This window comes from Rhodococcus sp. SBT000017 (assembly GCF_003688915.1).
Classification (GTDB): domain Bacteria; phylum Actinomycetota; class Actinomycetes; order Mycobacteriales; family Mycobacteriaceae; genus Rhodococcoides.
Map to the genome: position 1 here is coordinate 1 of NZ_REFU01000005.1, position 83282 is coordinate 83282.

General features: G+C 63.5%; 85 protein-coding genes. 38 read left to right on the forward strand and 47 right to left on the reverse strand.

Annotation, left to right across the window (positions count from 1 at the left end):
* Positions 1 to 49 precede the first annotated feature (49 nt).
* Positions 50 to 2830 carry an NACHT domain-containing NTPase gene (locus AYK61_RS26575; protein WP_121873838.1) on the forward strand — a complete coding sequence of 927 codons (2781 nt, stop codon included), beginning with the start codon at positions 50 to 52 and terminating at the stop codon, positions 2828 to 2830.
* Positions 2831 to 3136: 306 nt separating this feature from the next.
* Here AYK61_RS26575 and AYK61_RS26580 read toward each other — a convergent pair whose 3' ends face one another.
* The 7 genes from AYK61_RS26580 to AYK61_RS26610 form a co-directional block, all read right to left on the reverse strand.
* Positions 3137 to 3700, reverse strand: coding sequence for a hypothetical protein (locus AYK61_RS26580; protein WP_121873839.1), 564 nt, complete (start codon positions 3698 to 3700; stop codon positions 3137 to 3139).
* Positions 3697 to 4035: a PadR family transcriptional regulator gene (locus AYK61_RS26585; RefSeq protein ID WP_121873840.1), complete on the reverse strand. Its 339-nt coding sequence runs from the start codon at positions 4033 to 4035 to the stop codon at positions 3697 to 3699. Before AYK61_RS26585 ends, AYK61_RS26580 begins: the two co-directional genes overlap by 4 nt.
* 65 nt (positions 4036 to 4100) lie before the next feature.
* Complete coding sequence (locus tag AYK61_RS26590; protein ID WP_147458427.1) at positions 4101 to 4799, reverse strand: hypothetical protein; 699 nt, start codon at positions 4797 to 4799, stop codon at positions 4101 to 4103.
* A 287-nt stretch (positions 4800 to 5086) separates the two neighbouring features.
* Entirely contained in the window at positions 5087 to 5704 is a 618-nt protein-coding gene (locus tag AYK61_RS26595) for a hypothetical protein (RefSeq protein WP_121873842.1), read from the reverse strand.
* A 296-nt stretch (positions 5705 to 6000) separates the two neighbouring features.
* Positions 6001 to 7395 carry an IS1380 family transposase gene (locus AYK61_RS26600; protein ID WP_121869780.1) on the reverse strand — a complete coding sequence of 465 codons (1395 nt, stop codon included), beginning with the start codon at positions 7393 to 7395 and terminating at the stop codon, positions 6001 to 6003.
* 50 nt (positions 7396 to 7445) lie between these two features.
* Entirely contained in the window at positions 7446 to 8441 is a 996-nt protein-coding gene (locus AYK61_RS26605) for a hypothetical protein (RefSeq protein ID WP_183130576.1), read from the reverse strand.
* Between the two features lie 124 nt (positions 8442 to 8565).
* Positions 8566 to 9375, reverse strand: coding sequence for a TIGR02391 family protein (locus AYK61_RS26610; RefSeq protein ID WP_121873843.1), 810 nt, complete (start codon positions 9373 to 9375; stop codon positions 8566 to 8568).
* A 283-nt stretch (positions 9376 to 9658) separates the two neighbouring features.
* Here AYK61_RS26610 and AYK61_RS26615 point away from each other — a divergent pair, with 283 nt between their 5' ends.
* On the forward strand, positions 9659 to 10030 hold the full coding sequence (locus AYK61_RS26615; protein ID WP_121873844.1) for an Lsr2 family protein: 372 nt from the start codon (positions 9659 to 9661) through the stop codon (positions 10028 to 10030).
* A gap of 146 nt (positions 10031 to 10176) precedes the next feature.
* Here AYK61_RS26615 and AYK61_RS26620 read toward each other — a convergent pair whose 3' ends face one another.
* The 5 genes from AYK61_RS26620 to AYK61_RS26640 all read right to left on the reverse strand — a co-directional run bounded on the left by AYK61_RS26620 (position 10177) and on the right by AYK61_RS26640 (position 13025).
* Positions 10177 to 10365, reverse strand: coding sequence for a hypothetical protein (locus AYK61_RS26620; protein ID WP_121873845.1), 189 nt, complete (start codon positions 10363 to 10365; stop codon positions 10177 to 10179).
* Positions 10366 to 10447: 82 nt separating this feature from the next.
* Entirely contained in the window at positions 10448 to 10726 is a 279-nt protein-coding gene (locus AYK61_RS26625) for a hypothetical protein (protein WP_121873846.1), read from the reverse strand.
* 48 nt (positions 10727 to 10774) lie between these two features.
* Complete coding sequence (locus AYK61_RS26630; RefSeq protein WP_121873847.1) at positions 10775 to 11779, reverse strand: DUF3560 domain-containing protein; 1005 nt, start codon at positions 11777 to 11779, stop codon at positions 10775 to 10777.
* An 89-nt stretch (positions 11780 to 11868) separates the two neighbouring features.
* Positions 11869 to 12249: a hypothetical protein gene (locus AYK61_RS26635; RefSeq protein WP_121873848.1), complete on the reverse strand. Its 381-nt coding sequence runs from the start codon at positions 12247 to 12249 to the stop codon at positions 11869 to 11871.
* A 149-nt stretch (positions 12250 to 12398) separates the two neighbouring features.
* Positions 12399 to 13025 (reverse strand): hypothetical protein, encoded by a 627-nt coding sequence (locus AYK61_RS26640; protein ID WP_147458428.1) that lies wholly within the window; start codon positions 13023 to 13025, stop codon positions 12399 to 12401.
* A gap of 135 nt (positions 13026 to 13160) precedes the next feature.
* On the opposite strand from AYK61_RS26640, the gene AYK61_RS26645 reads away from it, so the two are divergent.
* A complete protein-coding gene (locus AYK61_RS26645) occupies positions 13161 to 14336 on the forward strand; it encodes a hypothetical protein (protein WP_121873850.1) in 1176 nt (391 codons plus the stop codon).
* A gap of 42 nt (positions 14337 to 14378) precedes the next feature.
* Here the strand turns inward: AYK61_RS26645 and AYK61_RS26650 are convergent, their stop codons facing one another.
* The 14 genes from AYK61_RS26650 to AYK61_RS26715 all read right to left on the reverse strand — a co-directional run bounded on the left by AYK61_RS26650 (position 14379) and on the right by AYK61_RS26715 (position 29910).
* Positions 14379 to 15620, reverse strand: coding sequence for a hypothetical protein (locus AYK61_RS26650; protein ID WP_147458429.1), 1242 nt, complete (start codon positions 15618 to 15620; stop codon positions 14379 to 14381).
* A gap of 105 nt (positions 15621 to 15725) precedes the next feature.
* Positions 15726 to 16817 carry an ADP-ribosylglycohydrolase family protein gene (locus AYK61_RS26655; protein WP_121873851.1) on the reverse strand — a complete coding sequence of 364 codons (1092 nt, stop codon included), beginning with the start codon at positions 16815 to 16817 and terminating at the stop codon, positions 15726 to 15728.
* 64 nt (positions 16818 to 16881) lie between these two features.
* Entirely contained in the window at positions 16882 to 17076 is a 195-nt protein-coding gene (locus AYK61_RS26660) for a hypothetical protein (protein ID WP_032367220.1), read from the reverse strand.
* A gap of 48 nt (positions 17077 to 17124) precedes the next feature.
* The gene (locus tag AYK61_RS26665) at positions 17125 to 19263 is read right to left on the reverse strand and encodes an ADP-ribosyltransferase (protein WP_121873852.1); all 2139 of its coding nucleotides are present in this window, start codon (positions 19261 to 19263) and stop codon (positions 17125 to 17127) included.
* A 143-nt stretch (positions 19264 to 19406) separates the two neighbouring features.
* Entirely contained in the window at positions 19407 to 20129 is a 723-nt protein-coding gene (locus AYK61_RS26670) for a hypothetical protein (protein ID WP_147458430.1), read from the reverse strand.
* 311 nt (positions 20130 to 20440) lie between these two features.
* Positions 20441 to 21652 carry a bifunctional glutamate N-acetyltransferase/amino-acid acetyltransferase ArgJ gene (gene argJ, locus AYK61_RS26675; protein WP_310886847.1) on the reverse strand — a complete coding sequence of 404 codons (1212 nt, stop codon included), beginning with the start codon at positions 21650 to 21652 and terminating at the stop codon, positions 20441 to 20443.
* Positions 21634 to 23100 (reverse strand): class I adenylate-forming enzyme family protein, encoded by a 1467-nt coding sequence (locus AYK61_RS26680; protein WP_121873855.1) that lies wholly within the window; start codon positions 23098 to 23100, stop codon positions 21634 to 21636. Before AYK61_RS26680 ends, argJ begins: the two co-directional genes overlap by 19 nt.
* Positions 23093 to 23836 carry a TauD/TfdA family dioxygenase gene (locus tag AYK61_RS26685; RefSeq protein WP_121873856.1) on the reverse strand — a complete coding sequence of 248 codons (744 nt, stop codon included), beginning with the start codon at positions 23834 to 23836 and terminating at the stop codon, positions 23093 to 23095. Before AYK61_RS26685 ends, AYK61_RS26680 begins: the two co-directional genes overlap by 8 nt.
* On the reverse strand, positions 23833 to 24888 hold the full coding sequence (locus tag AYK61_RS26690; RefSeq protein ID WP_183130577.1) for an asparagine synthase C-terminal domain-containing protein: 1056 nt from the start codon (positions 24886 to 24888) through the stop codon (positions 23833 to 23835). The genes AYK61_RS26685 and AYK61_RS26690 overlap by 4 nt, the downstream gene beginning before the upstream one ends.
* A gap of 101 nt (positions 24889 to 24989) precedes the next feature.
* Complete coding sequence (locus AYK61_RS26695) at positions 24990 to 25814, reverse strand: enoyl-CoA hydratase/isomerase family protein (protein WP_183130578.1); 825 nt, start codon at positions 25812 to 25814, stop codon at positions 24990 to 24992.
* Positions 25811 to 26389 (reverse strand): formyltransferase family protein, encoded by a 579-nt coding sequence (locus tag AYK61_RS26700; protein ID WP_121873859.1) that lies wholly within the window; start codon positions 26387 to 26389, stop codon positions 25811 to 25813. The genes AYK61_RS26695 and AYK61_RS26700 overlap by 4 nt, the downstream gene beginning before the upstream one ends.
* On the reverse strand, positions 26386 to 27573 hold the full coding sequence (locus AYK61_RS26705) for an argininosuccinate synthase (RefSeq protein WP_121873860.1): 1188 nt from the start codon (positions 27571 to 27573) through the stop codon (positions 26386 to 26388). The genes AYK61_RS26700 and AYK61_RS26705 overlap by 4 nt, the downstream gene beginning before the upstream one ends.
* The gene (gene argH / locus AYK61_RS26710; RefSeq protein WP_121873861.1) at positions 27570 to 29087 is read right to left on the reverse strand and encodes an argininosuccinate lyase; all 1518 of its coding nucleotides are present in this window, start codon (positions 29085 to 29087) and stop codon (positions 27570 to 27572) included. Before argH ends, AYK61_RS26705 begins: the two co-directional genes overlap by 4 nt.
* Positions 29088 to 29286: 199 nt before the next feature.
* Positions 29287 to 29910 (reverse strand): LysE family translocator, encoded by a 624-nt coding sequence (locus AYK61_RS26715; protein WP_037152750.1) that lies wholly within the window; start codon positions 29908 to 29910, stop codon positions 29287 to 29289.
* A 75-nt stretch (positions 29911 to 29985) separates the two neighbouring features.
* Here AYK61_RS26715 and AYK61_RS26720 point away from each other — a divergent pair, with 75 nt between their 5' ends.
* On the forward strand, positions 29986 to 30918 hold the full coding sequence (locus tag AYK61_RS26720) for a LysR family transcriptional regulator ArgP (protein WP_121873862.1): 933 nt from the start codon (positions 29986 to 29988) through the stop codon (positions 30916 to 30918).
* Positions 30919 to 30945: 27 nt separating this feature from the next.
* Here AYK61_RS26720 and AYK61_RS26725 read toward each other — a convergent pair whose 3' ends face one another.
* Positions 30946 to 31569, reverse strand: coding sequence for an RES family NAD+ phosphorylase (locus AYK61_RS26725; protein ID WP_121873863.1), 624 nt, complete (start codon positions 31567 to 31569; stop codon positions 30946 to 30948).
* Positions 31566 to 32096: a hypothetical protein gene (locus tag AYK61_RS26730; RefSeq protein ID WP_121873864.1), complete on the reverse strand. Its 531-nt coding sequence runs from the start codon at positions 32094 to 32096 to the stop codon at positions 31566 to 31568. Before AYK61_RS26730 ends, AYK61_RS26725 begins: the two co-directional genes overlap by 4 nt.
* A gap of 165 nt (positions 32097 to 32261) precedes the next feature.
* Here AYK61_RS26730 and AYK61_RS26735 point away from each other — a divergent pair, with 165 nt between their 5' ends.
* Together AYK61_RS26735 and AYK61_RS26740 are read left to right on the forward strand one after the other, a co-directional pair.
* Complete coding sequence (locus AYK61_RS26735; RefSeq protein WP_121873865.1) at positions 32262 to 32465, forward strand: hypothetical protein; 204 nt, start codon at positions 32262 to 32264, stop codon at positions 32463 to 32465.
* A complete protein-coding gene (locus tag AYK61_RS26740) occupies positions 32447 to 33004 on the forward strand; it encodes a helix-turn-helix domain-containing protein (RefSeq protein WP_242640405.1) in 558 nt (185 codons plus the stop codon). Before AYK61_RS26735 ends, AYK61_RS26740 begins: the two co-directional genes overlap by 19 nt.
* A 47-nt stretch (positions 33005 to 33051) precedes the next feature.
* On the opposite strand, the gene AYK61_RS26745 is transcribed toward AYK61_RS26740, so the two are convergent.
* From AYK61_RS26745 to AYK61_RS26785, 9 genes are all read right to left on the reverse strand, one after another.
* Positions 33052 to 33978 (reverse strand): hypothetical protein, encoded by a 927-nt coding sequence (locus AYK61_RS26745; RefSeq protein ID WP_121873866.1) that lies wholly within the window; start codon positions 33976 to 33978, stop codon positions 33052 to 33054.
* Positions 33979 to 34014: 36 nt separating this feature from the next.
* Positions 34015 to 34401, reverse strand: a complete 387-nt coding sequence (locus AYK61_RS26750; RefSeq protein ID WP_037149787.1) for a hypothetical protein — start codon at positions 34399 to 34401, stop codon at positions 34015 to 34017.
* Between the two features lie 81 nt (positions 34402 to 34482).
* Positions 34483 to 34743: an AlpA family transcriptional regulator gene (locus AYK61_RS26755; protein ID WP_037149785.1), complete on the reverse strand. Its 261-nt coding sequence runs from the start codon at positions 34741 to 34743 to the stop codon at positions 34483 to 34485.
* A gap of 144 nt (positions 34744 to 34887) precedes the next feature.
* Complete coding sequence (locus tag AYK61_RS26760) at positions 34888 to 35439, reverse strand: 3'-5' exonuclease (protein WP_242640406.1); 552 nt, start codon at positions 35437 to 35439, stop codon at positions 34888 to 34890.
* A gap of 216 nt (positions 35440 to 35655) precedes the next feature.
* On the reverse strand, positions 35656 to 35925 hold the full coding sequence (locus tag AYK61_RS26765; protein ID WP_037149782.1) for a hypothetical protein: 270 nt from the start codon (positions 35923 to 35925) through the stop codon (positions 35656 to 35658).
* Positions 35922 to 36161, reverse strand: a complete 240-nt coding sequence (locus AYK61_RS26770; protein ID WP_121873867.1) for a hypothetical protein — start codon at positions 36159 to 36161, stop codon at positions 35922 to 35924. Before AYK61_RS26770 ends, AYK61_RS26765 begins: the two co-directional genes overlap by 4 nt.
* 335 nt (positions 36162 to 36496) lie before the next feature.
* Entirely contained in the window at positions 36497 to 37054 is a 558-nt protein-coding gene (locus tag AYK61_RS26775; protein ID WP_037149777.1) for a hypothetical protein, read from the reverse strand.
* Between the two features lie 170 nt (positions 37055 to 37224).
* Positions 37225 to 37881, reverse strand: coding sequence for a hypothetical protein (locus AYK61_RS26780; protein ID WP_121873868.1), 657 nt, complete (start codon positions 37879 to 37881; stop codon positions 37225 to 37227).
* 180 nt (positions 37882 to 38061) lie between these two features.
* On the reverse strand, positions 38062 to 39309 hold the full coding sequence (locus AYK61_RS26785) for a hypothetical protein (protein ID WP_147458431.1): 1248 nt from the start codon (positions 39307 to 39309) through the stop codon (positions 38062 to 38064).
* A 212-nt stretch (positions 39310 to 39521) separates the two neighbouring features.
* On the opposite strand from AYK61_RS26785, the gene AYK61_RS27570 reads away from it, so the two are divergent.
* The gene (locus AYK61_RS27570; RefSeq protein ID WP_121873870.1) at positions 39522 to 39752 is read left to right on the forward strand and encodes a hypothetical protein; all 231 of its coding nucleotides are present in this window, start codon (positions 39522 to 39524) and stop codon (positions 39750 to 39752) included.
* A gap of 20 nt (positions 39753 to 39772) precedes the next feature.
* Here AYK61_RS27570 and AYK61_RS26795 read toward each other — a convergent pair whose 3' ends face one another.
* The 3 genes from AYK61_RS26795 to AYK61_RS26805 all read right to left on the reverse strand — a co-directional run bounded on the left by AYK61_RS26795 (position 39773) and on the right by AYK61_RS26805 (position 44067).
* Complete coding sequence (locus tag AYK61_RS26795) at positions 39773 to 41206, reverse strand: ParA family protein (protein WP_052058321.1); 1434 nt, start codon at positions 41204 to 41206, stop codon at positions 39773 to 39775.
* Positions 41206 to 41562, reverse strand: coding sequence for a hypothetical protein (locus tag AYK61_RS26800; protein WP_037149768.1), 357 nt, complete (start codon positions 41560 to 41562; stop codon positions 41206 to 41208). Before AYK61_RS26800 ends, AYK61_RS26795 begins: the two co-directional genes overlap by 1 nt.
* Before the next feature lie 69 nt (positions 41563 to 41631).
* Positions 41632 to 44067: an FtsK/SpoIIIE domain-containing protein gene (locus tag AYK61_RS26805; RefSeq protein WP_183130579.1), complete on the reverse strand. Its 2436-nt coding sequence runs from the start codon at positions 44065 to 44067 to the stop codon at positions 41632 to 41634.
* Positions 44068 to 45188: 1121 nt separating this feature from the next.
* Between AYK61_RS26805 and AYK61_RS26810 the strand changes: the two genes are divergently transcribed.
* The 9 genes from AYK61_RS26810 to AYK61_RS26850 all read left to right on the forward strand — a co-directional run bounded on the left by AYK61_RS26810 (position 45189) and on the right by AYK61_RS26850 (position 56180).
* Complete coding sequence (locus tag AYK61_RS26810; protein WP_121873872.1) at positions 45189 to 45533, forward strand: hypothetical protein; 345 nt, start codon at positions 45189 to 45191, stop codon at positions 45531 to 45533.
* Between the two features lie 203 nt (positions 45534 to 45736).
* The gene (locus tag AYK61_RS26815) at positions 45737 to 46150 is read left to right on the forward strand and encodes a hypothetical protein (RefSeq protein ID WP_121873873.1); all 414 of its coding nucleotides are present in this window, start codon (positions 45737 to 45739) and stop codon (positions 46148 to 46150) included.
* The gene (locus AYK61_RS26820; protein ID WP_121873874.1) at positions 46147 to 49290 is read left to right on the forward strand and encodes an ATP-binding protein; all 3144 of its coding nucleotides are present in this window, start codon (positions 46147 to 46149) and stop codon (positions 49288 to 49290) included. The genes AYK61_RS26815 and AYK61_RS26820 overlap by 4 nt, the downstream gene beginning before the upstream one ends.
* A gap of 57 nt (positions 49291 to 49347) precedes the next feature.
* Positions 49348 to 51570: a hypothetical protein gene (locus AYK61_RS26825; protein ID WP_121873875.1), complete on the forward strand. Its 2223-nt coding sequence runs from the start codon at positions 49348 to 49350 to the stop codon at positions 51568 to 51570.
* Positions 51571 to 51577: 7 nt separating this feature from the next.
* Positions 51578 to 52387: a hypothetical protein gene (locus AYK61_RS26830; protein ID WP_147458433.1), complete on the forward strand. Its 810-nt coding sequence runs from the start codon at positions 51578 to 51580 to the stop codon at positions 52385 to 52387.
* Positions 52384 to 54045 carry a peptidoglycan DD-metalloendopeptidase family protein gene (locus tag AYK61_RS26835; RefSeq protein ID WP_121873877.1) on the forward strand — a complete coding sequence of 554 codons (1662 nt, stop codon included), beginning with the start codon at positions 52384 to 52386 and terminating at the stop codon, positions 54043 to 54045. Before AYK61_RS26830 ends, AYK61_RS26835 begins: the two co-directional genes overlap by 4 nt.
* On the forward strand, positions 54042 to 54620 hold the full coding sequence (locus AYK61_RS26840) for a hypothetical protein (protein WP_121873878.1): 579 nt from the start codon (positions 54042 to 54044) through the stop codon (positions 54618 to 54620). The genes AYK61_RS26835 and AYK61_RS26840 overlap by 4 nt, the downstream gene beginning before the upstream one ends.
* Positions 54621 to 54650: 30 nt before the next feature.
* Entirely contained in the window at positions 54651 to 55298 is a 648-nt protein-coding gene (locus AYK61_RS26845; RefSeq protein ID WP_121873879.1) for a hypothetical protein, read from the forward strand.
* Positions 55299 to 55370: 72 nt separating this feature from the next.
* On the forward strand, positions 55371 to 56180 hold the full coding sequence (locus tag AYK61_RS26850) for an alpha/beta fold hydrolase (RefSeq protein WP_121873880.1): 810 nt from the start codon (positions 55371 to 55373) through the stop codon (positions 56178 to 56180).
* Here AYK61_RS26850 and AYK61_RS26855 read toward each other — a convergent pair.
* Entirely contained in the window at positions 56155 to 56976 is an 822-nt protein-coding gene (locus AYK61_RS26855) for a helix-turn-helix domain-containing protein (RefSeq protein WP_121873881.1), read from the reverse strand. The genes AYK61_RS26850 and AYK61_RS26855 overlap by 26 nt on opposite strands.
* A 255-nt stretch (positions 56977 to 57231) precedes the next feature.
* Here AYK61_RS26855 and AYK61_RS26860 point away from each other — a divergent pair, with 255 nt between their 5' ends.
* Complete coding sequence (locus tag AYK61_RS26860) at positions 57232 to 58341, forward strand: GAF domain-containing protein (protein WP_147458434.1); 1110 nt, start codon at positions 57232 to 57234, stop codon at positions 58339 to 58341.
* 35 nt (positions 58342 to 58376) lie between these two features.
* Here the strand turns inward: AYK61_RS26860 and AYK61_RS26865 are convergent, their stop codons facing one another.
* The gene (locus tag AYK61_RS26865; protein WP_259468314.1) at positions 58377 to 58868 is read right to left on the reverse strand and encodes a helix-turn-helix transcriptional regulator; all 492 of its coding nucleotides are present in this window, start codon (positions 58866 to 58868) and stop codon (positions 58377 to 58379) included.
* 374 nt (positions 58869 to 59242) lie between these two features.
* On the opposite strand from AYK61_RS26865, the gene AYK61_RS27145 reads away from it, so the two are divergent.
* The 13 genes from AYK61_RS27145 (at position 59243) to AYK61_RS26925 (ending at position 72232) form a co-directional block, all read left to right on the forward strand.
* Positions 59243 to 59434, forward strand: a complete 192-nt coding sequence (locus tag AYK61_RS27145) for a hypothetical protein (protein WP_147458435.1) — start codon at positions 59243 to 59245, stop codon at positions 59432 to 59434.
* On the forward strand, positions 59431 to 59616 hold the full coding sequence (locus tag AYK61_RS26870; RefSeq protein WP_094742481.1) for a hypothetical protein: 186 nt from the start codon (positions 59431 to 59433) through the stop codon (positions 59614 to 59616). Before AYK61_RS27145 ends, AYK61_RS26870 begins: the two co-directional genes overlap by 4 nt.
* A complete protein-coding gene (locus AYK61_RS26875) occupies positions 59613 to 60374 on the forward strand; it encodes a hypothetical protein (RefSeq protein WP_121873884.1) in 762 nt (253 codons plus the stop codon). Before AYK61_RS26870 ends, AYK61_RS26875 begins: the two co-directional genes overlap by 4 nt.
* 62 nt (positions 60375 to 60436) lie before the next feature.
* On the forward strand, positions 60437 to 62434 hold the full coding sequence (locus AYK61_RS26880; protein ID WP_397485861.1) for a cutinase family protein: 1998 nt from the start codon (positions 60437 to 60439) through the stop codon (positions 62432 to 62434).
* Positions 62431 to 62760 carry a hypothetical protein gene (locus AYK61_RS26885; RefSeq protein WP_183130580.1) on the forward strand — a complete coding sequence of 110 codons (330 nt, stop codon included), beginning with the start codon at positions 62431 to 62433 and terminating at the stop codon, positions 62758 to 62760. Before AYK61_RS26880 ends, AYK61_RS26885 begins: the two co-directional genes overlap by 4 nt.
* Positions 62757 to 63749, forward strand: a complete 993-nt coding sequence (locus AYK61_RS26890) for a hypothetical protein (protein WP_121873885.1) — start codon at positions 62757 to 62759, stop codon at positions 63747 to 63749. Before AYK61_RS26885 ends, AYK61_RS26890 begins: the two co-directional genes overlap by 4 nt.
* Complete coding sequence (locus AYK61_RS26895) at positions 63746 to 64594, forward strand: HNH endonuclease family protein (RefSeq protein WP_121873886.1); 849 nt, start codon at positions 63746 to 63748, stop codon at positions 64592 to 64594. Before AYK61_RS26890 ends, AYK61_RS26895 begins: the two co-directional genes overlap by 4 nt.
* Positions 64595 to 65095: 501 nt before the next feature.
* Positions 65096 to 66616, forward strand: coding sequence for a hypothetical protein (locus tag AYK61_RS26900; protein WP_121873887.1), 1521 nt, complete (start codon positions 65096 to 65098; stop codon positions 66614 to 66616).
* A gap of 494 nt (positions 66617 to 67110) precedes the next feature.
* Positions 67111 to 67902, forward strand: coding sequence for a ParA family protein (locus AYK61_RS26905; protein WP_037149721.1), 792 nt, complete (start codon positions 67111 to 67113; stop codon positions 67900 to 67902).
* A complete protein-coding gene (locus AYK61_RS28145; protein WP_259468315.1) occupies positions 67895 to 68341 on the forward strand; it encodes a hypothetical protein in 447 nt (148 codons plus the stop codon). The genes AYK61_RS26905 and AYK61_RS28145 overlap by 8 nt, the downstream gene beginning before the upstream one ends.
* A gap of 100 nt (positions 68342 to 68441) precedes the next feature.
* The gene (locus tag AYK61_RS26915; protein ID WP_259468316.1) at positions 68442 to 69533 is read left to right on the forward strand and encodes a DUF2637 domain-containing protein; all 1092 of its coding nucleotides are present in this window, start codon (positions 68442 to 68444) and stop codon (positions 69531 to 69533) included.
* Complete coding sequence (locus tag AYK61_RS26920) at positions 69530 to 71434, forward strand: hypothetical protein (protein WP_397485865.1); 1905 nt, start codon at positions 69530 to 69532, stop codon at positions 71432 to 71434. Before AYK61_RS26915 ends, AYK61_RS26920 begins: the two co-directional genes overlap by 4 nt.
* Positions 71435 to 72232 carry a hypothetical protein gene (locus AYK61_RS26925; protein ID WP_037149718.1) on the forward strand — a complete coding sequence of 266 codons (798 nt, stop codon included), beginning with the start codon at positions 71435 to 71437 and terminating at the stop codon, positions 72230 to 72232. It begins immediately after the preceding gene.
* 89 nt (positions 72233 to 72321) lie between these two features.
* On the opposite strand, the gene AYK61_RS26930 is transcribed toward AYK61_RS26925, so the two are convergent.
* Complete coding sequence (locus tag AYK61_RS26930; RefSeq protein ID WP_147458436.1) at positions 72322 to 72621, reverse strand: hypothetical protein; 300 nt, start codon at positions 72619 to 72621, stop codon at positions 72322 to 72324.
* A 109-nt stretch (positions 72622 to 72730) separates the two neighbouring features.
* Between AYK61_RS26930 and AYK61_RS26935 the strand changes: the two genes are divergently transcribed.
* Positions 72731 to 73057: a hypothetical protein gene (locus AYK61_RS26935; RefSeq protein ID WP_147458437.1), complete on the forward strand. Its 327-nt coding sequence runs from the start codon at positions 72731 to 72733 to the stop codon at positions 73055 to 73057.
* A 271-nt stretch (positions 73058 to 73328) separates the two neighbouring features.
* Positions 73329 to 74165 carry a hypothetical protein gene (locus tag AYK61_RS26940; protein WP_121873892.1) on the forward strand — a complete coding sequence of 279 codons (837 nt, stop codon included), beginning with the start codon at positions 73329 to 73331 and terminating at the stop codon, positions 74163 to 74165.
* A gap of 725 nt (positions 74166 to 74890) precedes the next feature.
* Here the strand turns inward: AYK61_RS26940 and AYK61_RS26950 are convergent.
* Positions 74891 to 76285 carry an IS1380 family transposase gene (locus AYK61_RS26950; protein ID WP_121869780.1) on the reverse strand — a complete coding sequence of 465 codons (1395 nt, stop codon included), beginning with the start codon at positions 76283 to 76285 and terminating at the stop codon, positions 74891 to 74893.
* A gap of 274 nt (positions 76286 to 76559) precedes the next feature.
* Here AYK61_RS26950 and AYK61_RS26955 point away from each other — a divergent pair, with 274 nt between their 5' ends.
* The 5 genes from AYK61_RS26955 (at position 76560) to AYK61_RS26975 (ending at position 79462) form a co-directional block, all read left to right on the forward strand.
* Positions 76560 to 77051 carry a hypothetical protein gene (locus tag AYK61_RS26955; protein ID WP_121873894.1) on the forward strand — a complete coding sequence of 164 codons (492 nt, stop codon included), beginning with the start codon at positions 76560 to 76562 and terminating at the stop codon, positions 77049 to 77051.
* A gap of 59 nt (positions 77052 to 77110) precedes the next feature.
* Complete coding sequence (locus tag AYK61_RS26960) at positions 77111 to 77833, forward strand: hypothetical protein (RefSeq protein WP_121873895.1); 723 nt, start codon at positions 77111 to 77113, stop codon at positions 77831 to 77833.
* Positions 77830 to 78195: a hypothetical protein gene (locus AYK61_RS26965; protein WP_121873896.1), complete on the forward strand. Its 366-nt coding sequence runs from the start codon at positions 77830 to 77832 to the stop codon at positions 78193 to 78195. The genes AYK61_RS26960 and AYK61_RS26965 overlap by 4 nt, the downstream gene beginning before the upstream one ends.
* Positions 78196 to 78361: 166 nt before the next feature.
* Complete coding sequence (locus AYK61_RS26970; protein ID WP_147458438.1) at positions 78362 to 78961, forward strand: hypothetical protein; 600 nt, start codon at positions 78362 to 78364, stop codon at positions 78959 to 78961.
* 261 nt (positions 78962 to 79222) lie between these two features.
* Positions 79223 to 79462 carry a hypothetical protein gene (locus AYK61_RS26975; RefSeq protein WP_147458439.1) on the forward strand — a complete coding sequence of 80 codons (240 nt, stop codon included), beginning with the start codon at positions 79223 to 79225 and terminating at the stop codon, positions 79460 to 79462.
* Positions 79463 to 79467: 5 nt separating this feature from the next.
* Here the strand turns inward: AYK61_RS26975 and AYK61_RS27575 are convergent, their stop codons facing one another.
* Positions 79468 to 79626: a hypothetical protein gene (locus AYK61_RS27575; RefSeq protein ID WP_183130582.1), complete on the reverse strand. Its 159-nt coding sequence runs from the start codon at positions 79624 to 79626 to the stop codon at positions 79468 to 79470.
* A gap of 198 nt (positions 79627 to 79824) precedes the next feature.
* A complete protein-coding gene (locus AYK61_RS26980) occupies positions 79825 to 81219 on the reverse strand; it encodes an IS1380 family transposase (protein ID WP_121869780.1) in 1395 nt (464 codons plus the stop codon).
* 297 nt (positions 81220 to 81516) lie between these two features.
* Between AYK61_RS26980 and AYK61_RS26985 the strand changes: the two genes are divergently transcribed.
* Positions 81517 to 81813, forward strand: coding sequence for a hypothetical protein (locus AYK61_RS26985; RefSeq protein ID WP_147458440.1), 297 nt, complete (start codon positions 81517 to 81519; stop codon positions 81811 to 81813).
* A 695-nt stretch (positions 81814 to 82508) separates the two neighbouring features.
* Here the strand turns inward: AYK61_RS26985 and AYK61_RS26995 are convergent.
* On the reverse strand, positions 82509 to 83087 hold the full coding sequence (locus AYK61_RS26995) for a hypothetical protein (RefSeq protein WP_121873901.1): 579 nt from the start codon (positions 83085 to 83087) through the stop codon (positions 82509 to 82511).
* Positions 83088 to 83282 lie beyond the last annotated feature (195 nt).

The following is an 83282-nucleotide window of genomic DNA, read 5'->3' on the forward strand; positions in this document are numbered from 1 at the left end:
GCGGCGCGGAGGCCTCTTAGAGCACGGCTCGGCGTCTAATCTTCGAGGCGTGACATACGACCTCACCAGACTCGGCAACGCCCGCTTCGAGCACCTCGTCCAGGCCTTGGCCCTGCGGCACCTCGGCACGGGTGTCGAGATCTTCGGGGACGGTCCGGACGGTGGGCGTGAAGCTACTTTCCGTGGCTCGATCGATATGGCCGGCAAGGGAGAGTGGGACGGGTACGGGGTCATTCAAGCGAAGTACAAATCGCAGCTGAACGGCTCCCCGGCGGATCAAAAATGGTTTTTTGAACAGGTCACCGCCGAACTCGATCTGTGGGTAGACCGCAGCAAAAAACGCTACAAGAACCAACCCGAGTATTTCATCATCGCCACCAATGTCTCGGTGTCCTCTGTCGAGGAAAATGGCGGGCAGGACCGGCTGAGGCGATTGTTCGCCGACTACCGAGATCGGGTCGACCCGCGCACCAACAAGAAGATCGGGATGCCCAAGTTCAAGGACTACGACCTGTGGCATGCCGACAAGCTGGACCGGCTACTGGAAGACAATCAGGAAATCTCTCGTCGCTACGCCGATCTAATACTGCCGGGCGACGTCTTGTCGCGGCTGTTCGACCATGTCAGCCAGACCGACCGGAAGGTTGCTTCAGCGTGGATCAGCCACATCGCGAGAGCACTCTCCTCCGACACCAAGGTAGAGCTCGGCGAATCGGGTGACCTCACCAACACCCACCTCGACCTGGCCCACGTAGCCGTCGACTTGCCATCGACCTTCTTCGACTCAGCCACAGAACAGATACACAGACGTCATGACGTGCGAATCGGACGGGCGTCGAGCACGGACACGGCCCTTCGCTCCCTCGTCACACGGGCAGACCAAGTTCTCTCCCCCGTGCTCGATCCCGCGGCCCGAGATCGAGTAGTGATACTCGGCGGACCGGGTTCGGGAAAGTCCACACTGTCACGTCTGCTATGCCAGATCTATCGCGTCGCACTAGTAAAGGACGCTGCATCAGCCCGCGTAACGCGCGCCGTCGCCGACAAGGCGAGCCGGATCTCGGCCGCATTCGCGGACGCCGGCCTCCCCACTCCGTCGCTGCACCGGCTACCGGTAAGGGTGGTACTGAGTGAATTCGCGGACCAGGTAAGCAAGCCGGTCAAACCCACTCTTCTGCAACACATCGTCGAAACGATCAACGACCGAGCGTCGGACCCCATCACCGTTCCCGACGCCCTGCGACTGCTCGAAACGTGGCCGCTGCTTCTCATGCTCGACGGAATGGACGAAGTCGCTTCTGCCACCAACCGCGACGAGGTTACGCAACGAATTTCGGACTTTCTGGACGAAATGGCAGCCCACCAGGCGGATGTCCTGACCGTGTGTACCTCTCGCCCCATCGGCTTCGATAACGACGAGCGCATCAACTATCAAGAGCTCCGGCTCACCCCCCTGACCACGCAGCAAGCCCTCGGCTACGCCTCCCGCCTCCTACAAACACGATTCGCTGAGAACCCCGATCGCCGCGACGAAGTACTGGTACGCCTGAGCAAGGCGTCACGTAGTCCCGACACCGCACGCCTGATGACCTCCCCGCTGCAGGTGACAATCCTGAGTCTGCTGCTCGAACAAGCGACCGAAATACCCGACAGCAGATATGCGCTCTTCAAAAACTACTACGCCGTCATCCATGCGCGGGAGAGCACCAAACCACCCGGAATCGGTGACGTCATTCGCCGCTACCGAACTCAACTGGACCAGCTCCACCAACAATGCGGACTCGCCATCCACGCTCGTGCAGAATACGCCGGGGATTCTGACTCCATCTTGCCAATATCCGACCTCGAGAGCATCGCCCGCCGCATCCTCGAGGCCGAGGAACAACCCAACCCCGAACAACTGATAGAGCAGATCGTCAAACTCACCCGGCAGCGCCTGGTCCTCCTCGTCCCTCGCGGAGACGGGGTGGCATTCGAGGTACGGAGTCTCGCTGAATTCTTCGCCGCCACGGCCCTTATGGTCCGCGGGGACGACCTCGATACTCTCGCCCGACTCATCCCCTCGGCACACTGGCGACACACCTGGCTCCTCGCAGCCGGCTACGTCTTCTCCGACCTCACCGGCAAACGCGATTCTCTTCTTCAACTGCTCACCGACGCGAACCACCACAACAAGGTCAATCGTTTCGTGATGCCGGGGTCTACCCTGGCCGTCGACGCACTCAAGGATGGGTTCGCCGCGAACACTCCGAAGTACCAGAAGCGGTTGGTGCACATAGCACTTGAGTTGATCAGGGGCCCGCGGGGCAGCCACATCACAGGCCTCGCCGAAACCCTGGCTCCGCTCATGGAGCAATCCGAAGCAATCAGAAAGACGGTTTGGCAAGAAGTCGACGCGTCCATTGCCGACAACAGCCCCGGGGCGGTCCGCACCTTCCTCAACGGCCTCGTCGAGGCCGACTCCGGGACTGTGGGAGCGACCGCAAGCAACAAGCTCGACGCCTACATGAGCCGGCCGAACACTGAACCCTCCGGCGAATCCGGCTCGGACTCAACGCCCGACTCAACGCTTCGATCAGCCATCGACCGCATCATCCAGTTCACCCTCCCGGATAACTCCGACGCAAACGTGATCGATTTTGCAGCTCGGCTCAGGCTCGGCGACAACGACGCCGATAACGCTGCTGTCCAGCAGGTTCGAGAGATCATTGTCGACAACTGTGGCGAAAATCAGCGTCGACGGGCAACGCTCCGCCAGACACTCGCCGTCGCATTGGAACACGACATGGTCGACCAAAACCCCGACATCCACGACCCAACCCACATCTAGGAACCAAACGTCGAAAGAACACAGCCGACAGGGCCCTCGGCCCGAGGACCCAGACACCGGCACCCCACCTCAACCGAGCATGCCGGCGGACCCACCACCAGAGCACACAAAGACAGGGGATGTGCCATATCCCCAGCTCAATGCACCCACAGCCACATCACGCACACCCCGATACCGACGACCGGGACATGCCATACCCCAGCCCAAGCACGGCGCGACAACAAGAAACCCCACCGAACCCAAGGATCGGCGGGGTCATCGAGGGGGCGACTTAGGAGAGAAGAAGCCAACCCAGACTGAAGAACATCAAGAATCGGTAGCCCGATCCGTCGTCACCTCCGCCGTGAATCGAACTGGATGAAGTCTCTGCCGCAGTCTCTGCCGCACCGCTCTCAGGCCCGTTTCGCTCGTGACGAACACAAACACCGCTCTATTACCTCTTACGTGCAAAAAGCCGTCAGGTGGTTCTGCCTTGAACCTGTAGGAGAGCCGCTGCCGTTTATTGAAATAGAATTCGTCTGTCAATACGTCCGATGACAGGCCGACCCCTACATCCTCGTGGACGTAAGAGTCGATCGAGACGGAGTAGGAACCCCGCAGTCTCCTGCGAGAGCTTGCCCACCGCAAGGGAACTCCCTCTACGACAGCCAAACCAAACATCTCTCCCAGCCATCGCCACTGCTCCCCGATATGACGCAACCCCTTGTTCACATGGGCCGACTCAGCGATCAACTCGGGTCGACGCGGATGATTCTTCGGGTAGATCGCCCCGATAAGCCGAACCGCGAACACCGGCGCGGCACCGAGCACGAACGCCACCAGCAGCGCAACCAGGATCGTTCCCCACCCGAACAGCTCCCCGATACTCATGGCGTCACCGCCCGCAGCACGCCAGCCACACGGGTGGCGGCCTTCGTGCTGCGCTTCACGGGCGCGTTCGCGCCGCCGACGAAGTCCAACAGATATCGAATCCCGTCGTCCGTGAGCCGGTAGTACCGGCGCGGAGGCCGATCGACACACTCCGCCGGATCCTCCCAACCGTCCGTCAGGTAGCCCGACTCGGACAACTCCCCCAGAAACGGATACATGCTGCCCGCACCCACACCGGCCTTACGCGACAACTCGTACCCCCAATGCACACCACGCCGATCACGCAGTAACTCCACCGCGATATCGACACGAGCCCTGGTCCGACGCTTTCCCATGACCACAGCTTAACCGATATAGGTCTTATCCGATATAGGTCACTTAGTCGGATCAACTGCAGGGTCTACTGACCCGTGCGTCCTCTCACACGCGGACGCACTTTGTTCGCGTGCGAGAGGCTCGGCTCACGTCGTGATGTAAAGACGTAGGGCACCACCGCCTGCTCCGCTGCCTGGACAACCTCCGTCAATACGCTGGTCGACTGCTTTACGTAGTCGAGGTCCAGGTCCACGATGAGTCCGTCGCGCGTATGGAACTGCTTTCGATCGTCTTCTGTTCTCAGCGCTCCACGTCGATGCACCAAAGTGTGACGCAGGTCGCGAACCCGTCGCACCTCTTCGGTATCGACGTCGACGCCGAGGCGGGTATAGAACGACTTGAGGTCACCCCAATTCACCGATCTGTCAGCGCGAACGGCCCACTCGAGGTCGTGTTGGTGTAGCACTTCCGCTGCCGCCGATTCGAGATACACCTCGAACGCCGTCACCGAGTCCTTCACGGTCGCCGACCGCAGCATCCAGTCGTAGTCGTGCGGCATCACGTTGTGCAGTTGGCTGAAAAGAATATCAATCGGATCGGGCTCGTCTCCGGTGCCGGGACTCTGGTTGATCGCAGCCAACATCTTGTCGATAGCCTTCGTCGACCACCGCGCTGTCAAGTGATGGAACGCAGCGATATCGGATCGCGCCAAACACCACTCGTCGAACGCCGCAGTCTCCTGCGCATCGCTCCATCCACGCCAAGCCGGATCTAATTCCTCCACCTGCGAATGGTAGGTGCTGTCTACTCGGCGAGAGCTGGTTCAGGACAATCACGGATAGACGTGGAACCGTCCCGCGTGCCCTACCGCGAGCAGGCAAGTGGATCGACCCCGCCAACGTAGCCGCTTCACTTCCGGTCACGGCCGACACCAGCCACGGGCACGCTACTTTCGGATCAGACAGTCCAGACGCCACCATTGACCCGACTCGTCAGAAACGCACACAGCGCGATAGGGGACCCCTCTCCAAGAACGAGGGCAGCTCTTTCAATCCGGATCAGTGAGCGTGGTCATCGTCGTAGTTCTCCGACGTGGCCCGCGATTGCCCGCAGCGCATGGTCAATATCCGCGAGTTCACTGTTGCTCCCCAATACGCGTGGTCCCGTGGTCGGAACTGGGCTTACCGACGTCATGTCCTCGATCCCCAGCTCGTTCGTTTCCGAGTACTCGGTGCCGTTGTCGTCGGTGTAGGTGATACGCGCCGGGACGGTGTCGGACACGCCGGAGGCAGCTCGTCCGGTCTCAGGGTTGCCGACGTCGTGCCACATCACCCTGTGTCGGGCACCGGGAACCAATGTTCGTGGGTTCCTGAGGTAGCGCCTCAAGGGGTCGCTGATGTGGTCTGTGTCGTTGCGTTTAGACAACTGCCCGATGTCGACAAGGACCCCACGTGCGGTGGACCGCCCTAGGTTTTGGAGCACCAGATCGGTGCTGCCGGGGCCGTGCAGCCCAGGAACGATGTCAGCCACGACGTACGGTCGCCGTTCCTGCTCGGCTTGCTCGCGCAGCAGCGTCAACTGGTCCTTCGCTCCTCCTAGCGTCTTGTGCGCGACCACCACCAGCCCGATTGTCGCGATGGCGGTGGCTACGGCACCGACCGCGGTAACCCAAAGCAGAATGTTGTCCATCAGTACTCACTCCTGGTTCGCGCGTGTGCCCTCACGATAGGACGCCCCGAGGTGTCCAACTGCAACCAGCCCAGACCGGCGACCGTCGACTCATAGGTATCGAACCAACGCCCTGTCGAGTGCTGCTAACCTCGATCTTGCATGAGGCCGATGTGTCGGCCTGAGCGGTTCGAGATTGCGGTTTTCGAGCTCGATGGTGACTTCGGGCGTGGTGACTCTGCCGATATCGTTCGGCTGGGCGCTCGGTTCCACTGTCCGAGACGGGTCTTTCGGGTCGATCGGTCGGTGGGTTGGGGTCAGGCGGGCGCGGGTAGCGCCGCCAACCGGGTCAGTGCGGTGATGATCAGGTCGGACCAAGTCGCATCTTTGGATAGTCGCAGGTGGGTGCGACGGGCGTGGTTGGCGATGCGGCCGGCGATCGAGAAGATTCGCAGACGTAGCCGTTTCGGTTCCCACCTGCGGGCGTCGTGGTCGGTGAAACCGAGCATCTGAGTCCACGCGGTGAGTTCGAGGGCGAGAGCGACGATGGCAAGCCAGATTCGGTTCTGGTCGAACCCGTGCAGCGGAAGATTGCTCAGCCCAGTATCTTTCGCGATACGGATCCGGTCCTCGCAGCGGGCACGGCGGCGGTGCCGTAGTTCGAGGTCTTGAACTTTGCCTCGTACGGTGTTCGTGGCGAATGCAGTGAGCCGCAGTCCGTCGGTGTCGGTGAAGCGCAGTTGCGCACCGGGGTGCGGGCGTTCCTTCCTGATCACCACACGCATCCCCGGTGGCCAGGTCGACAGGTCGAGGACGCCGGTGGCGTCGATGACCCATGCCCCGTCGCGGACCTGTTCTTCGGCGTCGACTGCGACCGACCAGGCGTCATCGGGGACCTCGCTCAGCGCCGTGACCATGGCGTCGGTGAGTCCGAACCCGATCGAGTAGGAAACCCGTTGCTTGTGCAGCCAGGACAGGTACGCGTGGCTGGCTCCGGCTCCATCGGTGCGGACCAGCACTTTCTTGCCGGGCCGGCTGCCGTTGGTGAACGTTAGTTGCGCGAGCGCGGCGCGGGTGACGTCGATGTGGTCGGCGGCGGTGTTCGAGCCGGCGTTGCCGGCGCGCAGCAGCGCGGCGACGGGCTCGCCGGTGCCGGACTGTCCGTGGTCGACGAAGGCGAGTAGTGGGTGAAAGCCGTACCCTCGCTTGTATGTCGGTGCTGCGAGCTCTTTGTCGGAGTGTGCGGTGACGAGGGTCGCATCGAGGTCGATGACGATCGGATTGTCCGCGGTGATGTCGTGATCGGGTGCATGCTTGCCGGCATGTTTCCATGCCGATGCGCGTGCTGTCGCGCGGGCGGTGTCGATCGCGGTCAGCACTGCGGGTGCATCGGCGGCCAACGTGGCGATCAGTCTGGAGACGGTCGCATCGGACGGCACTTCCCCGAACACGCCGGTGTGCTCGCGCAGGGTCGCGATGTCGGCGAGGCAGTCGCCACCGAGCGCTAACGACACTGCGAGGTCGGTGATGATCTTGCCGGGATCGAACTGCGCCAACGGTTTCCGCCACGGCATCAATGCCGCGGACAGTTCGGAGCTCAGGCCTGTGACCTCAGCTGTTCGGAGCAGTGTCACCGCGCCGGCGTGCGACACGATTCCGGTTCCGGTGGCATCGACGGACAAGGTCGGGTACGACGACGTAGACTTGCTCACCTGAAGGGTGCTCCTCGATCACGTGAATATTCAACCTTAGACAAGTCGAATTATCGCAGGTCGGAGCACCCTTCTTCAGTTTTGACACGGGACGAAGACAGATCACCATGAAAGCGCCAGGCTAAAGCCTGTTCTGGTGCGAGAATGATGTTTATCAGCCCGATTACATATGCCGCCCAGTCTTCAATCGAGCGAGCGTAGAACGCGGTTGCGGCAACAAACTGACGCCCCAGGCTCGTAGGTAGCCGCTCGGCGAGCGGGGCGACCAACTCCCGAGCCTTCTCGTACCGGGGAGACGTCACATCGCGCCTGATCACGCCTGACGTCGGCGGTTCTGCCCCGGCCTCCTTGAGCTCCCGAACGGCAGCCGCGACCCAACCGGAGTCTTCGTCGAGCAGCAACGGTATTTCGATGCGCTGCACCGACAGGATCGCTGTTCGACCGAGAGCGAGAGAGATCCCGCCGGCATCTTCGCGATCGTTGCGGTAGCGGGCAACGTCCACACCTGGCGGACACACCTCGTCCAGCATCACGTCACCCATCCAATTCCCAGGGTCTGGAATCCAACCTGCCCGAACTGCGACCGTGGGAACGAGATGCAACCGGTAGAGATAGAACTGTGTGCCGGGCTCGTCCTGATGGTCGTAGATACGCCGAAGCATGTTCTCTACCGCCGCCTCGTACGTGCCGACATGCAGCGCTTTTGCTCGCTTCACGTCGACCCAGTTATCGAGCAGAGCATCACTTTTCATGTCCGCCCGGCTGTCGTCGTTGAGTGATGCCGCCGGATCGAAGTCAGGCCAATCCGGATGCGTGCTGGTGTGGTACCAAGCGAATTGGGTGATCTCGTCGTCTTGCAGGGCAAAATCGTCCGGATCGACAGTTACTCGGGGCCCAGCTTCAGCCTCACAGGTCACCCCACATCCTGGGCAGCTCTCCTGGCTGTCGCTCCACCGATCGATCCATTCGAGGTCGGCAACCCATCGACGGCCACAGTGCCCGCAAAGCATGTGGCGGTCACGGAAGAAATCGACTGCCCGTTCCACGCCATTCATTCTCTCTTACCTCGCACGCCTGACGCGACGTACTCGGGACGTACTTGACCAAAGGAACGCCCGTCGATCACTCCGTCAGGAGCAATTATCTGATCGTCGCGCCCGCGGATCATTGTCATACTGCGACTGCCGCGGAGTCCAACCGGCGATGTACATACGAAAAAAGTGCGAATGCATCATAGAAATCTGTCTCAGACTCACTTGAGCCAAGTCGCGTGTTGTGCGCGCGGGGATTCCGGTAATGACCATGGATACCGGTCAACAAGTTCTTGAACCCCCGATGCTCGGCCTGCTCAGAGTCGGAACGGTATGCATTGATCAATATCTTTGGCGTGGCATTCTTCGAACCAAACACGGCTGTGAATAGGTCTTCACCGTCTAGGCCCAGACCGGTGTGTCTCCGAAGTCGGTCCGGAATACTCTTCGACGCTTCTCCGATCGCGTGGAACAACGACTTGCGCAGCAACTCCTCCGAGCAATATCTCATCACGGTGGGGTGACACCCCCGGCGACGTAGCTCCACTGCCAGCACACCAGCAAGCTCAGCAGCCTCAGTGAGATTCTTCGCTTTTAGCCTCGCTGTTGCCATCTGGCCGGCGTCGTTGACCCGGAAGCCAGCCAAGACCAAGACAGCATTGAGCTCCGCCTGCAATGCGTAAAAGCGCGCAGGATTATCGGCGTATCGAAGCGGGTCCATTGCCGCATTCAAGTACGCAATGAGTGTGCTGCCACTTTTACGCTCTACTTGCGCGTTGTGGAGAGTCGTGAGAAGTTGTGTGCGTTTGTTCGGGCCAGCGGCTAGATCGTTGAGTTTGGCTGCATGAAGCAGCTCTCGAAGCTCCGAACCACTTAGCCCTGGGTACTCGGTTTGAGCTAACACGTTGCACACCGCGCGGGTGACCTGAAGTGGGAAGACGTCCGCCATTGGTACTCCTGTTATCTCTCTTGCCGCACCTGACATGGAGCACGTTGGTTCACCCCGCCCTAAGGAGCAGGCCTCCGTAACCCTCCCAGAATCTCCCACTGGTAAGCGACCGGGCAGTAGCCTGTCCAGATGAGTGACCTCGTCCCGGCACCGGCAAGGGAAAGGACGAATTTGCGACCACCCCTGGTGCCGGCCGATCCGCTCTCCGCATAGGCAGGAAGAATACGCAACGACGCTTGCACACCCCCGACAAGCTTATTTCTTCAATGAAAGGACCTCCACTGTGGCCAGGCAGGTAACAACTCAATTGGTCGACGATATCGATGGCTCGGTCATCGACGACGAGTCGGGTGAGACGATCGAATTCGCGATCAGCGGTGTCGAGTACGTAATCGATTTAAAGTCTAAGAACGCCAACGAGTTTCACCGCAAGCTCGATTACTACATCGAGCACGCCACCCGTGTAGGTGGCCGCAAACGCAAGCCCTCCCCCACTGTCGCGGCGTCCACTACGCAGAGATCTTTCACCGCCACGAAGCGTGATCCCGCGCAGACGCGTGCGATCCGGCAGTGGGCGGCTGACAACGACTACGAGATCAGCGATCGCGGCCGGATCCCCGAGAGCATCGTCGAGGCCTACGACGCCGCACACTGACCCAGCTCATCCCCAGTATTCGGCACCCTGACGCGTGCCGGAGACAGCCGAAAAGCCCCCGTCCACGTGGATGGGGGCTTTTTCGTTGCGGATCGCACCGCTACAGGTGCGCCTCTATTCGCCGCTCAGACTGCGGCCCGGCGCGTTCACCGGCGGGTTGTGCGGATCGCGTGTACGGCGATGGCCCCGAACACGATGACGTTGGTGACCGCGAGCCACATCGGTACCGCCCCGGCCGCTCCTGCGTATGCCGACATCGCGATCACCAGCACGAGGCAGATCCAGGACAGCATGTTGTATGCCTGGTGTCGTGCGTGCTTCGACGTGGTTTTCATTTCTCGCCCCTCGTGTCGATCCGCAATCGAGGTGTAATGGTGCCGGTCGGGTCCGTCAGGTTCGATCCAGCCGCCGGGTTCGTCACGCGCTGTCGGTGTCCGCTCGCAGGTAGCCCTTGCCGGTTGCGGTGGTGTGCAGGCTGTCGATCTTGATGCTCACCTCGCGGCCGGGTTCGGTGATCTCGCCGGTGTCCTGGTCGTGCGCTGAGATGACGGTGCAGACTGCTGCGGCGTAGGCGGTTCCGACGTTGTCGAAGCGGTCGATGCGCAGTGTGCGTCGGGTGGTCCGCGCCGGATGGTCGCGCCAGTTCTGTCCGATCCTGAGTTCGTCTCCGTGCCGGTTGGCCATGCTGTCGGTCATAGATGCTCCCTTGCGGCCTGTTCGGCTGCCTGTGGGCTTGTGGGGCGGTCAGGCGACGTCGTTGCTCGTCGCGGAAGCGTCGTCGCGCTCGGCTGCGGTGCGGTGGCCGCGGATCTCGGTGTAGACGACGCGGTCGGTGCCGCTTCCGCCGACGATCGAGCCGATGGTGACGGATTTGGTGTTGACGCGGCGGACGGGGTGCCAGTGCCCGGCGTAGCGGATGAGGTCGCCCACGGCGACGGTGTCGCGGCTGTAGGTCTGGACTTTCCCGGACGCGATCTGCTCGGCCCTCACGGCCTGCCAGTAGGTCAGCTCGTCCTCGGTGTGCTCGATCTCGTCGAGCACCCGGTCGCGGTGCGCTCCCTGGGCGGGTGCGTGCTCCTCGAGCATCTTCTGACCGGTCTGGCTGTTAGTGAACAGGGTTCGGGTGTGGCCGTCGAGTGTGCGTTCGAGGCTGCGGAGTTCGGCGGTGAGCTTGTCGATGCGGCGGGCGACGGTCTGCGGCTGGTAGCGCGCTGAGGTGGTGTGGGTGGCGGCGTCGGCTCGGCCGCGTGCGGCGGCGGATTCGCGTTCGGTCATGACGGCTTTTCCGAGGGCGTTCCAGGACTTGTCGAGGGCGCGGCGGTGTCGACTTTCGCTGTGGTGTCCGATCTTGATCGGTTCTCCGCCCGGGGGAAGGGCGGCGTGCGCGGCTTTGTCTGCGGCCCAGGCTGTCTCGGCATCGACTGCTTTGCGGTTGGCTTTCGCGGCGAGTGCGTCGACGCGTGCGGCCTGTCGGTCGATCTTGTCTGCTTCGACCTCGGCTGTGGTGCGGTAGGTGTCGTCGATCGTGATGTCGACGTCGGATCCGTCGGCGCGCAGGGCGGCTGCGGTCCGGTCGATCTGTGCGGTGTCGGCTCTGCGGTCGCGTGAGTGCCGGATGTACCAGGTTCCGAGGGTGCGGGACCAGCGCCAGCCCTGAGCTTTGAGGATCTGTGCGGTGCCGTCGCCGCGGGCGGTGCCGTCGATGAGTGTGCCGTCGGCGTGAGTGTGGGTGATGGTCAGTGCGGACATGGGGGACGTCCTTTCGTGGCGATCTGTCGAGCGGGGGCGGTGGCGGCGAGCGGGGGTGGTGCGATGTGGCACCACCCCCGCTCGGCCTGTCAGGAGATCGGGTGCAGCTCATAGCCGAGTGCGGTCGCGAGCATCACCAGCAGCTCCTCACCGTTCGGCAGGGCTGCTCTACGGCCCATGTGCGAGGCGATCCGCTCGCACTCGTTCGGCCGACCGCACTCGCAGTTGCCGTGTTCCGGGCCGTTGGCGTACGTCGAATCCAGTGCCTCGCCGGAGATGGTCGTGGGGTCGAGCACCCAGCGGTTCGAGCCTGCCGGGTCACGCATGAGATAGACGCCCACCGAGTCTTCGATGTAGTGGGTTCCGTGTGCGCGGGCCAATTCCATGCCGCTGGTCTCGACCCCCTGCCGCGGCGCGGTCACGATCTCGGCTGCGTCGGTGACGGTGATTGCTGTGAATGTGTCGGACATGTTGTCCCCCTTCGTTCGTTGTGCTTTAACCTTACACGCTCACCGTGTATTGTTGCAAGCGCGGAGCCGTCGCACTCGACCACAAACGACGACGGCCCCGGTCGACACGGATGAACGTGTCGGCCGGGGCCGAGGAAGGCCAGAGTGAGCTACGAAATCGACTCCTGCAGTTCGCCTGCGGTGTAGTCGCCGATCGTGAGGCCGTAGCGGCGCAGACCACCGAAGCGCTGACGTACGGCCTGCTCGACCAGGTTCTGATTGAGCAGGGCCTGCGCGTCCTCGCCGTAGCGGGCGACGACCGGGACCGACAGGTCCAGAGTCAGCGTCACCGTCGTCGGTGCGTGATACTCACGGCGGCGAGGAGGCAGTGCGTGCTCGCGCATGAAGCTGTCGAACACCCCGCACAGACTGTTCTCGTCTGCCCAGCGGTGTGCGTCCTCGACGAGCGCGGCGCTTGCGTGATCGGCACGAACGAGCGCCTGCATCAGGTTCGCCACCTGCTCGCACCACCACTCGGGGGCCGTGTCCTGCTCGACCGTAATGGCCTCGCACGCAACGCGTCCGGTCCACAGAGGGCCAGGCTCGAAGGGAGTCAACGCAACCCACACGGTCTCGCTTGCAGCCTCGAGGTCGTCGCGCTCGACGACGATCCAGCCGCGCCGGACGGTGCCACCCTCGGCGATGGCGACCAGGCAGCCGTCCGCGGGGTAGTCGGCAGAAAGATCTGCGGGAGCGGTGTCGGTTGCGGTGGAGCCTGCGGCGTCGAAGTTGTTCATGGGGTTCCCCTCTCGGTTGGTGATGACGCCCACTTTACACGCTCACCTTGTATTGTCAATATCGAGAAGTGCTGTTCCGAAACAACGTTGACGGTTCACGCAAGACGCAACGCCTACCGTCACTAGAATTCGACAATGTCACTTTCCGATCAGAACACCCGATGGACCGAGCGCGCCAACGAAGTCATCGGAATAATGCAACCTCTTCTGGATCTCATTGCGGCAGAAGGCGATCACTTCCCCCCCGACACAACGGTTGCCGCCCTGCAAGGTGCCATAGAAGACGTTGCCGATGCCACCACTACTGACGCACCGACGCCCGGGTCTCCCCTCGACGAGGCACTCTCCCCATTCTTCGAGAAAATCAACTGGTTCTGCGCATTGGACGTAGGGGGCATGGCGCAGTCCGGACTGCTCAGCGCCCTCACTGCGATCACTCGGTCGGCCACCGATGCACGCGCGGAGCTCAGCGACGACAAAGTGCAGATCTGGACAGTCGATGAGGTAATCGCGGACTTCAAACACGAATACCGAATCTCGCTGCTGTCAACGATGACGGCGAACCATGCCCTGGTCAACAGGCTCGCGACTTGGCAGCGGAACAAAGCTGAGGGGAAGAACCCGGGAGACTATTTGGACGTGGCGAAAGTCCAGTTCACATCGGAATCCAGCATCTCGACCGTCAAAATGTCCGTCCTGGAACGCCTGCTCATGGCACCTGCATCGGTGATGACCCCCCTCAATATGTCCGCCAGTATGCACACACTGTTTACCGGTGGCTCCCCACCTGCGCTGTTCAGAATGTCCTACGCCCAGTGGTTCAACAGCGTCTATACCTCTTGGGAAGACGTGTACCGGCCCCGCCTGGCCCGCGCCCACGGCTCGGACCCGACAGGCAAGCCATGGACCAAAGAGGACATCAGTTCGAAGTTCTTCGGAGAACTGCGGTTCACCCGAAACGACTTCGTCCACAAAAAGGGAATCTGCGTGCAGAGCGCGGACAACACGATCATCGACTGGGCCACACGCGGGGAATTGATCTCACCGACCACGGTACAGATGCTCTCGCTTCTGGAGCTGTTTCCCGAAACGGAGTTGCGCGAGCCCCCCACTCGCGCCCCAGCCTCCACCCCGAGCATGGAGAAGCTGCGGTGGGATTTTCCGAGCGCATGGGTGGACCGGGTCGAGCAGCATGTAGTGGGAATCGCACCGGCCAAGAAGCAACGTCGCGCCGTGTTCATGGCCGTGATCGACAAGTGGATGGACGAGACCCCCGATCGATCACCACAGCAGAGCGAGAGGCCAGACTGAGCCAACGACCCGACACCACATGGGAACCCGGCCAGCTCCGGGCTACTCGAGTTCTCCCACGTCACCCCAAACGTGGTCTACCCACATCTTTCGCCAGTCCCGAAACTCCCGCTCCCACATGTCGTTGTGTTCTTCGTGCGCGGTGAGGAGCATCGTCACGTTCGCTCCGCCATATCTCCTGATCGATTCGTGTCCCAGCAACAGCGAAACAGTTTTCGGGTATTCCGGGCCACGTTTGACAAGCGTCTCCGCGACGAAGGCGAACAGTCCATCCGTCGCGGTTCGTGCGCTCTGCACCGCAGCAACGTCCGCGTTGTCGCCAGCGTGAACGATGCGATGACGAGGCTTGGCGACGTCGATCATCCATGCCTTCAGCGGCACGGATCTGTTGAAGTTCCAGTTACCGCCCAATAGAGGAGCGAATCTGGTCTTCGCGCGTGTGGCTGCAGAGTTGTTCCAGTTCGCGGCGGCCTCGGCAGGAGACTGCCCGGATTCCCACAGCAGCGCTGTCAGCAAATTGTCCAACATCACTTCACACGCGGTAGCAAAAGAGACGATCGCTCCTGCATAGTCGCCCAGTTCGGCACGGGCATCGGCTCGACCGATGTGATCACGCACGACAACTGCCGGTCTGGTGATCGCGAATTGATAGAACGCGTGCCGAGTCAGTTCAACGGCCTCCGCTGGGAGTTTCTCTCCCGAAATGAGCGTTTTCGCGTGGTGCTGCAACAGCACTACTGCCGAGTCTCCCCAGGTCGCAGAACCGTCCGGCTTTCGAGCCCCCACGAGAGTGGGTACGATCGGCGAAAGTTCCGTGTATGCCAAGTCCTGCAACGGAATTCCGGTGATCAGTCGCACTGATCTGACGACGTCGAAGACAATGCAGCGGGCGAGGGTCATCACGTCGAGCAACCCATCTTCCTGGTTCCTGGCTGCATCGGGGTCGAGAACGGGAAAGACGCACACAGCGACTGTGGTGACTTGAGGAATTTCAGGACGGCCATCGGCGATCGGTTTGTCTCGGTCGTAGCGAACAAACTTGTCGAGCGCCTCGGAAGCAGCGAAGGCCAGATCGACGGCACGGTGGACAGGACTCTCGGCACGAGCCCAACCAATTTGAACATCGAGCGGCAGCTGCATCCAGCGACCGTCGTACGTATCCGGCCCGAAGCCGTGAGCCATCAGGAACTCCGCGTCGACCCGTAGCCGTGTGACCGTCTCCAGGTAGACGTACTCGGGCAAAGCCAGGGAGAGAGCAAGCTGGTACTCCACTGCGTCAGACACGGTCACATCCTCCCCTCTGGCCGAAGAGCACGAGGTGAAACTACGAGGCGCGCTCTTGCTCGGTCGGGCCGAGAACGAGCATCTGCACATCGCGGCCATCGCCGGTTACACCGGGCCAGCAGCTACCTTCTTCGCTGTCCGCGCCGCTCCGCCTGCCGATACCTGAGATCGCGCAGCGAGCGTGAGAGCTTTGGCGTAGCGGCGCTCGAACTTCAGGTCGAGTCCCGCAGTCGACGTCCAGAAGAAGGGCTCGGAGCTGGCGGCACCGATGAGCGCTCCGGCCATCGAGGCGATCGAGTCGGAGTCGCCGTTGCTCGTTGCTGCCCAGCCGAGGCCGTCGGCCGGGGTGAGGGGTGCGTTCGGGCCGGTCGCCTGGTCTGCGACCAGTAATGCGAGTGCGACTGCGGTGGCCGATTCCCAGCCCTGTCCGATCCCGAAGCACGGATCTCCGTACTCGACGGGGTCGAGGCCGCGGATTTCGCGTTGGGCCGTCAGCGCGGCTGTCAGGGCGTCGGTGACGCGGTCGTCGAGCCCGGCGACGAGGTACCCGGCGACGTCGTCGGTGAGCGGTGCAAGGACTCGGCGCAGGTACGAATCTTCGAGCCAGGCACTGGTGCCGTCGTAGAGGGCCGCGGCTTCGGCCATCGCGAAGATGAGCAGATTTCCCGCCCGGGCGGGGGCGTTGCGGACGGCGTCGGCGAGCAGTAGCGCCGAGGTCACGGCACGGGGGTGATTGTGGGTGATCAGCGCCTGCAGTGCGGTCAGGCCGAGCCAGTGGGCATCGTCGGCGAAGGCGGTGGGGACCAGGCGCATGACCGCGCCGCACCCGGCAGAGGTAATTGCGCCGTCCTTCTCGTACCAGCGAGCACCGGCGGCGAGGTTCGTCAGCGATCCCATGCACGTGCGGCCGGGGGCGCGGTAGTTTTGTGGGCTCGCTTTCCATTCCTGGAATCGAGCCGTGAGCGCTGCGGTGACGGCGTCGATGTCGTCGATATCGTCGACGTCGACGAGTGCGTCGTGCACCGCGAACGTCATCTGCGTGTCGTCGGAGATGCGCCAAAGCTTGGGTGGCGGCGCGACGGGATAGCTGGGCATGTTCGCGTACTGGGTGAACTCGACTTGGTAGCCCCAGGCGTCCCCTGCAGCGACACCGACGAGCGCGTTGGCGTATCGAGTCGCAGTCGTTGCGTCGGTCATGGGTGCCTCCCGTGGGCGGAGCGGATAAGTCGACGCCAACCTTACACGCTCACCTTGTATTGTTCTAGTCGTCGGTGATACTCGAGGTCACCTCTTCGCCCCGCGAGATGGCCAAGGCGGCGTCTCGGACGATGACCTCTTCGTCCGCCTCCAGGTCGGCCACCCGCGCGAAGTAGCCGGCCACGACGTCGGGGCTCTTTCCCGCGGCCAGTTCTTGGCGGATGAGGTCGAGCTGCTCGGTGGTGAGATTGGCTTGCATGGTGGGCCTTTCGTATCGGGATCGGTTCGTACGTGTCGGTGGCGGGATCTAGGCTGCGTTGCCGATGGGTGTCGGTGCGGTCTTGCTTTCGGCGACGAGATCCTCGGCCACGAGATAGACCGTCGGTTTGCCGCCGAGCCCGTTGTGGTCGATCTTCACGCACCGCAGGTCGGTACCCGGCGGGACGACGACCTCGTCCTCACCGGAGAACTGCGAGATCGATTTGACCGGGATTCCGTTGCGGGTGCGAATGACCATCATGTACGGCGGGTGTCCGGCGAACCCGTGCGCGACGGTCTCGCGGGTGCTGCAGCTGGTGACCTTGCCGATCTGCACCTTCGATCCCACACTGAATGCCTGGTCGATGTACTCGCCCGCGGTGCCCTTCCACCCCGACGGCACTTTCGTCCCGCGCATGACGGTCATCGGCTGCTGGTTGGGGTTGTGCTCGTTGAACTTGTCGAATGCCGATTCCAGTTGTGAGACCGTCGATTTGATCGATGGAGGCGGTGTGGCGTCGCGCCCGGTGATGGCGGCGTTGATCTGCCGGTAGCTGCCACCGGTGTACGTGGTGAGCGCGGCGCGCTCTTTGCTGCCGAGGTGCTTCTTGACGAACTCCGAGTTCGATGCGGTCAGCGACTCGATCGAGGACACCTGCAGCGTGCCCGACGAGTTCGTGAACCCCCACTTCTTCAGGTCTCCGGCCCGTTGGGCGATCACCTCGTAGTCGCCCGCGGTCTCGACACCGAACGCTCGGATACCGGACCGTGTCAGCGCCGAATGCTTGTCGGCCCCGAGGCTCTCGGGTGGGATCTTGTGCTCGAAGTGCGGGATGACACCACCGCCGCGGGTGGGCGTGCCGAGAGCGCGCCGATGCGCGGCCGCGTAGGCGGCGTCGGCCTGCTGCGTCGAGCCACCTTCGGCGATGACCTTCTCGTGCGCCGCGCGCCCAGCGGCGACCGCGGCCTTCTCGCGCAAGGCCTTCTTGTGGCACTTGACGCCGTCGTAGATGTCGGCGCGGACAGGGCCCGCTCCCACGGCCTCGACCAGTTTGGTGTGCGCGCCGTCCATGCCTTTGTCGATGATCTGCTGGTGCTGCGCTGTGGTGCTGGCGCTGCCGTCGGCGGCTTTGCGGGCAACCTCGAGCGCGAGATCGCTCTTGACCGCGTGTGCCTGGCGCTGCATGTCGGTCGCGCCGTCGGGCAAGGCCTCGACGGCGGTCATCACCGGGATGCGGTTGGCCTTGGCCAGCGCCTGCTGCTTGCTGCTGGCGGATGCCACCGCGTAGTACGCGTCGCCCTTGCGCTGGACGATGAGAAAGTCCGACGGGCCACGCCTGTAGATTCCGGTACCCCCGTCGAGAAGTCGACCTTCCACCTCGGTGATGCCGTCACCAGTGTCGACGGGAATTTTCGCTGCCGAGTAGACCGAGGTGTCACGATCGCGGCCCACCAGCGACAACGACCCGGTGCCTTGGAGAGCGTCGGTGGCCTCACCCGCGAAACGCCGGTTGTGGGATCGGGCGATGGCTTCGACGTCCGCGTCGGTCAGCTCGGCACACATGCGATCGGAACCAGCCTGGTCCAGGTCCACCCGTGTCCCGAACCGCGCCGCCACAAGATCGTCGGCCGCGTGCTCGCGCTCGACCTTCGCCGCGGCGTGCGCGGTCTTGGCATCTTCGAAAGCTTTCTCGCGCTCGGCGACATCAGCAGCGCTGCCGGTGCCGGCGTCGAGCTCCTTGGCCGCCTTGCGCAGTCGAGCGCGTTCCCGGTTGACCGCTTTGCGTGCGTCGTCCACTGCGAGTTCGGCTGCCGCATCGCGCTTCTGCGCCTCGTCGAGCGCGATCTGAGCGTCCGAGAGTTGTGGGCCGAGCAGTTTCTGCTGTTCCTTCTTAGCCTGAGCGATAAGCAGTTTCGCCGACGGAGGGTTGGCATGCACGCTCGGCATCGGGGTACCGCCGAGCACGCTCTTGTCGATCCCGAGCCCCGCCATCATCTCGGGCAACATGCTCGGTGGTGCCGCCTGAACAGCCGCGGCAGTCTCGACGAGGCCCTGCTCCTTGAGGTGCGCGACGACTTTCTTGCGCGCTTCGCGGCCCAGCCGCCTGTTGGCGTTCGCATTCGCAGCAGCGGAGTAGCTGCCACATTTCGGGCAGCGCCGCCCACCGTTGGATTTTGCCCGGCACATAGGGTCACTGTACTGCAGAAACGACATGTCCCCCCGTGGGGTGGTACCAGCTGGATCCCGGCGGACAGGCCGGTTGCGAGGTTCTGCAGCGGAGGGTTGCTGACTGAGGCGATGGCGTCCGGACAAGGGCGATCGTGGAGTGGTTATCGGCGGCGTCGATCCCAACCGCGCTGAGCAGCGATGATGCAGAAATCGGAGGTGTCGTCGACGACGAAGTCCGTGGTATCGACGAGCGTTCGTTGTGCGTAAGCGAAGACGACGATGTTTTCCGCTTTTCTTGTATGAAACCGCTTCGCGTCGGTGCGGTGTTGCTCGATCCGATCGCGCATCGCCTCCTGTCGCCTTTTCGACCATGCGGACCATTCGATCCGCAATCGGTGCGGTTGCCTCGGCCGGTTTCCGCTCGAATCGATGGGACCGGCGAACAAAGGTAGGGCGATGTACTGGCCAGTGTCCTCTGGTGGCACGCTGAACATCAGGTTGGCGTAGACGATGAGGTTCGGCGCTTCGACGGTGTACCCGCTGGTGCCGAGGCGGGAGAAAGCCCTGTCGTAAGGGCCCTTGTAGGCATGCTCGCCGGCTCCACGTCCAGGCAGTTCGAGACGTCGTCCTGCGAACCCGACCTGCCGGTAGCTGACGAAATGACTGCAGATCGGTAGGAGTGTCGACACTGGGCTCGGCCTCAAACCACTCGTGCGCTCACGCGCAGGGGCGTCGGAACCGCGGGACGACTGGCGCACTTGTTCGGCGGGGGCATCGGGATCGACGACCTCACGCTGCTCGTTCCGGACGAGTTCGGCTGGGAACGACGCCCCTGCTGTCAGTTGCGTTGCTGCAGGATGCACCACGCCATTACGAACCAGCATCTCTTGACCGGATATCTCGCAGCCCGACTGATGCGCAATACGGAAATGCGGTCGAGTGGCGTACTCCCCGCTGGGACTTGCAGGGTTCTCGCCTACTGCGACCATCGTCGCAGTGGCACGGCAGTCGGAACACCGATGCGGTCCGGCGTCGGATTTAGAGAACTTGCCGGCACGGATCGACCGGTCGAGGTCCGATGCCCACTCCTCGTTTCTCGACCTATCGCTATAGGCGTAGTCCATGTTTGAGTCCCTCCCCGGAAGAGACCTTACAAACGTGTCCTCCCAGCCTGTGGCACAACGTAACTGGCAATCTACGTGGTGTAGTCCGCGTTGATTCGAATGTATCCATCGGTGAGGTCGCAGCCGAACACTGTCCAGGCGTCAGTGCCGATTCCGAGGTCGATGTTGATCTCGACGGTGGCCGTTGCCAGGTGTGCACGAACGGCCTCGATGGTGGCCTGCTGGTCGAGCGACGAGTTCGGATAGACATCGATGTCCGCGAAAGCAACTCGGACTTTGCCGGGATCTATGTCCACCTCGCTGCTGCATTTTCCGATGGCCATGAGAACTCGTCCCCAGTTGGGGTCTTCACCGTGGATCATGGTCTTGACCAAGGGAGAGTTGATGATCGACTTTCCGACCGTGCGCGCTTGGCGCTCGCTCGATGCGCCGGAGACTGTGGTGACGATCAGCTTGGTCGCACCTTCGCCGTCGCTGGCGATCATTTTCACTAGTTCCGTGCACACTTCCTCGAGAGCTTGCTCGAACGCGGTATCGGGTACCGGCCCGGCGGCACCGTTGGCGAAGATCGCTGCTGTGTCGCTGGTGGAGGTGTCGGTGTCGATCGAGACCGAGTTGTAGGTGCGGTCGACGACGTCACGGAAGATTCGGTCGAGGGTGTTTTGGGGGACGTCGGCGTCGGTGAAGACGAACGACAGCATGGTCGCCATGTCCGGTTCTATCATCCCGACACCTTTGGCGATTCCGACGATGGTGCTGGTGCCGACGGTTCGTTCGGAGACCTTGGCGCGGGTGTCGGTGGTCATGATTGCTCGGGCCACTGCGTGCGCGTCGAGTGGTGTTCCCTGGCCGAGCCCGTCGAGTCCGGTGCGAATGGTGTCCATCGGATATTGCACTCCGATGACTCCGGTGGAGGCCATGATCAGGGCGTTGGGTTCGATTCCTACGGTTCGTGCGACGGATGCGCGTATCTCGGTGGCGTTGCGGAGCCCTTCCGCGCCGGTCGCGACGTTGGCGTTCTTGGCCAATACGAGGACCCCGCGAGGACTGATCTGCTCGATCGAGGTCTTGCTCAAGGTGACGCAGGGGCCGGCGAACAGTGACTTCGTGAAGACGACCGAGGAGGTGCACGGCCTGTCGGAGATGACCATGGAGAAGTCGTCTCTACCTTCGTCTGCGAGTCCCAAATGGGTTGTCCAGCAGTGAAACCCCCGTGGGGACGCGGCGCTCATGTCTGCCCTTTCCGATCCGTGTGATGTTGAAGTCAGGACGCTCTGGACCATGCCAGCAATGCGCGCCGGTCGGGCTTGCCGACAGACGTTTTCGGCCAGTCGGACATCAGAGTGATCTTTCCGATGAGACCGTAGCTGTTCATCACTTTGGTGACGCGAAGGTGGATTCGTCCGAGGTCTGCCCCGGTGGGTGTCAGGCGGCACAGTACTGTCGTCTGCTTATCTGCTCCTGTGGCCGTTGGGGCGAACACGACGACCTCGTCCACCTCGTCGAGTGCGGTGATCTCGTCGACCAGGACGCCTGCCGAACAGAGTTGACCGTGGTTGTTTGTCCATACGTCATCGATGCGGCCCAGGACGTTGATGGCACCGTTGTCATGGACCATCACCGCGTCCCCGCTTCGGTACCAGCCGTCCGTGAATGCGCTCTGTGTACGGTCCGGGTCTCCCCAGTAGCCTTCTGCTCGGTGCGCTCGGCGGAATTCGGGCTCGCCCACTCGATAGGTATCTGCGTCGATTCCGTGGATGGGGCGCACTCGCATCTCCACCCCGGGTAGGGGTCGCAGTTCGGCCGCGCTCTGCAACTGTGGCCGCAGATCTGCGCACATGATGCCGCACTCGGTGGCCCCGTAGAGCCTGCGTAGGTGGACTCCGCACCGCTGGTGGATCAGCCGTGCAGTGGTCGGCGTCAGGAGAGCCCCGCCCGTCAGTGCGGTGGTCAGGTGTTCACCCATTCGCTCCGATGCCGCCGGTGACGCTGCGATCGCGTCGTAGTGCGAGGGAAGGGCGCTCATATAGGTACCGTTCCAGTCGCAAATCGCTCTCGCGAGGGCAGAGGCCGGGAGACCAGCGTCGAGGTGCACCGTGGGTGCTCCCGAGAGCAAGCCCGCGAGAACGTGAACGTCCATCCCGTGCGCGAAATCGAGGGGGTGGATGTTGATGATCACATCGTCGGCTGTCAGACCGAGCTGCTGGCACCAGTCGGTGCGGTCGGCGAACAGCGATTCCTCGGTCCAGTACACCCATTTCGGCTCACCACTCGATCCGGATGTTTCGAGGATTCTTCCTCGCACGGCGTCGTGCTCGGTCACGTCGTGGTGACGCGTTGGGTTGCAGTATCGGAGCTTTCGGGTTGCTGCATCGAACACGGAGCCCAGTTCAGGCAGGCCGGGGTCGATGTCGTGGTCGGTGATGGCGTGCCAGCGGCGGCCCAGTGCGCTCAGTCGTTCCCATGCTGGATGCCGCGTCCGGCTCGCCAGGTGCACGCCGCCGGCGGCCATCGTTCCCAGTAGTGCTGCAATGAAGTCTGCGGCCCCGGGGTGGTGATCGACGACGACCACGTCGCCTTCGTCGATCACCGGTGCCAGTGCGTCCCGCCATGCCGTCGCTGCGGCCGACAGCTCCCCGAACGTCGTATGGCGTCGTCCCTGGTGGAGTGCGTCCTGGTCCTTTTCGGGCATGCTGTTCAGTGCGGTGAGGAACCCTCGCGCGTCAGACATTGATCTGTCCTCGGAACAAGTGTCTGACGCTGCCCGGTTCGATCGTTGTCCGCCCGTGCAGAACCTGTTCGTTGTCGAGGACGAGAAGATCACCCGGGGCCCAGTCGTGCGAGTAGAAGCTGGCACTGCCCCGCAGGTAGGAATCGAGCCGTGCGAAGACGGCCCGGCTGTCTTCTTCGGTCGAGCCCGCCAGACGGACCGACCATCCTGCGGGGGTGGTCCGTTCCTCGGTGAACGGAAGTGCCACGTTCAACCGCGTTGTCCCCGTAGCTGATCGCACTGCAGGTGGAATCGACAGCCAGCGGTGCGCAACGTCGGGAAAGTGGGATTGGTCGGTGACGTAGTACTCCCAATCGACGTCGGTCACCGTGCTCAGGTCCGGTGGGAGTGTCGCATCGAGTAGCTCCGATTGCAGACAGAGTTCTGTGCGTCCGGATCCTGTGGGCTGATCGACAGCATTGCAATACAGCGCAATGTATTTGGGACAGGTCCCGACAAGTGTGCCGTCGGTGTGCAGAGGCAGGGCGCTGCGCCCGGTGACGACGCGGTCCGGTAGCGGACTTGCGTCGAGATCGAGCAGACCTGCGCTTCCGGTGCCGAACCGATGTGTGGCGAGAGTCCCGAGCCCCTGCACGAAGACCTCGAAGTCGCTTCTGCCGAAGTTGACGTCGCCGACCAGAGCGAATCCATCCCGGGTGGCCACTGCCGCGAGATCTCCGGGATCGATTGCCGTCACCGCTGCTCACCGCCGACCGCAACATCGTGGTCTCCCAGAGGGACCTCATCGAGCGTCTGTGCCCGAATTCGGGCACAGACGGCAGCCAGTTGTTCTCCGAGCGCGCCGTCCAACCCCGCTGACAAACCCGCCCCTTGGTGGATTGCGACTTTTCTCCCGAACGCAGTCTCACCGGGCAGTTGGTAGGCCGCGAGCTCGCGGAGATAGTACTTTTCGATGCCGTCGACTGTCTTCAGCTGAGCGGGGACACTCTGTTGAATGTGCAGTAGAGCAGGACTCCAGTACGGGTGGTACATGCGCGGCCCTGGGGTGAATTGGCCGGTCACCATCATTCCTGATGCGCTGGCGTCGTCGATACGTTCGTTCAGATCGCCGGCGACTGCGCCCATACCGAAATCGCTTCCGGCGTTGAGCAGATCGCTGCCGAGTCCGGTCACGAGGTCGGCACCACATGCTCGCGCCAACTCGAAGGCCACTGTCACCAGCAGATGCACGGTGATGACTTCTGCATCATCGGATTGAGTGTGCTGCATGCACGGGTAGATCGCCGCTGTCGATTCCTGTGCGGTGACGTCGATGACGTCGAGCGGCAGACCGACGTGGCGCGCTGTTCGAGAGGCACCGTCGATTTCGTCACCCCAGGGTGTGCGGAGGGTCAGTGCACGGACGTCGGCACCGGCCCTCCACAAGTAGGAGGCGAGGAGTCCGGAGTCGACACCACCGGAGAGCAGCAAGCGAATAGGACGCCCCGACGATGCAATTTCCGTTGCTGCAGTGCGTAATCCATGGTCGAGCCACCCCATGGCCTGTTCGAGCGAACACCCTGGGACACCGCCCGACGGCGACGATCGGGGGACAGCGCGGTGCACCGACAACTCTCCGTCGGCGGAGCAGACCAGGGTCGTCCCGGGGCGAAGTGCCGTGGTGGTTCCTACACGGTGACCGACACTCGCGGCAGTCGCCGCGAACTGCGATCCCACCGCCCATGTCCGTGCATCATCGGTGCGGGAGAGAAAGACTCGGCATTCGCCGTGCAGCGGCGTTGTGATCATGACTGTTCCGTCGTTGCGGTTCAGCACGGGGCCGGTATGTCCGCCAACACGGCGGATGCAGCCGCTGCGCGAAAAGACGACCCACCCATGATCGGTTGGGGTCATGGGTTGTCTCCGACAATTGTGCGCATCTTCTGTTGGGCCGCATCGCCTGCAGCGAACCCCGCTCGGTGGCCGGCTATTGCTGCAATACGGGCTCGTTCCATGTCGAGCAGCAGATCGTGGTTGACGAACGCCTTGGTGCGGGCAAACGGCACCGATTGGTACTCGGCCAGTGCCTGTGCTCGGGCGCATCCTGCAGCGAGCGGGTCACTGTGGGCTGCAACGAGTTCATCGAGGAGGCCGTCGGAAAGTGCGGTGGCACCGAGCCATCGATCGCACCCGATGATCATTCGATTCGCCACGGCAGGCCCTACTCGGCGTTGCAGGAGCGGAGCTCCGAGTATGCAGGAGATACCCAACTTGAGCTCGGGCATACGGAGGTCCGACGTCGACGTTCCGATGCGCCAGTCGGCGCACAGTGCCAGCTGAAGACCGATGCCGATGCAGTATTTGTCGATGACTGCCACGGTCGGTTTCGAGATCGACAGAACTGCTCGATACATGTCCACGCAGGCGTCGATCCATCGATTGACCTCGGAGCCTCCCGTGAAGTCCTTGACTTCGTTGAAGTCACCGCCGACACCGAAGGATCGACCGTCTCCCCCGTACAGAACCAGCCCTTCGACATCCGGGGTGTCCCCTAGCTGCCAGACCAACTCGGTGATGCCGCGCATCTTGTCTGTGGAGAACGTGTTGTGTCCTTCACCGTCGAATTCGATGATCGCCAGGGGGCCGTTGCGAACTGCAGTACCGCCATGGGCTTCGGGCGACCTCGGCCGATCGTGGGGCTCGTGGGTGGCGGAGGGTGAGTGCAGTGTTCTCACGCTTCGACCAGCTCCCCGCGCTTTCGGCGGTCTGCGTCGAGGGCGCGGCGTGTGTAGAGACGTTGTCCCCATTGTTCGCTGTGATCGGCGGTGATAGTGGTGCCGTTGCATATTGCGGTGACGATTCGATGGAATTGAGCCAGTGCGACGGCGGCGGTGCGTTCGCTCAAGCTCGTCTCGGATTCGCCTGGGACGATGTCGAATCGGTCGACCGCGATGATCGGACCGCCATCTACCTTCGGGGTGATGATGTGGCAGGTGGCCCCGAATTGCGTTTGGTTGTCGTCGATCGCGTAGCGGTATCCGCCGATCCCTCGGTAGTTCGGGGTCGCCGGGTGGAAGTTCACGGCCAGTTCCCGCACTCGATCGAGTGTGGCCTCGGACAGGATGAAGTCCGATTTGAAGGAAAGAAGCAGGTCGCATCCGTGCCACTGATCGAACGATCGAGTCACTGGATCGCCGTAGTCCCAGGCAAACCAGTCGACGTCGGCGAATCTGCGGCGGAGAAAGTCGTGGGCGAGTTCGCCCCACCGTGATCCGTCGGAGATGAGCAGAACAGAACGGGTGTCTTTCATCGAGTGACAACTCCTTCGGTGAGTGGGAGAGCCCAGCAGTACGCGAATCCGGCACCTGCTTCGTGTCGAAAGGTGTCGGCCTCTTCGTAATCGGCGAGTGCCGAGCTGTATCGGCCGTATTTCGGGGACGTCCGGCCGATGCATCGAGCGGAGCCCTTGTACAGCTCGACGGTCACTGTGCCCGTCACGCGGTGAGCCAGACGGGCGCAGTAGGCATCGAGTGCTGCACGTAGATCGGTGAACCAGTAGCCGTAGTAGACCAACTCTGCGTACTGGTCGGCGATAGACCGCTTGTGGTGGAGCGTCTCTCGGTCCAGTACGAGTGCTTCGAGATCGGTTCGTGCAGCGAGAAGAACTGTTGCAGCGGGTGCTTCGTAGATTCCGCGGCTCTTGAAGCCGACGATGCGGCTCTCGAGAATTTCGGTACGCCCGATACCGTTCGCGGCCGCTGTGTCTCCGAGTTCGCTGACCAGGTCGATCAGGTCGAGCTTGCGGCCGTCGAGAGCGACGGGGATGCCTGCTTCGAACTCGATCGTGATCGTTGTTGCACGATCCGGTGCCTGCGCCGGCGCGGTCGTGATTTGCCATGCGTCGGGCGGTGGAGCGTGGTCGATGAGGTCGAGATCCCCGCACTCGATGCTGGTGCCCCAGATATTGGTGTCGATGCTGTACGGCGTCGTCTTGCTGACACCTACATCGATACCGTGGAGATCGGCGTAGGCGATTTCGCTACCGCGCGAGGTCATTTCCCAGTCGATGACAGGTGCGAGGATGTCGAGTTCGGGAGCCAACGCCCGCACGGAAGTGTAGAAGCGGACCTGATCGTTTCCCTTGCCCGTGGCACCGTGAGCGACTGCCGATGCACCGCGTTCGCGAGCGATGCTGACCAGCCGCTCGGCGATCAACGGTCGAGACAACGGTGCTGCCAGAAGATATTTTCCCTCGTATGCAGCGCCGGCGGCGAGAGCCGGGATTGCGTAGTCGTGGAGGAACAGGTCTCGGACGTCTTCGACGATCACTTCCGACGCGCCGGCCGCGGTTGCGCGCTTCGAGACGGCCTCGAGGTCCTCGATTTGGCCGAGGTTCGCGCAGTACGCGATGACCTCGGTCTGATAGCGCTCTTTGAGCCAGTGCACGGCAACGGATGTGTCCAGTCCGCCGGAATATGCCAGGACGATGCTCATACCCCGACCTCCATCGCGGGTTCGGGCACGCTCACGCCGCCGACGACGGATCGCGCTGCTCGTAGGCATTCCGCCTTCGCCTCCCAGAGGCGGGTTCTGGCTTGCCGGATTTCGGAGAGTCTGTCGGTCACGTCGGCCAGGCCCTGCTCCTGCTGTTCGGCGACCCGCGTCGGTCCGGTGGATCCGGCAGAGATGTAGCTGCGCAGTGTGTGGAGGGGATCGCATATCTGCTTCATGTCGACCTCACTGATGTCGATGTCGTGTTCCTCGCGGAGGAAAGTGGTGGTGAACGCGACGTTGCGCAGGGTGTGACCGGCTTCAAGGGCGGCGTTGACGAGGTCACCGGTGATGCGGTGGGCTGTGCGGAAAGGAACGTCGAACCGAGAGACCAAGATGTTGGCGATCTCTGTCGCGGTCGAGAAGTTGTCCCAGCACAGGGCTCTGCCGCGAGCACCGTCGAACGCGGTGTGGAGGTTCTGGCGTCGGCACAGGCGAATGGTGTCGAGGTACGTATCGAGGGCACCCCAGTAAACCGGTTTGTCCTCCTGCAGGTCGCAGCTGTACCCGAGACCGACCGACTTCTCCATCACCAGCAGTTGCACCAGCGCACCCACCGCGCGACCGGACTTCCCTCGCGCCAGTTCTGCAACCACCGGATTCTTCTTCTGCGGCATGATCGAGCTACCGGTCGCGAAAGAATCGTGCACTTCGGCGAGAGCGTATTCGTTCGAGCTCCAGGTGACGATCTCTTCCTGCATGCGAGACAGATTCACAGCACCGCTGGCAGCTGCGCCCGCTACTTCGACTGTCCAGTCCCTCGTCGAGGTCGCATCGAGCGCATTGACCATCGGTGCATCGAACCCGAGAAGCCGGGAGGTGTAATCGCGGTCCAGGGCGAATGTAGTTCCGGCGAGCGCACACGCGCCGAGCGGATTGATGTTGATGCGCTTCCAGGCATCCATCAGGCGGGAGGCATCACGCAGCAAGGCCTGTGCGTGCGCAGCCTTCCAAAATGCTACCGAAATAGGTTGCGCTGCCTGCGAATGCGTGTAGCCGGGTAGAACTGCTTCCCGTTCCGACTCGGGGCACCCGAGCAGATCCTGCGCGAACATGAGCAATTCTTCGCTGGCATCGAGCAGCCACTCGCGGGTGACCATGCGTGCGTCGGTCTGCACCTGATCGTTTCGGGACCGTGCGGTGTGCATGCGGCCGCCGACGGGTCCGATCCGTTCGATGAGCATGAATTCGGTGTTGAGGTGCACATCTTCTTGTCGGACGTCGAGCTGCAATCCACCGTCGGCTCGGCTGCTCTCCATGTCGAGCAGCCCAGCGAGAAGCGCTTTGGTGTCGGGTTCGGTGTTGATTCCCGCGCGACCGAGCATCAGAACATGAGCGATGTTCTGCCACAGGTCGTGTTCGAGCATTCTGCTGTCCACCGATGCTGTCTCCGTGTAGCGAAGTACATCGTCGGTGATATCGGTGGAGAATCTTCCACCCCAGAGCTTTTCGCTCATTGATCGGTACCCCTCTGTGTGCGTGATGGTTCGGTTTCGGTACAGGAAAGTTCGGGTCAGGGCACGGCAAAGCCAAGACCTAGCGGGGATTGGACTGCCCGCGGCGTGAACCCGACCGGGCGTCGTTACGCAGTCAGGTCGAGCTCGGGTCGAGTAGTTGAAAGAGCGAAGGGAGAAGGGCTCGGACGGCCGGGGGTGTCTACTCGAAGGCCAGCCGGACGCCGAAGCCCACCAGAACAACACCCAGTCCACGCTCGAGCCACGCCCCCACGCGGCCCTTCTCCAGGAACCGGCGAGCGGACGAGGCGAGAAGTGCGTACGAGGACAGACATATCAGCGCCACCACGAACTCGATCGACATGAGCAGCATGGACCACACGAAGACGTTCCCGTCGCGCGGAATGAACTGAGGGAGCACCGCCAGGTAGAACGCACCCATTTTCGGGTTCAGCAGGTCTGCGACGAAACCGGTCATGAACGCCCGCGACCACTTCGGCTGGTGCGCACTGTAAGTCGCGGCATCGACGTCGGTGAAGCTGCCCTTCCGCTGCCAGATGCTCTCGATTCCCAGGTACACCAGGTAGGCAGCACCTGCGATACGTACCGCGTCGAATGCCCCGGGGACGCTGGTGAGCAAAGATGCCAGCCCCACGGCCGCAGCGATGCCCCACGCCATCGACCCGGTCGCCGCACCCAACGCGACGGCGACGCCGTGACGCACACCGCCGGTCAGCGAGTGTTTGACCGCCAGCATGACGTCAGGGCCTGGAATTATTCCGAAGACGATAGCGACAGGGAGATAGGCCAGAACGGGGTTGTTCACGGCGAGAACGGTACGACCACCCCGGTTTCGATGCACGTTTCCTAAGTATCGCTGATCTAGGTTTAGTATTTGTGGATGTACAACCACGATCAGCTCGCCACTCTTGCCGCGATCTGCGATTCAGGGTCGTTCGAGGGGGCCGCAACGGCGTTGCACATCTCGTCTTCTGCAGTCAGCCAACGCATCACCGCGCTCGAACGAGCGTCGGGGGCCGCGTTGCTGCAGCGAACCAGGCCGGTACTGCCCACAAGAAACGGGCAAGCTCTGCTCCGACTCGCGCGGCAGATCGAAGTCCTCACTGTCGACGCCGACGCTGAGCTACGCGGCGGCTCCACGACAACGAATACTTGTGCACCACTTCGCTTTTCATTGGCTATCAATGCTGATTCGGTCTCGACGTGGTTCCAACCGGTGATGAAAGCGATCGCCGTCGACCGACGAATACTGCTGGACCTGCACATCGAAGATCAGGACCATACAGACGCTCTACTGCGTCAGGGCGCGGTCATGGCCGCCGTGACGACCTCACGCACCGCAGCACCTGGCTGTACTGTCGAACCGCTCGGAGCCATGGTCTATTGGCCCGCATGCGCACCGTCACTCATTCGCGACGCCGATGTTGACTGTTGCGATCCCAGTCGCCTCCCGATGCTGCGATTCGACAAAAAAGACGACCTGCAACACGCCTATCTGCGCAAGATCAAAGCGCACCGCGAGCCCCCGATCCACTACCTTCCATCGAACCGAGAATTCCTGACTGCAGCTCGACTGGGGCTCGGGTGGGGCGTGCTACCGGAGGGGCAAATAGCGCGCGACCTCGCCGACGGGACACTCGTTCACCTCGACCCCGACCACAACGTCACCATTCCCCTGTATTGGCAACGGTGGCACTTGCCATCCGAGACGCTCGACAGGATCACAAGCTGGGTACGCGATGCAGCCCATCACGCATTGATCGAGACACCCGTACAGCCCACGCCCTCGAGAACTACCCGAGTCGGGGGTTAGCGGCTCCCATGGCGGCAGCACAGAGCACTACAGGGGTGGCACGACGAGGATCGTGACGCCGGTTTCCTTCTGCCATCGCTCCAGCAGGTCGGTTCGGTCGACGAGCGCATCGGTCGAGTTCACGCCGTGAGTGGCCGAATCGGCGCGGGCTCCAGCGGAGTCGAAGATCGCCACGGCGCGGTGGTCGTGCTCGAGTTCGTGTCGAGCCCAGTACCGCACGCCTGCGAAGCCGGCCGCGTGCAGCGATGCCGCCCACCGCTGCGTCAAGGGGTAGTTGGAGGTGTCGAAGATTTCACCGGTGACCCCGTACGCCACTCCCTTATTGCTGGTCAGGTCTGCAACGACGAGATCACCTGCCAACGAGACCGATGAGATGGATACCCCCTCGATCGAGTAGTCCGGCACCGCTTTCATGCCACCGAATTTCTCGAGCAAGGTGATCACTTCGTCTTCGGCGACGTAGCAGGTGCCGTGGGTGCCGGCCAGGTCGAATCGGCCGGCACCGTTGTTCGTGAAATACCACGGACCGCGACCGCTGCTGTGCGAACGGACGAACGCGGTGCCGGCCGGATACGTGTGCGTCGGGAATCCTGCCAGCTGCGCTGGAGGGTTCGGTTCGGACAGGTGGTTCGTGGCGCGTTCGGCGCTCACGCGGCGTACGCGTCGGCGGCTTGCTGAGCAGCTCGCACGACCGAGGGGACGTCGTCGCCGTCGATCAACGCCTGGCGGGGTGTGCGCCCACCGAGTTCGGGCTGAGCTGTGGTCAACCACGAAGCGGTCGCCCAGCCCCGCGGATCGGCACCGGACCAAGCGCGGAGGACATCGGGGATACCGAGAATCGGCTTTGCCGGACGCTGGTCGGTGAATGTGGCAGCGGCGTAGCCATATTCGCCGTTGCTTCCGGTCAGCCGCAATACCCGAGATTCGCCGACAGCCTTGTGCAGCGCCTGACGGGTGGTCCAGCCCGCCAGCTCCCGGGTCTGGGTCGCGGTGAGGATGTCGCCGATGTGTGCTGTCCACGCTCGACGCGCGCGAAGACCGCTGAGCACGTGGACGATTCCGTCCTTGACGTAGTCGACGTCGCCAGCCGACGGGGCGTAGCCCAGTTCGGACACGAACACCCCGGTCACGCGCTCGGCGATTGCTGCGGATTCGGCATCGATACGTGGTGCTGACATACCTTCATCATCCTCGTCGGCGCACCCGGCGTCAACCGCGTCAACGAACAGCCTTGAGCTGCGGACATGCATGCCTATGGAGCGAAACTTGCACCCCTTCCCAGGTTGACGTTTGTCAACCTGGGAAGTAGTATTTGGTTTACAAACAGACGGGGAGGTGAGAAGATGGACAAGGACACACGGAAGGTTCTGCAGGAGCTGGAGCGGCAAGGCTTCGCGGTGCGGATCTCGAAGGGTGGCCACCCGATGGTCTACAAGGACGGCGTGCGAATCACGACGTTCTCCGGATCGGCGAGTGACCGCCGTTCCTTCCGGAACGCGTTGGCTCCGTTGAAGCGAGCAGGCTTCCAATGGCCGCCAACACGGTGACCGGTGGCCGTGTCGGGGATGGACTCAGCATCCCCGACACGGCCACCGCGATCGTCGCACAGCTCGACACCACCCACGAAGAGAAAGGGGCACCAGCGATGACCAGCACGACATACAACGTCGTAGCCGAGCTCGATGTGCCGTACGGAGAAGACGCTGCCGACAGCGCGATCGAGTTGGTGGCCGAATACGCCGGTGCAGTGGCTCGATCGGACTTCGGGTGGACCGAGGTCACCTTCACCATCCCCGCAACCGGCCTCAAGCAGGCGAGCACGACCGCGCTGGCCATCCTCGACACCACCCCGTGGGGGGCGCGCTCGTTGCGGGTACTGACCACCGAGGACTACGACCGCATGGTCGACCGCATGGACGCGCCCATGCTCACCCCGGCTCAGGCAGCCGAGCAGCTCGGGATCTCCCGCCAGGCCGTGCACAAGCTCATCACCACCCAGAACCTGGCGGCACGCCGCGTCGGCGCTCGATGGCTGGTGCCGGCGGACGCTGTGGCCCACCGCCTCGAGACTGTGCAGAGCCGATAGCATCTACCAGCGGAAACGACGCGTCCACGACCGCCTGAGGCGACGAACTACCGAGCCACGCTCGCTCCCACCGTGTCGACGCCGACGCCGGCGACCGTCAGATCGCGGTGAGCGTTGAAATAGACCTCTCGCGCCTCGGTATAGGCGAGGCAGCGCAGCCCAGCCAACGCAGAGACGGACGCAGCAACCGCGGGATGTTCGGATGCACGCCCTGGGACGATGGTCCCGCTCGAATCGACTGTGATGTAGCGGTTTTCGAACAACGCGTCGCACCCGAGGGTGCACGTCAACATCGCCACCGAGGGGAAGTCCAGGCGCTCTGCGTCGGTACACAGGGCGCGCGGCTTGATGTGTCCGGCAACCAGCAACGAGGACGGCAGAGTGCGACCGCAGATCCCGCACTCACCGTCCGTACGTCCCCCGAACAGACTCAGGCGAAGCGCGGTCTGCTCGACCCGCCGCGCAGCCCATCCTGCGACGTCGGTGGCCGCTATGGGCCACTCGGTGCCGACACCGTGATCGTCATCCGCGTCGACGGAGTCGAGCAGGCCCAGTTCACGTAGCAGTGCACTCCCCTGCTCGGTGGTCAGAGCCGACAGGTATTTCTGCTGCGGGACGCCGTTCTTGTTGAGCGGTCCAGGTGGCCCGTGGGGTAGCAGCTCGGCGACTCGGCTGAAATGCAGCTGCAGGTCGGTGACGATCGGTTCGACGTCCACCTGCCAGCCGTCGTCGAGGTTTTCGTGCTCGGTCGGGTAGTCCGGTGGCCGTTGCGCCTCCCTGTACCGCGAGCTCGCGGTACTGACTGCGCGCAGATACTCGCGATAGTGGTGGAAGACGATGTCGCCCGGACGTATCTGCTGGAGCAATGCTCGATCCTGCGGCAGTCGGCCGTTGACGTTGACGCACGTCCACAACGAGCCTTGCGTGATCGCGGCCGGGTAGTTGCTTCCCTGGCTCGCCCACCAGAACGCCATCGGTGATGTCCTTACCTGCTCGATCGAATCACTGCGTCACTGCGCGCGGATGCTCTCGTTGGGTACCGCACCCGCTGGGGCGCATGACCACTTGTCGTTGATGTGACCGTCCTCGAACGGATGGAGGATGTGCGGGTAGGGCAGGCCTGCATGCAGACACCGCGTCATCTCTGGCAGATCCTTCCGCCTCACGATGCCGCGCTGTTCGGCGATGAACTCGTCATCGGCCCACTCGTAGAAGCCGGCGTGAGAGGAACTGCCTGTACGGTCCGCTCGCTCCCACCTGTCAGCACCGGACGCCTCCGGCCCGAGAGCTGCGGACACTGAGGCGCGATCACCGCACACCGTCGGACAGTCCGTGATGGTCGACCAGTCGACGTACAAGTCCTGGTCGGGACTGATCTTCACGATGTAATGCGGCATCTATTGCTCTCCGTTGCTCGTCCGGTCATCTGTGTGCTGCCCTTCACGTTCGCGGCCACTCGTCGCGGATCCGCAGCCTTCCTAGGTGTTGGGGCGCTCGTTTTGTCGTCCGGATCGTGTGCGGGTGAGATCGGTTCTGGTGCCGCGGCCCGGTCGATTCCGCGCCCATTCCTCAATTTCTTTCTTGTCCCACAGCACCGTTCGCCCGACCTTCTCTTTCGGGGCTGGCCCTTGGCCGCGCTTGCTGTAGCTGTAGAAAGTGTCCGGCTTGATCGTTGAGCCCGATACCTCTTCGATCAGGGCCAAAGCCTGGGCGGTCGTCAACAGGTTCTTGCTGACCATGTCAGAGCCGATCGGTAGGGGTTGTCGGATGAGTGTGCATGCCCGAACAATACACGCTCAGTGTGTGTCGTTGCTTCTATCGGAAGCCCGGCTTTCCACAACTCCGAGCGAGCGCGTGATGCGGTGCGGTCCGAACGCGCTGCGCTAGGCGGCTGCGCGGCCCTCTGCGAGCCCGAGCAGGACGCTACGGGTGGCGCGCGCGTCCGAGAGTGCTCGGTGACCGCCTGCGAGCCTGAGGCGCGTTCCTAGTGCCACGGATCGTGCAGCCATCACACACTGCCACCGGCCACGATCGGTCATGTCGCATACGACGTTCGCTCGGTGGCAATCCGCGGTGATGCGGCCATGGTCGAAGTCTGCATTGTAGGCCAGGATCACCCGCCCCGACACTGCCGCACACATCTGCCAGGCAACATCACACCACCGAGGGGCACGAAGAAGGTCGATCGCTGAAATGCCATGCACAGCACCCGCTTCGGGCGCTATTCGGACCGGACCTGGGTCTACAAGGGTGTCGAGCAGGACATCACCGGAGGACGCGTCGATGACAGCGACCTCGATCACGGCCCCGTCGAGATCGGTGGTTTCGACGTCGACGATGACCGCTGCACCCGGAGTAATCATCTCCTGCGCCCATGTGCGCACCTCGTCTACGGACGCACCGCAGGGGATCTCGTCCGAAGTAGCCCTCATCATGCGACTCTCCTCCACACACCCGTTCCTCGCGGACATCTCGATATGAGTCTTCACCACGGCACCGACACGAACGGTTCGTGGCACCCTCCGCTGGGTCCCTGCATCGCCGCGGCTCGCCAGACGGGTTCTCGTGAGTTTCCGGCAACACTGCTACCAGCAATGGGGACGTATCGTTTTTCCTGTTCAGAGCGCATCTTTCCGAACTGCAGGTCGGGATCAGTGACGGCACCAGAACGAGTCGGTCGGGATCTGCGCGCCCGGGATCCCGTTGCACCACAAGCAGGTGGTGTCGTGGTCTATACGGCCGAGAACTCCCTCGGCCTCCTCGATCAGCAGCAGCATCTCGACTACACCTGCAAGCGCCAGCGCTTCGGTGGCCCAACAACGCGCGCGCGGATCGCCGGCGGGAAGGTGTACTGCGTTGCAGATCAACGTGGTGATGATCTGGTGATCGCTCTCGATGTCGGCTGGTAGCGGCCCGATCATCGGTATCCCCAGGTGTCTTCACGCACCGCAGCGCAATCTGGGCAGTAGGCCTCGTCGACGTCGACGCTCCATCCGGTGATGCGGTCCTTCATCGCGACGCCGCAACCGTTGCAGGCCGCGACGTGAGCGATGTCGGCTGTTCGGTGACGTTCCGCGGCATCGATGGCCTTACCAGCGGTGACCGCGACGAACACCGACACCAACGCCCACCCCGCTACCACAGCGGCCCACATCATTGCGCCTCCACTTCGATTGTGGGAGCAGTCATGGTCAGTCTTTTCTGTAGTGACTGAACAGAGTTCGGTGGATACGCTCGGTCGTCGACTGCAGATCACCGGCCTGTTCCGAATAGTCCGAGACCGATCGGCGGTCGAGCGGGGCGCGAGCTGTTCCGTATCGAGCAATCGTGGGCCCAAGGGGTGCGGCCTGTGGTCGATCGACTGTTGTGTCGAAGTGGCGGGGGCGGTACGGGCGGCCTAGATGGCTACGACCGGCATGGGGGCCGAGATTCATTCACGTAATCCTCTCTGTGACAACGGCTGCCGCTGTTCCGTTCAGGTCGTGTTGTAGGTCATGAAGGGCAGGTGATGGTGGCACCGATGTAGATCCGGCCGGGGGTGTTCCAGGCGGCGGGTGTGTCGGCTGCGGCGGTGACGTCTACGCGCCCGTCCGGGTGCCAGGTGACCGCCTGGTCGGCACCTTCGATCGGTGTGGTGTGCAGTTCGGACGCGGGTAGGCCGCGGCGGGTGTTGTCGACGGTGACGGTGTCGGTGCCGATTTCGATGTGCCAGTCGTCGATATCGAGGTGTGCGGCCGAGGCATCGGTGCAGCTCGCGTGCACTCGGTCGGCGGCGATTGCGGGTGTGATCACGCTCAGACCGCTGCGGTCGGTGCCGCCGGGGTCGGTGGTGCCGGCGACGATCGCGGCGAGGTCGAGGGCGTTGCCGGTCACCGAGACTCCCGTCCAGGGTTGGGTGACGATCGCGGGCTGGTCATCGCTCGTCGAGCTGCAGCCTGCTGTTGCTGCGATCGCGAGTGCTGCCACCACCGGCACTGCTCTGGTGAAGCAGTGCCGGTGGGCACGATGACCGGTGCCGATGTGCACGAGTTCCGTATTGGAGTCGGTCATCGTGTGTCCTTTCGGGGTTGTGGTGGGGTCGTACTCGGTGTGTGCCGTGCTCAGCGGGCTATTGGAACCAGCTCAGCAGCAAGCTCGGAAGCCACCAGATCTGTTGGTAGATCCACATGTCTTTTTCTCTCGCCTCCTTTCGCTGTCGTCGTTGTCGGTTGGCTAGGTGGTCATTGTTGGAATGTGGCGACGAACCATGTGCCGTCGAGGTTTTCGGTGGTGATGGTCTGGGTGAACGAGTTCGGGGGTTGGCCGGGCTGCAGGACTGTCATGCGGGCGAGGTGGATCGTGGCGTCGACGTCGGTGATCGCCAGGCAGTAGGTGGCCCCGGCGGGGACGGCGTCGATGTTCTGTTGAAGGCCTGCGGCATCGAGAACCGACGATGTTGGTGTCGCCAGTGCTCGTGCGGCGGCTCCGTCGCGGCGGATGTAGTAGGCGTACTGGAACGCGCGGATCACTCCGGCACCGCTCTTCTGGTCGCCTCGTTCGGCTGCGCAGTCGCCGCCGAGGCTGGCTTGGGCGGTCGGCGTCGCCGTCGTGCTGGTAGCGGTGGTGGGTTCAGCGGAGGGCAGGTTCAGTACCGGGAGACCCGAATTCTGTTCTGGTATAGCGCTATTGACAGTGGTGGACTCGGGTGTTGCCGTGTCGTCGGTCAGTGCAGATACACCGATTCCGGTGCCCACCGCCATCGCCACCACGACTCCTGCCACGAGTACCGGCGTACGGCGCAGTCGCCTGCGGCCGGGCTGCTTGGGCGACGTCGACGACGTAGGGGCGGCGTCGTGAAGAAGGTCGGTTACTGCGGGGTGGCGGGTGGTGTGGCGCATCGGGATCGGTCACCTCGTCGTCGAGAAGAAGAATGGAACTTGGGTGGGGCGCTGGACCGGACCGGCCCTAGGGGGCGTGGTGCAGTCCGGTCCAGCGAATGCCGCCGGGTCCCTGTTCTGCTGCGGGAAACGGGCAACGGGACCCGGTGGCGGTCTCGATATCTGACCGGTGGTGCCGGATCAGATGGGCAGACCGGCAATGGCGGCGTCGATTGCCGAGCGAGCCTGATCGAACGCGGGGGCGTTCTGAGTGACTGCCGTATCGACCGCCTCGAGCACCTGGCTGCCCTCTGGCGTCGACGCTGCCGCATCCCGAACGGTCTCGACCGCTGCGGGGGCCTGCTGGACTGCCTGATCGATCGCGTTCTGAGCCGTCTCTACAGCCTGTGCAGCCCCCGGAACTGACGTGGTGATGTCGGCCAGCGGTGCAGGGGTTGCCGACGGCGCAGGGGCGGCCTCGGGCGCGGGTGCCGGCAAGGGTGCAGGTTCCTCGATGACGGCGTTCTCACCGCCGGCGGCTGCGGCACCGATCAACGCACCCACACCAGCGCCGACTGCGGTGGTGGTGGCCACGACCGGCGCGGCGATCGCTGCGCCGACGCCAGCACCGGCGAGAGCCGCGGCACCCGGCACGAAGACGTAACCGACCGGACCGGCCCACACGATCGCGGGCGTGAGCACTGGGGTGGCTGCGACTCCCAGTCCTGCGCCGATTGCAGCGCCACCCGCGGTGATCGCAGCTCCGGGGACGAGACCGACGGCGAATCCGGCGGCGGCACCGGTCAGTGCGCCGGCCGCGGTGCCGGCCGCGAGACGGTCGGCTTGTGGTGCGTCGGCGAGACCGGCGTTCATCAGAGCGTTGGCACCGTCGGCCTGGATTGCCTGGGTGGTGTTGTTGAACTGGTCGGCGAACACCGGGTCCACGAAATCTGGACGTGCGTAGGCGGTTCCGCCGATGATCACTGTGTTCTCCGGTGCTTTGACCGGACGGATGACTTTCTTCTGCACCGTCGGAATCGGTGCCGGTGCGGGCTCGGGTGCAGGGCCGGCGTCCGGGACGTCGGTGGTCACTGTCGGCGCGGTGGGCGCGGTGGGTGCGGCGTAGTAGGCCGTGTCGTAGTCGGCGGCGTAGGAATCGCTGCTGTAGTCGGTGTTGTAGGACCGGTAGCCGTATTCCTGAACGGTGGGGGATGCGGTGTAGCCCGGCAGGTAGTTCTGGTTTTGGGCCGGAATGATTTCCGGCTCCGGAGCCGGTGCGGGTGCGGGTGCGGGGTTGCCGCCTCCGGTCACTCCACCTTGACCGCTGTTCCCTCCGGTGACTCCGCCCTGGCCGGCGTTGCCGCCGGTGACTCCGCCCTGGCCGGGATCGGCAGAGGCGACGGGGGCCAGAACGAGACCGGCCGCGGTGGCGGCGGCGGCGACCAACATCGCCACACCGACGTGAGAGGCCGGTCGTCGACGATGCCGGCCGACTGCGGGTCGGGGTCGAGGGAGTTCGTCGCGGAAATGGTGGCGACCGTCTGCTGCGGTTCGCTCGTCGACGCGGTCAGCCGATCGTGTCGACGTCGGTGAGGCGGTGGTAGCTGTCGGTGGTTGCATGGGTATCGAATGTCCCTTCTGGACAGGGTTGTTCGTCGTGGGTGACCACCATCGACAGCGAGAGCTATCGCCTCCGCCTCGGGTGGTCGACCGAATCAGTCCATCGCCGCCCGTTCCTGCAGCACGGCGCACGTTCCCTCGTATCGCGTCGTAGCTACCGCGTTCAGGTCGGTGGCGTCGTGATCAGCGAGAGGGATCACGACGTCTCCGATCAGAACGGAGCCCTCAGGGTTGTCGATTGGCCGCACGATGCTGCGCGGCGCGCGCTGTGAGTGGGGCGTGCTCGGCTGGGTCATGTCGTCCTCGGTCCGGTCAGCGCGGTGATGACGTGTGCTCCCAGACGCGTCAGTGCATCTCGGGTGGGAAGAGCGAGACTGGCGGAGGTGATCGGCTGGCCGGAGGCGAAGACCGGCTCGTACGGCATGCGGAGCACGACCTCGATGCCGTCGCCTCGGGTGAGCTGTTCGATCTGGTCGGCTTCGATGTCCGGGGTGTCTCCTGGTCCGTCGGTGATGATCACCATGACCCCGGCGAGCCCGTGGGGTCGGCGGGCCGCGATACGCCCGATCATGCGGCGAGCGACCGCGACGACGTCGGCGCGGAGCGGTACCGGAATGAGTACGACCTGAGCCGTCGCGACTGCCCACTGCCAGCGGCCGGCGTTCTCTCCGTTGCCGGTATCGACAACCAGCAGATCCCGAAACTGCGACAACAGCGTGGCCAGTGCGTCGGAGTCGTCGAAGCCGAGGTCGAACCCGACATCGTCGCGTCCGATGAGAACGTCCTCACCGGACGGTTGACGCGTCAAGTAACGGCTCAACATCGCCGAGGTGATCGCCCCGCCGGTGTTCTCGTGCAGGTCGAGCAAGCCGACCGTGTCGTAGTTCGGATGACCTGGGGTGACGATCCGGTCGGCGAACGAGTTGTTCGACTCCCCCAGATCGACCGCGGCAACGGTTCCCGGTCCACGGTGGGTCGCCATCTGAGAGGCGAGAGCCAAGCTGAGCGGGGTCTTGCCGACCCCGCCTTTGACGTTGATCACTGAGACAACCGCCCTGTCCGGGACCGGGCCGGAGATCGTCGACTCCGCTGCCCGTACGCCTTGCTCGTCGACACTGGCTGTGAGCTTGAGTCCGAGGGCCGCGTTGAGCCGCCCCCGCATTCCCCGGCGCGCAGGGCCTGTCGGCACCACGCCTCGAAGGCTTGCTGCCGACGCCTGCGGTGCGGTGCCGATGGTGTCGTGGTGTGGGGAGTAGCGCTCCGAAGTCGGGCGCGGTTGGCGCGTTGCGGGCCGACGGTCGGAGTCCTCGCTGTCGAAACGTCGTCGCGGTGCCTCGTGCGGTGGTGGCTCAGGGTCGGGAGGTGGAGCGTCGCCGGGGACGCGCACCACCGATGAGGGGCGCGAGGCGGGGCGGGTGGCTGCGGTACCCATCCCGGTGGTGGCTGGCTCTCGATGTTCGGACAGACCCGTGGCGACGGTGCGCACGCTCTGGTCGGGGTCGACTTCCACACGCACCGGTGCGGTCTCGGGTCCAGCGTCGATCTCCAACGTCACCGTCGTGCCCGTTGCACGCGCTTGAGCGTTCGCGTGCTCGAACACCGCTGTCATCAGTGCGTCGTTGTCCGCGCCGCGTAGATCGACACTCGGTTGTGGCCCGTCGAGAACTTGGGCTGTCGCGTGCAGACCCGATGAGTCGATGGCGACCCTGATCGGTGTTGCTGTCATCACGAGGCCACCGACTCCCCGATCCCGCCGTCGAGTTCACCGAGCAGCTCGCGCACCAACTGCTCCAGATCGGACAGGGGTGCAAGGTTGGCGTCTTTCTCTTCGCCGTCGGGCAGTAGGTCGATCAGGGCTCGGCGACGTTCGATCCCCGCGCGCAGTTCCTCGAGCCGTGGTGTGGAGATGGTGTCGCCGTCGGGGCTCAGGTTACGAAGCCATTCCGGTGCCGACTTGCGCAGCGCGGCACCGAACGCCTTGATCAACGGATCGGAGCGTCCCTTGGTGACGAAGGGCGCGTTGATGGTGTCGATGTCTTCACGGTTGAGGAGTACTGCTCGTTCGATCTGTCGTGCGGCCATTGTTGGGTGCCTTTCTCGGTTTTCAACTGGATGGGTGTGCGGGTGACCCGTGAGGGTCGGTCGGTGGGATCAGGTGGGGGTCGGGTCGAGTTCGGGGGCGGCGAGCATGACGGTGTCGAGGCCGCTGTAGGTGATGACATCGACTGTCCGGCGGGAACCACCGGACTCGGCGGCCACCTGCACGCGCACTTCGCCTTCGTCCTCGACCCGGTACCCCGACTCGCGGCCCGACCGGACAACAGGTCGCACGACGTCGACTGCGAGAACGTCGACAACGCGCGGCTCGGCGCTTCCGGGTAGCTCGAGCACGATCGACATTCCCGGCTCCAGGCTGTCGACAGCGACGCCGTCTGCGATGGAATCAGCCAGCGCGTAGCGGCCCTCGATCTCAGCGCGGGACGTGCCGGCCGTGACCGCGATTGGCTCATGCACATCGGCACCCATCACCTCGACGAGCGCGTGCTCGTCGGCGAGGTAGACCGCCAGCTCATCGGAGAAGCAATACACCGGGGCGTCCGAGTCGGGGAGCAGCGAGTCCACCGCCGAGAGGTGTTCGGCGCTGAGCTTCCCGCGCACCGCCGAGTGCGTGTCGACGCTGGGGGTGAACCACACCTGTCCGACCGCCGGTTCCCCACCGACGCCGACAGTTCCGCGCCCTGCGATGGACGTATCGACACCGTCACCTGCCGACGCGATGGCCCAGACCATGATGTTTCCGTCGGTGCTCATCCGTCCAAGCGATGCGCGGGACTGGAAGTTGTCGCGCACGCCGCCGGCGTCCTTACCGAACAGTTGCGCGTCGGGGCGCTGCACACCGAGTCCGAGCCGGATTCCGGTCGAGCGAGCCAAGGCGACCAGCTGCCCGATCCGGCCCAATGGGTCGGCGCGTTTGATGATCTCTTTCTCCATGTCGTTGCCGTTGGCTTTCAGGTGCGACCAGGCAGCGGAAAGGATGAAGAACTCGTCGAGGATCACCACGAGCGGCGGCATTTCACCGCCGTCGATGCGGTGCTTCTGCATGTAGCGGGTCCGGGTGATCATCTCCGCATACAGCGCTTCGATCAGTAGCGCTGCGCGCAGAGCGTCGAAGACGACCGCGGCGACACCTCGGTAGCCGAGGAACTGGTGTAGTTCGATCCGTTTGGGATCGACCAGGATCGAGGCCACCCCGCGCAGCGACAGCTCGGTGATCAAGGTTGTCAGAAGAACGGTCTTGCCACCACCGGTCGGGCCGACGACGAGCATGTGTGGGGCGTTCGACTTCGAGGATATGTTCCAGTACGCGACAACCAGTTCGTCGTCCACTTCGGCAGTGGCATAAGGGATGTGCATGCGCCGACCGGACAGTGCCGTCGCCTTGCTCAGCGACAGTGCACCGGATTTCCCGTCCGCCCCGCTCGATGCGCCAGCGCCGAGGGCAGCCTCTCCCAAGGGCCACGCCAGATCCTGCGGTCCGATTCCTCGGTCGTCGAGAGCAGGCACCGGAAGCTGCGACGCCATGACTGCGGCGCGGTGCAGGATCATCGTCGGCAACGGTGCACGTAGCGCCACTGTGATGGCCGGGCGATCCTTGAGCCACTGCACCCGCCACAGTTGTCCGGACGGGTGGTCACCGAGCGCTTCCAGTAACGAGCCGGTCAGTTTGCTGCGGTTTGCCTTGTCGCCGGAGGCGAAGGTCCGCTTGTAGGAAATCTCGAATCCGACGTCGTCGCCGTCCTCGCCCGTATCGGTGACCGAGACATGGACATCTTTGAGTGTTTTTCCGTCGCTGAACAGGTCGGCGATCATGATGTGTCGCTCGCTGCGCAGGTCCGGTGCGATCAGTGTTCGGGTGATCGAGATCGACGCCTTTGCCGCCGCATAGTCGACACGGTATTCCCACTGCCCCATGGTCGCCCATGCTTCGCTGCGGCCACCGGTCCAACTGCTCAGGCGACCACCGACGACGATGTCGACCACGGCAACGGCACGTGCTCGTGCTCGTGTCTCGGGCGGGACACCGTCGTACAGCGAGGACACCGCTGTACGAAGTCGGGTGAGCCTGCTTTCGTCGATCACAGTTCCGGGGGACAAGGCCAGCTGTGCACGCGGTGTCGAATGACGAGAGGTTCTCGGAGCCAACCGAATCGAGCTTGGCGCAGCGCCTGTTGTTTGGGCGCAGACCGCAGCGAACACTCGCCGGTGGCGACGGCGGACCATGCGCACTGCATCGAAGGACGCCGCGATCGCCACGACCGCGATCAACCGTGATCGCATCTCGATCAAGGTTTCAGCGAGCGTGGTCGAACCGGGATACATGTCGGTGATGTTGGGGGTTGTCAGCACATTCGGTGCCCACCACACCAACACCGCGAGCCCGGCCGCGAATGCAGACAGCGGAACGAACGGGCGAATCCAACTCGGCTCTTTGCTGTCGGTGGACGTGGAGCGCGAGCTGGCCGGGCCGCGCTTCTGGTCACCGAACAGGTCCTGAAAGAACGCGCCCACTGGGTCCTTCGATGCCATGCCCCGCTCCTCTCTCGAATCTCGCAACCGAACCGCTGGGCCACATCCGGGCGTGTCCGCGCGGATCATCGAACTTGGGCACCAGTGAAACCGCAAAGCAACTCGACACCAAGAACGTGTGCACGCGGTCGGGCGTGTCGCGGTCTTCGCTACCGCAACGGGTAGGGCGAACCTGCCTTTGCAGAACGCTTTTCGGTCGTCTCGTTCAGGTGTGCACACCGCGTCCGCACGGCGGTGCACACGCTGGGTGCGTGATGGAAATACATGCGGTCAGATGGGGGTGCACATGTGGTGCGCACACCGCCTGCCCCAGTTCGCGACACACCGATTTCAGGGTTGAGCGAGCCCGTGGCAGGCACCGAACGCACCCATGCTGCGCAGTCGGACGTACCCTTGGCGACACCTCGGCTGACCCCCTGCTGACCTGGGTATTGCCCAAAGGGGTTGCGCGAGCGCTGTTTTGGAATTACACTCCCCCCAAGGAACGCCGGGGGGAGTGACCCCCGAAGGGGGAGGCTTGCACCGCAGCCGAATCCACCCCCGTGCACACGCGTCGTGCACGCCCTGGTTCCCACTCCCGTGCTCACCGTCTACGCACACCCACGTCCGCGCCGTTGACTCCCATGCCGGACACCGACGTGGTTCGCGACAGCGCGCCAGTGCTAACCCGAACTGGCTCAACAGTTCCAAGGGGTCAAGGCCGACAGTGGGCCACGCACGGGCACACGCACCGCCGACTTCACATACGCAGCAGGCCGCGCCAACGACGATCCGAGACGGACGCAGGTGGCATTCACGGCCGGGCTGTTGCCTGCGTCCGTTGCAGCACTCACACACAACGCGCTCCAACACTGAACTCCACACCTCGGCTCGACCGACTGTTCTCGCCAGGGCGCGCGGCATGACAACTGCCCCTCCAGTGCACATCACCAACCACCGCAGATTTCCTCTACGTGCACATCCACATCTCCGAATGCGCACCCCCCGTACACATCCCGTCTTGCCACGGGCCGAGCAATTGTGCGCGACACGCCCGAGCGCGTGCACACGTTCTTGGTGGCTGCTGGGTTCCCTGTCACGGTCATGGTTGCAGAGCGATACGAATCCAATTGGGAGCGGCCATGTTCTACCAACTTCTCGACGCGGCACACGCCGTGCATTCCACGGTGGGTGTCAGCGAATCCATCGACACGGGCGTTTCGGTCCTCGCGCAGGCTCAGGACGGAGGAGGCGGGATCGAAACACAAGGCGTCGGAACGTTCCTCCAGTCTCAGGTTCTCCCACCACTGTTGGGACTCGGTGCGATCGTGCTCCTGACCAAGGGCATGAAGTCCAATTGGTCGGGTGTGGTGACGGTGGTGTCGTTGTCGACTATCGGGCTGATGTGGTTCGGGTTCTCCGCCAGACCGGACATCGCCTTGAACACCGGCACGGCGTTGGCACGACTGTTCATTCCCGGCCTTTGATCACAGCACGTCCCCATTCCCCCAGCCCTTAACCAGAGGAAGCGAAGAACCCTATGTCTGTCATGACCATCCTCGGCGGCGTCGTCATCGGCGTCGCACTTGTCATAGCCATCCGCCGTGCCATCAAAGAACGTCGCGGATAACGATTTCCGCTTGCCATCGACCCCACACCCCACACCCCCATCGGTGGAAGTGAGCGCATCGTGATCGAGACCGACGACGAAATGTTCCGCGTGGACCAGCACTACCTCGGGCCACCGGGGAGAGCCTTTCCCCGGCCGATACGACATCAAGCCGTCGGGTTCGGTGCAGTGGTCGCCTTCGGCATGTATGTGGTGCTGTATCCGATCATCAGTCTGCCGATCAACACGTGGACTCTCACGGCATGGGGCGGGGCCACCTACTGGCTCACGCGCAGATTCCTGGAATACCTCGGCCACGAACGAACAACCACCTCGATGGTGCGCTCGGCGTTCAACGACCTGACCTCACCGCGGCCGGAATCGACGAAACGGTCCACGCGACAAGCACACACGGTGGCGCTCTCGGAGCAGCTCGCACGTATCCGCATCGACCCCACACCTACACGTAGCAGCGAGAAAGCGACCTCCCGGTGACCTACCCCAACGATCGCTACGACCGTCCCGATTTGGTGCCACCGCCCGGTGCGTTGCCGCCGGTGCTTCCCGCGTCGTGGTTACGTGCCGCGCAGAACGCCGGTCTCCACACCGCCGATACCGACAACCGGGCCACCGAACGCCAACAGGGCCGGCGCGAGGGCCGATACCGAGACTCCGGCGCAGACGCCGAGTACGCGTGGTCGAATTCCGCTCTGGCGCAGCACTCTGCCCCGATCGCGTACACCGACGACGGCGTCGCCGGCAACGAACAGGACGCGCCGTCGGACAAGCTCAGTCGTGCGCAACGTCGCCGCGCTCGCAAGACAGGCAAGCAGACCGGTGCACACGCCTCGGATGCCCGTGCGAGCGAACAGCCGGGTGGACGAGCACGGTTGAAGAAGTCGATGCGCTGGCGGCTGAGGGCTGTACTCGGCAACGTCACCGTCACCGACACTCACGCCACGATCTGGTTCGTCCAGTCCCCCGGCACCTGGAACATGCGTCCGATCACCGAACAAGCCCAGTTCATCCGTGACGAAGCACTCGTGCTCGCCGAACTCCGCGCCAAAGGTGTCACACGATTGCATCGACGGACGGTGCTCGAACCGTGGCCGGTCACCGAATGGGCGCAGGCACATGCAGCGCTGGCCGAGAATCCCTTGCCCGACACCCCCGAAGGGCTGCCGTGGGGGGACTATCTGGTCGGGCACCAAATGGCGATGCTCGACGGGTCACCGACCCGTAAACGGCGATACTGGGGCATCGAGCTGCACCGGCGCTCGGTCATGGCCCGTGCCATCGTCGACGCCGCCGACATGTCCGCCGGCGTTCCGTGGCTGGGTCGCCGTCTCGCACAGTGGTCCGAGCAAGTGCTGCGCGACGAACAGGCTGCAGCCGCCGAATACATCATCGACCTCGAACGCGTCATGCTCTCCCCCGGTGTCGAAGCCATTCCCGCCGACGCAGCTGCGATGGACTACCTCCTGCGACGATCGGCCGCGGTCGGCACCGCCTTGTCCGATCCGGCCCCTGCAGGTGCACCCGCGGGATGGGCGTTCGAGGACCTGCCCGCACTGAGCGAAATTTCCGACATGACCTACACACCGGGCGATGGTCACACCGTCGTTGAAACACAGGTCGACGGCCGCACTCACCGCTCGTACGTCACCGTCCTGACCGTCGGCCGCATGGCGGCACTGCCGATACCGGAGCAGGCCTCACCGTGGCAGATCCAGGGTGACGAGATCGGAGTACCGATCGAATGGTCCGAGCGGTTGACCCTGCACACCCGCGAGGAAACCCTCGCCGAGATCCGCAAACAACGCAACGCCATCGAATCGCAGTACCGGCACTACACCGTCGAGCACGACGAGACACCCCCCGATTCTCTGGCCTCCCAGCACAAGCTCTCCCGTCAGCTCGAAACCGAGATGCGCAACGGCGGCGCACTCTCGACCAGAGTGTCGGGATGGTGGCGCGTGGCGGTGTCGGGCAACTCCCCTCAGCAGGTGCGCGACCGGGTGTCCTCGCTACAGAAACGCTATGGACCCAACATCGAACTTGTCGTCGAGAACGGTCAATTCCATCTGCTCAAGGAGTTCATGCCGGGCGAGGCCATCGCCAACACCGCACACAAGCGGCGCATGAGCGTGATCACCGCCTCTGCAGGCCAATCCGCTGCCTCCGACCGCATCGGTGACGAGGAAGGTGTCTATCTCGGCGAGACGGCCTCCATCAGCGCCAGGCCGGTCTGCTGGAACCTGTATGCCGCGCACGATTTTTTCGACAAATCAGGGCTGACGCCGATCGTAGGAACCCAAGGTGCCGGCAAGACTCACCTCGCCGGGATGTTGACCTACCAAGCCGTGCGGATGGGTGCGCACGCGGTGATTCTCGACCCGTCGGGCAGGTTGCAGAAACTCGCCCACCTGCCCGAGCTGGCACCGTTCACCACCGTCTACGAACTCACCGGCAGCGGCGCACGGCGAGGCCTGCTCAACGTCTACCAGGTCGTGGCAGAGCCGAACCCCGACGATGCTGCCTACCGGAGCGATCACCCGGCCTACGCCGACACCCCCGATCCCCGTGCCTCCGCCGCCCGCGCCTACCGCGCCGCGTGCGAGGCTGCCGAAGCCGAACGCAAAGAGCTGGCCGAATCGGTGCTGCTGGACATGCTCGACTCCGACGACCGCACCGACCGCGACACCAAGGACGCCATCCGTACGGCTATCGACGCAGTCGGCGGCAGGCCGGACAACGCCCTCGACGACGTTCTGGACCAACTCGAACACCTCGCGGCCGTGCCCACCGGCACCAGCAGCGACCCCGCAGAGTCCGGTTCGGCCGTCGTCTCGGCCGAGGTACGTGCTGCGGCCGGGCGGGCAGGACGCCAACTGCGCACCATGTCCAAACTCGCTGCCGCGCAGGTTCTCTTCCGCGGCGAGAGCGCTGGGCCGAGCGATCACACCTACTCCGCGATTGCCGATTCCCGCGTGACGATCCTGACCATGCCCGGTCTGCAGATCGACGACAGTGGCGATCCCAGTCGCCAAACCGCCACTGAACGCATGGCGACCCCACTGATCAGGCTTGCGGCATGGTTGGCGATGCGTCTGGTCTACGACAAACCTCCTGCGTTGGCGAAGTTGCTGTTCCTCGACGAGAACCGGTATCTGAACCAGTCCGCGGCCGGGCGCACCCTGAACATGCGTCTGTCCCGCGACAACCGCAAGTTTCGGGTGCGGGCGTTCGTGCTCTCCCAGCTCGCGGCGGACTTCCTGAATCTGGCCGAGGGAAACAGTGACCAGGACCAATCGCAGCAGACCGACGAGATCATCATCGGTCGTATCGGTTCGTCGGCCGGCGCTCGTGAGAATGCACTGAAGCTGCTCGGGCTCGACACCGACGAAGGATTCGAGGCTGTCTTCGACCGTCTCGGCGGAGGCCGGTCGAGCACCTACGACAAGCGGACCAACGAGGCCCGCCGGCAGCGAGCCGAGCGAGACGGCACCGACCAGGCCCGGACCTACCTGGTGCGGCTCGGCGGAGACATCGAGCTCGTGCGTACCTCCTGGACCCATTTCACCCACCTCGCCCACGTCGCCGCTGTCCTGGACTCGCGCGCCAAAGCCCATTGACCCTTTTCGGCCTTGTCTCCCATCCGACCGACTGCCGCACCTGCCGAAGGACACCTCATGCCACGAGCGTTCACAAGATCGCCACAGCCGTACTGCGACGGCGCGGTCCTGCAGCGCGTGCCCCTGGTCTCGAAACTGGCGCGCCTGACCGTGGTGGCGGCACTGCTCGGGTTGTCGTTGGTGTTCGGTCCCGCACCGGCGGCCTGGGCAGACGGGTTCGAGTGCAAGGAAGTCCCCGCCCCACAGTCACCGAACGCCACCCCACAAGCGGTGTTCGACTCGTCCTCCGCCGATGCTCCGACCGGACCTGGTTTCGGCAGCACCGGATACGGCACCCATGGATGGGCCGGGCTCAAGTGGTACACCTACGACCTCGGCTGTGGTGAAGACATCACCGGAGTGTCCCTGGTGCGCAGCAAGACCGACCTCGGCAACACCTTCCTCACTGTCGGTCAATCGTTCGCCGCGGCCGCATTCTGGCTCGACGATCAAGCCAATACGCCCGCCGAAGGGGAGCAGAACGGACGTCAGGGCGCGATCGCCCAGTTCGACGACATCGTGTACGCCATGTCGGATGCACTGCGGCCGGCGATCTTTGGGCCCTGGCTCGGTATCGGTATCGGTGTGGCGGGCTTGATCGTGCTCTACCGGGCATTGCGTTCGGACGCCGCCGGTGTCACCCGGCAGCTCGCGATCGGTGCCGCGGGCCTCGCGCTCGGCGGGTTGATGGTCGGTGCGCCGCAGAAGGCGATCTCTATTGCTGATAGCACCTTGATGTCGTTCGTCACCGACACTCAGGGCCAGATCTTCGAGGCAGCCGGTGTCGGCCCGGATCAGAATCCGCGGTTGGTGATCACCGACCACATCATCAATCCCGATATTCGGAAAGGCTATTTCGGCTCCAACGCCAGCGAAGAGACCATGGCGACATTGTGGCCGACGCTGCGAATGTCGTTGGCCTACACCTACGACGAACAGCAACGCATCAAGGATGACAATTCCGCCCAGAAGGACATCGACGCGGCGAAGAAGAAGATGTTCCAGGACCAGGTGGTCGCGCCGCTCGAAGAGAATGGTCTGTCCTACTACACCTTTCAGGGTAAAGACTCATCCAGGGTGTCCATTGGGTTCCTGTCGATGGTCAAGACCGCCATGCCGTCACTATTGTGGATCGGCGCGTCTGTGCTGAAAATATCTGCGCTACTGGCGATTCGGCTGGCTGTACTGACCGCACCGGTGTGGATTCCGATGGCCGTGGTCTCCGGGTCGCTACTCGCCCGCGTCGGACGGATCGTCGGATCGATCTACCTGTGGGCGTTCGCCGCCGCAGTGATCATGTCGATATACCTGTTCGCACTCATCAAGCTGTTCGACGAACGAACTCCCGTCGACGGGACATGGCGACTGTGGTTCCTGATCATCCTCACCGCAGTGTTCTGGATGGTGATGCGCCCGTTCAAACGACTGTCACAGACCATCACCCAGAACAGTCGCGGAGCGATCGGCGGCGCGTTGCACGGTCGCCGCCACGGATCATGGAAACAGAACCTGATCTCCGCCGGGTCGATGATCGCTAACCCGGCGATGGGTATCGCGGAAAAGGCAATCGAGCTGGGCCGCAGTGGTCACCAGAACGCATCGAAAGGGTTTGGTGGACAGTGGGATGCGCTGATCAACCCCAATATTGCTCACGTCCGACAGGAAGGACGCGCAAAAGCTGATGCTCGCACCGACGACTACCGCATCCGCTCCCGGGAGGCGCAGATGGCAGCACTGCACGCTCCGGATCGGAGCAATTCAATCGCTGCAGATCTGAGTAAGGCTCCGATCGACGATGTCGCCGGCACCCAGTTGCCCGGTATCGATCTGTCCTCGGTGTCCAGCCGTTTCGACCACAGCGCGATCCATGGCCTACGCGCCGACACGACCGCCGGTTCGGACGGTCAGGCGTTCACCGATGGCTACTACCTGGCCTCTACCGGCGACGGTGCGGAACTGTATGTTCCGCAGCCGCCCCGTGATCGATGGGACGGCGGAGCAGGTGCAGCCATTGCACCGGTCACCGTCTACCGCCCCGACAGCTCATCTGACGCGCAAACGAGCAGTTCGGGCACCGGAAGACCGTGGGTGAGCGTCACGCGAGCCCAACCAGCTTCTGCGAGCACTCGGCCGAGCGGCGGCACCGCAGTACTCGAACGGGATCAACTCGGCCGTGCGAACCTCGACCGCGAGCAGTTGGGTCGACGCAGTCCTGGCGACGATCGGCCGTCCCCACGGTGAGATCGCGATGAGACACACCGCCAATCCGATCACCACCGGCATACGAAGCTGGGTCCTCCGCAGCCCGGCTCGTCTGGCACTCGGACTGCTCATCATCGTGGTGGCCCTGTTCGTCGTCCGTGGTGTGATCACCACCGTCACAGGCGGCACTGTCAGCTCCGCTACCGAGACGGTGGCAGCCGACGCAGCCGCATCGACCACCCCCACACCTACGGCTGTAGTCGAGGTCACCGAGTCCGAGGTGCTCGGGCTCTCGTCGACGTCGGTCACCGACACCCCGGCTCGCGCCGCGATGTTCTATGCGCACGTATTCCTCGACACCACTGCTACTCCGACTCAGTGGACGGTGCGCCTGTCGACAGTCACCGACCCCGGCAACATCACCGACCGCATTGCCGGCGCACGCCCGACCGCGCCGGTGACCATTCTCGGACCCACCCGCACCACCCGCACCGCAGGTGAAGCCGGCACACGAGTAGAGATCGACACCAGCTCCGGCACCCTGACCGCCACCCTCACCGAAACCGGTGGCCGCTGGCAACTGAAGTCACCGCTGCCGACCATCGACCTCACCGCGCTACCCGCGCCGTCGACCACTACACCTCGTCCCACTACAACGCTCCCGTCACCGAGCCGACCCTCGACGACATCCGTGCCGGTACCGCCCAGCACCACGCCTGCGCAGGCCGCGGCCCTTCCCTCTATTCCGTCGACGCAACCCGCACCGACGCTCGCCCCCGCGCCGGCCCCGGCCCCGGTCCCCGGACCTATCCCGATTCCGGATCTCGACACGCCCCTCCCCGGAGCCCGCCAATGACCAACCCCAAGATCGGTTCCCGGACACGTTGCGCAGCAGTCGCTCTGGCTCTGTCGGTGACCGCAGGAGTGTTGTCTGCATGCACTACCGGCGCTGTGATCGACCTACCCCACCCGTGCAAACCCACCACCCGTAGTACCTCCGCCGACAGTCCCGGTCGCGGATCCACCGGCAACGGCACTCCCTCTGCCGCAACCGATCTCACCGAATCCGCTCCGATCCGGCTACCCACTGCACCCGGAACAACCGCGGTTACCTCCGGATTCGGGCCACGATGGGGGACCATGCACCGCGGAGTCGACTTCGCCGGACCGGAAGGAACTCCGATCTACTCCGCCCTCGACGGCACTGTCATCCTCGCGGGATCGTCCGGGGAAGGCCCCGGAGTGGGTTTCGAAAATTGGATTGTCATCGACTCCCTCGTCAACGGCAGCGCCGTCTCCACGGTCTATGGACACATGTGGCCGAATGGCATTCACGTCAAACCCGGCGATAAGGTCACCGCCGGCCAACACATCGCCGAGATCGGTAATGCCGGAGGATCCACCGGTGCACACCTGCACTTCGAGTACTGGCCCGGCGGCAAACTCACCGCCGGCGCAGCGATCGACCCGATGGGGCCACTGTCCGGTGCTCCGGCACCCGACGGCGCACCCGTCCCCTCAGGCTCTCAACCGGCCGGTCCCGACGCCGCCAGCTCGACAGCGGCCGTGCGCCTGGCGTCGGCATCGGCAGGCTGCACCAAGAACGGTTTCGGCACCCCTGGCGCGGGCCAGCTCAAAGCAGGCTCCGTACCAAAGGAATTCGAGGAATGGTTCCGCAAAGCCGGATCGTTGTGCCCCCAGATCAGCCCCGCACTGTTGGCTGCGGACACCAAAGCCGAGAGTGGATTTCGGGTCCAGACCAGTGGTGCCGGCGCGAAGGGCTACACCCAGTTCATCGACGAAACCTGGGCCAGCTACGGCAAAGACGAGGACGGCAACGGCGTCATCTCCCGTTCCGACATCGGCGACGCGGTGATGGCACAGGGGCATTACATGTGCGACAACGCCGCTCAGATCGACGCCTGGATCGCAGACGGATCAGTCAAAGGCGACCCCAAGTCCCTCTACATTGCCGCGTACAACGCCGGATCCGGTGCCGTCAAAAGCTCCGGCGGCATGCCATCCGGACACCCCGACTACGAGAACGAGACGAAACCCTACGTAGCCAAAGTCCTTGCCTACGAAGCAGAATTCACCGACCCCGACGCAGGCGGAGCGTTCATCGCCTCCCCTGCATCCCCAGCCGGCCCGCAGGTCATCACCGCAGCCCGTCAACACCTCGGGCTGCCCTACGTCTGGGGCGGAGGAAACATCAACGGCCCCAGCAGCGGCGGATTCGACTGCTCAGGCCTGACCAGCTACGCCATCTACTCGGGCACCGGCGGACGGGTCACGTTGCCGCGCACCTCCGAACAGCAATGGACCGTCGGCACCGAGATCCCCGTCGACCAGGCAGGCCCCGGAGATCTACTCTTCGGCAATTTCCAATCCACCGGGCCAGGGCACGTCGCCCTCGCCCTCGGCGGAGGGCAGATGATCGAAGCCCCCCAAACAGGTGACGTCGTCAAACAATCCCCCGTCCGCTCCGACATGAAAGCGCGCCGAGTCCTATGACCTACCGAAAGCTCGCGGCCGTCTCCGGCCTCATCGTGCTAGTCGTCTTCGCGGCCGCGCTCTGGCGGCACAACTCCATGGACGACACCACCGCCACACCCGCACGCACACCGCCGTCGTCGACCGCCCCGGAACCGACAGAAAGCTCTGCGACCAACACTGCACCCGATCCGATGGAGTCGGGAACACCCGATGCTGTTGCAGCACAGGCGATGACAATCGCCCACACCTGGACTCCGGGTCTCGACACGAGCCCGAACGACGCATTCCGGCGCGCGGCCGAGTACTTCACGCCCCGCCTCACCGACCTGATCACCACCAACACCGGGACGGACGTGCCCCCCAGCCTGCAGTGGCAGAACTGGGCCACCGAACACGCTCGCATCATCGCCGACACCACCATCGGATGCTCCGGATGCCCAGCCGACACCACCGACACCGCCCACCGCGTCGCCACCATCACCCAGACCGCCACCACCGCGACCACGACCACCCGCGTCGACCCCGACACCACCATCTGGTTGGCCCTCGTCCACACCGACACGGGCTGGCTTATCGACGAACTACGCTACTGACCACTCGACTACGACAAGACAGGACGGCACATGCAGATTCAGCACCGGTCCTCAGCGACGCTCGGCTTGTTCGTAGCTGTGGCGATCACGGCGTCGGCGTTGACAGCATGCGGTGGAGACACCGCACCTGCCGCCCCCGATACCGCCACCAGCAGCATCCAAGCCACGCCCGAACTCGATCCCTTCGAGTACGACGTCAACGACTGGAAGAAAGACACCGTCACCCGAATTATCGACATCGGCCGCGAGCGCAACGAGAGCGATACAGCCATCCTCGCAGCCCTCACTGCTTCGTACGGCGAGGTCACGTGGTGGGCAGCTCTCGACGGGACTTCGGAAGATCTGTTCGGATGGAGGAGCCCTGCGGTCATTTTTCGTGGCGAGGACCGCTACCGCGCCCCACGCTACGATCCCGCCTACATCACAGGCGCTATCAACTACTTCTACCAGCGAGGTCACGATCTGAACCTCACCCCGGACGACCCGGTCGACTACGCCGTCGAAGTTCAGACCACCGACGTACGACCGGCAAGTTTGGGTGACAAAACATACACCTACTACCAAGACCGGGTCACCCAACGTGGCGAGCCAAACAGATTTGCCGACGAAAGTGCGGTCCGAACTAGGTACAGCGAAGCACTTCCGTACGCCGAAGCAGCCCTTCGCCAAATTGGATAAGGGCGAGCAGCACAAAGTTCGGATTGCGTCCTCAAACCAGCCGCTGCTCCAACACTCTGTAATGTGCCGGTCATGCCTCACGTCACGTCGGACGGTGCCCGAATTCGCTACGACGACACCGGTTCCTCATCGCTGCCGGTGTTGCTGCTCGCGCACGGAATGTTCATGGACAGACGCATGTTCGACCGCCAAATCGACGAGCTGTCACGAGTCGCCCGGATCATCTGCTGGGATGCCCGTGGACACGGTGACACGACTGACCAGGGCAAGCCCTTCACGTATTGGCAATCCGCTCACGACGCGATTGCAGTCCTCGACAAACTAGGCATCGAGCGGGCTGTGATCGGGGGAATGTCGCAGGGCGGATTCACTGCGCTACGGCTCGCGCTCGCCGCGCCCGAGCGGGTGAGCGGCCTGGTATTGATCGGCACCGAAGCGGGTCGACCCACGCCCGGCCAAGTCGAGCAGTACAGCGAGCTGTTCGCAGCCTGGCTCGACAACACGATGCCGCTCGAACCTATTGCTACGTCTCTGGCTCCCAGCCTGATTGGTGGCGACGCTGACCGCGATCAGCGTGTCTGGATCGACCGCTGGCTCTCCCAGGACCGCACACTCATCGCGCAGGCGGCGAAGTGCATCGTCGACCGCGAGTCGGTGACCGATCGTATTGCCGAGATCTCTACTCCCACATTGGTTATCCGGGGCGCGAATGACATGTCGATATCATCTGCGGCCGTTCACCAAATGGCTACTGCCCTAGGCTCTTCCGTTGTCGAAATTGCAGGTGCCGGTCATGCCGTCAACTGGACCCACCCCACCCCCGTGAACGAAGCCATCCGTGATTTCATCGAAACACTCACGGCTCGCGACGAACTCCGGTGAACAACTGGAGTTGATGCCCCTGCATAGACGTGCCATAGATGTTTACCCACACGGTGTAGGTGGTGCCGTCGTCGTTGCGAAGGCTCATCCAGGGGTCATCTCGACCAAATATGACGTGGTTGCGACTCCACATCTGCTGGAACTCCTCGACGCCCGAAAGTTCGTCAAGCACACTATGACTCCACTGTGAGTCCTGGTAACGCGCTGACAGGCCGCGGAACCAGCCAACGGTCAGAGTGGCTTCCTTCTCCCAGTCGACCATCACCTGGCGTGAACGTGGGTCGGTGAAGAACCATGACAACACGTTGGTGCTGTCCATCAATCCCGGATACGCCTTGCGGTAGGAGTCGTTGCAGACGAGCACATTCCATCGCTCGTCGAGAAGCGCGACCAGATGGGGGTTGACCGCCTGATACGTCATTTGAACATCGGGATCGACCATGGCCCGGTACTCGGCAACGGTCAACGGTGATTTCGTCGGTACCCGCACGTTCTCGGACGATCGGCCCGCTAAATCAAACAAGTGCTGCGTCTCGTCTGGACTCAGCTCCATCGATGTCGCCAGCGACCGCAGAACGGTGGCCGTTGGGCTTTCCGCTGTGCCGGATTCGAGCTTCGCGAGATAGGCAATGCTGATGTGAGCGGAGTCGGCGATTTGCTGTCGGGTAGCCCCATCCGGAAATTCCCCGGTATGTCGCTCGCGTGCGAATCGTACGAATGCCGCCAGCGAGGGCGCGGCTGTCTTCCTGTCACTACCCCGGTTGTGACTCACCCCAATACCATAGTCGACCGCCACACGTAAGACTGTGAGGTGCCCCTGCCAGTAGGACTACTCGCAGGGGTACTTGTACATGTAACGCTGGGTTGATACACAGCGGTCAGCGGTCTAACTTTGTGTTCCTGCACTTGCTTCACGGCATGGCGATCCCATTACCTGTCCACTCGGTCTTGGTTGCAGAGGCTCCCCAATCCATATACACGCGCGCCGCTATGACCCAGCAATCGCGAGGGGAGGGTGCCCTGCACTCCGATACGACCGATGGAAGGACCGATGACGACCGATAGCCACAACTGCACTTCACCCGCTGACGACGAGTTCACCGGCAACGAGTGGTGGGTAATCGAAACAATGGGCCTGCCCTACAACCTCCGTCCCACCCTGGTAGCGCGCGGTAGCCATAAGCGTCAGTTCGCCACCTTCACTCGCGAGCTGCGCGACAAGGCCCAGGCCAAAGCCATCCTGGACATCATCACGAGAGTTACCGAGACCGGCGCTCCGCACACACCAGCAGATGACGTCGACGCAAACACAATCGACCGCGCATTCGACACCTACGTTTACCCGATCAAGACAGACAGCGGGAAGGTGGCAGGAGTGCAATTGTGGCGCGGCCTGCGCGGAAACACTCCTCCACCGAAACGCCACGTCGGCACCTTCGAATTCGATTGCACAACACAGCGAACGCAGCAAAGCCGCGATCTCGAAGTGGGCATCATGGGCATGCCCGACCATCAAGACACCCGCACGCTTCCGCAACTGTGGCCGAAGCTGAGCTTCGACGAGCGCGAAAAATACTCCACCTACATGGAAAAGCTGTTTGCCGGAAACTTTGAGCCGGGTGACCCATTCTCATCCACAGTCGAAGTGGACATCGCCGGCTCCGACAGACGACGCCTGACCTACATGACCGTTCGCGCTATCACCGAAGACGGGAATGCCACCCCGGTGGTGTTCGGGCTGGTCCACGACATCAGCGATACCCCCGGCACCGTGAGGACCGACGACCGCGAAATGACCCGTGCTGCTGTACAACTCGCAAAGAAGATCGGGGGTGTCGGCGAAATCGTGATGCGTACTGGCTATGTGTGCGAATGGTTCAGAGCACCGCCGGGCTCGCTGTCGAGATGGGTGCACTCTGTGCCATTTTTTGACCTGCAGCTGCACCACCAGCTGACTACGGCCTTGGACGAGCTGCTGAGCGGTACTGCCGGGCGCGTGAAGCTACTGCACGGCGCGATCAGGTTCGGCGATCTTGAGCTGGAGGAAGTTTCCACAGAAATTGAACTGATCGCAGTCGGGCACGATCGCGAGACCGGACAACCCAACCAATGCCTCATCCGTGCTGTCGCGATCGAAGATCTTCCGGCAGGTATGTGGTGACCGCGACCAGTTTCGAGACGCTGCGCCGAAGTAGTTCAGGCAGGCGTACCCGGCGGGCGAGTGCGCGCACGCTCGAAAGAATCACGAAGCTCGGCCGGCGTAATTTGCAATTCCGCCGCAACACGACCGGCTACGGCTTCGCTAAGCCCGCCCTCGCCTCGTTCGATCCGACCGATAGCAGCAGTGCTGAGCCCTACTGCACGCCCAAGGAGGGGCTGCGTCAGACCACGGATAATGCGCCAATCCCCTGGGTAGCGATCATTAGGTTCGATATCGACCACGTCTTCGATTCCGCAGTCCAGATGTTCGAGAACCCGTGCCAGAACGTCGACCTGCGGGGTTCGTTTCTCATTTTCCCATCGGCCGATCGCGGCTTCGGTGACACCAGCCAAACGACCCAGATCCGACCTCGTCAACTTCTTGTCTTCCCTGGCCTTTTTGAGGCGGGCAGGGTCGAACCCGCGCATCACGCGCCTGGACACGGTGCCGGATCTCTTGCGATGGCGATGGTTGGCATTGCTGGACACGATGCACGCCGTCCTTTACAGTTGGCACATCGGATGGTCGGATCGGTAGAGCATATCGGTTACCCGAGATGGTCCGGAAAAGACCGACGCCTACAACAAAGGGGGCTTTTAACAGCTGACTGCCCCCACTGAACAGGGGCAGTCAGACCGTCGAAGCCGGGGTTGCAGCCCCATTGGCTTCAAATGCAGCACCTAAGCAAAGGACAACTGCAATGAACACGTTAGTCGGCGCGCGATCGGCGCGCCCGTTTCTGAGTACCCGCATCTTGGCTGCAGAGACATCTGCAGTATCACCCCCCTGCGCCGAAGACCCCGGGTCGTGGGATGTCGACATAGCCCGCCCGTCTGAGTTAATCGCGGCTGCGGAGCAGTGCGTGGGGTGCCCGATTTTCAAGGCGTGCCAGCGTGACGCCCAGGCCGGCGCTGCTGCGTCGATGGTGTGGGCCGGGACCATCTACGACGAGCACGGAAACGCCGTCGACGCCTCCACTGTGCGGACCTGGAAGCGACACAACCGGGCATGGGGTCGACGTTCACCTGTCGTGGCAACTGGCATCGCCTCATGACCGGCCACAGCGAGACGATCAGCCGCGAGCACCTGGTAACCCTGGCCAACGAAGCTGTCCGGTTCCCGGAGACGGTCACGATCGAGCAGATACGTGAATTGGGTGAGTTCGCTCGCGCCGTTCTCGCACGCGGTTCTGATTCGGTCGACGGCTCGGCCCGCAGCGCACAGGCTGAGCGATGAACGAGAGTCTGCAGTCAGAGATTGCCGCAGCGGTGGTCGCTATGCAGCTCAACCCGGATATGCCGACCGCGTATTGCCGACACGCAGCGCACGGGCCGCTGTCGAAACTCGAAGTCGATGCATCCGGTGCACCCATGTTGGTCTGCGCACGGTGTGGGTCCGGTGCTCCCCTGACCGAAGAACAGGTCCGGTGTGCGTTGGGGGCCACCGCGCTACCCACAACACCGGTAACAGCCGAGTTCGGCATTCCAGCTCCCACCACAGCCGATGCTGTTCCGCTGCGGCGTGCACCGCTACAGGTGGAGACCGCGTTCGGGGCGGTACGAGCGCAAACGGTGTTCGCGCTCGTCGTCGCCGCGCTCGCAGCGTTGACATGGTCCACGAAGATCGGGGCCGGATGGGCACTGGTCGTTTTCGTCGCGTCTGCCATCGCCTTCGACTCCGTGATCGCTCGGCTCTCCCGGCGTCGTGAACGAGACCGGGCGGCGTGGTTGCCCGGTCAGGACATGCGGGTAGTCGATCTGCAGCCGGGGACCTGGATCGAGACGCCGTTGAATCTGCGTGCCACTTCGGCGGAGATGGCCGCGTACGCCCCTCGGTGCGCGGCCCGCGTGCAGTCGCTCATGGGATTGCCCGATTCCCCGCAGACCGGCTATCTCGAGCTGACGCTCGCCGATGGCCGCGTCTACACGGTGCCGGGGTCGGCACCGGTTCGCACTCTGCACGTCGAGCCCCTCGTAGCCAGGAGAGCACTGTGATCGGATCAGCATCCCTTCTTCCTCAAGTTCGGTCCGTAAAGCGTTTGGGTGCAGCGCATTACGTGCTGTGGTCCATCGCGCTCACAGTCGCGGTGGCGGTCGGGTCGGTGACGTCTGCAGGGCAGGCATCAGCTGCGCCTGCTCCGTCGAGCTCGTGCGGGGGGACGTTCAATCTGTTCGTCCCCGGAACGTGGGAGACCAGCGAGAATGCCGACCCGGCGGTGCCGGTCGGGATGCTGGCCCCGATCGCGAATGCCATCTCCGGCCGCAACTCGAATGCTCAGGTCTACACGCTCCCCTACATGGCCCGGGCGTTCGACAACGGTCACACCTACGGTGACTCGAAGACCGATGGAACCGGCCGTGCCACAGACGTTCTCAAGGGAATCGCGGCGTCCTGCCCGAACACCTACTACACCTTGACCGGGTACTCCCAGGGCGCGGACATCGTCGGAGATCTCGCCTCACAGATCGGTAACGGCGGTGGCCCTGTCCCTGCCGAAAAGGTGCTCGCTGTAGGCCTGCTCGCCGATCCGGGTTCCGGCACCACCGGTGAGGCCACCGTCGGCCCCCGCGCCTCCGGAAACGGAATCGCCGACCCTCGCCCTGCCGGAATGGGCGCGTTGTCCGGTCGGGTGGCCTCGATCTGCGACCCCGCCGACATGTACTGCTCGATCAAGAAGGGCACCAACCCCGTGTTGGGGACTCTGGGCAGCGTCCTGTCCAAGACCACCACCGGTACATCAGCCGAGGGCGCAACGGGCACGGCCGGGACGTCTGTGCCCAGCTCGGCCGGCCCGGATGCCGGACGGTTGGCTGCGGCGCTGACCTCCGATTTCTCCAAGGCCGATTTGCCTGCCCTGGGCACCCAGGTCAATTCCCTGCGCGATCAGTTGTCCACGGGCACGGTCGATCCCGCCTCGGTCGCTCAGGCTGCGACCTCGGTGGCCAACACCGTCTCTCCGTTGGCGGAACTGATCTCGAGTGGGGCTGCGAACTCTGCGGCCACCAGCACTCTCGCCGCCGCTCCGGCCGGCAGCGCTCAGCGCAATGCCGCGACGGTTCTCGACGGTGCCGCCCGCAGTGATCTGTCCGGTGCCGCCGCGACCGCGACGTCTATCGCCTCGTCTGCATCGAAACTGGCGTCGACGAGTGCTGCGGGTGGCAGCGCTGCCACACAGGCGGACGGGCTCTTGGACGCAGCTGTGAAGTTGACCGGTCAGATCGCGCCGTTGACCGGAACCAACACCGATGCACTCTCGTCGGCACTTCCGGTGCTCTCGACTCTCAAACCGTCTGTGGTGCTCGATCAGGCCCTCAACGTCGCGACGGGGGTGACCTCGTTGAACGTTCCCGCGATCCTCGACGGACTCTCCAAGCTCCCGGCACGGGTCGCGGCGCTCGATGCCCGCGGCGCACACCAGATCGCCGGCGACCTGAACAACCAGTTCGCACCGTTGGTGAAGATGGCGTCCGGTGTCGATCTGTCCTGGGTTTCCCAGGTCCTGTCCGTCATTCCGGATCCGTCCGGGTACACCCAGATCGCGGCGATGGTGGTCAACATCTTGTCCAAGGTCGATGTGATCAAGCTGGCCAACATCGTCGGGGGAATTCAAGAGGTCGCATGGAAGGCAGTGGAGAAGCTGCTCCCCCCGCCTGGCGGTGTCCCGGACCTTGCCGGCGCAGCCGCGGCGATGACCGGACTGGTCCCCCTCGGCCTCGATCTCGCCTCGGTCGCGGTGGGGATGCTGACCGGCAAGGTTTCCAAGACCTCCCCTCAGCTGTTGGGGCAGCAGTCGAACCCGGCGGTCACCTCGATCACCGACAGCGCGGAGAAGCTGGACCTGGCGGGTCTGACCGGCTCGCTGACGCAGATGGCTGCTTCGCCCGGGGCCGATGATCTGGCCACCCTGGTCAGTGACGGCCTGACCGCTGCGACGTTCTTCGCCTCGGGTGCCCATCAGTCCTACGGATCGATGGTCGTCGACAACGCGGGCCGCAACGCCATCGATTGGCTTTCGGACTGGCTGAACTTGCAGATCGAGCGGGTGTCCGCATGAGCACCCAAAGCCCCCGCGCACACAAACCGGCCTCTCGCTGGATCTGGTGCCCCAATTGCGGTCACCGGGGTTACCACACGCGATCCGACGCCAAGGCGGTCCGCAAACACCACCGCGGCAAAGGGTTGACCATCTTCACCTGCCCGCACCGCACCGAGGACGAAACCGACCTCTTTCACCTCGGGCACCAACCCGTAGCCCTCGGCCGCGGACGCGTCGACCGTCGACGTATTACCGCCGACAAACGCACCGCCCACACCCATCGCACTATCGGCACCCAGCCGACCCCATCAGCCGTATCGGACGCCCAGGAGCGTGAGCTGTGACCGAACACCAGAGCACCCCGACCCTGACCCCAACACCGACGCCGGCCGACGCCGCTGCATGGTTGGGCACCGTCGACGACATCACCGCCCTGATCGCAGCAGTCGGTCCGTATCCGGTCGTGCTCGATCGACACCAGCGCCGATGGACGATCGTCGAAATTGCCGGCGACCACGGCGACAGAGAGCTGCGGGCTCGCCCGCTGGCCACTCCGAACCAATTGATCCCACCGACAGGAACCCCAGCAGCCGCGGCGCTACTCGCGACCTGTGGCCCCCTGCTGCCGACAACAGCGCTCTCGGACCCCACCGTTGCTGCGGTGCTGCACTCCGACATCGACCACGTCGACGAGCGCACCAGCGACCTGTTGTGGGGCCGTCTGCCCGCACGTGAATGGGTCGAGGCACTCGCCTCCGGATGGGTCGACAGCCTCGTTCCGGACAACCCGGCCGCGCGCTGGCAGTGGTACGCCCAGATCCTCGACTCACCCCGCTGGGGCATGTCCACCATCGCAACCGGCCATCGCGAGCTGTGCCTCGAGGTCGCCGAACTGTGCCGAACGATGTCGGCCCTACCCACCCGGTCAACCCACACAGACTCCGACAACCGATACGCACAGCTGCAGCAACAATGGCAGGCCGTCGATGCAGCGGTCATGTCGGCAATCGGCGATCACGACCCCACCCCTGTAAGCAGGGACAGTAGCGGCGCTGCCTGCGACCGAGGCGTGTTCGAGGCACTCGACACCATCATCGAGATCACCACCGATGCCCTCGAGTGGCTCCGCGGCCGACCGGCCGTCGGCATGGAAGCCTGCGTAACCGCGTTCGACGCGCTCCTGCACGCCCACTCCCCTGCTCAGGGCCGGGCACTGCTCATCGCGCTCCTCGCCCACACCCTCACCGATTACCCCGCGGACTTTTCCCTCGTCGACGTTCGCAGCACCGTCCCGGCCGGCACGCACGCGATCCACGAGAGGGCCGCATCATGAGCGCACCCAGCCTCGGTCGCCGCAGCGTGCTCGGCCTCGTTGCTGTAGCAACTGCGGCGGTCGTAGTGCAGCAATGGTCGCCGTGGACAACCTCGCATTCATCGACAACAGCGATCGGCCCAGTCGCTGCCTCGTCCACACCAGCTCCACGCGAGGCCCCTCGGGCAGATGCGGTCTCGGACAGGTCACCGGGAGACACTTCGATCGAAGACGTGATCGCCGGGTTGCGCGTGGTCGATGCGCTGCCCGATGTCGACGGGTACGACCGCGGCTGCGGCACGGAGAAGAAGACCGGTAGGCGCGAAGCTTGCGTGTTCGGTCCGGCCTGGACCGACGACAGCGCAGCCCCGTCCTCGCACAACGGCTGCGACACCCGCAACGACGTCCTGGGCGCACAGCTGACCGACGTGACGTTCAAACCCGGTACTCGGGACTGCAAAGTCGTCTCCGGAACGCTCGCGGACCCGTACACCGGAGCGGTCATCGACTTCACGTCGGGCCGGGATACCTCGGCCGCGGTGCAGATCGATCACGTCTTTCCGTTGTCGAGAGCGTGGAACGCCGGTGCTGCAAGTTGGCCGATCGATCGCAGAACCGCATTCGCCAACGACACGGCATTGAACCTGCTCGCCGTCGACGGGCCCGCGAACAACGCCAAGTCCGATTCTGGGCTCGATACCTGGCTACCTCCGAACGCCGCGTTCGGATGCGACTACGCCACCCGCTATCTGACCGTCGCCGATACCTACGAGCTCGCGGTCACCACCGGCGACGTCGAGGCCGCACGCACCGTCTGCGGATCGACTCCGCAGGGTCCGTCGACGGCAGCAGGCCAGGTCGGATGAGCGGGATGTGGGCGGTAGCGCTGCTGGGTGCCGCGGGCCTTGTCGGTGGGTTCATCGCTGTGTTCGGCGGCGTCGACACACCCACCACCAGCTGCGCTGATCGGCGTTTGGAGGCAGTTCCCGCTGCTCACGGTGCGCCTCCCCCAGCAGTGGGGGTTCTCGAGCTTGGATGTCGAGTGCATATGTCTACCCACCAGAGAGGACGGCCCGCGCCAGTGCCCAATGTGACCTGAACGAGAGCGACCCCAGCAATCACATAACTGCACAGCGCGAACCACCCCCAAGAACGACAAAACCCCCACCGTGACTGGAGGGGGTGTCGGAATCGAAGAAAACCCTGGCCGGGGTTTTCGACATTTTCAGTTGTCTTGGGCTGGAAGACGAAGTTAGCGCTTCGACCACCGGTTCGTGCTCTCCCCCGAAAGGGACTTACCAATGCCTGGTACGTCTCAGGGTAGCGCATACCCTGAAAACGACTCAATAGGTGAAAATTTTATCGGCGTGTCGTCCTCGACTGACACCGACGAAAGATTCACCGATGCCGAACCACCTGACACGAGGTCGGCACCTTCCCTTGCTCCCGGCGAGTGGGAAGCAGCTGTTGCAGCCGCGCTCGCCGCTGTCAGCGCCGAAGAAGCAGGCGCGGATTCCGCCGTCTACGACGGTGTCACCGAGCTGGTCGACGCACAGCTGCCTGGCGGACGTGTGTACACGCTGCCGCTGCCGGACGGTGCCGCAGCGCGCGTGCCGACTTGGCGTAGCCGTACCTGCTGGCTGTCCGTATGCCAGGCGGCAACCGAGTGCGAGCGCGGTAAAGCGGCGCTTCGCCGCCATCGCATCGCTGCAGCCACTTTTCTCCGCGGCTGCGCGGCACACGCCGAATTCGCAGAATCGTCGACCGGTCGGCGAGTAGCGGTCGCCCTCAAGACCCTCATCGATCGGTCAGGGCTGTCGATCGACCAACTCAAACGATGCCGACGTGTGCTCAAGACGCTCGAACTTGGAGTCGAACACGTACGCGGAAAGAAGCTCAATCGGAGCGAACGCGCCGCGGCCGAGCAGATCTATCGATCGGTACATGGGACGACCCCGCCCCGTCTGCAACGCGGCGCAGCCAGTGTGTGGGGACTGTCCACACCGCGCTGGGCACTGACCTTGTTGCCCTCACAGCCCGTCCGGAAGCGGACTCGCCCCACTCGTACCCGCCGGCGCAATCATCAGGGCATTCGTATGCGTAAGGCCTCCGTACGTCCGTCGACGTCGACGGTGTGCATCCCGCCACCGCCACACCCGCAGACTCACACGCCACGCGCGTACCCGGCGGAGTCGACCGCGGCCTTGGCAACAATGGCCGAGGAGGGAGCGTCGGTCACCAGCTGCGCACCCCAATCTTCTGGTGGTTCTTTTTCTTCTGGTCTTTCCGTTAGGAAAGATCACCAAGCGCGTGCGCGCGCGGGCGAGAAGCAAAAATCCAAGACCGGCACACGCAGTCTGAACTTGCAACGAGCTGCTGCAGAGCTGATTCGGCGTATCCCCGCACTCGCCAACGTCGTCGGTGACCACCGACCGACCAGCTCGGGAGCACGGTTGCATGCCGGAGCGGTCTGCGATCTTCTCGTCGACGCCGGAATCGATACCGAGCGCTGGAGCGGAATCGACATCGCATCCACCCTGACCCACGACGGCATCAGCAGGGGCTGGACCTGGCCCAGCGTCGCCGAGATGACCTCTCCCCTCCGACTGGTGGCTTACCGCCTGTCGTTGATCGACTGGTCCCGGCCCTCCCCCACCGAGATCGCCACACGCGATCGCCGTTACCCCGGTGAAACCGCCGTGACGGCGGCATACCGGATGATTTCGAGCCGCCGCACGGCCGTGCACCACGCCACAGCGCAAACGCCAGAAGCCACACCGGCGTCGGTAGAACACCGCCGGCGAATGCGAGCAGAGTTCGCGGCGATGCGAGAGGTAGCCAGACGTTCGAGGATCGACGAACGGACAAGGAGGGGACGTGTCGTTTAGCCTGATCAGACCGCAATTACGGTCGTTCGATAGCCTCCTGAGCGGTGGCGTGTTGCCAGACGGCACCGGCCAATCCCGCGTTACTGCGTTATGTGCAATCCCGTGCCGCCGCGAGACGATCGCAGCAGCCGTCGGGGATGGCGTATCCACACATGGGCACTACTCCACACATGGGCACTACGCGCACGTTTGCAAGCAAGCCCGCAAGCAACAGTTCATGCACGCGTGCGCGCAGTGTTACATGCATTGTTGCTTGCAAGCAGGCGCGAACAATCGGCTCGAGCTGTCAGGCCGCGCGCTGCATGCTGAGATGCATGCTCACCAGCAAGTTGGCCTTCACGTGAACAAGCAAAGTAGTAAGCAAACATGCGAGCCAATTGGTCAACACGCGAGCCAAAAAGAGAACATGCACGCATGCTTGCAAGCAACAATGCATGCGAAGAAGCACGCAAACTTGCTTGCCAACATGAAGGGGAGCACGTAAGCTGACGCGCATGACAACACGCACGCGAACGCGCGTTCTTGCGATTGCACTACAGAAGGGCGGGGTCGGCAAGACGACCACCGCCATCAATCTGTCGGTCGAACTCAGTAATCTCGGCCTCAAAGTCCTGTTGATCGACCTCGACCAGCAGTCCAACGCAACAGAGGGCCTCGGAATCACCCTTGGGGATGATGACGCCACCATGTACGAAGTCCTGCACGAGGATCGCTCAGAGCGGGTCCCTTTGGCCGAGGTGATCAAGGCCAGTGCCTACGGTCCGGACGTTGCACCCGCTGCGCTGGCCCTACGCAAACTCGAGCGCACGGGGTTGGGTGCAGGTGGGCAAGCTCGACTTTCCCGCGAGATCGACGGATTGGAAGGGCTGTACGACATCGTCGTCGTCGACTGCCCGCCATCCCTCGGGGAACTGACCACCGCTGCGATCGCGGCCGCGGACAGTGTTTTGGCAACCGTTGCACCCGGGCCCGATGAATTGGCGGCGTTGGTCGGCTTGGAGAACACCGTTCTCGATGTCCGAGAAGGCCTCAATCCCGACGTCAAACTGAACTTTGTCCTCGTCACGAACTTCGACAGCCGCACTCAGCTGGCGAAGGACGTGAAGAACAACATCAAGCGGGACTGGCCGGACGAGTACCTGGGGGAGATCTCGCAGACCATCCGCGTCGGTGAAGCGAAGGCGAAGCAGGTGCCCATCTCGGTCCATGCCCCGAGTAGCACCGCTGCATCCGATTACAAGAGAACAGCTCAGCAGATTGTCGAAAGGATGAAGGTCAATGCCTAGTACTCCCGGGATCGGAACGACAGCAACGCGAGGCACCCGAGCGCAACGCCGCGAGGAAGCCGCCAGAGTGGTCCCAGAGCCCGCACCCGCTGCTGCGCAACAGGAACCGTCGAACCCGGCACCACCGGAGCCCGTTGCGCAACAACGAGTTGCATCGCCGCAGGCTCCGCAACGCCCTGTTGCAGCCGACGTCGAACAGTCGTCCCCGTCCGCGCAACCGAACTCGATGGCCGCTACAACGCTTGGGCTCGAACCACGGAAGGGGCCCGCCAAGGAAATCCTCAACACACGCGTGTTGGCCAGCACATCGAAGCGGCTGGAGTACTTCACCTCGAAGAACGGCTTCGCAGTGACCGATGTCGTGAACGTAGCGTTGACCGAATTCTTCAACAAGGCCGGCGTGCCCGAACCCGACGCCAACGGAAACATCGAGGGCTGACGTTCGAGCCCCAGATTTGCCACCCCAGATGAGCGAAGCCCCACCGGACTCGACCCGGCAGGGCTCCACCGACCGGGCCCCGTGGAAGGAAACCCCGATCATGACCGACTTTAGCCGCAAGGCCGCACGCCTTCAGTTCGTCGCATTGCTGACAGTGCTCGCTGTTGCGCTCATCGTTGCAACAGGCATCACCACCGGCGCATTCGTTCTCAGTTTCTCGGTGTTGCGCGATCTTGCGCGCCAAGGCCTGCTGCCCGAGGATCTGGCATGGATCTTTCCCGCCATGATCGACGGCGCAATCTTCCTCTCGACCGTTGCCGTCGTCGTCCTGAACAAGCTCGATATTGCGGCCCGGGACAAGCGGTTCTACATTGCGCTGGCAATGGTGGTGATCTGCATCAGCGTGTACGGCAACGCCTATCACGCCTATCACGCGGCCTCTGCAGCGCAACGCAACGTTGCCTCCGGCACGGATCTGGGTTTCACCCCACTCTCGCCTGTCGGCGCATCGCTCATTGCGGTCATTCCGCCGTTCCTGGTCCTCGCCCTGACCCACGGCGTGGGGATCCTGATCAAGGCAATCGGAGCAGCGCACACCCAGTATCAGAACGCGACCCGCAACGACGCAGGCCAGCAGCCATATCCTGACCATGACGCCCCGGATGTCGACATCGCGCCGATCGAGCCCGCCGCAGGACTGTTCCCCGCTTCGGAGCCTGTTGCACACCCGCAGCTCGATGACGCTGCGTCAGCCGGCGGTATCGACGGGCTCACCGTCCCGGCCGCATCCAGTGTTGCGTCGCCTCTGACCGTTCCCGACGACCGAGCGCGCGCAACCAACGACCGAGCGCGCGCAACCAACGACATTGCGCCGCTGAGCAATGTCGATGCCGGCGGCGACATCGAGCCGCGCAACGATGCCAGTGGGCTTCCGAGCGCCTTGCAGTTCGTCGAACACTCCGATCAGTTCGACGACGACGGTGTCCGCGCAACCGCGCGGTTGCGGCTGACCGAACCGAACCTGACCTGGGCTGAGATTGCAGCGCGCACAGACGTACGCGCAGCAAGTACGGCGTTGCGTCGATGGACACGGGCGAAGGAAACGATGGCGACGGCCGGTTTCATCATTGACGAGGACAACCCTCTCGCGGTGCAGGAGCAGCTGCCGGTACGCGAGTTGGTGACACAGTGACCGACGAGATCGAAGGCCAGTTCGAGCTGTTTCCCCTCGGCACAGAACCGACGCACGGCACCGGCGAAGCGCTCGACTCGCAGGAACCGACGGGACAGGAGTCGCTGGGAGAGAACAGTATCGACGCGTCGTCGGCACCGACTGCCGCAGCTAACACCGATAGTGCCGCGGCAGTACGCGACGACGAGATCGCCGGTGATTTGTCGACCGCCGAGGCACGCGACGACGTCGACGAGACGCAGGAGCGGCCGTGGGAACAGCTCCCTGTCGCCACCGATGCTGACGGCCACGCCATCATCGTCACCGCAGCCGGCACCTACAGCCCCTCCGGCGAGCGGCTGACCGGTCCGGTGGAATCGGTTGACAACCTCGTGAAATTGATCGCCTGGGCGGCACTCACGCCACATGGATTGACCGCGCAGATCTGGTTTGTCGGCCTCGACTCCTGCGCACAGGTCGGATGGACCATCGACCCCGGCAACGAGGATGACGTCGACGACCTCGAGCAGCTGCGCGTGCGTGCCGCAGAAGACCTCACGAACGCGATCGCCGCGACCTTGCCGCCGCTGATAGCCGCAGGCTGGGAACTGCGCGGGGACCCCGGCTTCGTCACCCATCTCACCCGCCGAGTCGGCAACGCGACACAGATGGTGGATGTCCTCCTCGAGCCCTACGTCTGGACGTACTGGAACAAAGACTTCGGCTGGGGAAACCGGGTCGGAGACATGGGAATCCTCGGCAGCCCGACCGCCGGTACCTACCTGCCCGACGACGATCAGGCTGCCGCAAGGGAACTCGGGCGACGCCTGGCATGGTCCGTCCGCCAACTCGACACCCTGCCCGGCCCGACTCCGGCCCGAACTGCCGCTGCCATCGTCGACAAGATCCGCCGCGAGCGCCTGCGCACCGGCAAAGGAATCGCCGTCACCACCGCCGGCACACTCCCGCCGATCACCGACCTGCCCCGCGGCGACCTCGAGCCCGCAGCCGGGTGGTCACGACTGCTCGATTCCGACGACCTCGACGACGTCGAATCGCTGGTGACGATCGACCAGCGCGCCGCCTACCTGGCATCGGCAGGAATGCTCTCTCTCGGCTACGGCACCCCGCGCCACCTGACCGGCGACGACGCGGTAGCCGCGGCGAGGAACACCCCGATCGCGTTCGGACTCTGGCGAGTGACCTTGCCCGCGGCAGACCAGTACTCTCTACCCGCCAAACTGCCGCTACCGCACCCGGAAATGCTGCACGATCGGCCCGTTCAGACCTGGATCACCACCGTCAGCCTCGACGGACTGTGCTCCCCGGTCGTCGACGGCGGCATGGGCCTGGACATCGACGATCTCGACATCGATCAGGCCTGGGTCTACCCCGAGCAGGGCCGCGCCCTCGACAAATGGGCGAAAGTCCTCCGAGCAGCCCGCACCACCGCGGTCGAGACCGGTGACGCTCCCATGAAACGATTCCTCGGTGCCTGCTACAAGGGCTACGTCGGACGGATGGTCAACCCCGACATGTGGACCGCCACCCGCATGCAGCACCACCACCAACCACTGTGGCGGGCAGCCATCATGGCCCACAGTCGATGGCGTGGAAGGCGGATCGCGATGCGTATCGCCACCGAGACCGGACGCTGGCCTATCCGCACCATGACCGACTCCTGGGTGTATCTGGTCGGGGAGGGGCAGAACGTCGCCGACGACGGCCCTCAGCTAGGAAAGATGACCCTGGAAAAGCAGGTGCAACTCACCGACGAGATGATCCTTGCGTTCGCGTCGGCCGAGACCACCCACGAGGTCAGACTTGCGATCGCCGCGGCATACGCCAACCACCCGACTACCGCCAACGGAGTCGACGTGGACGGGGCGTCCATCGACGAGCTCGACGAGGAGGGGGAGTAGATGGCGCTGCATCTTCCCAAACCACGGTCGACGTCGACCCCGCAGAAGAGCACGACAGGCATCGACGGAATGAAGGTGAAGATCGCGGCCGCGGCCGCGGCCGGCGTCGCTCACTCGCAGGAAACCAGCAAAGGGCTCAAAGGGCTGACCTCGAAAGTGTCCGTTGCGGATCTGCGGACCCAGATCGGCAACGAAGGCCTGCGGCAAGCTGCCATCGATGCGGGCCGAACCCCGCCCTCGAACCGCACCCTGCGCCGCTGGGCGCAACAAGGACGCATCCCGCACGCAGACGTCGCCGAGCGCGCCCAACGCCGCGGCGCAATCAACCGTCTCGGTGGCATCAATACCGTTGCCGCACAGATCGGCCGCAGCCCCTCGGCGGTCCGCAAATACCAGTCCGGCCAGACCAACGAACTGCGCAACGACGCCAAATCCAAACTGTCCTCGGCCAAAGCGAAAAACGTCATGCACACAGCTGGGATTCTCAAACCCGACGGCACCACCAAAATCGCCACCATCTCGGTCACCGGCCGCGTGCACGTGCGCAATGGCGACGAGCAAGGCTATGACTACCGCACCCGCACACTCGATTTCGGCAATTCGGATGTACCGTTCTCCGAGGAAGAATCACGCGCGATGGCCGAAGCCCTCGCCACCGACGACCAGGCCCGCGTCGTGGCCATCCTCGAGAGGCACGCCACCCTCGACTACCCCGAGAACAAGGGATTCGACGACTACAGTGACGAATTCGGATTCCACTTCGACGCCATCGACAGCATCGACGTCACCTGGCACTGAACCGATTCGTTGAAACGGCAATGAGTCCGTTGCATCTACGGACGGTGCAGGCCGCGTCAGGTAGCTTTCGGAAGCGTTGCAGGACAGAGTCATAATGCAATGAACATGAAGACCGCGCGAGCTGATCGCACAAAGACGAAAGATGGTGGGGACATGGTCGGGAACAGGTCCACAACGATAAAAATCGTATCGGTGATCGCGGCGGCGACGGTAGCGCTCGTGGGGTGTGGTGACGATTCTGCTGCTGACACCACTGGGGTGGCCGCTACCTCCTCTATCACCCCTGAGACCTCGACAGCGGCCAGTTCTTCGACGAACTCGGTATCGACATCCTCGGCATCACCAGCAGAGCAGCCCGGCGTCACGACCGCCATCGCGGGAGGTGTCACGCAGCGAGTGGACAGTGCCGACTTCGCGGCAACGATCACCCTCGGCAGTCCAGTCGCGCGAAAGGTATCCCAGGATCCGTACTCTCGTTACCTCACCGTCCCTTTCGAGATGACAGTTGAATCGGGAGCCCTTACGGCACCGTCACAAGCGTGGGCATTGCGCACTCTGAGCGGCCAGATCATCAGGGGCATACCGGAAGCGGCGTCCACCATCGGCACCTCGATAGGCAAGGAACCCATCAAAGGATCGGCAGCTGGTGTACTCCCCTTCGGTGGCAGCTTCGATTCCCAGTTGTTGTCGGACGACGACGTCGTCATCGTCGCCGTAGAGCTGCGAGCATGGGAGCCAGGGACCGTGGCAGAGCCCACTGACGTCATCGGCACCTGGACCCTGCCCGAGCCGGTGAAGGTGGGCGATCTCGTGGCCGGCGAATAGCTGGCCCTTCCGTCTCGTCGATACCAGACAACGCCCTCAGCGGGGGAGATGGAGTCGAGCTGCTCCGGTCCGTTAGATCAGGGCTCGTAGAAACGACTCTGAGCTGCACAAATGACACGTCCCTCTCGCTGCGGAGCTCGCACCTTCACCGCAGACGACCTCGACGGGAACCACCTACCGCGCTGACCGAATCTGACCAGCGTATTCGACGTCGAACGCATGTTCGACTATTCTTCGGTAGTCCCACCCGTGCGGCGAAAGGTCGATCCTCATGGCCACCGTCGACACGATCGGGGACCTCACCGGCCTCGGCAAGGCCGAACAGCTCGCCGCGCTGCGGCGCAGCATGGCCGCAATTCCCGGACGCCGTGACCACGCCCCCACTGAGCCCGTCGACGCATCCCTGTTCGCCCCATCTGAGCCAGCGGCCCCGCTCGTCGACGAACGAACCCTCAGTGGCCCCGTGCGCTCACGGACCCTGCGCACCATCCCGACACCCCTGCCACTGTCAGAACTGCTTCCAAGCGGTGCGCTGGCCCGCGGAACGGCCGTCTCGATCTCCGGTGCCGGATCGATCCTCGTCGGTCTCGTCGCTACCGCCAGTGCGGCCGGCCACCACGTCGCGTTGATCGGGCAGCCGAAGTTCGGACTACTCGCAGTCCACGAGCAGGGCGGCGACCTGTCGAAAATTCACCTGATCGATCCCGGCCAAGCAGACCCTCTCGATGCTGCGAGCATCTGTATCGAGGGCCTCGATCTGGTCGTGACAACCGTGCACGGACGCGACGTGCCGCCGACCCGTGCGCGTGCCCTGCTGGCCCGAAACCGAACGCACGCTGGAATTCTCGCGATCACGAACGGGCACATGCCGGGGCTCGACTTGACCATATCGTCTCGGCCGATCGCGTACGGCGGAATCGAGCACGGTAGGGGCCGTATCCGGTCGATCACCCTCGAGACCACCGTCCACGGGCGCGGTATCGCCGAGCGCACCGGCCGCTACACCCTCACCGCACCCGGATTCGGCGAGCAGGGTCCGCGGTGGACCTCGGCCGGCGTCGACGCGGCAGTCCTGCGCCGGCCACATGGTCTGGCGGTCGCGCAGTGAGCCCCGATATGTACGAGAACTGGCCCGTCACTTTCGATCCGCCCACACGCCTCGTTGTCGATCCCCCTCAGAGAGTCTTGGTCAGCGTCGCGCTCACCGTGGCTGGCTCGTCCGGAGGATCCTTCCGTGACGGGGTGCCGCTCAAAGTCCGGTCCGAAGGTCTCGCGATGGACGTCAAGGCCCCTGGGCTTCTTCACGCGTGGGCGAAAACTGGACGGGGACAGTGGATTTGCTGCCTCAGCTTCCAGATACCGATCGGAAACGGCAGAGGGTTCCTGAAGTTGGATCGGCAGTGGTGTCCCGCCGAGGCCGCTCAGCCTGTGTCCTAGGGAAGGCATCGGCGGTGCCCGACCGTGCGTGGATCGTTGCACCTGGCGCGTATTCGAGGGCGCTGAATGGCATTGGGGCGGATGAGGTTCGAATCGGCGGGTTTCCGCCGAGACACCGGGGTCGGTGCGTCCGAGTGTTGGCTTTGAACCTGAATACCGCACGGTTTATTTCGTGGATCGGCCCCTTTGAAGGTAATGATGGATTAAATAAAACCCTTAGTAAGTCTAGCCTCGATCTTGCATGAGGCCGATGTGTCGGCCTGAGCGGTTCGAGATTGCGGTTTTCGAGCTCGATGGTGACTTCGGGCGTGGTGACTCTGCCGATATCGTTCGGCTGGGCGCTCGGTTCCACTGTCCGAGACGGGTCTTTCGGGTCGATCGGTCGGTGGGTTGGGGTCAGGCGGGCGCGGGTAGCGCCGCCAACCGGGTCAGTGCGGTGATGATCAGGTCGGACCAAGTCGCATCTTTGGATAGTCGCAGGTGGGTGCGACGGGCGTGGTTGGCGATGCGGCCGGCGATCGAGAAGATTCGCAGACGTAGCCGTTTCGGTTCCCACCTGCGGGCGTCGTGGTCGGTGAAACCGAGCATCTGAGTCCACGCGGTGAGTTCGAGGGCGAGAGCGACGATGGCAAGCCAGATTCGGTTCTGGTCGAACCCGTGCAGCGGAAGATTGCTCAGCCCAGTATCTTTCGCGATACGGATCCGGTCCTCGCAGCGGGCACGGCGGCGGTGCCGTAGTTCGAGGTCTTGAACTTTGCCTCGTACGGTGTTCGTGGCGAATGCAGTGAGCCGCAGTCCGTCGGTGTCGGTGAAGCGCAGTTGCGCACCGGGGTGCGGGCGTTCCTTCCTGATCACCACACGCATCCCCGGTGGCCAGGTCGACAGGTCGAGGACGCCGGTGGCGTCGATGACCCATGCCCCGTCGCGGACCTGTTCTTCGGCGTCGACTGCGACCGACCAGGCGTCATCGGGGACCTCGCTCAGCGCCGTGACCATGGCGTCGGTGAGTCCGAACCCGATCGAGTAGGAAACCCGTTGCTTGTGCAGCCAGGACAGGTACGCGTGGCTGGCTCCGGCTCCATCGGTGCGGACCAGCACTTTCTTGCCGGGCCGGCTGCCGTTGGTGAACGTTAGTTGCGCGAGCGCGGCGCGGGTGACGTCGATGTGGTCGGCGGCGGTGTTCGAGCCGGCGTTGCCGGCGCGCAGCAGCGCGGCGACGGGCTCGCCGGTGCCGGACTGTCCGTGGTCGACGAAGGCGAGTAGTGGGTGAAAGCCGTACCCTCGCTTGTATGTCGGTGCTGCGAGCTCTTTGTCGGAGTGTGCGGTGACGAGGGTCGCATCGAGGTCGATGACGATCGGATTGTCCGCGGTGATGTCGTGATCGGGTGCATGCTTGCCGGCATGTTTCCATGCCGATGCGCGTGCTGTCGCGCGGGCGGTGTCGATCGCGGTCAGCACTGCGGGTGCATCGGCGGCCAACGTGGCGATCAGTCTGGAGACGGTCGCATCGGACGGCACTTCCCCGAACACGCCGGTGTGCTCGCGCAGGGTCGCGATGTCGGCGAGGCAGTCGCCACCGAGCGCTAACGACACTGCGAGGTCGGTGATGATCTTGCCGGGATCGAACTGCGCCAACGGTTTCCGCCACGGCATCAATGCCGCGGACAGTTCGGAGCTCAGGCCTGTGACCTCAGCTGTTCGGAGCAGTGTCACCGCGCCGGCGTGCGACACGATTCCGGTTCCGGTGGCATCGACGGACAAGGTCGGGTACGACGACGTAGACTTGCTCACCTGAAGGGTGCTCCTCGATCACGTGAATATTCAACCTTAGACAAGTCGAATTATCGCAGGTCGGAGCACCCTTCTTCAGTTTTGACACGGGACGAAGACAGATCACCATGAAAGCGCCAGGCTAGCGGGTTGGTCACGGAGACGGTAACGTCCGGTCTTGTTACAGCGCGCCAAATGGTCGGGCATTTGGCAACTCAAGCTCGTCGGGGCAGGTCCTTAGAACCAGGGGATAGTTATGCGCAGAAGTCGAACAAAGCTCGGAATACCAACGCTGATGACATTGGTCGTCGGCCTTCTCTTCACAAGCTCAGGGGTGGCAGCTGCTCAGCCTGTCGAGCCGCCAGATGGCAAGCTTGTGTTGGAGTGGGGCACAAACGAATCCGGCGACCCAACTCTGCGGTGGGGCGTGTCCGGGTCGTGCTACGGGAACTTCCTCGACCCCCAACAGGTAAATGGAATCATGGAATGGGGAGCGGAATCGCATTGCCAGGGAACGGGCTGGACGCCCCATCATCTGGAATTGGTACTTCAGCAGAAAGAAGTAATTGATTGGGGATTCGATCAATTCCACCCCGTCGGTTGGGCGGAAAGCGGAGCGTATCAATTCGGTGACCCCAATATTGGGTTGTACGAGCACTGGCGGCTGTGCGATGGATTCGAGGACACCGATTATCGGATAGCGGGAACTTTGACTGCCGGGCCGCACGAAGATTTCGCCCTGTCCGACGAATTCACCGTCAACTGCCTGTACGACGACGATCTGTAGTCGTCCCTGCAGGCCACAGCTTCGACAACCCACCACAACCACAACACCTGGAGTGAGAGATGAAGAACACGAAGAAGCTCGGCGTCAAAGGCGCTGTCTGTGCGCTGGCGGTAGGGGTTTCCCTGGCTGCCTTTCCCGCTACCGCGTCGGCTGAGGAGCAGATCGGATGGACCGGCCCGACGCCGGCCAACAACGGTGTCATCTACCTGCACAACTCGTCGATCAACAACAACGACGGGGGCCTGCACGCCAAGACCCGCATGTGGACCTCGTTCGGCAACACGGTGGAACCGTTCTTCATGGGCGTGCGATCGCGACTGTTCAAGAGCGGCGTGATGTGCGAAGTAGTCAACTACGTCTACAACCCTGCTCGCGCGTCCTCGGTCGAAGCGCAGACGAACACCAACTGCGGTACCGGCTCGTACAACAGCCACGGTTTCGTCAAGGCATTCGACGGATCGGTGTTCAACGAGTACGTGACCTTCCCGTCGAACCCGATCAACTTCACCGCTCCAGCGGCACCGGCTGCACGAACAGCAGCGATCACCGAGAGTGAGCAGCAAGAAGACACCGATGCCGCATTCACCGTCAACGGCGAGTCTTACGGCTTGGCGAGCCAAGAAGAAGGCGTGGCAGACCCCGATAACGTTGCCGTGTTCGCAGACTCGGGTGCATTCGGCTACGTGGACACGGTCGGCATCAATTCGGCCGAGGCCGGGACCACATTGCCCGTCTACGACCGAGACGGCGTCACCGAAATCGGCGGATTCACGATCAAGTGAGCCACCCGACCCTGGGAACGGTGACCGCGGCCAGCCTGCCCAGCTCGCTGGCCGGAGTGACCGCGTGGATAACACCGGTCTCGATAACACCGTCCGGACTCGTATTCATGGTCGTCGCGGAACTGGCCGATCGAGGCGTTCGCTACAAGGTCGACGCCACGATCACGGTCGGTGATGGCGAACCGGTACGGATCGGGGGAGCGACGTCGTCGGACTCCCGGCGCTCGATGACTCAGTTCTGGTACCCGCTTCCACCGGATCACTCCCTCGACGACCACGAGGTGACGATCAACGTCTACGAGGACGAGGGCAACGGCCCGACGAATCCCTCGCTCGTGCAAGCCTTCGCACTCGGGGGGTAGGTCAACGGAACACAGCGAGGTACGCACCCCAATTCCACCGGGGTGCGTACCTCGCTGCGTCCGGGTCCGACACCTGAACTGGATGGAAGCGTACGGCCGGGTGGAGGTCGCGCCCCCCCTGCTGAGGGAGGTCGAAGTGAGCAAGGCCAGGTGTAAATTCGAGACGGTGAATGCACCGACGTGGCAACAACTCACAGCGCGCAATACTGCGGCGACCGACCTCGACCTGTCAGGCTCGCTGCACGTCGTCGGTGACACCGACACAGGCTTCGTCGACGATCACTTCGAGTTCCGCCACGGCCGCGGTGACCGCTGGTGGGTCGAACGCAACGGCGAGATCGTCTACGCATCGTCGAGCACCACCGGCACGGTGCCCGTTGCCCGCATCGATGGACAGATGGTCCACCAGCGCACCACCAGTCTGATCCGCCTCGGCGCGCTGTTCACTCCGCGAGATCTCTTCGGCCCGCGATCACTCCTGACGCGGCGCGGACCAGCTCAGCACGTCAGTAAGGGCCCGACGGTGATCGACCACGCTGGCCACCCGGCATGGTCGATCGAGCTGACGTCGTCCACTGGGCTCACTACGTCGATGGTCATCGACGATGGAACCGGCCTCATCGCGAGCCTGAGCAGCCGCGACCACGGCCAGTCGCTTCACCTCGAGAAACTGACCGAACACGCCGAACTTCCCGACGATCGATTCGTTTGGGACGGCGACACCATCGAATCGAATGATCTGAGGAGCTTCCGGCTCTCCTGGTAGCTCACCGCCGAGTAGTCCTGGCAGCGCCGTGGGGGTCTCCGATTTGCATGCAGTGATGCATGCAAATGTGCGCGTATTTGTGCATGCATGCCTTGACTGACGGATGTAGTCGATCCGTGCGCAGATCATCTATCGGACGGGCAGCATGGACGACCATCGAGTCATCGCACACGCGACCTGCACTGCGCTACTGTTTGGCAGGTCTGTGATGCTCGATGATGTTGCGCGCTAGGGCTTTACGTGTTCGAGTACCATGTCATCATGGCTACGAACACGCTTGTCGACCCGGCTCGTGTCGTCACCGCCGGTGGCTGTGACCTCGGAAACTATCGCCTCGGCCTGGTCCGCTACGAGTCTGAGAAGTGGGGGCGGATCATCACGGCCTTGGATGCGGGGCGGACGATTCTCGTTGCACCGGTCGACGGCTCGGACGCGTTCGATTTGTCGGTGACCAGCGATTCCGAGTTCGACGTCTATCCGGTTGTCTCTGAGGGTGTTTGAGTCGTTCAGTTCAGGCTGAGCCAGCCGATGACGGCTGGATCGCCGGCAAGGGCCGATCTGGATCGAGGGTGGCCGCAAACTGTTGCGAAGGCCTCGCGCAGTTCGAGAACAATCGTGGTGTCGTCGGCCGCGGTGCGTTGGACTTCTGGGTGTGTGTCGACCATGGTGCTCAGTGTGCCTCGGTTGAGGCCTTAGCCTCGATCTTGCATGAGGCCGATGTGTCGGCCTGAGCGGTTCGAGATTGCGGTTTTCGAGCTCGATGGTGACTTCGGGCGTGGTGACTCTGCCGATATCGTTCGGCTGGGCGCTCGGTTCCACTGTCCGAGACGGGTCTTTCGGGTCGATCGGTCGGTGGGTTGGGGTCAGGCGGGCGCGGGTAGCGCCGCCAACCGGGTCAGTGCGGTGATGATCAGGTCGGACCAAGTCGCATCTTTGGATAGTCGCAGGTGGGTGCGACGGGCGTGGTTGGCGATGCGGCCGGCGATCGAGAAGATTCGCAGACGTAGCCGTTTCGGTTCCCACCTGCGGGCGTCGTGGTCGGTGAAACCGAGCATCTGAGTCCACGCGGTGAGTTCGAGGGCGAGAGCGACGATGGCAAGCCAGATTCGGTTCTGGTCGAACCCGTGCAGCGGAAGATTGCTCAGCCCAGTATCTTTCGCGATACGGATCCGGTCCTCGCAGCGGGCACGGCGGCGGTGCCGTAGTTCGAGGTCTTGAACTTTGCCTCGTACGGTGTTCGTGGCGAATGCAGTGAGCCGCAGTCCGTCGGTGTCGGTGAAGCGCAGTTGCGCACCGGGGTGCGGGCGTTCCTTCCTGATCACCACACGCATCCCCGGTGGCCAGGTCGACAGGTCGAGGACGCCGGTGGCGTCGATGACCCATGCCCCGTCGCGGACCTGTTCTTCGGCGTCGACTGCGACCGACCAGGCGTCATCGGGGACCTCGCTCAGCGCCGTGACCATGGCGTCGGTGAGTCCGAACCCGATCGAGTAGGAAACCCGTTGCTTGTGCAGCCAGGACAGGTACGCGTGGCTGGCTCCGGCTCCATCGGTGCGGACCAGCACTTTCTTGCCGGGCCGGCTGCCGTTGGTGAACGTTAGTTGCGCGAGCGCGGCGCGGGTGACGTCGATGTGGTCGGCGGCGGTGTTCGAGCCGGCGTTGCCGGCGCGCAGCAGCGCGGCGACGGGCTCGCCGGTGCCGGACTGTCCGTGGTCGACGAAGGCGAGTAGTGGGTGAAAGCCGTACCCTCGCTTGTATGTCGGTGCTGCGAGCTCTTTGTCGGAGTGTGCGGTGACGAGGGTCGCATCGAGGTCGATGACGATCGGATTGTCCGCGGTGATGTCGTGATCGGGTGCATGCTTGCCGGCATGTTTCCATGCCGATGCGCGTGCTGTCGCGCGGGCGGTGTCGATCGCGGTCAGCACTGCGGGTGCATCGGCGGCCAACGTGGCGATCAGTCTGGAGACGGTCGCATCGGACGGCACTTCCCCGAACACGCCGGTGTGCTCGCGCAGGGTCGCGATGTCGGCGAGGCAGTCGCCACCGAGCGCTAACGACACTGCGAGGTCGGTGATGATCTTGCCGGGATCGAACTGCGCCAACGGTTTCCGCCACGGCATCAATGCCGCGGACAGTTCGGAGCTCAGGCCTGTGACCTCAGCTGTTCGGAGCAGTGTCACCGCGCCGGCGTGCGACACGATTCCGGTTCCGGTGGCATCGACGGACAAGGTCGGGTACGACGACGTAGACTTGCTCACCTGAAGGGTGCTCCTCGATCACGTGAATATTCAACCTTAGACAAGTCGAATTATCGCAGGTCGGAGCACCCTTCTTCAGTTTTGACACGGGACGAAGACAGATCACCATGAAAGCGCCAGGTTAGGCGACTGCTGTCCGCCCCGCACGACGCCGATGTGAATGGTGTCGGGACGCGAAGTAGTGGAAGTCGTAAAGACCCCCTCAGACCTGGGACGGTGCGACTTCTCCGCTGGTCAAAATTCAGCGACTGACCGACGGTCAGCTCCGCGCGGCACTATCGTCCGAGGATGATCTACATGGATTCGTCATCGTGCGCAGCGTTCGCTGGTGCGATCCCTTTCCTTCTCGTCACGGGTGTTCTCGACCAGGCGTGGGTGGAGAAGAACCGGTTGTACGGAAACAAAAGATCCAGGGGCGCTTACAAGGCCCTGATCGGTGCCGCGATGTTCGGCCTATGGGCTGCATTGTGGGGAACGTTGATCGGCGGGTTTCACGGGTACTTCGCTGCGTTGGTCATAATACCTGCGGGCATAACGACAGGAGCATTGATGATGATCCTGTCGGCGCATGTCGAGCCTGAAGCGGATGCGTAACGCGGGGTACACCTAAGGCCCGGTCAGGTGCAGTGCCGCTCACTTAACTGGGCGATGCACGTTCGACCAGGATCGGTTTACGGCGATCTAGGTGAATTACTCTTCGGGTCTGTCTGTCGACCGACTCGTGCACAACTACTGTCACAGTGTCGGCGTGAACGTCTTCAATGCGAAGCGCGGTGTGCCTGGATGTCACGGGACCGCCACCTGACGCGGGGAATCCGGTGACCTCGAACGAGTCGCCCTTACGGATGTTCTCCGGGTCAATGACAATCGTTGAGGGTGTGCTTGTCGGGGGTGTTCGCGGTATGTCTGCGCCGCACGTCTTGCAGACCCGATCGCCAGTGGCCGATCCAAGGAAGTACTCCTTGGACGTTTCGGGGTGTGCGCAGGGCGGATTACCCTTCGCAATCCAATCCTTCTGTAGCTTTGCTGCTTCTTCTGATTGCATGCGCCACACACTATGTGGCTACGGCGCAGGGCGTTCACGTAAACGCGGACACAGCACGACGAAAAGTCCTGGTGGGGGCTATCCGATATCCAAGTACCGGGCTGGTGACGATGTCCCCGACATCAGTGCTTTCGCGTTGGACCGAATACATGCGTTGATACGCCCATGCTTAGGCGCAACCTTGCGAGTATCGGGCCCCGGGTGAACCATCACCGCGCCGAGATGCGTTGCCAGTTCATCGCGGTCAGGGTTCTGTGTGGGAGACCTGGTTGCGGGCGTTCTTCCGCCGGCGGGGAACGTCGATGGGATATGCCTCGAGCAGGGCGCGTTGATCGGCTCCGAGCGCTTCGATGCAGCGGGTGAGCGGGTCCGGCTCATCGGCCGCCCCGGCGAGCGACGGATCGCTCGCAGTTGTTTGGCGTTCCGCTGATAGGACGTTCTGAAAAACGTCGTTTGCGTCCATATAGAGGGCGCTGGTCATGTCCGACAGCAGCACTGTGTGCCTCAGGGCGCGGAGCTTCTGAACGGAGAGCACTGCGGGCTCGTACCAGGGTGCAATCTGATCGAACTGCTCGCGGCTCGACCCACGTGTCCGGAGTCGGTCTTGAAACGGCACGTGGAAGGTGTAGCGCTGCACACTATCGGTGGCGTCGAGGAAAGCTTGCCTGAATGAGTCGAGCGCGGCGTAGTTGGCGTCGTGAGCCTTCTGCAGCGCACTGAGCTTTGCGGCGTAGCGCGTGGCGTTCCGAGCCACACCGGCCGCACTCAGCACCGCGATCGCTGCGATCGCAGCGGTGAGCACAGGGATCAGCAAAGGGAACATTCGGTCGATACTAGGTAGCTGCTGAGGTCCACCCGTGCCGCCTCGTCGCTCCGGGGTCGATCTCGTATGGCCGGGCGTGGCGCTGTGCGGCTTTGCGGCCGGTCCTGGTAGTCAGGTGCCGGGGTTGTCGTCGCGGGGCTGCTCAGGCTCCCTCTGGTCGTGATCTGTGCTGTTGCTATCGGGTTCACCGTCGTT

What these genes read in the sequence shown, in the direction of transcription:
- AYK61_RS26940 (WP_121873892.1), top strand. Translation starts at nt 73,329, where the DNA reads ATGGCCACCGTCGACACGATCGGGGACCTCACCGGCCTCGGCAAGGCC.
- AYK61_RS26825 (WP_121873875.1), top strand. Translation starts at nt 49,348, where the DNA reads ATGCCACGAGCGTTCACAAGATCGCCACAGCCGTACTGCGACGGCGCG.
- AYK61_RS26630 (WP_121873847.1), bottom strand. Translation starts at nt 11,779, where the DNA reads ATGTCCGCACTGACCATCACCCACACTCACGCCGACGGCACACTCATC.
- AYK61_RS26580 (WP_121873839.1), bottom strand. Translation starts at nt 3,700, where the DNA reads ATGAGTATCGGGGAGCTGTTCGGGTGGGGAACGATCCTGGTTGCGCTG.
- AYK61_RS26680 (WP_121873855.1), bottom strand. Translation starts at nt 23,100, where the DNA reads ATGTCTGACGCGCGAGGGTTCCTCACCGCACTGAACAGCATGCCCGAA.
- argH (WP_121873861.1), bottom strand. Translation starts at nt 29,087, where the DNA reads ATGAGCGAAAAGCTCTGGGGTGGAAGATTCTCCACCGATATCACCGAC.
- AYK61_RS26700 (WP_121873859.1), bottom strand. Translation starts at nt 26,389, where the DNA reads ATGAAAGACACCCGTTCTGTTCTGCTCATCTCCGACGGATCACGGTGG.
- AYK61_RS26995 (WP_121873901.1), bottom strand. Translation starts at nt 83,087, where the DNA reads ATGTTCCCTTTGCTGATCCCTGTGCTCACCGCTGCGATCGCAGCGATC.
- AYK61_RS26660 (WP_032367220.1), bottom strand. Translation starts at nt 17,076, where the DNA reads ATGCAAGCCAATCTCACCACCGAGCAGCTCGACCTCATCCGCCAAGAA.
- AYK61_RS26670 (WP_147458430.1), bottom strand. Translation starts at nt 20,129, where the DNA reads ATGCTGGTTCGTAATGGCGTGGTGCATCCTGCAGCAACGCAACTGACA.
- AYK61_RS26960 (WP_121873895.1), top strand. Translation starts at nt 77,111, where the DNA reads ATGAAGAACACGAAGAAGCTCGGCGTCAAAGGCGCTGTCTGTGCGCTG.
- AYK61_RS26915 (WP_259468316.1), top strand. Translation starts at nt 68,442, where the DNA reads ATGACCGACTTTAGCCGCAAGGCCGCACGCCTTCAGTTCGTCGCATTG.
- AYK61_RS26760 (WP_242640406.1), bottom strand. Translation starts at nt 35,439, where the DNA reads ATGATGAGGGCTACTTCGGACGAGATCCCCTGCGGTGCGTCCGTAGAC.
- AYK61_RS26595 (WP_121873842.1), bottom strand. Translation starts at nt 5,704, where the DNA reads ATGGACAACATTCTGCTTTGGGTTACCGCGGTCGGTGCCGTAGCCACC.
- AYK61_RS26720 (WP_121873862.1), top strand. Translation starts at nt 29,986, where the DNA reads ATGTACAACCACGATCAGCTCGCCACTCTTGCCGCGATCTGCGATTCA.
- AYK61_RS26655 (WP_121873851.1), bottom strand. Translation starts at nt 16,817, where the DNA reads ATGACCGACGCAACGACTGCGACTCGATACGCCAACGCGCTCGTCGGT.
- AYK61_RS26765 (WP_037149782.1), bottom strand. Translation starts at nt 35,925, where the DNA reads ATGATCGGGCCGCTACCAGCCGACATCGAGAGCGATCACCAGATCATC.
- AYK61_RS26845 (WP_121873879.1), top strand. Translation starts at nt 54,651, where the DNA reads ATGCAGATTCAGCACCGGTCCTCAGCGACGCTCGGCTTGTTCGTAGCT.
- AYK61_RS26735 (WP_121873865.1), top strand. Translation starts at nt 32,262, where the DNA reads ATGGACAAGGACACACGGAAGGTTCTGCAGGAGCTGGAGCGGCAAGGC.
- AYK61_RS26955 (WP_121873894.1), top strand. Translation starts at nt 76,560, where the DNA reads ATGACATTGGTCGTCGGCCTTCTCTTCACAAGCTCAGGGGTGGCAGCT.
- AYK61_RS26585 (WP_121873840.1), bottom strand. Translation starts at nt 4,035, where the DNA reads ATGGGAAAGCGTCGGACCAGGGCTCGTGTCGATATCGCGGTGGAGTTA.
- AYK61_RS26705 (WP_121873860.1), bottom strand. Translation starts at nt 27,573, where the DNA reads ATGAGCATCGTCCTGGCATATTCCGGCGGACTGGACACATCCGTTGCC.
- AYK61_RS26740 (WP_242640405.1), top strand. Translation starts at nt 32,447, where the DNA reads ATGGCCGCCAACACGGTGACCGGTGGCCGTGTCGGGGATGGACTCAGC.
- AYK61_RS26785 (WP_147458431.1), bottom strand. Translation starts at nt 39,309, where the DNA reads ATGTTGGTCGCCGCCGCCGCCACCGCGGCCGGTCTCGTTCTGGCCCCC.
- AYK61_RS26925 (WP_037149718.1), top strand. Translation starts at nt 71,435, where the DNA reads ATGGCGCTGCATCTTCCCAAACCACGGTCGACGTCGACCCCGCAGAAG.
- AYK61_RS26800 (WP_037149768.1), bottom strand. Translation starts at nt 41,562, where the DNA reads ATGGCCGCACGACAGATCGAACGAGCAGTACTCCTCAACCGTGAAGAC.
- AYK61_RS26690 (WP_183130577.1), bottom strand. Translation starts at nt 24,888, where the DNA reads ATGATCACAACGCCGCTGCACGGCGAATGCCGAGTCTTTCTCTCCCGC.
- AYK61_RS26835 (WP_121873877.1), top strand. Translation starts at nt 52,384, where the DNA reads ATGACCAACCCCAAGATCGGTTCCCGGACACGTTGCGCAGCAGTCGCT.
- AYK61_RS26795 (WP_052058321.1), bottom strand. Translation starts at nt 41,206, where the DNA reads ATGACAGCAACACCGATCAGGGTCGCCATCGACTCATCGGGTCTGCAC.
- AYK61_RS26830 (WP_147458433.1), top strand. Translation starts at nt 51,578, where the DNA reads ATGAGACACACCGCCAATCCGATCACCACCGGCATACGAAGCTGGGTC.
- AYK61_RS26840 (WP_121873878.1), top strand. Translation starts at nt 54,042, where the DNA reads ATGACCTACCGAAAGCTCGCGGCCGTCTCCGGCCTCATCGTGCTAGTC.
- AYK61_RS26620 (WP_121873845.1), bottom strand. Translation starts at nt 10,365, where the DNA reads ATGAAAACCACGTCGAAGCACGCACGACACCAGGCATACAACATGCTG.
- AYK61_RS26730 (WP_121873864.1), bottom strand. Translation starts at nt 32,096, where the DNA reads ATGTCAGCACCACGTATCGATGCCGAATCCGCAGCAATCGCCGAGCGC.
- AYK61_RS27575 (WP_183130582.1), bottom strand. Translation starts at nt 79,626, where the DNA reads ATGGTCGACACACACCCAGAAGTCCAACGCACCGCGGCCGACGACACC.
- AYK61_RS26885 (WP_183130580.1), top strand. Translation starts at nt 62,431, where the DNA reads ATGAGCACCCAAAGCCCCCGCGCACACAAACCGGCCTCTCGCTGGATC.
- AYK61_RS26875 (WP_121873884.1), top strand. Translation starts at nt 59,613, where the DNA reads ATGAACGAGAGTCTGCAGTCAGAGATTGCCGCAGCGGTGGTCGCTATG.
- AYK61_RS26850 (WP_121873880.1), top strand. Translation starts at nt 55,371, where the DNA reads ATGCCTCACGTCACGTCGGACGGTGCCCGAATTCGCTACGACGACACC.
- AYK61_RS26640 (WP_147458428.1), bottom strand. Translation starts at nt 13,025, where the DNA reads ATGAACAACTTCGACGCCGCAGGCTCCACCGCAACCGACACCGCTCCC.
- AYK61_RS26935 (WP_147458437.1), top strand. Translation starts at nt 72,731, where the DNA reads ATGACAGTTGAATCGGGAGCCCTTACGGCACCGTCACAAGCGTGGGCA.
- AYK61_RS26635 (WP_121873848.1), bottom strand. Translation starts at nt 12,249, where the DNA reads ATGTCCGACACATTCACAGCAATCACCGTCACCGACGCAGCCGAGATC.
- AYK61_RS26975 (WP_147458439.1), top strand. Translation starts at nt 79,223, where the DNA reads ATGGCTACGAACACGCTTGTCGACCCGGCTCGTGTCGTCACCGCCGGT.
- AYK61_RS26905 (WP_037149721.1), top strand. Translation starts at nt 67,111, where the DNA reads ATGACAACACGCACGCGAACGCGCGTTCTTGCGATTGCACTACAGAAG.
- AYK61_RS26745 (WP_121873866.1), bottom strand. Translation starts at nt 33,978, where the DNA reads ATGGCGTTCTGGTGGGCGAGCCAGGGAAGCAACTACCCGGCCGCGATC.
- AYK61_RS26860 (WP_147458434.1), top strand. Translation starts at nt 57,232, where the DNA reads ATGACGACCGATAGCCACAACTGCACTTCACCCGCTGACGACGAGTTC.
- AYK61_RS26805 (WP_183130579.1), bottom strand. Translation starts at nt 44,067, where the DNA reads ATGGCATCGAAGGACCCAGTGGGCGCGTTCTTTCAGGACCTGTTCGGT.
- AYK61_RS26625 (WP_121873846.1), bottom strand. Translation starts at nt 10,726, where the DNA reads ATGACCGACAGCATGGCCAACCGGCACGGAGACGAACTCAGGATCGGA.
- argJ (WP_310886847.1), bottom strand. Translation starts at nt 21,652, where the DNA reads ATGGTCCAGAGCGTCCTGACTTCAACATCACACGGATCGGAAAGGGCA.
- AYK61_RS26665 (WP_121873852.1), bottom strand. Translation starts at nt 19,263, where the DNA reads ATGTGCCGGGCAAAATCCAACGGTGGGCGGCGCTGCCCGAAATGTGGC.
- AYK61_RS26780 (WP_121873868.1), bottom strand. Translation starts at nt 37,881, where the DNA reads ATGCGCCACACCACCCGCCACCCCGCAGTAACCGACCTTCTTCACGAC.
- AYK61_RS28145 (WP_259468315.1), top strand. Translation starts at nt 67,895, where the DNA reads ATGCCTAGTACTCCCGGGATCGGAACGACAGCAACGCGAGGCACCCGA.
- AYK61_RS26985 (WP_147458440.1), top strand. Translation starts at nt 81,517, where the DNA reads ATGGATTCGTCATCGTGCGCAGCGTTCGCTGGTGCGATCCCTTTCCTT.
- AYK61_RS26755 (WP_037149785.1), bottom strand. Translation starts at nt 34,743, where the DNA reads ATGGTCAGCAAGAACCTGTTGACGACCGCCCAGGCTTTGGCCCTGATC.
- AYK61_RS26610 (WP_121873843.1), bottom strand. Translation starts at nt 9,375, where the DNA reads ATGGCGGACGTCTTCCCACTTCAGGTCACCCGCGCGGTGTGCAACGTG.
- AYK61_RS26750 (WP_037149787.1), bottom strand. Translation starts at nt 34,401, where the DNA reads ATGCCGCATTACATCGTGAAGATCAGTCCCGACCAGGACTTGTACGTC.
- AYK61_RS26810 (WP_121873872.1), top strand. Translation starts at nt 45,189, where the DNA reads ATGTTCTACCAACTTCTCGACGCGGCACACGCCGTGCATTCCACGGTG.
- AYK61_RS26870 (WP_094742481.1), top strand. Translation starts at nt 59,431, where the DNA reads ATGACCGGCCACAGCGAGACGATCAGCCGCGAGCACCTGGTAACCCTG.
- AYK61_RS26770 (WP_121873867.1), bottom strand. Translation starts at nt 36,161, where the DNA reads ATGATGTGGGCCGCTGTGGTAGCGGGGTGGGCGTTGGTGTCGGTGTTC.
- AYK61_RS26895 (WP_121873886.1), top strand. Translation starts at nt 63,746, where the DNA reads ATGAGCGCACCCAGCCTCGGTCGCCGCAGCGTGCTCGGCCTCGTTGCT.
- AYK61_RS26645 (WP_121873850.1), top strand. Translation starts at nt 13,161, where the DNA reads ATGTCACTTTCCGATCAGAACACCCGATGGACCGAGCGCGCCAACGAA.
- AYK61_RS26775 (WP_037149777.1), bottom strand. Translation starts at nt 37,054, where the DNA reads ATGACCGACTCCAATACGGAACTCGTGCACATCGGCACCGGTCATCGT.